Raw genomic sequence first — 113,122 nt, 5'->3', positions numbered from 1 at the left:
GGTCGTCGTCGCGGGCGGGGTGCTCCGCCTCGGGCGAGCGGTGAGCTACATCCCCTGGCCGGTGATCGAGGGGTTCACGCTCGGCATCGCGGTCATCATCTTCCTGCAGCAGGTGCCCGCAGCCGTCGGCGCAGCGGCCGGCGACAGCACGAACGCCGCGGTCGCCGCCGTGCAGTCGCTCGCCGCGGTCGAGTGGCCGGCCGTCGCCTGGTCGCTCGGTATCGTCGTCGTCGTCGCCGCGATCATGCTCGTCGCGCCGCGGCTGCATCCGAAGCTGCCCGGATCGATCATCGCGATCATCGTCGTGAGCGTGGTCGCCGCCCTCGTGCAGGCGCCCGTCTCGACGATCGGCGAACTTCCCGTCGGCCTGCCCGCGCCTGCGCTGCCGGTCGGCGACTGGGCGACCGTCACCGGACTCGCGGGTGCCGCGCTCACCGTCGCCGCCCTCGCGGCGATCGAGTCGCTGCTCTCGGCGCGCGTCGCCGCCTCGATCTCCGACACCGGGCCGTACGACGCCGACCGGGAGCTCGTCGGGCAGGGGCTCGCATCGGTCGCGGCGGGCCTGTTCGGCGGCATGCCGGCGACCGGAGCGATTGCGCGCACCGCCGTGAACGTGCGCTCGGGCGGGCGCACGCGGCTTGCCGCGGTCGTGCACGCGCTGCTGCTGCTCGTGATCGTGCTCGTCGGCGGCTCGGTCGTCGCCGTGATCCCGCTCGCGGCGCTCGCGGGGGTGCTCATGGTCACCGCCACCCGCATGATCTCGGTCGCGACGGTTCGCACGGTGCTCGGCTCGACCAGGTCGGACGCCGTCGTATTCGTCGTGACCGCCGTCATCACCGTCAGCTTCGACCTGATCTACGCCGTGCTCATCGGCATCGCGGTCGCCGCGTTCTTCGCGCTGCGCGCGCTGTCGCGCTCGAGCGGGGTGCACCGCGAGGAGCTGCCGTCGCCGGCCGAGCCCGGCGACGAGCGCATCGCACTGTTCCGGCTCGAGGGCGCGCTCTTCTTCGGCGCGGCGGAGCGCATGCTCGAACGCGTCGGAGACATCCGTGGCATCGAGGTCGTGATCATCCGCATGTCGCAGCTGCAACTGCTCGATGCGACGGGGGCGCAGGTCATCACCGAACTCATCACGGCGCTCGAGCGCCGCGGTGTCACCGTGCTCGTGAAGGGAATCCGCAGCGACCACCTCGGCGTCGCGACGAGGGTCGGCGTGGTGTCGTCCCTCCGGCACCAGAACCACTTGTTCGACGACCTGGGCCTCGCTGTCGCGCACGCCCGCAGCCACGTGGCGCGGGCTGCGGCGCAGTAGCGAGCTGCGCGGATCGCCCGCGCCGCTCCACTCTCAGTACAGGTCGGGCGAGGGCGTCGACGCCTGACGGATCGACACGTCGGCGTGACGGTCGAAGCGGTAGCCGACGCCGCGCACCGTGCGCACGATGTCCTGGTAGTGCGCGAGCTTCGAGCGCAGTCGGCGCACGTGCACGTCGATCGTGCGCTCGCTGGGCGCCTCGTCGTCGGCGTCCCAGAGGCTCTCGATGAGCTCGTGGCGGTCGATCGTGCGACCTTCGCGCAGCACGAGGTACTGCAGCAGCTCGAACTCCTTGTAGGTGAGGCCCGCGGCCTCGCCGTCGAGCAGCACCCGCTTGCGCGAGATGTCGATGATCACGCCGTTGGGGTGGCGGTCGGCGTCGTTGCGGGTGCCCTGGCCGTCGCGCTGCTTCGCGAGCGCCGACGGGTCCTGCAGGGCGAGGCGCACGACGTCGACGTCGCGGCCGCCGGCGCCCTCGGGGGCCAGCGCGACGGCGGCGTAGGTCTCGGAGGAGGGCGAGACCTCGGCCGTCAGCGCACGCAGCGCCTCGACGATGCGGTGGAGGGTCGTTCCGTCTTCGGCGGCCTTCGACTCGTCGATGCCCACGTAGAGCACGAAGCCGCGGGCCTCGGTGCCCTCGGGCACGGCGCGGACGCGGGGCCCGGCCGGCGCGGCGGCGGGAGCGGGAGCGGCGGAGAGGTCGCGTGCTGCGGCGTTCGAGAGCGAGCGGAGCGGCGCGGCCGAGGTGGCGGCCGACAGCGACGGAGCGGTGCGGGCCTGGACCGGGCGGACGGAAGCGGTGCGGACGGGAGCGAGTGCGAGAGACATGACGGATCCTTGTGTGGAGGGTGCTGCAAGAGACCCCGGTCTGCGGGGTCGGAACGGACGGCCGAGCGGCCTGGCGAACCCCCGGGATCCGGTGGGTTCAGTGGAGTCCGTGCCGATCGGGATGCTGATCGGCTGCGTGACTCGGCGGAGGGGTCGCGGTCAGCGGCACATTCGACAACACATGGGTGCACGCGACGACATCATCATGTCGTTCGTCCTGAGAGCGCCGAGGGCGGTCAGGGTGCGTGCGTTGTCAGTCATGGGTGCGAGTAAATCCGACGCCCGGGCATGTGTCAATTCATGTCCCCGGGATGACGGGGTGTGACGTCGCAGTGGGTGCGCGTCAGCGCGAGGCATCCGGAGGAATCAGACGACCGGATGCCTCGCGTGAAAGATTCTGCGATCAGATGCGAATCTGAAAAATCTTCCTCAGTCGATCTGCGCCTCGGCGTGTCGTGAGGTGAAGAATCTGCGAAGCGGATGCCTCGGGGCGCGCTTATACCGTGCCGTAGAGGCGGTCGCCCGCGTCGCCGAGGCCCGGCACGATGAAGCCGTGCTCGTTGAGACGCTCGTCGACGGCGCCGAGCACGATGGTGACCTTGCGGCCGTGCATCGCCTTCTCGACCGCCTCGAGGCCCTCGGGGGTGCCGAGGATGCAGATCGCGGTCACATCGTCGGCGCCGCGCTGAAAGAGGTACTCCATCGCCGCGGCGAGCGAGCCGCCCGTCGCGAGCATGGGGTCGAGCACGAAGCACTGGCGACCGGAGAGGTCGTCGGGCAGGCGCTCGGCGTACGTCGTCGGCTCGAGGGTCTCTTCGTTGCGCGCCATGCCGAGGAACCCGACCTCGGCCGTCGGCACGAGCTTGACCATGCCTTCGAGCATGCCGAGGCCCGCGCGCAGGATCGGCACGACGAGCGGCTTCGGCTCGGCGATGCGCACGCCCGTCGTCGGCGCCACGGGGGTCTGGATGTCGACCGGGGCGACGCGCACATTGCGCGTGCCCTCGTACGCGAGCAGCGTCATGAGCTCTTCGACGAGCGAGCGGAAGACGGGCGACGGAGTGTTCACGTCGCGGAGCACCGTCAGTTTGTGCGTGATGAGCGGGTGATCGGCAACGTGGACTCGCATAGGCTCGATTCTAGTTTGCGGGGGTCCGCTCCCGTCAGGGGTTCGGCGAGGGGAGAGCGGCATGGATGCACCGGGGCCGGCGATCCACCGTGAATGGATGGGGCTCGCGCTCGCCGAGGCCGCCCGGGCGCCCGCCACCCGCGACGTGCCGGTCGGCGCCGTCGTGGTCGACCGAGAGGGCCGCGTCATCGCGTCGAGCCGCAACGAGCGCGAGCTGCACGGCGACCCCACCGCCCACGCCGAGGTGCTCGCGCTGCGCCGCGCGGCCGAGGCGACCGGCGACTGGCGGCTCGAGGGGTGCACGCTCGTCGTGACGCTCGAGCCGTGCGTGATGTGCGCGGGGGCGATCCTCGCCGCGCGGGTGCCGACCGTGGTCTTCGGCGCGTGGGACGAGAAGGCCGGCGCCGCCGGCTCGCTCTACGACGTGCTGCGCGACCGCCGGCTCAACCATCGGGTCGAGGTCTACGCCGGCGTCGAGGCCGAGGCATCCGCGGCGCTGCTGCTCGAGTTCTTCGAGGATCCGCTGCGCCGCCCCTCGTCGTAGTCGTCGAGCCGAGCGGCACGTGCTCGATCCTCGCGCTACGTCGCGTGCGCGAGCGTGATACCGCGCGACAGTTGCGCGAAGGCGCGCACCGCGAGGTCGGCGGGCGATCCGGGCCCCGTCTCGGGCGCGTCGCCCGAGGCCCACTCCTCGAGGCCGACCCGAATGGCATCGGTCGCGGCGGCGGCGAGCAGTCGGACCTCGAAGGGGTCGGCGTCGTCGACGAGCCCGGCGATGATGTGGCGCAGGCGCACCTCGGAGTCGTGGTTGACGCGGTGCCAGACCGTGAGCAGCGCGGGGTCGCCGTCGGCGGCTCGCAGGAGTCCGCGGATCCAGCGCAGGCCCTCGCGGTCGACCTCGCTCAGGGGGGTGAGCTGGTGCTCGATGATGGTGGGGATCGCGGCGATCGGGTCGCCGGGCGCGGAGGCGGCGAGGGCCTGCTGCCAGGCGTCGGCTCCGACCGCGAGCAGCGGACCCACCGCGTCCTCCTTGGTGCGGAAGTACCGGTAGAAGGTGCGCAGCGACACCCCTGCGGTCGCGGCGATGGTCTCGGCCGTCACCTGATCGGCGCCGTGCTCGGCGAAGAGCACGGCCGCGGCCTGCGCGATCTCGAGCTGCGTCGCCGCCTTGCGGCGTTCGGTGAGCGTCGGCGTCGGCGTCGGCCTCGCGGCGAGGGCGGGGGCGGGGGCGGTGCGGGCGGTGCCAGTGGTGCGGTCCACGGATCGAAGCGTACGCGAAAATCGCCGTTCGCGGTCGCTCGATGACATGGTGGCACGTTGTGCCATACAGGCGTAACGTGTAGTAGAACGTCACGAACACTCGAAAGGTCGATACACATGAACCGCTATGAAGGTCGCCGCGCACTCGTCACCGGCGGCGGATCGGGCATCGGACAGGCGACCGTGCTGCGCATGCTCGCCGAAGGCGGACGGGTCGTCGCCGCCGACGTCAGCGAGGCCGGCCTCGCAGACACCGTCGCGAAGGCCGGGGAGGCCGCCGATCGGCTGACCACCGTGACGATGAACATCGCCGACGAGGCATCCGTTCGCGAGGGCGTCGCCGCCGCGGTCACCGCGCTCGGCGGACTCGACGCACTCGTCAACGCCGCCGGCATCCTGCGCTCCTCGCACACGCACGAGACCACCCTCGACGCGTTCGAGCAAGTCATCCGCGTCAACCTCGTCGGCACGTTCCTCGTGATCCGCGAGGCGATCCCCGCGCTGCTCGAGGGCGACGGCTCGGCCGTGGTCAACTTCAGCTCGACCTCGGCGATGTTCGCCCACCCCTACATGGCGGCCTACGCGGCGAGCAAGGGCGGCGTGCAGTCGATGACGCACGCGCTCGCGGCCGAGTACGCGAAGCAGGGAATCCGCTTCAACTCGGTGCAGCCGGGATCGATCTCCTCGGGCATGACCGACGGCTCGGGCCAGTCGAAGCAGAGCCAGGGCCCCGGCCTGCCCGACGACGCCGACATGATGCTCTTCATGAAGCTGCAGCCCGCGCTCGGCCAGGGCTTCGCCGGCCCCGAGACCGTCGCCTCGGTCGTCGCGATGCTCGCAAGCAGCGACGGTGCGTTCGTCACCGGCACCGAGGTGCGCATCGACGGCGGAACGCACTTCTGATCTCGGATTCAGGAGAACGACGGCTGCTCAGGACGATTCCGCGAGAAACGTCCTGAGCAGCTCGCGTCTTCCTGAAACGCTGCCCCCGCGGCGCGGGGTTCAGTCGCGCTGGGGCACCTTCGCGCGAGTCGGCAGCGCGTCGAGATACTCGCCGAGCAACCGGGCAGATGCCGCCTGCGCACGCGGCCCGTGCTCGGCGTGGTCGGCGCGCAACCGTTCGCGGCTGAGCCCGTACTCGGGCAGCTCGTCGCCCCAGGCGTCGAGCCAGTCCTCGTGGATCTCGTCGTCGACCTCGGGGTGGAACTGCACCGCGAGCAGCCAGTCGCCCTTCGCGAAGGCCTGGTTCTCGTACTGCGCCGAGGACGCGAGGCGAACGAGTCCCGCCTCGTCGGGCAGCTCGAAGCTGTCGCCGTGCCACTGCACCGTGGGCACGCCCGCGAAGTGGCGCACCGGCGACGCAGCGCCCGCGGCCGTCGGCTCGACGGCCAGCCAGCCGACCTCCTTGCGGTCGCCCTTGAAGGCGCGGCCCCCGAGCGACTCGGCGAGCAGCTGTGCTCCGAGGCACACCCCGAAGATCGGCGCCTCGGCGGCGATGCGCGCACGCAGCAGCGCGATCTCGTCGGCGAGATAGGGGTAGCGGTCGGTCTCGTAGGCGGCCTCGTCACCGCCGAGCACGATCACGAGGTCGGCGTCGAGCGGGTCGAGCGCCGAGACATCCGCAGTGGGAGCGTCGACCGTGACGATCTCGTACCCGCGCGCCTCGAGCGTCGCGCCGAGGTTGCCGAGGCCGATCGCCGAGTCGTGCCGCAGCACGAGCGCCACGCGGCGACCGCCGCCGGCGACGTCGCTCACTCGAGGCCCTTGATGACGATCGCGTCGGTCGGCGGCGCCGGCTGGTTCGGCTCGACGTAGACGTCGGGCTCGATGTAGATGACCCGCGCCGCGGGCACCGCGTGACGGATGCGCTGCTCGATCACGTTCGTCGCGGCCGCGACCTCGAGCAGGCGCTGGTCGGCGGCGAAGCCGAGCTTGGCGGCCACGAGCAGCTCGTCGGGCCCGAGGTAGAGGGTCTTCATGTGGATGATGCGCTCGATCTCGGGGCCGGCCGTGATGGCCTGCTCGATCTTCTCGACGTCCTCGTCGCTCGCGCCCTCGCCGACGAGCAGCGACTTCGTCTCGATGCCGAGCACGACCGCGACGAGCACGAGCAACGTACCGATCATGAGCGTGCCGATCGCGTCGAACAGCGGGTTTCCGGTGACGACCGTGAGGGTCACCGCGGCGAACGCGAAGACGAGGCCGATCAGGGCCGCGATGTCTTCGAGGAGCACGACCGGCAGCTCGGGCGCCTTCGCGCGTCGCACGAACTGCACCCAGCTCTGGCGCCCGCGAACGTGGTTCGACTCCTTCACCGCGGTGCGCAGCGAGAACGACTCGAGCACGATCGCGATTCCGAGCACGAGCAGCGGCATCCAGGCGTTCTCGAGCTCGTGCGGGTGCGTCAGCTTCTCGACGCCCTCGTAGATCGAGAAGATGCCGCCGACAGAGAACAGGATGATCGACACCACGAAGGCGTAGACGTAGCGCTCGCGACCGTAGCCGAACGGGTGCTCCTTGTCGGCGGCCTTGCGGGCCTTGCGCCCGCCGAGGATGAGGAGCAGCTGGTTGCCGGCGTCGGCGACCGAGTGCACGGCCTCGGCGAGCATCGAGGCGGAACCCGAGAAGAACCACGCGATGAACTTCGTCAGGGCGATGCCCGTGTTGGCGAGGAATGCCGCGATGATTGCCTTGGTGCCGCCGGATGCGCTCATGGGCACAATCCTAGGATGGTCGAGATTGGCTCTGCGCATCTCGCCGGATGCGCTCATGGGCACAATCCTAGGATGGTCGAATGAGCGCCGCCGACGAGCCCGTGACCCTTCCCCCCATCGCCTTCCTCGGCGCCGGATCGATGGCCGGGGCCGTGATCTCGGGCCTCCTCCAGCCGCGTGTCGTCGTCGACGGGGGCATCCGCACCACGAATCGCACCGCCGAGAAGGCCGCGGCCTTCGCGAGCGTCGACGGCGTCACCGCGTACGCCACCGAATCGGATGCCGCGGCGAACCGCCGCGCGGTCGCCGGCGCGAAGCTCGTGGTCGTCGCCGTGAAGCCCGCGATGGTGCCCGACCTCCTGCGCGAGATCGCCGACGCACTCGAACCGGGCACGGTCGTCGTCTCGGTCGCCGCGGGCGTTACCGTCGCGACCTTCGAGTCGCTGCTGCCGGCAGGGGTCTCGGTCATCCGTTCGATGCCGAACACGCCGGCGGTCGTCGGCCGCGCCGTCACCGGGGTCTCGGCCGGAACGCGCTCGAGCGACGCCGACCTCGCGCTCGCCGTGGCGATGTTCGAGACGGTCGGCGAGGTGCTCGTCGTGCCGGAATCGCAGCTCGACGCGCTCTCGACCATCTCGGGGTCGGGCCCGGCGTACGTCTTCTACCTGATCGAGCAGCTCACCGCCACGGCGATCGACAAGGGCTTCACGCCCGAGCAGGCGGCGGTCATGGTGCAGGGCACCTTCCGCGGCGCGAGCGAGCTGCTCGCGGCCTCGGGGGAGGAGCCGGCCGAGCTGCGCCGACGGGTGACGAGCCCGAAGGGCACCACCGAGCGGGCCGTCGCCGTGCTCGAGGAGGCCGCGCTCAAGCAGACCTTCGACCGCGCCACCGATGCCGCGCTCGCCCGTGCCCGTGAGATGGCGGTCGGCGCGTGAGCGCGGTCCGTCGGTCGAGTGGCGAAGCGTATCGAGACCACGGCGACGAGGGTCTCGATACGCGCTCCGCGCTCCTCGACCAGCGCGCCCCGGGCCTCCGCCTCGACGGCGAGCCCCGCTTCGCCTGGCGCGGCGTCATGCTCGACGTCGCCCGCCGGTTCCGCCCGATCGCCGATCTCGAGCGCTTCGTCGAACTGCTCGCCGCGCACGGGCTCAACGTGCTGCAACTCCACCTCACCGACGACCAGGGCTGGCGCTTCGAGGTGCGCGCCTACCCGCGCCTCACGGAGATCGGCGGGCGGCGCTCGCAGTCGCAGCTCGGCCACGGGCCGCACTCGACGCTCGACGGCGTGCCCCACGAGGGCTCGTACACCCAGCTCGAGCTGCGGGGGCTCGTGCGGTTCGCGGCGGAGCGCGGCATCCGCATCGTGCCCGAGATCGACGTGCCGGGGCATGCGCAGGCGATCCTCGCCGCGTATCCCGAGTTCGGCGTCGGCGGGGCCGACGCGGTGCGGGCGCGCGTCGCCGAACCGTGGACGCGCTACGGGATCAGCGACGAGGTGCTGAACGTCGAGTCGGACACCCTCGAGTTCGTCGGCACCGTGTTCGACGAGCTGTGCGAGGTGTTCGACTCGGAGTTCATCGGCATCGGCGGCGACGAGGCGCGGAAGCGCCTCTGGCGCGAGGACGCGCGCACGCAGGAGCTCATGGCCGAACGCGGCCTCGCCGATGAGGAGGAGCTGCAGTCGTGGTTCCTCGCGCAGATCGCCGACCGGCTGCGCGGGCAGGGGCGCCGCGTCGTCGGCTGGGACGAGATGCTCGAAGGGCGCGACCCCGCGCCCGACGCGGTGGTCGCCTCGTGGCGCGGCCCCGTCGGCGCCGAGCTCGGCGCCCGGCTGGGGCACGACGTCGTGCTCTGCCCCGACCTCTGGACCTACCTCGACTACCGGCAGTCGGATGCCGCGGAGGAGCCGATCCCGGTCGGCACCGTGCTCTCGCTCGAGGACGTCGCGACCTTCGACCCCGTGCCGGCTGACGCGCCCGAGTGGTACGCCGAGCGCATCGCGGGCGTGCAGGCGAACGTCTGGACCGAGCACCTCGACACGCGCGACCGGCTCGACTACGCGGTGTTCCCGCGGCTGGGGGCGTTCGCCGAGATCGCCTGGAACGGCGGACCGATCGACTGGGCGCCGTTCGCGGAGCGGCTCCCCGACTACCTCGCCTGGCTCGAGGAGCAGGGGGTCGACTTCCGGCCCGTCGACGGGCCGCGTCCCGACCAGCAGCGACCCGGCGTGCCCGGCGTGCCGCGCGACCGGGCCGACCGGCTCGCCGAGCTCGAGCGACTGACGGCATCCCTGGCGCGACCGACCGACGGGTGAGCGCCCGTCAGCTGCCGGTGCGCCCGCCCGTGCCGACGACGCCCTGTCGAGGCGGGAACGTTCATCCGGCGCCGATCAGCTCCTCCAGCCGGGCGATCGGATCGTAGAGCCCGGCGTCGAGGATCCACGTCTGCAGTTGCTTGTCGAAGCCGACGATCACCGCGATGCCGACGAGCACGAAGAGCGCCCCGATCGTGCGGCGGAACCAGCCGCGGGGGTCCGCGAGCCAGCCGAGCCGTCGCACGAGCGCACGCCCGACGAGGGCCACGAGCAGCAGCATGCCGGCGAGGCCGGCCGCATACGCGATGACGTAGAGCAGTCCCTCGCCGAACGAGACCGGCAGCACCGCCGCGACGATGAGGGCGTACGTGGGACTGCAGCTCGAGAAGACCGGGCCGAGCGCCGCACCGGTCAGCACATCGCCGGTGAAGCCCTGACGTGAGATCGAGCGGTCGAGCACCGCTCCGCTGCGGGCCGACAGCCGCAGCGCCGACGAGATGCGGTCCCACACGGCGGGGAACAGCAGGTCGAGGCCGAGCAGCACGACGATACCGCCCGACACGAGTTGCCATACCTGGGGCGGAACCCCGAGCAGGGCCGTGGTCGCCTTCAGCAGCAGGGTGAACAGCACGACGCTCACGGCGAGCGACGCCGCGACGACGTACGGCCGCCAGCGCGCGCGTCGCAGCTCGCCGCCGTCGCGAACGATCGCACCGCCGGCGACGACCGGCACCAACGGCAGCACGCAGGGCGCGGCGACGGTCAGCACGCCGGCGGCGAAGCTGAGCAGCAGGGAAGCGGTCACGGGATCGCCGTCGTTCAGGGCATCGCGGCGCGCAGCGACTCGATCGAGGGATCCTCGTAGAGCACGGTGCTCGACACGAGTTCACCGCGGTCGTCGACGAAGACGATCGTGGTCTGCAGCGTCACACCGTAGCGCTGCCGCAGATCGGTGCGCTCGTCGTAGTCGACCTTGAACACGGTCAGCTCGTCGGGCGGCCCCTCGGCGAGCAGCGCCTCGTCGAGGGCGCGGCACTTCGGGCACCAGCTCGCGTAGAAGAACAGGGCCTTGGGCCCGCTCGTCGCTTCGATCGCACCGTCTTCGTAGTCGAGGTAGGCGCCCACGATCGCCGACGGTTCGGATGCCTCGGGCACGACCTCGCCCGACGGCGTCGGCGTCGGCTCGGCGGTGACGCCCGTGCTCGAGCCCGGCATCGTCTCCGGGACATCCGAGATCGCAGATGAGCACCCCGCGACCGCGAGCGCGCCGAGCAGGAGGGGAATGCCGGTCAGTGTGCGCAGTCGCATGGTTCGGTCGTCCTCACGGGCGGGGCGGGGCGCCCCGATCCGATTCAACGGTAGGCCGTGGCGGGCGGTCGGCGGCCCCTCTCGGCGCAGCCGTCATCGGATCGTAAGGGATTGCGGGGCCCGGGGCCCGGCTCGACGGGCAGGGTTGGGAACATGGCGGACTCTGTGGGTGTGATCGGCGGCAGCGGGCTGGGCGAGCTGGTCGGCGGCGACCGTCGCCCGGTGGCGACGCCGTACGGCGAGGCGGTCGTGACGGTCGGCGAACTCGGCGGCCGCGAGGTCGTGTTCATCGCCCGGCACGGCGCGGGCCACACGGTGCCGCCGAACCGGGTCAACGCGCGTGCGAACGCGTGGGCGCTCGCGTGCCTCGGTGTGCGAGCGATCGTGTCGACCGCGGCCGTCGGCTCGCTCCGGGCCGAGCTGGCGCCCGAGCGCTTCGCGATCGCCGACCAGCTCGTCGACCGCACGACCGGCCGCGCCGGCACCTTCTTCGACGGCGCAGACGGCGTGGTCCGCCACCTGCCGTTCGCCGAGCCGTTCTGCCCCGAGCTCCGCGGCCTCGCGGCCGCGGCGATACCCGACGCGGCCCCCGCCGCGACGGTCGCGGTGATCGACGGGCCGCGGTTCTCGACCGCTGCCGAATCGCGGATCCTGCGTGAACACGGGGTCGATCTCGTCAACATGACGCTCTGCCCCGAAGTGGCGCTCGCGGCCGAACTCGGCATGGGCACCGTCGCGCTCTGCTTCGTGACCGACACCGACAGCGGCAACGCGCACGACGACCCCGACGCGGCGAGTGCGGAGCTCGTCTTCCGCCGCCTGGCCGCCGCGAAGCTCCGCATCACCACGGCACTCGAACGCCTCGTCGGGGCGGTGCCGGACTCGTACGCTCCGCGTCCGACGATCGACGACGACGCGATCCGCATCGTGCTCGCCCGGCCCGCGGTGCCGTGATGCTGCTCGTGACCGGCGGTGCGGGGTTCATCGGCCGAGAGATCGTGCGGCTCGCGGTCGCGGAGGGGCGGCCGGTGCGGGTGTTCGACGCGCTGCGACCCGACGTGCATCACTCACCGCCCAGGGCGATCTCCGGGGTCGAGTTCGTCCGGGGAGACCTCCGCGACCCCGCGGCGCTCGACGCGGCGCTGCGCGGGGTCGACGTCGTCTGTCATCAGGCGGCGAAAGTCGGGCTCGGCGTCGAGCTCGCCGACGCCCCCGACTACGCGTCGACGAACGTGCTCGGCACCGCCGAGCTGATCGCCGCCATGGGCCGCTCGGGCTGCGGGTCGCTCGTGCTCGCGTCGTCGATGGTGGTCTACGGCGAGGGCGCCTACCGTGATGCGGCGGGCCGGCGGCGGCGCCCCGCCCCGCGCGCCGTCGACGATCTCGAGGCGGGGCGGTTCGAGCCGAGAGATGCGGAGACGGGTGCGCCGCTGGAGCCCGGGCTGATCGACGAGGACGACCGGCTCGATCCACGCAACAACTACGCCCTCACGAAGCTCGCCCAGGAGCATCTGGGCGCCGAGTGGGCGCGCTCGACGGGAGGCTCGGTCGCGACGCTGCGGTACCACAACGTCTACGGCGTCGGGATGCCTCGTGACACGCCGTACGCCGGCGTGGCCGCGATCTTCCGCTCGGCGCTCGCGCACGGGGCGGCGCCCCGCGTGTTCGAGGACGGCGGCCAGCGACGGGACTTCGTGCATGTGCAGGACGTCGCCAGGGCGAACCTCGCCGCGATCGGCTGGCTCGGCGCGCAGACGCCGTCGACGGTGCGCGCGTTCAACATCGGCTCGGGCACCGTGACGACCGTCGGCGAGATCGCGGCAGGGCTCGCCCGTGCGATGCACGGCCCGCCGCCGGTCGTCACGGGCGAGTACCGGCTCGGCGACGTGCGCCACATCACGGCGTCGTCGGCGCGGGCGCACGACGAGCTCGACTGGTCGGCCGTCGTCGATCTCGAGTCGGGGCTCCGCGAGTTCGCGGGCGCGAGCACGGACGAGGTGGTCTAGGCGCCGACCGGGGTGTCGAGCGGGAACACCAGGTCGAAGCGGCACCCGCCCGGGACGTTGCGAACGGCGACCTCGCCGCGGTGCGCGCTCATGATGCCCTTCACGATCGCGAGACCGAGCCCGGCGCCGACCGAGGGGCCGGTCTCGAGCGACGGCGTGCGCGCCTTCGACCCGCGCCAAGCAGGGTCGAACACCCGCTCGAGGTCGGCCTCGTCGATGCCGCCGCCCGCGTCGATCACCGACACGATCGCCCGATCGTGCACGAGGTCGACGGTGACCGTGATGGGCGTGCCGTCGGGCGTGTGCTGCACGGCGTTCATGATCAGGTTGCCGATGGCGCGCGAGAGCTCTCGCGGATCGGCCATGACGACGAGGTCGTGCGCGAGCGCGGCCTCGACCCGGATCTCGCGCCCGCGGGAGGCGGGTCGCAGATCGGCGACGGTGTCGCTCACGATGTCGGGCAGCGACACCTCCTCGAGCGAGAGGCGCATCGCATCGGCGTCGATCTTCGACAGCTCGAAGAGGTCGTCGACCATGCTCGTGAGCCGATCGACCTGGATGCGCATCTGACGGTGATACCGCTCGGGGTCGGGCGCGATGCCGTCCTCGAGCGCCTCGGCCATCGCGCGGATCCCCGCGAGCGGGGTGCGCAGGTCGTGCGAGATCCAGGCGATGAGTTCGCGACGAGATGCCTCGATGCGTTGCTCGCGCTCGCGCGACTCGGCGAGCTTCGCACTCGTCGCCACGAGTTCGTCGGCGAGGGCGCTCAGTTCGCTGTTGGAGTAGCGGCCGGCGGATTCGAGTCGCTCGCCCGCGCCGATACGGCGGGCCGCGGCCGACAGGGCGCGCGCGTTGCGGGCGACGAGACCGCCGAGTACGGCGACGAGCCCCAGCGAGACGACGCCGGAGATCGTGGCGATCGCGACGGCGACCGTCAGGTCGTGCTCGGAGAGGTACATCTCGTTCGCCACGCCGACCATGCTCGCCACGATCGACGCGACGGCGGCGATCACGAGCACGCAGATCTGCACCACGACCGAGGTGCGACGAAGCAGCAGGAGCGCGACGACGCCGGCGGCGCCGACGAGGGCGGAGGTCGCGAACGCGATGCCGGCGATCGCGAGGAGGTCAGCCCACGGCATCTGCAGCCTCCATCGTGAATCGGTAGCCGACGCCCCACACGGTCGTCAGCATCGTCGGTGCGCGCGGGTCGCGCTCGATCTTCTCGCGCAATCGGCGCACGTGCACCGTGACCGTCGAGAGATCGCCGTAGGTCCATCCCCACACGGTGCGCAGCAGGTCCTCACGACTGAACACCTGGTTCGGATGCTTCAGCAGGAACTCGAACAGGTCGAACTCCCGTGTGGTGAGCGACAGTTCGACGTCACCTCGGCGAGCGGTGCGCGCCGAGGGATCGAGCCGGAACTCGCCGCACTCCAGCACGGCCGCGGGCGCGAACTCGTCGAGCGACCGGCGAAGCACCGACTGCGCTCGCAGCACGAGCTCGCGCGGCGAGAACGGCTTGGTGAGATAGTCGTCGGCGCCGGCCTCGAGACCCGCGATGCGGTCGTCTTCGGAACCGAGGGCGGTGAGCAGGATCACCGGTGCGGCCGTCTGTTCGCGGAGCCGGCGGAACACCTCGAGCCCGTCGATGCCCGGCAGCATCCGATCGAGCACGACGAGGTCGGGTGCGTGCGACTCGACGGAGTGGAGTGCCGCGAAGCCGTCGCTCGCCTCATCGACGACGAAACCCGAGGCGCGCAGGTAGCTCGAGGCCACCTCGGACACCGTGGGGTCGTCGTCGACCAGCAGGACGCGTCGACCGACGAGGTCTTCGTTGCCGATGGTCGACGGCGCAGCGGGAGGCACCTACACAGAGTACGTCTGCCCCGGTGCGGCAGGCCTGCCGGCCTGGCATCCGTCCGGATTCCGTAAGACTTGACGCGCCTCGGGCGATCCCTCGCGTCGTAGCGTCGAAACCATGATCGAAGCGCGCGTCGACCTCGTGCTGCCCTGCCTCGATGAGGAGCAGGCGCTGCCGTGGGTGCTCGACCGGGTGCCGGCATGGTGCCGTGCGATCGTCGTCGACAACGGGTCATCCGATCGCTCGGCCGAGCTCGCCCGAGAGCGCGGTGCTCTCGTCGTGGCGGAGCCCCGGCGCGGGTACGGGGCGGCGGTCGCGAGGGGTCTCGCGGCGGTCCGGGCACCGCTCGTCGCCTTCTGCGACGCCGACGCCTCGCTCGACCCGGCCGAACTCGCCCGCCTCATCGTCGCGGTCGAACGCGGCGATGCCGACCTCGTGCTCGGCCGCCGCCGTCCGACGACGCGGGGGGCGTGGCCGGCGCACGCCCGGTTCGCCAACCGTGTGCTGGCGGCGCGGGTGGCCCGGCGCAGCGGAGTGCGGCTGCACGATCTCGGGCCGCTCCGGGTGGCGCGCACCGACGCGCTGCGCGCGCTCGACGTGCGCGATCGTCGAAGCGGCTACCCGCTCGAACTCGTGCTGCGGGCGGCCGCTGCCGGGTGGCGCATCCGCGAGCTCGACGTTTCGTACGCCCCGCGGGCCGGTCGGTCGAAGGTCACCGGCACGGTGCGCGGAACGGTCACGGCCGTCGCCGACATGTCGCGCGTGTTCGCGGAGGTCGCGCGATGACGGCGATCGCGGTGATCGCCAAGGAGTGCGTGCCCGGGCGGGTGAAGACGCGGCTGCACCCGCCGTTCACGCTCGACGAGTCGGCGCAGCTCGCGGCGGCGTGCCTCGACGACACGCTCTCGGCGGTGGCCGAGATGCCGGCGTCCCGGCGCCTCCTGTACTTCGAGGGCGCACGAACGCCGGCTCTGGCGGCGGGGTTCGAGGTGATGCCGCAGGGCTCGGGCACGCTCGACGAGCGGCTCGCGCAGTTGTTCGACGCGCTGAGCGAACCCGTGCTCCTGGTCGGCATGGACACCCCGCAACTCACCCACGCGCACCTCGCCGCCGCACTCGACTCGCTCGGCGCGGGCGCGGACGAGCGGGACGGCTGGATCGGCCCCGCCGCCGACGGGGGGTTCTGGCTGCTCGCGCTCCGCGCGCCGAAGGGTGACCTCGTGCGCGGCGTCTCCATGTCCCGGGCCGACACCGGCGCACGGCAGCATCGCCGGCTCGTCGAGGCCGGCCTCCGGGTCGGCGTGCTGCCCGAGCTGACCGACGTCGACACGATCGCCGAGGCCGCAGCGGTCGCGCGCGACGCCCCGGGCACCCGATTCGCGCAGGAGTTCCGCCGGCTCGCAGGAGTGCACGCATGAGCGGTTCGGCACCGCAGGTCCGACGCGCGGGCTCGTTCGGCGCCGGGCGCGGCGAGCCCTACGGGCGGCTGCTCGAGGCGGCGATCGCCACCGCCGTCGGCGATCCGTCCACGCCGCTGCGAATCGCCCTCGCCGAACCGGTGCCCGACGTGGTGCCAGCACGAGCGCTCGTGCTCCGCAGCGTCGACGGACGCCACGGCCCGTACCATCTCGACGCCGGAAGCTGGATCCGCTCGGCGACACCCGCCGACCTGACCGCGCTCGAGGGCACGACCGGCCCCACGCTCGACGTCGGGTGCGGCCCCGGCCGCATGGTGCGCGCCGCGGCGGCCCGCTCCATCCCCGCGCTCGGCATCGACATCGCCCCGCACGCCGTCGCCCGAACCCGCGCCGACGGCAGCCTCGTGTTGCTGCGCTCGGTGTTCGAGCGGGTGCCGCTCGAGGGGCACTGGCAGACGGTGCTGCTCATGGACGGCAACGTCGGCATCGGCGGCGATCCCGAGTCGCTGCTTCGGCGATGCCGCGAGTTGCTCGCGCCCTCGGGGTCGGTCGTCGTCGAGGTGGACCCCGATCCCGATCTCTCCGTGCGGGCGATGTGCACGGTGGCCGATGACGAGGGCAACGAGAGCGAGCCGTTCCCGTGGGCACGCGTCGGCTGGGCCGCCGTGGTCGCGGTCGCGCGACGGGCCGGACTCGAAACGGTGGCGCACTGGGAGGCGGCCGGCCGTCACTTCGTGCGTTCGGTGCCCTCTGGCCGCCCGGCCTGACGAGACCGGGCAGGCCGGCCAGACGGGGCGGGCCGGCGAGACGGGACAGGCCGGACAGGCCGGGCAGGCCGGCGGGACCGCCCGGCCCGGCGCGCCCGCCGGAGCATCCGGCCGATCGCCGGCGACGTCACCGCGAGCAGCACCGCGGCGACCACCGCCCACACGATCACGATCACGAGGGCGTACGACCCGACGAGCACCGTCGGGTTGGCGTTCCCTCGTTCCTGCGCGATGATCGCGGGCAGCGCGATCGCGGTGAGCACGGCGCCGACCAGCAGCGCTCCCTGCCCCACCGCGACTGCACGTCGACCCAGCCGGTCGCGGACCGCGCCGGCCCCGAGGCCCACGGCGACCACGACGGGCGCGATGACCGCGTCGTGCACGACGATCGCGGCTCCCACCCAGACGGCGATTCCCAGGTAGCGCTCGGGCGGCACCTCGGTGAGCATCACCGCACCGCCCACCCCGACGAAGACGAGCCCGGCGGCGACGAGCAGCACCCGGGCCGCAACGACGGCGCTCATGACCGCACCTCGATCGAGCTCAGCCACTTCGTCTGCATCACGCCGGGACGGCCGGGCGCGATGATCCGCGCCGGATACCCGTGGTCGAGGTGCAGCACACCGCCGTTGAGCTCGAGCGCGACGAGGGTGAGCGGGTCGGCGGCGTACTCGGGCGGCATCTCGGTGCGGGAGAACGCACCTCGCCGCTGCAGGCTCGAGATCACGAGCGGCGTCGTCGGCGCGGCGTCCACCTCGGCCAGCAGGTCGACCAGGCGCACGCCGCGCCAGGAGGCCGACTGGCTCCAACCCTCGACGCACGCGATCGGCAGGACGGCGTCGCTCTGCGGCATCCGCCGCAATTCGTCGAGGGTGAACGCGCGAACACCGGTGGGCGTGATCAGTCGCAGCGACCAACCGTCGGCCACGTCGTCGTCGGCGACGCCGGCCTGCGCGGCCGTGCGGTTGACGGGCAGACCCTGCGGTCCCACTCCCATTCGGCGTGGGGCGAGCAGGTTCAGCGGCCCGAGCACCTCGACCGACTGCCCCGCCGTGAGCGCCGCTGCCGAGACGGTCGCCACGCCGACCCCGCCGAGGAAGGCGCGGCGCGAGATGAAGCGTCCCGTGGCATCCGGTTCATCACCTGCCGGTCGGCGCCAGACGCGAGCGATCACCGGCAGCTTCACGCCGAGGTGGATGGCGAGGCTGCCGATCGCGACCCACGCGAGCGCGAAGTGCGTCGACCGGAACGAGAAGGGGAACGGGTACCACTGCACGATGTTGAGCAGCCCGATCGTCACCTCGACGAGGGAGACTCCGACGAGCACCGCGATCGAGATGCGCTCGAGCAGTTGCGCCGGGGAACGCACGGGCGGCCAGCGGAAGAGTCTCGGGTACACGGTCCAGAGCTTCGCGAGCAGGAGCGGCACCGAGGCGATGCCGGTGACGACGTGGGTGCCCTGGGTGTACCGGTAGAGCTCGGCGGGTCGGGTCGGCAGGGGCAGCCAGGGCAGGGGATTCTGCAGCACGTGGCTGTACAGTCCGGTCGCGAAGCAGACGAGGAACGCCGCCGCCAGCAGCCGCCCGACGACCACGGCGGTGCGTGCCGACTTCACCGGATCTTCGCTGCGCTCGCGCGCACCTCGGACGAGCGGTTCGACCCGCGCCAACCGCGCTGCGAGCCGCGCGGACGCCCGCTCGGTGAGACCAGCCATGCACTCAAGTCGAGCAGTTCGGAGGTTCGCCTGCAGCGCGCGGAGCTTACGGTTCGCGAACGGGATGCCACGGGCCCGCCGTTCCTGTTTCGTAAGCTCTCACCGGGGTCGCGGCAGGGCGGGTTCCCTAGGGTCGAGACGTGCCCGCTCGCCCCGCCGCCGTGCCGTGGATCGGATTGTCGGTCGCCGTCGCCCTGATCGTGCTCGCCATGGTCGTGCCGGCGGTGCTCGACTGGAACGTGCACGTGCGATCCTTCCCTCCGCTCCACGTGGAGTGGATGCCACGCGTCGGCCCCGGCACGCTCCCTGCCGTGGTGCTCGCGCTCGCCTCCGCCGTCTACGGCACCGAGGCCGCCGTCCGGGCGCCGTGGTGGGCGCTCGTCACCGGCGGCTTCGTCGTCGGTGCGGCCTGGCTCACGAGCCTCGCGGTCGTCGACGGGGCGGACGGCATCGGCGTCATCCTCGATACCTCCTACGAGTACCTGAACACTGCGCGCGCGGTGACCGACTTCCCGGCGACGCTGCAGGAGTACGTGTCGCGAATCCCGCTCGACTCGGACGACAACTGGCCCGTGCACATCGCCGGCCACCCGCCGGGTGCCCTGCTCTTCTTCGTCGTGCTCGTGCGACTCGGCCTCGGCAGCGCATTCGCCGCGGGCCTCGTCGTGCTGCTCGTCGGTGCGACGACCCCGATCGCGGTGCTCGTGCTGCTGCGCCGGCTCGACGCCGAACGCTGGGCGCGCCGTGCCGCGCCGTTCCTCGTCATGGGCCCGTCGGCGATCTGGATGGCGGTCTCGGCCGACGGCATGTTCGCCGCGGTCGCCGCGTGGGGGCTGTGCGCGCTCGGATTCGCCGCCACCGCCCGGCGGCGGGTCGCGCTCGTCGGGTGGGCCCTCGTCGCGGGGGTCCTGCTCGGCTACTGCGTGATGCTGTCCTACGGGCTTCCGCTGCTGGGGCTGCTCGCGCTCGGCGTGCTCTGGCTGGCGCGGTGCTGGTGGCCGCTGCCCCTCGCAGCCGCAACGGCGCTCGCCGTGGTGCTCGCCTTCGCCGCATTCGGATTCGCCTGGTGGGAGGCCTATCCGGTGCTGGTCGACCGGTACTGGGACGGCATCGCGAGCCGCAGGCCGCTCACGTACTGGATCTGGGGCGATCTCGCCGCGCTCGCCGTCAGCGCCGGTCCGGTCGTGGGTGCCTCGGTCGCCGTGGCGGTGCACCGAGGCATCCGGCTGCGACGCCTCGACCGCCGTGAGCGGGTCGTCGTCGTGCTCGTGCTCGCGGCGACCCTGACCGTGCTCGCCGCCGACCTCTCGCAGATGAGCAAGGCCGAGGTCGAGCGCATCTGGCTGCCGTTCGTGCCGTGGCTGCTGCTCGGCACCGCGCTCCTCGACCGGCGGTGGCGGCGGTTCGGGTTCGCGGGCCAGCTCGGCTTCGCCCTCGTCGTGCAGCACCTGCTCGCCACCGGGTGGTGACGGGGACACTCGTCGAGGTGGTGATTCGGGTGGCGCCGCGGCGCGGGGTCACGGATGCCACGTAGGTCGGGCTCAGCGCCGCTCGAGCAGCACCATCACCTCGAAGTGCGTCGTCTGCGGGAACATGTCGAAGACGCGCGCCTTCACCGCTCGCAGCGACGGCATCGCCGCGAGGTCCTTCGCGAGCGAGGCCGCGTTGCAGCTCGAGTAGAGCACGTGCGAGACGGCGGATGCCTCGAGCCAGCCGCTGAGCTCGGCGCCGATGCCGCGCCGGGGCGGGTTCACGATCACGAGATCGGGGCTCGCCTCGGCGCCGACGGCGAAGGCCGTGGCATCGCCCGAGGCGAAGCGCAGGCGCGAGAGCGCGGCATCCGTTCGGCTGAGCTCGGCGCTCGCGACCGCTTCGACGCTCGTCTCGATGCCGGTGACCTCGGGGCCGGCAGTCGCGCCGTCGCCTTCGGCGCCGGCGATGTGCAGGGCGAAGCCGCCGACGCCCGAGTAGAGGTCCCAGGCGGTGTCGGGCGCGAGCTCGCGGATCCAGTCGCGGGCGTCGGCGTAGAGCGCAGCTGCGATTTCGGTGTTCGTCTGGAAGAAGCTCTGCGGCCGCAGGTGCATCGTCACGTCGTTGAGTCGCATCGCGAGGGTCTGCGCCTCGGTCAGCACGATCTCCTGCTCGCCCTCGAGCACCGCCTTGTGCTCGGGCAGCACATTCGCGGTCACGACCCGCGCGTGGGGCAGCTCGGCGAGGAGCGTCGGGAGGTGCTTGCGCAGGCGCGGCACGGGCTCGGTCGAGCGCAGCACGAAGCGGATCATGAGCTCGCCGTCGGGCGACTCGGTGACGATGAGGTGCTTCAGCTCGCCCGTGCGACGGCGTACGTCGTACGGAGTGAGGCGGGCGCGGGTGATGAAGCGTGCGAGCACCGGGAACGCGGCGCGGTGGCCCGGTGAGCAGATGCCGCAGGCCTCGAGGTCGACGCCGTGCCCGTCGGCGTCGAGGATGCCGATCGTCGGGGCATCCACGCTGCCGCCGACGACCATCTTCGCCTTGTTGCGGTAGCCGTCCTCGCGGCTCGCGACCGGCGTCTCCCAGACGGGCACGTCGAACGGGGCGAGCAGCTGCTCGGCGTGCGCCTGCTTGTCGGCGAGCTGCCGCGCGTACGGCCGACCCATGAGGGCGCACGAGGTGCAGCGCCCGGCGTCGAAGTACGAACAGTCCACGGTTCCAGCGTAGGCGGCCCGGGCGTCGGGCCGGCCCCCGCCCAGGTCCCGGCCGCCTCAGCCGCGGTACCACTCCTCGTCGATGCTCGCGAGGCGCGACGGCTGCGCCTCGCCGCCGAGGCCGAAGAAGCGCTGGAAGTTCATCATGAGCGGGCGCCACCGCACCGGGTCGATGCGGTTGGCGTGGCCGGCCATGCGCAGCGACTCGACCACGTGCACGCGCGTGATGCCGAGCTCGACCGCGAGGAGGCTCGCCTCGGCCGGCGACTCGGCCCCGCCCATCGGGTGGATCGCGACGACGCGTCCCTCGAGGTGCACCGGGAACTCGGCCACCCGCGGCGGCGCGACCGTCTCGGATGCGAGCGGCCGCAGACCCGCCGCGGCGAACTTGTCGCGCACATGTCGGTAGCCGGCCCCCGCCTTGCGCTCGGGCACGGGGTTCCGTCCGGTCGTCAAGGCGAGCCGGTCGACGGCGTCGACGTGGTCGACCGAGGGCAGGTTGATCACCGCCTCGCCGTTCGCGATGAGGTTGCGGCCGGTCTGGCTGCGGGCGGCGACGCCGAGCACGGCGGTCTGCCCGAGCCACCACACCGAGGAGTTCGGGGCGAGGTTCGGGTGCCCCTCGTCGTCGACGGTCGAGAGCAGCGACACCTGGCTGCCGAAGTAGAGGATCGCCGGGGAGATCGTCGAGTGCCGGGTGCTGCGCGCGTGCGCGTCGATCGGGGTCAGGGTTCCCACTTCGGCCGCCTTCCTGTCTGGTGATCCCAGCCTCGCGGCGCGGGGCATCGGCGTCCGGCGGAATCCGGACACGGCGTCGCGGGCGGTCGCGACACGCCTTCCGTCATTCGATGGATGACCCGAGGGGGGCGTACTCGTATCGTTGGCGCGTGGGCGAACAGGGCAGCGACGCGGTGGCGAGCACCGGAGGAACGGCGGGCGGAGCAGGGGTGCGGCGGTGGGTCGGGCTCGGCGTGCTCGCCTCGGCCCTCTCGATGATCGTGCTCGACGGCACGATCGTCGGCGTCGCGTTGCCGACGCTGATCACCGAGCTGCAGCTCGACTTCAGCGAGGCCCAGTGGGTCAACGGCATCTACTCGGTGGTGTTCGCGGCCCTGCTGCTCACTGCTGGTCGACTCGGCGACCGCCTCGGGCGACGGCGCGCCATGTTCTTCGGCATCGCGCTCTTCCTCGCCGGCAGCCTGCTGGCGGCGCTGTCCTCCAGCGGCGACTCGCTCATCATCGCGCGCCTCGTGCAGGGCATCGGCGGCGCCTTCATCCTGCCGACCACGCTGTCGACCGTGAACGCGACGTTCCGCGGTCGCGATCGGGCGGTCGCGTTCGGCGTGTGGGGTGCGGTCATCTCCGGCGTCGCGGCGCTCGGCCCGCTGCTCGGCGGCTGGCTGACGGAGTCGTTCGGCTGGCAGTGGATTTTCCTGGTGAACCTCCCGTTCGGCATCGCGATCGCCGTCGTCGCGATCTTCACCGTCGACGAGACCCGAGCGCATGTGACGAGCCCCGGCCTCGACATCGACGGGCTGCTGCTCTCGGCGATCGGATTCGGCGCACTCGTCTTCGGCCTCATCGAGGGCGGCTCGCTCGGCTGGTGGGCGCCCGAGCAGCCGTTCGTGCTGTTCGGCTGGACCTGGCCGGCCGACTGGCCGGTCTCCCCGGTTCCGGTCGCCCTCGCCATCGGCGTCGTCTCGCTCGTGCTCTTCGTGCTCTGGGAGCGGCACCGCGCCCGCAACGGTCGCTCGGCCATCCTCGACGTGCGGCTCTTCTCGGTGCCCACCTTCACCTGGGGCAACCTCGTCGCGCTCTGCGTGGCCGTCGGCGAGTTCGGCATCCTGTTCGTGCTGCCGCTGTTCATCGTGAACGCGCTCGGGCTCTCGACGCTCGCCGCCGGCTTCGTGCTCGCCGCGATGGGGCTCGGCGCCTTCGTGTCGGGCGCCGCCGCCCGCCACCTCTCCGAGCGGCTCGGGGCGCCGAACGTGGTGCTCCTGGGTCTCACGATCGAGTTCGTCGGCGCGGTGCTGGCCGCGCTCATGCTCGGCCCCGACATGTCGGGATGGTGGCTCGCCGCGGTGCTCGCCCTCTACGGCCTCGGTCTGGGGCTCGCCTCGGCCCAGCTCACGGGCACCGTGCTCGCCGACATCCCGCCCGAGCAGTCCGGTCAGGGCTCGGCGACGCAGAGCACGGTCCGGCAGGTCGGCTCGGCCCTCGGCACCGCGATCATCGGCGCCGTGCTCGCCGCGGGCCTCGCCCAGGCGCTGCCGGCGCAGCTCGACGGGCAGTCGGGGCTCTCGGCCGAAGCCGAGCAGCAGGTCATCACCTCGACCGAGCAGTCGGCGGGTGCGAACATCCCGCCCCTGCGGGCAGAGGGTACCGACGGGCAGCTCGGCGAGGCGGGTCCGCCCGTCGCCGACGCGCTCTCGGCCGGCATGGCGGATGCCTCGCGCTGGGCGCTCTTCGCCGCGTCGGGCTTCCTCCTCGCCGGCGGCGTGTTCGCCCTGCGACTGCGCGCCAAGGCGACGAGTGCGCGCGGGCCGGTCGCGGCGGCATCGGGGGAGTGAGCCGGGCCGAGCCGCGCCGAGCCGCGCTGAGCCGCGCTGAGCCGCGCCGCCCGGCGACGGGGCGTACGGTGATGGCGTGACGAGCATCGACCCCGCGAGCCGACCGACCGTCCCCGGCACCCCCGTCCGCGTCCGCGCGACGAAATGGGGCGGCCGCCCGCACTGGGAGTTCGACGGCGTCTGGCTCGGCGCCGATGAGCACGGCGACTGGGTGGGGTTCCCGGCCGGCACCTCGTTCGCCCGCCCCGGCAACGCCTTCACGGCGAGCTGGGTCTCGGTGTCGCTCTTCCCGTCGGGCGGGTGGGCCGCCGCGTTCAACGCGGGTCACCCGCGCGGGCTCGGTACGTACATCGACCTCGCCACGCCGCCCGAGTGGCGCAGCGATGCGACGGGTGCGACGGTCTCGTACGTCGACCTCGACCTCGACGTGGTCGAGCGCGACGGCGCCTCGGCCTTCATCGACGACGAGGACGAGTTCGCCGAGCACGCCGTGGCCTTCGGCTATCCCGCCGAGCTCGTCGCGCGGGTGCGGGCCGACGCCGACGCGGTGCTCGATGCGGTGCGACGGCGCGAGGCGCCCTTCGACGGCGTCACCGCCGAGCACTGGCTCGCCCGGCTCGGCGAGCTGCCGCGCTGAGCCCGGTCACGAGCTCGGTCAGGGCTCGAAGCGGTAGCCCATGCCCGGTTCGTTGAGGAAGTGCCGGGGCTCAGCGGGCACCGGCTCGAGCTTGCGGCGCAACTGCGCCACGTAGAGGCGAAGGTAGCCCGCGTCATTCGCGTGGAACGGGCCCCATACCTCGCCGAGCAGCATCTCGCGGGTGAGCAGCCGCCCCGGGTGCTTGAGGAAGAGCTCGAGCAGACGCCACTCGGTCGGGGTCAGGCGAACGGATGCCCCGTGCCCCTCGTCGCCCGCGGGGCGGATCGTCTTCGCGGCGAGGTCGACCTCGAGCTCCCCGATGCGATGCACGGCCGCGGTGTCGTCATCGCCCGCGGGGCGCCGCGAGCGGGCGCGGATGCGGGCGAGCAGCTCGTCCATCGCGAACGGCTTCGTGACGTAGTCGTCGGCGCCGGCGTCGAGCGCCTCGACCTTCTCGGCCGAGTCGGTGCGACCCGAGAGCACGAGGATCGGCACGCTCGACCAGGCCCGGACCGCCCGGATCACGTCGAGGCCGTCGACCTTCGGCATGCCGAGGTCGAGCAGCACGAGGTCGGGGTGCGCGCTCGCCGCGAGGTCGATGGCCTCGGCGCCGTCGTGCGCCGACACCACCTCGTAGCCGCGCGCGCTGAGCGTGATGCGCATCGCACGCTGCAGTTGGCCGTCGTCGTCGGCGAGCAGGATCTTCATCGCGCCTCCTCGGCGGCCGGCAGGGTGACGACCATGGTGAGGCCGCCACCGGGGGTGTCGTCGACCTCCAGTGTGCCGTCCATTCCCTCGACGAAGCCCTTCGACAGTGCGAGCCCCAGGCCGAGCCCCGTGTCGTTGTCGGTGTCGCCGAGGCGCTGGAACGGCGTGAACACCTCGTCGCGCCGCTCGACCGGGATGCCCGGCCCGCGGTCGACGACGCGCAGCTCGACCCGCCCCTGGAACGCCGACGCCGAGAACCGGACGCGCTCGCCCGCCGGCGTGTGTCGCACCGCGTTCGCGAGCAGGTTCACCACGACCCGTTGCAGCAGCACCGCGTCGGCGAGCACCGGCTGCAGCTCGTCGGCGAGGTCGAGCTCGACCGCGCCAGGTCCGAGGCCGAGCTCGTCGAGGGCGGGGAACACGACGTCGGCGACCTCGGTCGGTGCGAGCGTGACCGCGAGCGCGCCGGCCTGCACGCGGCTCACGTCGAGCAGGTTGGTGACGAGCTCGGCGAGCGAGTCGAGGCTCTCGGCGGCGGTGGCGAGCAGTTCTTCGCGCTGGGCGGCGGGCAGCTCGAGCTCGGGCGAGCGCAGCGCGCTCACGGCGGCCGACGCCGAGGTGAGCGGGCGGCGCAGGTCGTGGCCCACGGCGGCGAGCAGGGCCGAGCGCACCCGGTCGGTCTCGGCGAGACCGGCCGCCGCCTCGGCCGCGCGCGCGAGGGCGCCGTGCTCGATGGCCTGGTCGAGCTGGGTCGCGATCACCTGCAGCAGGCGGCGTTCGGATGCCTCGAGGTCGGCCCCGTGCAGCTCGAGCACGCCGCGCGCACCGATCGGCACTTCGGTCACCCGGTCGTCGCGCGCCGGTTCGCCGTCGGCGACGCGGGTCTCGCCGTCGACGAGGAGGCGCACCCCGGTGAGCCCGAAGGCCTCGCGGGTGCGGGTCACCATGGCCTGCAGCGCATCCTCGCCGCGCAGCACGCTGCCGGCGAGCGTCGCGAGCAGCTGCGACTCCGCGGCGGCACGCCGGGCCTCGCGGTTGCGGCGGGCCGCCTGATCGACGACGTAGGCCACGAGCAGCGCGTTCGCCACGTAGAAGACGAGCGCGAGCAGCTGGCGGGCGTCGGCGATCGTGAGCGTGTAGAGCGGCTCGACGAAGAGGAAGTTGAGGGTGAGACCTGACAGCACCGCCGCGAACAGGCCCGGCCAGATGCCGCCGATGAGCGTCACGACGATGACGAGGAGCTGGTAGGCGAGCACGTCGCTCGTGATCGACGTCTCGGTGTGGAACCGCGTCAGCACCCAGCTCAGCGCCGGGCCGGCGACGAGCGCCAGGACGAACGCCCAGACGAGGCGCTTGCGGCTCAGCGCGCCGCCCGGCCGGGGCAGCGAGAACCCGGAACCCGCCGCCGCGTGCGTGACGATGTGCACGTCGATGTCGCCCGATTCGCGGATCACCGTCGCGCCGATGCCCGGGCCCGAGAAGGCCGCGGTGAGCCGGGACCTCCGGCTCACGCCGATGACCAGCTGCGTGGCATCCGCGGCCTTCGCGAACTCGACGAGCGCACGGGGCACGTCCTCGCCGACGACCTGGTGGAAGGTGCCGCCGAGCTGCTCGACGAGGGTGCGCTGGGTGTCGAGTGCGCCGGGATGCCTCGCCCGCATGCCGTCGGGATTCGTGACGTGCACCGCGATGAGCTCGCCCCCGGAGGCACGGGCGGCGATGCGGGCGCCGCGGCGCAGCAGGGTCTCGCCCTCGGGGCCGCCCGTGAGGGCGACGACGACGCGCTCGCGTGCCTCCCACTTGCGGTCGATGCCGTGCTCGGCGCGGTACTTCTTGAGCGCCTGGTCGACCTCGTCGGCGAGCCAGAGCAGCGCGAGTTCGCGCAGCGCGGTGAGGTTGCCGAGGCGGAAGTAGTTGGAGAGTGCGGCGTCGATGCGCTCGGCGGGGTAGACGAGACCGCCCGCCAGCCGATCGCGGAGCGCCTGCGGGGCGAGGTCGACGACCTCGATCTGGTCGGCGGCGCGCAGCACCCGGTCGGGGATCGTCTCGCGCTGCTCGGCACCCGTGATCTGCAGCACGACGTCGCCGAGCGATTCGATGTGCTGCGTGTTGACCGTGGAGATGACGTCGATGCCGGCCGCGAGCAGCTCTTCGACGTCCTGCCAGCGCTTCGCGTGCCGTGAGCCGGGCGCGTTCGTGTGGGCGAGCTCGTCGACGAGGGCGATCTCGGGCTTGCGGGCGAGCACCGCGTCGAGGTCCATCTCGTCGATGGTCATCCCGCGGTGCACGACCGCGCGGCGCGGCACGATCTCGAGACCGAGGGTCATCGACGCGGTCGCCCGTCGTCCGTGCGTCTCGACGAACCCGACGACGACATCGCGACCCTCGCCGACGAGCCGCTTGCCCTCCTCGAGCATCGTGTAGGTCTTGCCGACGCCGGGGGCGGCGCCGAGCAGGACCCGAAGCCGCCCCTGCCGCATCGTGGCTAGCCTTCCAGCTCTGCGAGGGCGAGGTTCAGCTGCAGCACGTTCACGGTCGGTTCGCCCAGGTACCCGAGATCCCGTGCCTGAATCCTAGACTCCACGAGCTCGACGACTTCGGATTCGGGGAGACCGCGCTCGTTCGCGACCCGCGCCGCCTGCAGCAGCGCGTACTCGGGGCTGATGTGCGGGTCGAGTCCGGAGGCCGACGCGGTGACCGCGTCGGCCGGGACATCCGCTTCGGCGACGCCGTTGAACTCTGCGATCTGCGACTTCCGCTCCTCGATCGCCGCGATGAGGTCGGCGTTCTCGGGGCCCTGGTTGCTGCCGCTCGAGGCGCCGCCGTCGTAGCCGTCGCCGGCCGCCGACGGGCGGGGCTGGAACCACTCGGGCAGCGGGTCGCCGTCGGCATCCGCGAACGACTGGCCGATCAGCGCCGAGCCCACGACCTCGCCGGAGGCGTCACGGGCGACCGAGCCGTTCGCCTGGGCGGGCAGCACGAGCTGGCCGATGCCGGTGACGACGAGCGTGTAGGCGACGCCGAGCACGAGGGTGAAGATGAGCATCGCGCGGATCGCGACCCAGTGGGTGCGGGCCGCCGTGCGTGTCGTACTCATGTGTGTGGTGTCCTTTCGCGTCCGGGCCTAGAACCCGGGGATGAGGCTGACGACGAGGTCGATCAGCTTGATGCCGATGAAGGGGGCGATGATGCCGCCGAGGCCGTAGATCAGCAGGTTGCGGTTGAGGATCGCGGAGGCACTGCCGGCCCGGTACTTCACCCCGCGCAGCGCGAGGGGGATGAGGAACACGATCACGATCGCGTTGAAGATGATCGCCGACAGGATCGCCGAGGCCGGCGAGTGCAGCTGCATGATGTTCAGCACCGCGAGCCCCGGGAAGATGCCGGCGAACATCGCCGGGATGATCGCGAAGTACTTCGCGATGTCGTTCGCGATCGAGAACGTCGTGAGCGCGCCGCGCGTGATGAGCAGCTGCTTGCCGATGCGCACGATCTCGATGAGCTTCGTCGGGTCGCTGTCGAGGTCGACCATGTTGCCGGCCTCCTTCGCAGCCGACGTGCCCGTGTTCATCGCGACGCCCACGTCGGCCTGTGCGAGCGCCGGTGCGTCGTTCGTGCCGTCGCCCGTCATGGCGACGAGGTTGCCGCCCGCCTGCTCGCGCTTGATGAGCGCCATCTTGTCTTCGGGGGTCGCTTCGGCGAGGTAGTCGTCGACGCCGGCCTCGGCCGCGATGGCCTTCGCGGTGAGCGGGTTGTCACCCGTGATCATCACGGTGCGGATGCCCATCGCGCGGAGTTCGGCGAACCGCTCGGTGAGCCCGTCCTTGACGATGTCCTTCAGGTGGACGACGCCGAGCAGCCGTGCCTCGCCGGCGGCGTCCTTCGACGCGACGACGAGCGGCGTGCCGCCGCCCGTCGAGATCGCCTCGACGCGCTGCGCGAGCTCGTCGAGCGTCGATGACGCGATTCGAGCGGATGCCTCGACCCACGCGATGACCGCAGAGCCTGCACCTTTCCGGATGCTCGAGCCGTCGGGGAGGTCGAGCCCCGACATGCGGGTCTGCGCCGTGAACGGCACGACCTCGCCCGCGGGAGCCGAGTCGAATCGGATGCCGCGCTCCGCCGCCAGTTCGACGATGGAGGCGCCCTCAGGGGTCGGGTCGGCGAGCGAGGAGAGGGCCGCGGCCCGCTCGAGCTCGGAGACCGGGACGCCGGGCATCGGCACGAACTCGCTCGCGCGTCGGTTGCCGTAGGTGATCGTGCCGGTCTTGTCGAGCAGCAGCGTCGTGACGTCGCCGGCGGCCTCGACCGCGCGGCCCGACATCGCGAGCACGTTGCGCTGCACGAGCCGGTCCATTCCCGCGATGCCGATGGCCGAGAGCAGGGCGCCGATCGTCGTGGGGATGAGGCAGACGAGCAGCGCGATGAGCACCGGGATCGAGGCGGGGGTCGCCGCGTACGAGGCGATGGGGTTCAGCGTCAGGGCGACCACCACGAAGACGATCGACAGGCTCGCGAGCAGGATGTTCAGCGCGATCTCGTTCGGCGTCTTCTGCCTCGCCGCGCCCTCGACGAGCGCGATCATGCGGTCGACGAAGGTCTCGCCGGGCTTCGACGTGATGCGCACGACGATGCGGTCGGAGAGCACCCGCGTGCCGCCGGTGACGGCCGAGCGGTCGCCGCCCGACTCGCGCACGACCGGGGCCGATTCACCGGTGATCGCCGACTCGTCCACCGAGGCGATGCCCTGGATGATGTCGCCGTCGCCCGGGATGAGCTCGCCGGCCGTCACGACGACGAGGTCGCCGAGCTTGAGCTCCGAGGAAGCCACCTCCCTGAGGGCGGTGCGCTCCGCCAAGGCGTCCGCGACCTCGTCGTACTGCGCGACGACGTGCGCGACCGTCGACGTGCGCGTCTGGCGCAGGGTGTCGGCCTGCGCCTTGCCGCGGCCTTCGGCGACCGACTCCGCGAGGTTCGCGAAGAGCACAGTCAGCCAGAGCCAGACCGCGATGGCCCAGGTGAAGCTCGGCGGGACGGCGGTGCCCCCGGACGCCTCGGGGCCGCCGAGGAACGGTTCGGCGATCGCGAGCACCGTCGTGAGCGCGGCGCCGACCTCGACGATGAACATGACGGGGTTGCGCCACATCTGCCGCGGGTCGAGCTTGCGGAAGGCGCCCGGGAGCGCCTGCATGATCTGCGCGGGGCCGAAGGCGCCGGTCGGGCGCTTCGAGGGGGAGCCCATCGGCCGAGGCGTGTGCTCGGCGGGTTCGGGCTCGGGCGCCGGGACGGACGGGGTGGTGATGGTGGACATGGATCAGTTCAGCCCTTCAGCCAGGGGACCCAGCGTGAGTACGGGGAAGTAGGTGAGCGCGGTCACGATGACCGTGACGCCCACGAGGAGGCCGACGAACTGCGGCCGGTGAGTGGGCAGCGTGCCGGCGGTCGCGGGCACCTTGTCCTGCGCCGCGAGGCTGCCGGCGAGGGCGAGCACGAGCACGATCGGGATGAACCGGCCGAGCAGCATCGCGACGCCCAGCGCGGTGTTGAACCACGGGGTGTTCGCCGTGAGACCCGCGAACGCCGAGCCGTTGTTGTTCGACGCGCTCGTGAACGCGTAGAGCACCTCGCTCATGCCGTGGATGCCCGGGTTCCAGATCGAGGTCGCCTCGACGTCCTCGCGGACGCCCGGGATCGCGAAGCTCAGTGCCGTACCGGTGAGCACGAGCGTCGGCGTCACGAGGATGTAGAGGCTCGCGAGCTTGATCTCGCGCGGCCCGATCTTCTTGCCGAGGTACTCGGGCGTGCGGCCGACGAGCAGGCCGGCGATGAACACCGCGATGACCGCGAGCACGAGCATGCCGTAGAGGCCCGAGCCGACGCCGCCGGGGGCGACCTCGCCGAGCATCATGTTGAGCATCGGCATCATGCCGCCGAGGGCGGTGAACGAGTCGTGCATCGAGTTGACGGCGCCCGTGGAGGTGAGCGTCGAAGTGGTGCCGAACAGGGCCGAGCCGAAGATGCCGTAGCGCTGCTCCTTGCCCTCGAGCGCACCGCCCGCGAGTTCCGGCGCAGTGCCGTTGCCGCCCGCTTCGAGCGCGCTCAGCGCCACGAGCGAGATCACGTAGAGCGTGGCCATGACGGCGAGGATCGCGTAGCCCTGCTTGTTCGAGCCGACTATTCTGCCGAAGGTGCGGGGGAGCGCGAACGGGATCGCGAGCATGAGCACGTTCTGGAAGAGGTTCGTCCACGCGGTCGGGTTCTCGAACGGGTGGGCGGAGTTCGCGTTGAAGAACCCGCCGCCGTTGGTGCCGAGCAGCTTGATGACCTCCTGCGAGGCGACCGGGCCGCCCGGGAGGTTCTGCGTGTTGCCGGCGAGCGTCGTGACCTCGGTGAAGCCGTTGAAGTTCTGCACGACGCCGCCGATGACGAGCACGATCGCGCCGATCACCGAGAGCGGGAGCAGCAGCCGGAACGAACCGCGGAAGAGGTCGACCCAGAAGTTGCCGATCGTTCCCGATCCGCGGCGTGCGAAGCCGCGCACGAGGGTGATGGCCACGGCGATGCCGACGGCGGCCGACACGAAGTTCTGCACGGCGAGGCCGGCGAGCTGCACCGTGTAGCCCATCGTGAGCTCGGGCGAGTACGACTGCCAGTTCGTGTTGGCGACGAACGAGGCGGCCGTGTTGAACGACAGCCCCTCGGGCACGGCCGGCAGGCCGAGCGAGTAGGGCAGCACCGCCTGCGCGCGCTGCATGGCGTAGACGAACAGGAGACCGACGACCGAGAACGCGAGCACGCCGCGGAGGTAGGCCGGCCACGACTGCTCGGCGCGCGGGTCGATGCCGATCAGGCGGTAGAGGCCGCGCTCGACCTTCCAGTCGCGGTCGCTCGTGTAGAGGCGCGCCATGTAGTCGCCGAGGGGGCGGTAGAGCAGCGCGAGGATCAGTGCGAGGGTGGCCGCCTGGGCGACGGCGAGGAACGCGCCCATCAGAACCGCTCGGGCTTGACGAGCGCGTACACGAGGTACACCACAGCGGCGACACCCAACGCGGCGGCGAGGAGTTCGAAGAAGATCACAGCTTCTCGACCCCCCTGGCGATGAGGCCGACGAGTACGAACACGGCGATGATGCCGATGACGTAGACGAGGTCGAGCACGGGGACTCCAGGGATTCGGAGGCCGTCGACGCGGGCGCGGCGGCGGGCAGCGGCTCGCTGCGTCTTCGATGCAACACCCGGGCGGATGCCTCGCCGCCGATCCTCACGGACCCCTAACGCGGGGCTGCGGTGATCCTCACGGCGTGCTCACGCGCCGTGTCCGTGGTCCTCATCCTCGTCGAGGAGCATCCCGATCGGGGTGGCGCAGGTGTCGCCCCGCCATGCCTCGATGCCTTCGCGGACGGCGAAGACGGCGATGACGAGTGCGGCGACGGAGTCGGCCCAGGCCCACCCGAGGAGCGAGTTCAGCACGAGCCCGATGAGCACGGCGGCAGAGAGGTAGGTGCAGATCAGCGTCTGCTTGCTGTCGGCGACCGCAGTGGCCGAGCCGAGTTCGCGGCCGGTGCGTCGCTCGGCGAGCGACAGGAACGGCATGATGATCACGCTCAGCGCCGTGATGACGAGGCCGAGCGTGGAGTGCTCGGCCTCGGGAAGGACGCCCGCGATCGTGAGCACGGCGGAGACGCCGACGTAGGCGGCGAGGGCGAAGAACGCGTACGCGATCACCCGCAGGGTCGGCTTCTCGTATCGCTCCGGCTCTTTGCGGGTGAACTGCCACGCGACCGCCGCCGCCGAGAGCACCTCGACGAGCGAGTCGAGCCCGAAGCCGAGGAGCGCCGCCGAGGAGGCTGCGGCGCCGGCCATGATCGAGACCGCCGCCTCGATGAGGTTGTACCCGATGGTGATGCCGACGATCAGGCGGATGCGGCGATGCAGCACGGCTCGGCGCGCGTCGGTCAGCGAGGTGGTCATGCGGATGCCTCGCAGCAGCCGGGAACCGAACAGCTCGGGTCGATGCACTCGGCCGACTCGTCGACGGCGAGCGTCACGCTCACGAGGTTCTCGAGCGCGGCCGACAGGTGCGGGTCCGTGATCTCGTAGCGGTTCTGCCGGCCCTCGGGCTCGGCGACGACGATGCCGCAGTCGCGCAGGCACGTGAGGTGGTTCGAGACGTTCTGCCGGGTCAGTCCGAGCGAGTCGGCGAGGCCGGCCGGGTACGCGGGGCCCTCGAGCAGCGTCAGCAGGATGCGCGAGCGGGTGGGATCGGCCATGGCGCGACCGAGCCGGTTCATCACGTCGAGTCGGGAGGTGGAGGTGAGCACAGGACCACAGTACAGCGACTGCTGTATTAACGCACCGCGATCGACGACCGGCGACCGAGGGATGGAGGGGCCCCGGCTACTCGACCACCGTGGCGCCGGCGGCGCGCAGCGACTCCCACTCGGAGAGGAGCTCGGGCATCTTGCCCTCGATGAAACGGAAGAACGCGACCATCTCGCTCGTGCGGCGGGTGCCGGCCGAGTCGGGGTCGCCGAGCGCATCGATCGCCTGCGCCGCCGTCTCGGCGAAGGTGCCGTAGACCGAGTTCTTGCCCGCGAGCGCCGTGTACCAGGCGTCGTCGAAGATCTCCCAGCGCTCGCGCCGACTGCCCGGATGCGGCATCCGGTGGATGATGCCGAGCGTGCGCAGGTACCGCACCGCGCCCGAGATCGCCGCGGCACTCACGCCCAGGGACTCGCCGAGCTCGGCGGCGGTGAGCCCGCCCTCGTCGGCGACGAGGAGCGCCATCAGGACACGCGCCGGCATCTTGGGGAAACCGGCGGCGGTGAGTACGGCGGCCGATTGCTCGACCGCCGTGCTCAGTGCCTGCTCATCGCGTGCCATCTTCCGATTCTCCCAGTCGGCGGGCGGTCAGCCGCCCGCCGCCAGCTCGCGTCGCCGCATCGACACGACGGCGAGCGCCGCGGTCGCGAGCCCGATGCCGATCATCCAGAGGCCGCCCGACCAGTCGGTGTCGTCGCCCGCCGGCACGGGCGAGTGCGTGAACGGCGAGAGGTCGAGCATCCAGTCGGGGGCACCGAGGAGCGGCCCGAACGTGCCGAGGATCGCGGCGACGCCGAGCAGCACCCAGGCGAGGACGATCGTCCAGCGCGGGAGGTAGGCGAAGACGAGCAGGGTCACCCCGAGGAAGACGAGCGAGACCGGCAGCTGTGCGAGTGCCGCCTGCGTGATGAGCGACACGAGGTCGTCGGGGGTGTCGGATGCCGCGGTGCCGGCGAGGCCCGCGAGCCAGGCTGCGGCGAGCACGACCACGATGACGATGACCCCGACGAACCAGTACTCGAGCAGCCAGCGAGTGCGCGGCACGGGGGTCGCCAGCACCTGCTCGGCGGTGCCGTGCGCCTCCTCCTGCCGGGCGCGGATGGCCACCTGCACGGCGCAGCACGCCGCGAGCACCCCGATGATGCCGAAGAACGTCGCGATGAACGCCTGCTCGAGGGTGGCACCGCCGCCGAGCGCGGCCTGCAGGGTGTCGACGACCTGCGGAGCGTCGCCCGCGAGTTCGTCGATGAGACCCGAGAGCGAGCTCGCGGTGATGCCGGCGACCGCGGCGCCGACCGCCCACGCGATCAGCGTCGAGACGTTGAGCCGCCAGGCGAGCCCGAACGAGCCCGACAGCGCCCAGCTCGCCGACGCGCGGCCGTTGCGGCCCGGCAGGAGGCTCGCCCCCTGGTCGCGCACCGCCTGCAGCGCGAACACGATCGCCACGAGCACCGCCGACACCCCCAGTGAGAGCGCGAGCGGGGCGAGCGAGTTCTCGACGTAGGCGCCGGTCGCCTGCCCCCAGCCGATCGGCGACAACCAGCTCGGCCAGGCCGGGGTGACGTGCAGCAGGTCGTCCGAGGGCGTGCCCGCGGCGTCGCCGATGCCGCGCAGCAGGTAGGCGCCGACGACCGCGGCGACCCCGGCGCCGTTCGCGCCGCGCGAGGTGCGGAACAGCTGCGCGGCGAACAGCCCGATCGCGACGAACGCGATGCCGGTCGCGGCCATGGCCGCACCGGTCACCCACGAGCCCTCGGCATCGAGGCCGCCGGCGATGAAGGCGAGCGCGACGAGTGCACCGAGCACGAGGTTGGCCAGCACGCCGTGGACGAGGGTCGCGACGGTCGGCTTCACACGGCCGGCGGGGGTCGCGGCGATGAACTCGGCCCGCGACTGCTCTTCCTCGGCGCGGGTGTGCCGCGTCACGAGGAACGTGCTCATGAGGCCGCCCATGAGGGCGAGCCACGCGAACAGCTCGAAGAAGACGAACGCGCCGAGGTCGGTGCCGTTGGGGGTGCCGCGGAACACGAGGATCGTGCGGCTCGCGGTCGCGACCTGCAGGATCTGGTTGCGCTCGGACTCGTCGCCGTACGTGTCGGCGACGGCCGCGACCGAGGTGTAGGCGAGCAGCGCGGTGCCGACGATCCAGAGCGCGAGCTGCAGGCGGTCGCGGCGCAGTCGCTGCCGGAGCAGCGTGGCCAGGGTGCTCATGCCCGCGCTCCCTCCATGGGCTCCGCAGCGCGCGCGGTGAGCTCGTCGCCGTAGTGGCGGAGGAAGAGCTCCTCGAGCGAGGGCGGCGACACGGTGAGGCCACGCACGTCGAGGCGGGCGAGGTCGGGCAGCACGGATGCCACGCGGTCGCTGTCGACGGTGAAGCTGACCCGTCCGTGGTCGATGATGAGGTCGTGGGCGTCGGGAATGCCGTCGATCTCGGCCGCGAGGGCGGTCGGTTCGATGCCGTCGGTCGCGAACGCGATCTCGGTGCGCGTGAGGTGGCGGAGCTCGGCGAGCGTGCCCGACTCGACGGTCTTGCCCGACCGAATGATGCTCACCCGGTCGCAGAGCTCCTCGACCTCGGAGAGGATGTGGCTCGAGAGCAGCACGGTCGCACCCTCGGCCGAGACGCGGGCGATCTCGCGGTTGAAGACCTGCTCCATGAGCGGGTCGAGGCCGCTCGTGGGCTCGTCGAGCACGTACAGCTCGGCGGGGGTCGCGAACGCGGCGATGAGGGCGACCTTCTGCCGGTTGCCCTTCGAGTAGGCGCGGCCCTTCTTGCGCGGGTCGAACTGGAACGCGTCGAGCAGGCGCTGCTTGCGGGCCGTGTAGTCGCCCTTGTCGCGCGTGCCGCCGCGGAGGCGTGCGAGCAGGTCGATCGCCTCGCCGCCGGTCAGGTTCGGCCAGAGGCTGACGTCGCCGGGCACATAGGCCACGCGGCGGTGGAGCTCGCCCGCGTGCTTCCACGGGTCCTGACCGAAGAGGGTCGCGGTGCCGCCCGAGGCGCGGGCGAGGCCGAGCAGGATGCGGATGGTGGTGGACTTGCCTGCGCCGTTCGGGCCGAGGAATCCGTGCACCTCGCCCGCGGTGACCTCGAGGTCGAGGCCGTCGAGCGCGACGGTGCGGCCGAATCGCTTCTGCAGGCCGCTGGCGCTGATCACTGTCGTCATGAGCGCGATGCTACGCCGAATTCACAAATTTGTGAATCTTCCTAACGCATCCCTAACAGCCTGCTCGAGCTCACTCGAGCGACGCGAACTTCTCGATGTCGCCCTCGGTGCCCGACACGATGATGAGGTCGTGGTTCGAGACGACCGTGTTCTCGGTCGCGTAGGTGAAGGGCTTGCCGGGGCTCTTCACGCCGACGACCGTCACGCGGTGCTTCGAGCGCACGCCCGACTCGGTGAGATTCTTGCCGCGGATCGGCTTCGGCGGGTACATCTTCACGAGGGCGAAGTCGTCGTCGAACTCGATGAAGTCGAGCATGCGGCCCGACACCAGGTGCGCCGTGCGCTCGCCCGCCTCGCGCTCGGGGTAGATCACGTGGTTCGCGCCGATGCGCTGCAGGATCTTGCCGTGCGAGGCCGAGATCGCCTTCGCCCAGATCTGGGGGATCTTGAGGTCGACGAGGTTCGCGGTGATGAGCACGGATGCCTCGATCGACGATCCCACGGCGCAGACCGCGATCGAGAAGTCCTGGGCGCCGATCTGCTTGAGCGCGTCCATGTTCTTGGCGTCGGCCACGACGGCGTGGGTGACCCGCTCCGACCATTTCTGCACGAGGGCCTCGTCGGTGTCGACCGCGAGCACCTCGCGACCGAGGCGGTCGAGCTGGCCAGCGGTGGCGGCGCCGAACCGGCCGAGGCCGATCACGAGCACCGGGGCGTCGTGTCTGATCTTGTCAACCAACGATGGGCCTCTCTTCCGGTCGTTTGAACAGCTGGCGGCGCTGGCTCGCGGCCAGCGCGGCGGCGAGGGTCACGGTGCCGACGCGGCCCATGAACATCGTCGCCGCCATGACGTAGACGCCCTCGGGCGGCAGTTCGGCGGTGAGTCCCGTCGAGAGCCCGCACGTGGCGAAGGCCGAGATCACGTCGAACAGCACGTTCTCGAACGGCGCCTTCGTGATCTGCAGGATGGCGATGGAGGCGCCGGCGACGATCGTCGCTCCCCAGAGCACGACGCTCACCGACAGGCGCAGCATGTCGCGGGGGATGCGCCGGCCGAACGCCTCCATGGAGGGATTGCCGCGCGCCTCGGCGAACGCGGCGAGGAACAGCACGGCGAGCGTCGTCACCTTGATGCCGCCCGCGGTCGACGCGGAGCCGCCGCCGATGAACATCAGCATGCTGCTCACGAGCTGGCTCGAGCCGTACAGGTCGTGCATGTCGATCGTCGCGAAGCCGCCGGAGCGGGTCATGGCCGACATGAAGAAGGACTGGAAGATGGTCGGCCCGGCATCGAGGTGCCCGTACGTCTTCGGGTTCGCGTGCTCGAGCAGGAGGAACATGGCGGCGCCGGCGACGAAGAGGATCACCGTCGTCGTGAGCGTCAGCTTGACGTGGACGCTCCACTTGCGCGGCTGCTTCCAGGCGCGCGCGAGGGCGAAGATCACCGGGAAGCCGAGGCTGCCGAGGAACACGCCGATCATGAGCAGCGACTGCATCCAGTAGTCGTGCTCGAAGGGGAGGAGCCCGCCCGGGTTCGGCGAGAAGCCGGTGTTCGTGAACGCCATCGCCGAGTAGTAGAGGCTGTACCAGATCGAGTGCCCGACGTCGTAGCCGGCCGCGAGCATGCTCGGCATCAGCCCGACCGCGATCGCGGCCTCGATGACCAAGGCGCTGATCGCGACCGTGAACAACAGCCCGCCGACTTCGCCGAGGCGCACGGCCTGGCGCTCGGCGACCGGGCCGACGTGGATGCGCGAGGGGTTCGTGTCGCTCGCCGCCATGAGCTTCGCGCGCAGCCCCAGCCGGCGCGAGATCACGAAGCCGAGCGTCGTCGCGAGCGTGAGCACGCCGACACCGCCGATGTTGACGCCGAGGTACACGAGCCCGTGGCCGAAGGGCGACCAGTACGTCGCCATGTCGACCGTCGCGAGACCGGTGACGCAGATGACGGAGACCGCGGTGAACAGTGCGTCGTGGAGCGGGGTGATGCTGCCGTCGGCGGTGGCGATCGGCAGCGAGAAGAGCAGCGTGAACAGCAGGATCAGCGCCGCGAAGACGAGGATCGCGAACCGCGACGGCGAGCTCTTGACGAGCGCGTCGATGGCATCGCGCAGCCGGCCGAGCCAGGACCGCCGATCGACTCGACCGAGGCGGGCCACCCGCTGTGCGCGCATCGACCCCCCTCATGTGCCGTCACCGGACGCGTGAGTCATGGTACTCCCCGCCGCGAGTGGCTACCCTTGGGGCATGGCTGACATCTTCGATGTGGTGGCGGACGCGACCAGACGCGACATCCTCGCCGTACTGCTCGAACGCGAGTCGTCGGTGCCGCAGTCGGGTGGCGAGATCAGCGTCTCCGAGATCGTCGCGGCGCTCGGCACCAGTCAGCCCACGGTCTCGAAGCACCTGAAGGTGCTGCGCGAGTCGGGTCTGGTCAGCGTGCGCGAGGAGGGGCAGCACCGCTACTACCGCCTCGATCGCGGCCCGCTCGAGACCCTTGAAGACTGGCTGATCCCCTTCATGTCATCGGATGCCGCGGCCGACGCGGCGACGCTCGCCGGCGCCGAGGCGCACGAGGTCTCGCTCCGCGAGGACCAGCGCGCGTTCGCCTCGGCGATCGGCAAGGTGTTCGCCGACGTCACCCAGGTCGTCAAGCGCAAGTAGCCGGGGCTCAGCCCGCCAGGAGCGCGACGACGAGGGCCGCGCACGAGGCGGCCGAGGTGAGCCAGCGGACGTGGTTCCACGCGAACCATCCCGGGCGGAACTCGCGCCACGCAGCGCCGAGCGCAGCCGCATCGGCCCCGGGAGCTGCCGCCAGGCGGTTGTTGCGCGGGACGTTCGCGCCGCCGGTGACGCCGACCACGCCGACGAGGTAGAGCACGGCCGACCCGACGATCCACCACTCGCCGCCGGGGTACGCGCCGAAGAAGGTCATGGTCGCGACGGCGATCACGAGCAGCGCGGTGCCGAAGATCGCGAGCATGAGCGGCGCCCGCACCGCGGTCACGTTGATCTCGCGCATGGCCCGGGCGGCGTCGGTCGGCGGCAGGCGGTCGAGCCCCTGCACGACGAAGCCCGAGAAGGCGAAGAAGACGCCCGAGACGAGCCCGGTGCCGACGATGGCGATGACGAGCAGGACGGTCGCGACGGCGCTCATCGTGCCAGTCTGCCCGACCTCGCGCCCGGCATGGAAGAACCGACTCGATCGGGGTCGGGGCGCGGTTCAGCGCAGCGGCTTGATCATCTCGAGCTCGAGGCCGCCGGGGGCGAGCTCGTACTCGCGGTTGCGACCGGTGAGGGTGAAGCCGAGCTTCTCGTAGAAGCGGATCGCCCGCGGGTTCGCCTCGTGCACCTCGAGCCGCAGCGTGCTGCCGTGGCCCCGCGCCCAGTCCTCGACAGCGGTGAGCAGGCGGCGTGACACGTCGGCGGCCTCGCCGCGGTGATCGGGTGCGACGTAGACGCCGACGAGCACGGGGCCCGACGTGGCATCCGGAATGTACCCGCCCATGTGGCCGACCCAGCGCGAGCCCTCGATCGCGACGACCGAGGTCTGTCCGTCGGTCTCGCCGCGCGCGGCGCGCAGGCGCCAGCCCTGCTCGTCGACCTCGAGCGCATGTTCGAGGGTCTCGCCGTAGGCGAGGGGGAAGTCGCGCAGCATCTCGATGCGCAGCGCGCGGACCGCCTGCCAGTCGTCGGTGGTCGTGGTGCGGATGACGACGTCGGAGGCCTGCATCCCTCGACGCTAACGCATCGAGCCGGGGCGGATCGGGTGCGTGTCAGGGGGCGGCCCGTGAATCCGCTAGACTACTCCGAGGCATTCTGCCTTTCGGCTGCGGCACGCGCGGCCGGCACGATCTTTTCTGTGAGGTTCTGATGGGTTCCGTCATCAAGAAGCGTCGCAAGCGCATGGCGAAGAAGAAGCACCGCAAGCTTCTTCGCAAGACGCGCCACCAGCGTCGCAACAAGAAGTAGTCGCTCGCGACTGCAGCTGAGCGTCGAGCCCCGCCGGGGTTCGGCGCTTTTCGCTGTCTTCGGGCCCCGTTCTCGTGACGGCGCTGCACGCTCACCCGGCCAACCGTCGGCTGCGCCGACGTACGATCGAGCCATGGCCCGAGACATCCAGCTCACCTTGGTCGGCAAGCCCGGCTGCCACCTCTGCGATGACGCGAGAGAGGTCGTGCAGGCGGTCGTCGCCGAGTTCGAACAGGATGCCTCGCGGCGGATCTCGGTCGACGAGCGGTCGATCCTCGACGACGAGGCGCTGCGCGCGAGCTACGCCGAAGAGATCCCCGTGCTGCTCATCGACGGCGAGATGCACAGCTACTGGCGGGTCGACCCCGTGCGCCTGAAGACCGCGCTCTGCGCGAAGGGGTGAGCCGCCCCGATCGCCCCGTGGCGAGCTGAGCGCCCCTCGACACTCCGAGTTCCCCGCGATTCTCTGGCGAGCCGTCCGTGTCGTGGCTAGGGTGACCAGCGGGGGACGCCGGTCGGTGGACCCCACGTTCGAAGGGGAGAACGCGTGGCGCGTGAATTCAGGGGCAAGATCGAACTCGACGTTCGGGACTCGCAGGGGGACTGGGACGCGTTCCTCCCCGACAAGGCGCCGGAGGGGGCGCCGAACGTGCTCGTCGTGCTCTACGACGACACCGGCATGGCCGCCTGGTCGCCGTACGGCGGCCGCATCGAGATGCCGACCATGGAGCGGCTCGCGAAGAACGGGCTCACCTACTCGCAGTGGCACACGACGGCGCTGTGCTCGCCGACGCGCTCGACGTTCCTCACGGGGCGCAACCACCACCTGAACGGCTTCGCGACGATCTCCGAGTCGTCGACCGGATTCCCGGGCTACAACTCGCACATCCCGCCGTCGAACGTGCCGATGGCGCACCTGCTGCGCGACGCCGGCTGGTCGACGTTCTGGGTCGGCAAGAACCACAACGTGCCGATCGACGAGTGGACGGCCGGATCGTCGAAGAAGAACTGGCCGCTCGCCCAGGGCTACGACCGCTTCTACGGCTTCATCGGCGGCGAGACGAACAACTGGTACCCCTCGCTCGCCGAGGACAACCGATACATCGACCAGCCGTACCAGCCGGAGGACGGCTACCACCTGTCGAAGGACCTCGCCGACCAGGCGCTCAAGATGATCCGCGACGTCAAGCAGACCGAGCCCGACAAGCCCTGGTACCTCTGGTTCTGCCCCGGCGCGAACCACGCCCCGCACCACGCGCCGCAGGAGTACATCGACAAGTACAAGGGCAAGTTCGACGACGGCTACGAGGCGTACCGCGAGTGGGTGCTGCCGCGCATGATCGAGCGCGGCATCCTGCCGGCCGACACCGTGCTCACCGAGCTCAACCCGATGCCCGACGGCACTTTCTCGCAGACCGACGAGGTGCTGCCCTGGGCGTCGCTGAGCGACGAGCAGAAGGCGATGTTCAGCCGCATGGCCGAGGTGTACGCGGGCTTCAGCGAGTACACCGACGCGCAGGTCGGGCGCATCGTCGACTACCTCGAGGAGTCGGGCCAGCTCGACAACACGCTCGTCATCTACTGCGCCGACAACGGCGCCTCGGGCGAGGGCTCGCCGAACGGCTCGGTCAACGAGGGCAAGATCTTCGGCGGGTACCCCGACTCGCTCGAGGAGAACCTGCGCCTCGTCGACAAGCTCGGCTCGCCCGACACCTACAACCACTACCCGACGGGGTGGGCGGCCGCGTTCTCGACGCCGTACAAGATGTTCAAGCGCTACACGTACCAGGGCGGCGTCGCCGACCCCATGGTCATCTCGTGGCCCAAGGGCATCGCGGCGCGCGGCGAGGTGCGCCACCAGTACCACCACTCGACCGACGTCGTGCCGACGATCCTCGAGGCGTGCGGGGTCGGGTTCCCCGACACCTACAACGGGGTCGCGCAGACCCCGCTCTCGGGCGTCTCGATGGTGCCGTCGTTCGAGGCCGCTCCCGATGCGCCGTCGAACAAGCAGACGCAGTACTACGAGATGCTCGGGAGCCGCGGGATCTGGCACGAGGGCTGGAAGGCCGTCGCCGTCCACGGTCCGGTGAGCGGCATGAGCGGCTTCGACCAGGACGTGTGGGAGCTGTACCACACCGAGGTCGATCGCTCGGAGTCGAACGACCTCGCCGCGGAGCATCCCGAGAAGCTCGAGGAGCTCAAGGCGCTCTGGTTCGAGGAGGCGAAGGCCAACAACGTGCTGCCGCTGAACGACCTGCAGATCATCGGCAATCCGAAGGACTTCGAGACCTTCGTGCAGATGGAGTTCCACCAGCCGGCCCCGCCGAGCGGGCAGTTCGTGTACTACCCGGGCACGAGCGAGATCCCCGAGCGCAGCGCGGCCAACGTGCACGGCGTCTCGTACAAGATCGCCGCCGAGGTGGAGTTCACCCCCGACACCGAGGGCGTGATCTTCGCGCACGGCTCCCGCTTCGGCGGGCACGCGCTCGTCGTGAAGGACGGCCAGGTGCACTACGTGTACAACTTCCTCGGCATTCCGCCCGAGGACCGCGTCTCGGCGCCGGCGCCCACCTCGGGCAAGCACATCATCGGCGTCGAGTTCGTGAAGGAGGGCATGGGGGAGTACCGCGAGGGCGTGGGCCCGGTGAAGCTCTACATCGACGACCAGCAGGTCGGCGAGAAGCAGATCCGTACCGTGCTCGGCCACTTCTCGCTCTGCGGCGAGGGGCTCACGATCGGCCGCGACAGCGCCGACCCGGTGTCGTCGCTCTACGGTTACGGCTTCGACTTCACCGGCGGCGAGATCGCGCGCGTGGTGTTCGACATCGCCGATGACGCGTACCTCGACCTCGAGGCGCACCTCGCGGCGGCGTACGCCCGCGACTGATCGAACGCACTGCCAGAATGGCGGCGGGGGTGCGGTTTCCGGCATCCCCGCCGTCGTCCGTCCTGACGCGACCGCCCGAGAGGACCGCCCCATGCCGAACGAACTGCCCTCCTGGGCCGACACCCCGACGCGGGCCGCGATCGTCGACTTCGTCGAACGCGTGACGACCGGCCCCGACGCGGTGCCCGCGGCCGAACGCGTCGCCGTGTTCGACAACGACGGCACGCTGTGGACCGAGAAGCCCATGCCGACGCAGCTGCACTACATCGTCGAGCAGTGGAAGGCGCAGGCCGAGGCCGACCCCTCGCTCGCCGAGCGGCAGCCGTACACGGCCGCCGTCACCGGCGACTACGCCTGGCTCGGCGGTGCGATCGACAAGCACTACACGGGTGACGACAGCGACCTGAAGATCCTCATCGGGGCACTCGTCGGCATCACCGCCGGCATGAGCGTCGACGACTACGCCGCCTCGGTGTCGGAGTTCTACGAGACGGCGAAGCACCTCACGCTCGGCACCCCGTACGCCGACGCCGTCTACGCCCCGATGGTCGAGCTGCTGCGCTACCTCGAGGCGCACGGGTTCACCGTGTACATCGTCTCGGGCGGCGAGCGCGACTTCATGCGGCCCATGACCGAGCAGTACTACGGGATTCCGCCCGAGCGGGTCGTGGGCTCGGCGCTCGGCCTCGCGTACGACGCCGACTCGGGCGATGTGCGCTACACCGCGGGCCTCGACTTCTTCGACGACGGGCCCGAGAAACCCGTGCGCATCTGGAGCCGCATCGGCCGGCGCCCGCTCATCGCGGGCGGCAACTCGAACGGCGACCAGCCGATGCTCGACTTCGCGCGCGCCGGAGGCGGTCTCGCGCTGCTCGTGCACCACGACGACGACGGCGGCGGCGATCCTCCCTACGACAGGGGGGCCGAGCGGGCGCTCGGCGAGGCATCCGACCGTGGGTACACGGTTGTGAGTGTGAAGCACGACTGGTCGCGCATCCACCCCGAGGGTTGACGCGGTGAGCTCGACCGCGACACCGGCCGCGCGCCGGTTGCGACTCTTCCCGACCCTCGCCGGGTATCAGCGCGGATGGCTCGGGGCCGACCTCATCGCGGGGCTGTCGGCCGGTGCCGTGGTGATTCCGCAGGCGATGGCGTACGCGACGATCGCGAACCTGCCCGTGCAGCTGGGCCTGTACACCTGCATGGTGCCGATGCTCGTGTACGCGATGCTCGGCGGCTCGCGGGCGATGAGCGTCTCGACGACGTCGACGATCGCGACGCTCACTGCGACCACGCTCGTCTCGGCCGGTGTCGCCGCGGGCTCCGACGACCCGGTGCCCGATCTCATCGCGCTGACGCTCATGGTCGGGCTGATCCTGCTGATCGCACGCGCGGCGAAGCTCGGGTCGCTCGTCGAGAATATCTCGCAGGCCACCATCGTCGGAATCCAGATCGGCGTCGGGGCGACGGTCGCGGTCGGGCAGCTGCCGAAACTGCTCGGCGAGACCTCGAATCCGACGGGCGAGGGGTTCTTCAGCTCGATCGCCGCCGCGCTCGAGGCGTTGCCGTCGGCGCACGCGGCGACCGTGCTGCTGTCGGTCGCGTCGATCACGGCGATGTTCCTCATGAAGGCGTTCCTGAAGAAGGTGCCCGCGCCGCTCGTCGTCGTCGCCGCGGGCATTCTGCTCGTCGCGTTCACGGGCATCGACGAGCAGGGCGTCGAGCTCATCGCGGCGGTGCCGCAGGGATTCCCGCCGTTCGAGCTGCCGACGTTCGCGAACGTCGTGCCGATGCTGCCGGGCGCGTGCGCGATCGCGATCATGGCGTTCCTCGAGTCGGCGGCGGTCGCCCGCGGCATCCGCAGGCCGGGCGAACCGCAGATCGACAGCAACCAGGAGCTCTTCGCGACCGGCGCCGCGAACACGGTCGGCTCGTTCTTCCAGGTGCTGCCTGCGGCCGGCGGTTTCTCGCAGAGCGCGGTCAACCAGGGCGCAGGCGCGCGCACGCAGCTGTCGACACTCGTCACCATCGTGCTCGCCGTGCTCGTCGCACTCTTCCTCGGGCCGGTGCTGAGCCTCCTGCCGCAGGCGACGCTCGCGTCGCTCGTGTTCGTCGCGGTCGTCGGGCTCATCGACTTCGGCGCGCTCGTGCGGTTCTGGCGCATCAGCCACAACGATTTCTGGATCGCGATCGCGACCGCGGTCGTCGGACTCACCGCCGGCCTGCTGCTCGCGGTCGCCGTCGGCCTGATCGCGACGATGATCGTGATCCTGCGCGAGCTCAACCGCGTGCGGCTCCACGTCGACGACACGCGAGACGACGGGGCGGGCGGGGCGGTGCTGCCGCTGCGGCTGCTCGGGCCGATGTACACGGCCAACGTGCTCGCCTATGAGAACGCCGTGCTCGACGCCGTGCGGACGCATCCGCACACGACGACGGTGGCGCTCGAGCTCAGCCGGCTCGACGTCGTCTCGGTGACCATCCTCGATGCGCTCGCCGACCTCGACCGCGAGCTCGCCGACCAGGGTGTCGAGCTGCGCCTCGCGGCGGTGCCCGAGGCGGGCGCCGAGATGTCACGGCGCGGGCGCTGGTTCCGAGGGCTCGAGGAGGCCGACCGGGTGTATCCGACGCTCGAGGCGGCGGTCGCGGGGCCGGTCGGCTGAACGTCGCGGGGAACCATGGCGGTGCTGCGGCAGGATAAGGCGGTCGGCATCGCCGGTAGGGCGGGTGCCCAGCGCCTCATCCTGCAGAACGCCTGCGAATCGGTCTGCGTGCCGCGTGAACCGGGCGCTCAGCCGACGCTGCGGGCGCAGCGGAAGCCGATGTGCGTCGTGGCCGTGTCGTCGGCCTGCGGCGAGCGGGCCGACGGGCGGTAGCGCAGGCAGTACTCGGGCGAGCAGAGGTGCGAACCGCCCTTGAGCACCCGGCGCGGGATGCGCGAACCGGGCTCGGCGGAGGCGGCGGCGAGGAGGTTGGGGCGAGCACCGGCGGCGACCGCGGCCTCGGCGGTGCCCGGCGGCACGTGCCGCTCGGTGTAGTAGTCGGTCGTCCACTCCCACACGTTGCCGGTCACGTCGAAGAGCTCGTAGCCGTTCGCGGGGAAGCTCATGACGGGGGAGGTGCCCGCGTAGCCGACCGAGGTCTCGTACGGGAAGTGCCCGAGCCAGCGGTTCACCATGACCTGCCCGTCGGGCGTCTCCTCGTCGCCCCAGGCGAAGCGCGCACCGTCGAGCCCGCCGCGTGCGGCGTACTCGAGCTCGGCCTCGGTGGGGAGGCGCCGGCCGGCCCATTCGGCGTAGGCGGAGGCATCCTCGAAGCTCACCTGCACCACGGGGTGGTCGGGGCGCTCGGCGAGTGCGTCGGGGCCGTCGGCGCCGAAGGGATGCCGCCAGCTCGCGCCGGCGCCCCAGCGCCACCACTGGCGCCAGTCGCGCAGGTCGACCGGACCGCGGGTCGGCGTGAACACCAGGCCGCCGGGCACGAGCTCGGCGGGGTCGGCTCCGGGGAAGTCGGCCGGGTCGAGGGGGCGTTCGGCGACGGTCACGTAGCCGGTGGCCTCGACGAATGCGGCGAACTGCTCGGTCGTCACAGGGTGCCGCTCGAGCTCGAACGACCCGACCGTGCGCTCGTGCACCGGGGTCTCGTCGGCGTAGAACTCCTCGGAGCCCATGCGGAACGTGCCGCCCTCGATGCGGATGAGCGGAGTGACGTCGACCATGCCTCGAGCCTACGGGTTCGGGTCGCCCGGGTTCGGCCCCGGGTTCGGCCTCGGGTTCGGCCTCGCGCCGAGCGCGGCGAGCGCCTCGCGGTTGCTGTGGTGGACGGCTTCGCCGTGCAGGAGCCCGAGGTGCTGCATCCGTTCGCGCGTCTCGTGGCGCATGCGGCTGTAGCTCACGTCGATGTCGTGCTCGAGGAGCCACGAGCGCAGCCGCGCGAAGGCCTCGGCTCCGGTGATGTCGACGTCGCTCACCGCCTCCATGTCGAAGACGACATGGCGCACCGGGGGCTCGGCCGCCTCGACGGTTCGCTGCACGGTGTCCTGGAAGACAGTGCCGTTCGCGAAGAAGAGCGGCGCCGCGAGCCGCACCACGACGATGCCGGGGGCGGTCGTGCGCCCGAGCGGCAGCCCCTCGGCCGAGGAGGCGCCGTACTCGTCGAGCGAGAGCACGTCGATGTCGGGGCTCGCCGCCCGCCGGGCGAGGTTCACGAGCGCCAGCACGAACGCGATCCCGATGCCGACGATCGATCCGAACACGACGGTCACGCCGAAGCAGACCCCGGCGATCGCGAACTCGGCGCGGTCGCGACGCCAGAGCTCGGCGAAGTCGCCGATTCCGAGCAGGGGCAGCACCGCGACCGCGAGCACCGCGCCGATCGCCGGGCCCGGCACATGCTCGAGCAGACCCGTGCCGAACACGAGCAGCAGCGTCGCGCCGACAGCGGCGATCACCGCGGGGAACTGGGTGCGCGAGCCCGCCTGGTCGAGCGCGGCCGTGCGCGCGGTGGAGGAGCCCATCGCGAAGCTGCCGGTTGCGCCGGATGCCACGTTCGCGAGACCGAACGCGAACAGGTCCCGGTTCGCATCCACCCGGTAGCCGCGCTTGTCGGCGTACGCCCGCGAGACGAGCAGGCCCTCGCCCGCTCCGACGAGGAAGAGCGCGATCGCCGACGGCAGCACGGCGGCCCAGTCGGTCCAGGCCACGACCGGCCAGTGCAGCTCGGGCAGGCCGCCCTCGACCGGCCCGAGCGTCGCGACGCCCCGCGCCTCGAGGCCGCCGAGCGTCGTGGCGAGCGTCGCGAGCACGAGCACGACGAGCGCCCACGGCACCGCGGGTGCGAGGCGACGGCCGAGCAGCAGCACCACGAGGCATCCGGCCGCGATCATCGCCGACCAGACGTTCGCGGCGCCGAGGCCCGTGACCAGGGCGAGGAGCTTCTCGAAGAACTCGCCGCCCGGCGGCACCGAGATGCCGAGCATCTTCGCCACCTGGCCGACGAGGATGTCGAGGGCGAGGCCCGCGAGGAGCCCCACGAGGATCGGCTTCGAGAGGAAGTCGGCGAGGAATCCCAGCCGGAACACCGCGGCGACGAGGAACAGCGCGCCGCACAGCACGGTCTGCGCGAGCACCAGCGAGAGGTAGTCGGCCGTGCCGGCGATCGCGAGGCCGCCGATCGAGGTCGCCACGAGGGCTGCCGCCGCGGCGTCGGGCGAGGCGACGAGCTGCCGCGACGAGACCGTGAGCGCCCACACGATGAGCGGCAGCACGAGTGCGTAGAGCCCCACCGTCGGCGGCAGCCCGACGATCTGCGCGTAGCCGATGTTCAACGGCACGGCGATCGCGAGCAGCGTCACGCCGGCGCCCGCCTCACGCAGCAGGTTGCGCTTCGTCAGGCCCGCGAACGGGCGCGGGAACCACCCGCGGAGCGTCGCGGTGAGTCGTCGAGGCATCTGCGGCATCCCCCTTCGCGCAGCTTCACGCTATCGGGGATGCCGCCCGCCCGTCGTCTAGGGAAGCAGGCGCGTCGGGCCGCGGAACAGGTACGTCGTCTCGCGGATCGAGTGCTCGTCCAGCATGAGCATCAGCACGCGCGCGAGGCCCATGCCGAAACCGCCGTGCGGCGGCACGCCGTAGCGGAAGAAGTCGAGGTAGAACTCGAGCTCCTCCGGGTCCATGCCCTTGTCGCGGGCCTGCTCGACGAGCACGTCGATGCGGTGCTCGCGCTGCGCGCCCGTCGAGATCTCGACGCCGTTGTAGATGAGGTCGTACGAGTTCGTCAGGCTCGAGTCGTCTGCGTGGCGCATGTGGTAGAACGGCCGGATGCTCGCCGCGTAGTCGGTGAGGAAGACGAAGTCGTGACCGTAGGTCTCCTTGACGTACGCCGAGATCTGGCGCTCGCCCTCGGGGTCCATGTCGTCGTCGGCGCGGGGGATGACGTAGCCGCGGTCGGCGACGATCTGCTTCGCCTCGGCGAGCGGGATGCGCGGGAACGGGCGGCTCGGCACCTGGATCTCGAGGCCGAAGAGCTCCTGGATCTCGGCGCCGTGCTTGTCGACGACGGCCTGGAAGCCGGCGACCATGAGCTCCTCGTGGAGGGCCATGACGTCGTCATGCGACTCGATCCAGCTGATCTCGGTGTCGATCGAGGTGAACTCGGTCGCGTGGCGGCTCGTGAACGAGGGGTCGGCGCGGAACGCGGGGCCGACCTCGAACACGCCGCCGAAGCCGGCGGCCTGGGCCATCTGCTTGAAGAACTGGGGGCTCTGCGCGAGGTACGCCTTGCCCTCGAAGTAGTCGACCTCGAACAGCTCGGCGCGCGACTCGGAGGCCGAGGCCATGAGCTTCGGGGTCTGGATCTCGATGAGGCCCTTCTCGACCCAGACGCCGCGCAGCGCGTGCAGGAACGTCGTCTGGATGCGGAAGATGAGGTTCTGCTTCGGGTGGCGCAGGTCGAGGAAGCGCCAGTCCATGCGCTTGTCGAGGCTCGAGTCGGCCGCGATCGGCGTCTCGGGGTTCGCGGCGGCGACGACGTCGAGCGTCGCGAGCTTGACCTCGATGCCGCCGAGCTTGACGCGCTCGTCGTGCTTGAGCTCGCCGGTCACGGTGATGAACGAGCCGTGCGCGAGGGCCGAGATCGCCTCGGTCGTCGCCAGGCGCGCGGATGCCTCGGCGTCGCCCTGCTGGGTCTCGTCGAGCTCGCGCGTGGCGGGGTTCACGAGCTGCACGGCGCCGGACTCATCGCGCAGGATGACGAACTGCACCTTCTTCTGATCGCGAACCGTCTCGACCCATCCGGACACGGTGACGGGGCCGTCGGGGAGCGCGGCGAGGTTCTTGACGAGGGTGCGGTTGTTCACGATCGTCCATCCTACCTGCGGGGGTTACGGGGCCGATCGTCGATCGAGGAGCGCCGACGGAGTCGTCGCGTATCGAAACCACCCGGCGGTGAACCTCAACAGGTCTCTTCGGCGGCGTTGCTCCCGCACGTGACACGTCGCCCGACCTCGCTCTAGGGTGGCGGCAGAGTCGACGCCGACGAGGGGAGTACGACATGGATGCCGGAGGCCGCCGAGTCCCGTTCGATGCCCAGCAGGTGGATGCACCGCTCTCGCGCTCAGCCGTGTTCCTCGTCGTCACGATCGGCCCCACGCCCGAGCAGCTGCGCACAGCGCTCGAGGTCGTCGCCGGCATCGACGACCTCGTGAAGTCGGTCGGGTTCCGCGACCTCGGGGCGAACCTCTCGTGCATCGTCGGAATCGGTGCCTCCGCCTGGGACCGGCTCGGCCGCAGCGACCGGCCTGCGGAGCTGCATCCCTTCGTCGCCGTCGACGGCCCGAAGCACACGGCGCCGTCGACGCCGGGCGACCTGCTGTTCCACATCCGCGCCGAGCGCCCCGATTTCTGCTTCGAGTTCGAACGGCTGCTGTTCGAACAGCTCGGGGATTCGGTCGAGGTCGTCGACGAGGTCAACGGATTCCGCTACTTCGACGCCCGAGACCTGCTCGGCTTCGTCGACGGCACCGCGAACCCGACCGGGCGCGGCATGGCCGACGCGACGCTCATCGGCGACGAGGACGAGGTGTTCGCCGGTGGCAGCTACGTCGTCGTGCAGAAGTACCTGCACGACCTCGGCGCCTGGAACACGTTGACGACCGAGCAGCAGGAGGCCGTGATCGGCCGCCGCAAAGCCGACGACGTCGAGCTCGACGACACCGAGCCACAGCGCGCGCACAAGACGCTCGCGACGATCACCGACGACGACGGCAACGAGTTCGACATCCTGCGCGACAACATGCCCTTCGGCAGCCCCGCGGCCGGCGAGTACGGCACCTATTTCATCGGGTACACCCGCCGCCTGTGGGTGGTCGAGCGGATGCTGCAGCGCATGTTCCTCGGAGACCCACCCGGGTTCCACGACCGGATCCTCGACGTCTCGACGGCCGCCACCGGCACGACGTTCTTCGTGCCGTCGCTGCAGCTGCTGGAAGGGATCGTGGATGGAGCGACCGCCTCGTAGGGGCGGCCTCGCTTCGGGGTACTCCCGACGCCGCCGTGTGGTCAAGTGGTCATGTGGTCGCCGGAGGTGTGGTCATGTGGTCATGTGGCCGCGTTCTCCGGACGGACCTCCCCTCGCGGGTGACGCCGATTCAGGCGATCGGTTCGAGGCACTCGCGGCGTGCGTTCCTCAACCCGCTCGATGAGCCCGGATACTCGGCGGATTCAAAGGATCCGGCTCTCTAGACTGGAACCCGTGCCGGCCGAGCAGATCCATCTCGTGCGCCATGGCGAGGTGTTCAACCCCCAGGGCGTGCTCTACGGTCGACTTCCCGGTTACGGGCTCAGCGATCTCGGCCGACTGATGGCAAAGGCCGCGGCCGACGACCTCGTCGCGCGCGGGCGGCCCGTCTCCACCCTCATCACCTCGCCGCTGCAGCGCACGCAGCAGTCGGGCGAGCCCATCGCGGCGGCGTTCGAGCTCGAGCCGACGCTCGACGAGCGGGTGATCGAGCCCGAGAACCGTTTCGAGGGCAAGCGCATGCGCGGTCCGGGCGGGGCGCTCCGTGACATCCGCAACTGGAGTCTGCTCGTGAACCCGTGGGAGCCGAGCTGGGGCGAGCCGTTCGGCTCGATCGCGGCGCGCATGATGGCGGCCATCGAAGACGCGTGGAACGCGGCCGACGGCGGCGACGTCGTCATCGTCAGCCACCAGCTGCCGATCTGGATGGTGCACCGCCACCTCGTGGGCGAACGCCTCTCGCACGACCCCCGGCGCCGGCGCTGCGCGCTGTCGAGCATCACGACCCTCGAGATGCAGGGAGCCGCGGGCAGTGCCGCCGGGCGCCGCTTCGTCGAGGTCGGCTACACCGATCCCGCGGCGGGCCTCGCCGCACAGGCGACCGACGTTGGAGCGGTGTGAAGAAGAATGCACTCGTCGCGGCGCTCGCCGTGGCATCCATGCTCACCCTCGCGGGGTGCGCGAGCGACCCGTTGGCCGACCAGTTCCGCGAGGGCAGCGGCAAGAACTACATCGCCGGCGACGGCACCATCTCGGTCTACCCCGCGGGTGAGCGGGGGGAGCCGATCGAGTTCGCGGGCGAGACGGTCGAGGGCGACCAGTACGACAGCGCGGATGCCTCGGGGCAGGTGCAGGTCGTCAACTTCTGGTACGCGGGCTGCGCCCCGTGCCGCGTCGAGGCGCCCATCCTCGAAGACGTCTACTCCGAGGTCGACCCCGCCGAGGTGAGCTTCGTCGGCGTCAACGTGCGCGACCAGGCCGGCACCGCGGCATCCTTCGAGGACGACTACGGCGTGACCTACCCCTCGATCCTCGACGTGAACGAGGGCGAGGTGCAGCTCGCCTTCGCCGGGCGCGTGCCGCCGGCGGCCGTGCCGACGACGATCGTGCTCGACCAGGAGGGCCGCGTCGCCGCACGCGTGCTCGGCCAGCTCGAAGAGGCCTCGATCCTCTCGTCGATCATCGACGACCTCCTCGCCGAGGAGAGCTGAGGTGTCTCCGGGCGAGATCGTCTTCGGCGGCCAACTCATCGTGGCGGTCCCGATCGCGCTCGCGGCCGGCATCATCTCGTTCCTCTCCCCGTGCGTGCTGCCGCTGGTGCCGGGCTACCTCGGGTACATCGGGGGCTTCACGGATGCCTCGGCGGACGCCGCGACCGAACGTCGCAACCGTCGTCGACTGCTGCTGGGCGTGCTCCTCTTCATCGCCGGGTTCACGGTCGTGTTCCTCATCTACGCGGCGCTCGCAGGTGCGGCCGGGGCATGGCTGCGGGCCTGGCAGGATCCGATCACGCGCGTGCTCGGCCTCGTGCTCATCGGCATGGGCCTCGTCTTCATCGGCCAGTTCACCTTCATGCAGCGCCAGTTCAAGCCGAGCTGGCGCCCTGCGACGGGGCTCGCGGGCGCGCCGCTGCTCGGCATCGTGTTCGGCCTCGGCTGGACCCCGTGCATCGGGCCGGCGCTCGCCGCCGTGCTCAGCCTGAGCCTCAACAGCGAGTCGGTCGGGCGCGGTGCGCTGCTCGGGCTCGCGTACTGCATCGGCCTCGGCATCCCCTTCCTCCTCGTCGCGCTCGGCTTCGGCTGGGTGACGGGGTCGCTGGCGTTCCTGCGCCGGCACATCCGCACGATCAACCTCATCGGCGGCGGCATGCTCATCGTGATCGGACTGATCATGGTGTCGGGCCTCTGGACCGCATGGATGAGCGAACTGCAAGGAGTGATGAGTGGCATCGATCTCGTCCTCTAACACCCACGGCGTCGACCCGCTGCGGCCGGCCGATCACATCGATTCACTGGAGCCCGAGGCATCCTCGCCCGGCGGCACGGGCGGTGACGGCATCAACCAGCCCAAGCTCGGCTTCGTCGGCTGGCTGCGCTTCGCGTGGCGGCAGCTGACGAGCATGCGCACCGCGCTGCTGCTGCTGCTGCTGCTCGCGATCGCCGCCGTGCCCGGCTCGCTCGTGCCGCAGCGCTCGAGCGACCCCAACGGCGTCACCCAGTACTTCGACGAGAACCCGACGCTGGCGCCGATCCTCGACGGCTTCCAGATGTTCGACGTGTACACCTCGGCCTGGTTCTCGGCCGTCTACCTGCTGCTGTTCGTGTCGCTCATCGGCTGCATCATCCCGCGAACGAAGCACCATTTCGAAGCGCTTCGGGCGAGGCCGCCCCGCACCCCGGCGCGGCTCGGTCGGCTCGCGGGCTACACCGAGCGCATGGCGCCCGAGGGCATCGACGCCGAGACGGCGATCGCGACCGCGACGACGCAGCTGCGCCAGGCCGGCTACCGCGTCGAGCGCTACGAGCAGCGCGGAGTGCTCTCGGTCTCCGCCGAGCGCGGCTACCTGCGCGAGACCGGCAACCTCGTGTTCCACACGGCGCTGCTCGGCGTGCTCGTCGCGGTCGGCTTCGGCGGCGGCTTCGGATTCTCGGGCCAGCGGGTCATCGTCGAGGGGCAGACCTTCGTCAACACCCTCGCCGCCTACGACTCGTTCAATCCGGGGCGCTTCTTCGACGACTCCCGGCTGCAGCCGTACCGGCTCTCGCTCGAGGAGCTCGACGCCGTCTACGAGACCGAGAACCGCAACGCCTTCGGCCAGCCCATCGACTTCACGGCGCACGTGACGGTCGAGGGCCAGGGCGAGCAGAGCGCCGACCGCACGGTCAAGGTCAACGAGCCGCTCTACACGCACGGCACCGACGTGTACCTGCTCGGCAACGGCTACGCTCCGACGATCACGGTGCGCAACGCCGACGGCGAGGTCGTGTTCACCGACTCGGTGCCGTTCCTCCCGCAGGACGCCAACCTCACCTCGATCGGCGTCGTGAAGGTGCCCGACGGCATGCCCGAGCAGCTCGGCATGGTCGGCTTCTTCTACCCGACGCAGGAGGCGCTCGACACGGGCGCCTACGCCTCGACCTACCCCGACCTCGTCTACCCCGTGCTGACGCTCAACGTGTACCAGGGCGACCTCGGCATCAACGAGGGCAAGCCCACCTCGGTGTACACGCTCGACCCCTCGACCATGGAGCAGCTCACGGGCGGCGACACCGGGGTCGACTCGATCGAGCTCATGCCCGGCGAGACGACCGAGCTGCCGAACGGGCTCGGCACCGTGACGTTCGAGAACGCGGACCCCGACGCCGCCGAGGGCGACTACTCGAACAGCGTGCCGCGCTTCGCGAGCTTCGACATCCACCACGACCCGACGCAGATCTGGGTGCTCGTCTTCGCAGCGCTCATCCTCGGTGGACTGCTCGTGTCGCTCTTCGTGCCGCGTCGCCGCATGTGGGTGAAGGCGATCGAGCGGCCCGACGGCCGCATCTCGCTCGAGTACGCCGCACTCGCCCGCGGCGAGGACCCGACCCTCGAAGACGCCGTGACGGCGTTCGCCGACAAGCACGCCGGCCCCGCCGACGATGCGAAGTAACCCCCAGACCAACCCCGCATTCGACGTAAGGTAGAACGGTGCAGCTCGACGAGATCTCCATCCTCTGCGTGTACTCGGCCATGGTCGTGTACGCGATCGCGTTCATCGCGTTCTCGATCGACCTCGCCAGGCGCTCGGCAGCGGCCACGGCGGCGGATGCCACGCCCGAACCGACGGCGGAGGCGCCCGAGCGGGTCGGGGCGCTCCAGGCGGCAGCGGCCGCGAAGGCGAGCGCGGCGGCGGAGGCCGCTGCGGCGGCCGCGGGCGGCGAAGCCGCACGGCCCGAGTCGGCGCGGCCGGCGAAGGCCAGGCTCGGCGCCGCGGGCGGCCCGGGCGCCGGGGCATCCGTCGCCTACGGACGTTCGCCTGCGCTTCGCGTGGGCGTCGCGATGACGGTGCTCGCCTGGCTGCTGCACCTCTCGGGCACCGTGCTGCGCGGCCTCGCCGCGGGCCGGGTGCCGTGGGCCAACATGTACGAGTTCGCGCTCACCGGCACGCTCATCATCACGACGGTGTTCCTCATCGTGCTCGTCGTGGCCAAGCAGGACCTGCGCTTCCTCGGCACCTTCGTCACGGGTCTCGTGCTCGTGCTCCTCGGCATCGCGACCATCAACTTCTACGTGAGCCCGATCCCGCTGCCGCCGGCGCTGCAGTCGGTGTGGCTCGTGATCCACGTGTTCGTCGCCAGCGCCTCCGTCGGCTTCTTCGCGCTCGGCTTCGCGCTGTCGGTCGTGCAGCTCATGCAGGCCCGCCGCGAGGCCGTGATCGCGTCGGCGAAGGCCGCGAAGGCGAGCTTCCTCGCGACCCTGCCCGATGCGGTCTCGCTCGAGAACCTCGCCTACCGGGTCAACATCATCGGCTTCATCATGTGGACCTTCACCCTCATGGCCGGCGCGGTCTGGGCCGAGAAGGCCTGGGGCCGCTACTGGGGCTGGGACACCAAGGAGGTGTGGACCTTCATCATCTGGGTGGTCTACGCCGGGTACATCCACGCGCGCGCGACGCGCGGCTGGCGCGGCTCGCGTTCGGCCTGGCTCGCGATCATCGGCTTCTCGACGGTGCTCTTCAACTTCACCGTGGTGAACCTCTTCTTCAAGGGTCTGCACGCGTACTCGGGTCTCTGAGACGCCGCATCGGGCAGCGTCACCGCCTTCGCGCCCTGTGTGACGGAGGGTGATTCGCGCGAGCCTCTCGTGCGACCCGATTCCGGGGGCGACCGTCTGAATCGGACTACGTCACTGATACGCGCGCGGTATCGCTGAGAGCGCAGGATCAGTGATGTCGTCGCGCGCGGCGGGCGCAGGTGCTGATACCAAGCGCATATCAGTGACGTAGTGACGCCCGTGCAGACGTCTGACCGCGAGGAGCAGGCCCGTCGCCACCAGCTGCGGCACGAGGCGCGGCGGCGGCGCGAGGAGCAGTTCCGTACTGGAGTGTTCGCGCGGTTGCGCTGAAACGGGCGCCCGCCGCAGTGACAGCGATTGCACTCTCGTCCCGACCCGCGGCACGTCATTCGCGTGATCATTGGTCACCACGACTGCAAACGCTTGCATTAACCGAGTCGACGCTGCTACGTTCGCGAGCAGTGTCGGTGGCACGGAGTCGTGCCGGGAATCGGGAGTCGAAGATGACGCAACGCTCGCACGCACGCAGTGCACCCCTCCGCAGGTGGCTCGCCGCCGCAGTGACCGGCGGGCTCGCCGTCACGGCGCTGAGCTTCGCACCCGGGCTCGGCCTCGCCGCAGCGGCAGCCGAGGAGCGCAGCTTCGCGCTCGTCGGCGACCTGCAGTCCGAGCTCGGCTGCGCCGAGGACTGGGCGCCCGCCTGCGCCGAGACCGAACTGCTCGCGACGAGCACCCCCGGCGTCTACGCGGCCGAGTTCACGATCCCGGCGGGCGACTGGCAGTACAAGGTCGCCGTGAACGACGGGTGGAGCGAGGCGTACGGGCTGAACGGCGGGGGCGACAACATCCCGCTGACGGTCGCGGGCGAGACGACCGTGCGCGTCGTGTTCGACGACACCCTCAAGAAGGTCGGTCTCGAACTCACCCCGGGCGCGATGGGCGGCGCCTACGACGAGGCATCCGACGACGCGCTCGTCGCTGCGCCGGTGCGCCAGCCCGGCAGCGACGAGACCTTCTACTTCGTGATGACCGACCGCTTCGCGAACGGCGACCCGTCGAACGACGAGGGCGGCCTCACCGGTGACCGCCTCACGACCGGCTTCGACCCCGCAGACAAGGGCTTCTACCAGGGCGGCGACCTCGCGGGCCTGCGCGAGCAGCTCGACTACATCGAGGGGCTCGGCACGACCGCGATCTGGCTCACTCCGAGCTTCAAGAACCGCCCCGTACAGGGCGAGGGTGCGAACGCGAGCGCCGGCTACCACGGCTACTGGATCACCGACTTCACGCAGATCGACCCGCACCTCGGCACGAACGCCGAGCTCGAGGCGCTCATCGACGACGCGCACGACCGCGACATCAAGGTCTACTTCGACATCATCACGAACCACACGGCCGACGTGATCGACTACGAAGAGCAGCAGTACTCCTACATCGACCAGAAGACGAGCCCGTACCTCGGCGCCGACGGCCAGGCGTTCGACCCGGCCGACTTCGCGAGCGCCGACACGGCCGCCGACTTCCCCGAGCTCGACGCGGCGACGAGCTTCCCGTACACGCCGACGGTCTCGGCCGCCGACGCCGACCTCAAGGTGCCTGCGTGGCTCAACGACCCGACGCTGTACCACAACCGCGGCGACTCGACGTGGGAGGGTGAGTCGGTCACCTACGGCGACTTCGTCGGACTCGACGACCTCATGACCGAGCACCCCACCGTCGTGAACGGCTTCGTCGACGTGTACGAGCAGTGGGTCGACCTCGGTATCGACGGCTTCCGCATCGACACCGCCAAGCACGTGAACTTCGAGTTCTGGCAGCAGTGGGCGAGCGAGGTGCTCGACTACGCGCACGCCGTCGGCAAGGACGACTTCTTCATGTTCGGCGAGGTCTACGACGCCGACCCGCAGAAGCTCAGCCCGTACGTGCGCAAGACCGACATGAACTCGGTGCTCGACTTCACCTTCCAGTCGCAGGCCGTGAGCTTCGCGGCCGGCAACTCGGCGAAGAACCTGCAGTCGCTCTTCGCGGGCGACGACTACTACACGACGCCCGACTCCTCGGCGACGGCGCTGCCGACCTTCCTCGGCAACCACGACATGGGTCGTGTCGGCTACTTCCTGCAGTCGACGGGCGCCCCGCTCGAGCGCGACGAGCTCGCGCACGAGCTGCTCTTCCTGACGCGCGGCCAGCCCGTCGTCTACTCCGGCGACGAGCAGGGCTTCGCCGGCACCGGCGGCGACAAGGACGCCCGCCAGTCGCTCTTCGCGAGCCAGGTCGCCGAGTACCAGAACCAGAAGCTCGTCACGGGCGAGCAGGCGGGCAGCGTCGACCGCTTCGGTACGGATGCCCCGCTCTACGAGCACATCGCCGCGCTCTCGGCGCTGCGCCAGGCGCACCCGGCACTCGCGACGGGCGCGCAGATCGAGCGCTACGTCGACAACGGCGCGGGCGTGTACGCGTTCAGCCGGGTCGACCGCACCGACAAGGTCGAGTACCTCGTCGCCGCGAACAACGCCGCAGAGGCGCGCACCGTCGAGGTGCCGACCCTCACGAAGGGCGGCGTGTTCGAGGTGCTCTACGACGGCGGCGCCGACACGGCCGCGGTGACGGCCGACGCCGACGGCGTGGCATCCGTCATCGTGCCGGCGCTCGGCACCGTCGTGCTGCGCGCCGACCGCGAGGTCAGCGCGCCCGACGCGGCCGCCGCGATCTCGGTCGCGGTGCCCGCGGCCGGTGCCGGCGTGACCGGCGTGACCCCGGTCGCCGCCGACGTCGACGACGCCACGTGGCAGGAGACGAGCTTCGCCTGGCGCGTCGCCGGTGCGACGGGCGACGACGCCTGGCACGCCCTCGGCACCGCGGAGGACACGAGTCCGCGGGTGTTCCACGACACGGCCGGGATCGCCGCGGGCACGCTCCTCGAGTACCGCGCGATCTCGACCGACGCGGCGGGCAACCGCTCGGCGGCGAGCACGTACGCGAGCGTGGGCAACGCGGTGAACCTCGCCGAGGGCGGCGAGGAGCCCGAGCAGCCGATCGACCTCGTCACGGTGCCGGGCTCGCACAACAGCGAGATGGGCTGCGCCGGCGACTGGGCGCCCGGCTGCGAGGCGGCGAAGCTGACCCTGCGCGCCGACGGCATCTACGCCGGCACGTTCGAGGTGCCGGCCGGCGACTACGAGTACAAGGTCGCCCTCAACGGCAGCTGGGACGTCAACTACGGCGCGAACGGCGAGCAGAACGGCGGCAACGTCACCTACTCGACCGACGGCTCGAAGCCGGTGACCTTCTACTGGAACCCCGAGACCAAGGTCGTCTCGTCGACCGCCGAGGGCCCCACGGTGACCCTGCCCGGCAGCTTCCAGCAGGAGATCGGCTGCGCCGGCGACTGGGCGCCCGACTGCCTCGCCTCGCTCATGCAGGACGGCGACAAGGACGGCGTCTACACCTTCGCCACCGACGAGATCCCCGACGGCGCGTACGAGGTGAAGGTCGCGCACGGCCTCGGCTGGGACGAGAACTACGGCGTCGGCGGCGCCCCGGGCGGCGCGAACTACACGTTCACCGCGACCGGCGGCAAGCTCGTCGAGTTCCGCTACACGCTCGCGACGCACGTGCTCGAGATCGTCGTCACCGACCCGCCGCTCGCCGGCAGCGGGCAGTCGCAGGCGCACTGGGTCGACGAGCAGACGATCGCCTGGCCCGCCGCGCTGCTCGGCGGTGCGAAGGCCGAGGATGCCACATGGTCGCTCGAGCACGCGCCCGACGCGGGCCTCGGGGTGACTGACGGCGAGGTCACGGGAGGCGGCGACGCCGTCGAGCTCGAACTCGACGCGGCCGGACTCTCCGACGCGCAGCTCGAGAAGTTCCCGGCGCTCGAGGGTTACCTGGCGCTGCGGGTCGTCGGCGCCGACCGCGCCGAGGTCGCGGGGCTCCTCACCGAGGAGCTCGCGGTCGCGCAGCGGACGGACGGATCGGGCGGCGACGGCGATGCCCTCACCGCCTTCACCGGCGTGCAGCTGCCCGGCGTGCTCGATGCGCTCTACGCCGACGCCGTGGCATCCGCCCCGCTCGGAACCGACTGGGACGGCGACGACGCGACCCTCACGCTGTGGGCGCCCACCGCGCGCGACGTCGCGCTCGAGCGCTGGGCCGCCGGCGCGACCGGCGACCCGGAGCTGATCGAGGCGGTGCGCGACGACGAGCGCGGCACCTGGTCGGTCGACGGCGTGGCCGCGGGCGACGAGTACCGCTGGTCGGTCGAGGTGTTCGCGCCCTCGACGGGCGAGATCGAGGTGAACTCGGTCACCGACCCGTACTCCGTCGCCCTCACGACGAACTCGGCGCGCACCGTCGTCGTCGACCTCGACGACCCGGCCCTTGCGCCCGAGCAGTGGGTCGAGACGCCCGCTCCGGTCGTCGAGCGCCCCGTCGACCGGGCGATCTACGAGCTGCACGTGCGCGACTTCTCGATCAGCGACGAGACGGTGCCCGAGGCCGAGCGCGGCACCTACCGGGCGTTCACCCGCGACTCGGCCGGCACGAAGCAGCTGCGCGAGCTCGCCGAGGCGGGCATCAACACGGTGCACCTGCTGCCGACCTTCGACCTCGCGACGATCGAGGAGGAGCGCGCGCAGCAGGCCGTGCCCGACTGCGACCTGGCGAGCTTCGGCCCAGCCTCGGCCGAGCAGCAGGCCTGCATCGACGCGGTCCGAGACCTCGACGGCTTCAACTGGGGCTACGACCCGTACCACTACCAGGCGCCCGAGGGCTCGTACGCCGTCGACCCCGACGGCGGGGCGCGCGTCGCCGAGTTCCGCGAGATGGTGGGCGCGCTGCACGCCGACGGCCTGCAGGTCGTGCTCGACGAGGTGTACAACCACACCGCCGAGGCCGGCCAGGGCCAGAAGTCGGTGCTCGACCGCATCGTGCCCGGCTACTACCAGCGGCTCAACGCGGTCGGCGCCGTCGAGACCTCGACGTGCTGCCAGAACGTCGCGACCGAGCACGACGTGGCACAGCAGCTCATGGTCGACTCGGTCGTGCTGTGGGCGAAGGAGTACAAGGTCGACGGGTTCCGCTTCGACCTCATGGGTCACCACTCGAAGGAGAACATGCTGGCTGTGCGGGCCGCGCTCGACGAGCTGACCCTCGAGGAGGACGGGGTCGACGGCAAGACCGTGTATCTCTACGGCGAGGGCTGGAACTTCGGCGAGGTCGCGAACAACGCCCTCTTCGAGCAGGCCACGCAGGGGCAGCTCGGCGGCACGGGCATCGGCACCTTCAACGACCGACTGCGCGACGCCGTGCACGGCGGCAGCCCGGTCGACGGCACCTCGACGTTCCAGCAGGGATTCGGCACGGGCCTCGGCACCGACCCGAACGGCCGGCCCGGCGCGCCGTCGCAGGCCGACCAGCTCGCCGACCTCGCGCACCAGACCGACCTCGTGAAGCTCGGCCTCGCGGGCAACCTGCGCGGGTACGAGCTCGAGGATGCCACGGGGCAGACCGTGCGCGGCGACCAGCTCGACTACCGGGGTTCGCCGGCCGGCTACGCCGACCAGCCCGACGAGGTCATCAACTACGTCGACGCGCACGACAACGAGACGCTCTACGACCTCTCGGTCTTCAAGCTGCCGCAGGGAACCTCGATGGCCGACCGCGTACGCATGAACACGCTGTCGCTCGCGACGGTGACCCTGTCGCAGTCGCCCTCGTTCTGGCACGCCGGCACCGAGCTGCTGCGCTCGAAGTCGCTCGACCGCAACAGCTACAACTCGGGCGACTGGTTCAACCGGGTCGACTGGACGGGCCAGGAGTCGACCTACGGCTCGGGCCTGCCCGGCGAGGCCGACAACGGCGGCAAGTGGCCGGTCATGGCGCCCCTCCTCGCCGACCCCGCGCTGAAGCCGGGCGCGGCCGACATGGCGGCGGCCGAGGCATCCGCCCTCGACCTGCTGCGCGTGCGCTCGTCGGTCGACCTGCTGCAGCTGGGATCCGCCGAACTCATCGAGCAGAAGGTCTCGTTCCCGAACAGCGGGCCCGAGGCGACGCCCGGCGTGATCGTCATGCAGATCGACGACCTCGTGGGCGACGACGTCGACCCCGAGCTCGACGGCGCGCTCGTCGTGTTCAACGCCTCGCCGTCGGCCGTCACCCAGACGGTCTCCGGGCTCGCCGGTCGCGACTTCGCGCTCGCCGAGGCGCAGGCGTCGGGATCCGACGCGGTCGTGAAGCAGACCGGCTGGGATGCCTCGACCGGCACCGTCACCGTGCCGGCCCGCAGCGTCGCCGTGCTGGTCGACGAGCAGCCCCCGCCCGCGGTCGCGACGCTCGCCGTCGGCGCGCCGAGCAAGCTCGTCGCGAAGGCCGGCTCGGCCGTGAAGTACGTCGCGAAGGTCGTCGCGCTCGACGGCTCGACGCCGACGGGCACCTTCGCGGTGTACGAGGGCGGCACGAAGCTCGCCGAGGTCGCGCTGACTGCGGACGACGAGGGCCGGGTGAACCTCAAGCTGCCGAAGCTCGGCCGCGGCCTGCATCTCGTGCACGCGGTCTTCACCGGCGACGAGGGGTACGCCGACACGCAGACGGTGCCGCTGCCGATTCTGCTCTGGTAGCCCGCGCCGGCACTCGAGCCGTCGTGGATGGCTGGTCTCCGAAGCAGTGACCAGCCATCTGCGACGACTCGGTTGGGCGGTCGCTGCACGTCGGCGCACTCCGACACTGAGTCGCTGGGCGGGTCAGTGTCGGAGTGCGGTCGGCAAGGAACGCGGCCTGTCAGCGTTCGTCGATTCCCGGCCGATCAGCTCGGGAACGGCAGCTCGACCCCGCACGACATGAAGCTGCCGACGATGTCCTCCCCATGCGCGGCGAAGATCTCGTCGATGCCCTTGCCGTCGGCGGCCTTGACGTCGCGGTTCGGGTTGTTGGCGCCGATCGTGCCGCCCGAGCCGTTCGCGCCCTTGATCATGATCGTGAACGAGCTCGGCGCGCCGGTCTCGGCGTAGGCGTCGAGCACGCACTCGGCGTCGGCCTCGGGGAGGCCGAAGGTGAGCTCTTCGATGTGCACGGTGAGCCACGCCTGCGAGTTCGAGGCCCCGGCGTTGCCCTGCTCGGAGCGGTTCGGGTTGAAGCACTCGTGAGCGTAGGCGCCGGCGCCGGTGGCGAGCACGCCCGCCGCCGCGAGCGCGAGGCCCGCAGTGATGTTGGTCATGGTCCGCTTGGACATGTGATTCCCTTCGGGTGGGTTCGAGGCGCGCCCGGGCGGCGCACGCACGACCACACCGTCGCGCCGGTGCGCCGGCGCGGCATCCGTGCTCACCCTGATGCGCGCCGGCGCGGGCCGCTCGACGCACCCCCAGTGCTGGGGGCGGGGACTGCGCCCGCTTCAGGCGAGCGGCGCGAACGCCGCACGGGAGGTCGACGCGATGAGCGCCGCGACGGCGACGAGGGCCAGCGCGATCCACGGCAGCCCGCCGACGCCCGCCGAGTCGAGCACCAGCCCGCCCAGGAATGCGCCGACCGCGATCGAACCGTTCCAGGTGGCGACGACCATCGACTGGGCGACGTCCGCGGCACTGCCCGCGATGCGCGCGGGGGCCGACTGCAGCAGGGTCGGCGCGCCGCCGTAGGCGACGCCCCAGAGCGCGACCGCGCCGTACACGACGACGGGTTGCGCGGCGAAGAACCCGAGCGCCACCATCGCGGCGCCGAGCGCGGCCGCGGCGATCAGCACCATCGCGCGCAGGTGCCGGTCGACGAGGGCCCCGGAGACGAGCACGCCGGCGACGGCGAAGACCCCGAACACGAGCAGCACCACGTCGAGGCGCCGGTCGAGACCCGAGGCCACGACGAGCGGGGCGATGTAGGTGTAGGCGACGTTGTGGGCGAGCACGAACGCGGCGGTCGTCGCGAGCACCGCGATGAGTCCTGGCAGCCGCAGCACGGTGCGCAGGCCCGGCCGGGTGCCGGCCCGCTCGCCGGGGAACGCCGGAAGCGCGAGCGCGGCCCAGACGGCGAGCAGCAGGGCGAGGCCCGCGAGCACGGCGAAGGCCGCGCGCCATCCGAGCGCCGATCCGAGCGTCGTCGCGATGGGCAGCCCGAACGCGAACGCGAGCGGGGTGCCGACCATGGCGATCGACAATGCGCGACCCGAGCGCTCGGGCCGGACCATGCGCATCGCGTAGCCCGCGGCGATCGCCCAGAGGAGACCGGCGAGCATGCCGCCCACGGTGCGGGCCACCAGGATCGTCGTGTAGTCGCCCGCGATCGCGGTGATGCCGCTGACGAGGGCGAAGCCCACGACGAGCGACAGCAGCAGCCGCTTGCGGGGAACGCTGCGGGTGAGCGCGGTGAGGGGGATGGCGGTCGCCGCCGTCGTGACCGCGTAGGCGGCGACGAGCCATCCGATCTGGGCTTCGGACACCCCGAGATCTGCGCTCATCTGCGGCAGGAGGCCCGCGGGCAGGATCTCGGTGACGACGCCGACGAACACGATCGAGGCGAGCGCGAGCAGCCCGTTGACGGGAAGCCGCTCGCGCGCCGGCGCGTCGACGGCAGGGGTGGATGCGGTGATCGGAGAAGCCATGTCGACAGTGTCGAACCTTGACATTAGTGTTAAGGTAAAGTCGATCCGAGGAGGGTCATGCGCATCGGTGAACTCGCCGCTCGAACCGGGGTGTCGACGCGCCTCCTGCGCTACTACGAGGCCCAGGGCCTCATCTCCTCGCAACGCGAGGCGAACGGCTACCGCGACTATCCCGACGGCGCCGTCGAGCGGGTCGACCAGGTGCGCGATCTCATCGACGCGGGCATCCCGACCGCCGTCATCCTCGACATGATCCCGTGCCTCGCGAGCGTCACCGACCCCGAGGCGCCGGTGATCGCCCGCGCGCTCGCCGAGTCGCTCTCAGCGAGACGAGCCCAGCTCGAGCAGCGCATCGGATGCCTCTCGAAGAACCGTGACGCCATCGCGGCCTACCTCGAGCGGGCGACGATCACGAGCTGATCGGCGCAGGAGCGGTGCGGGATCGGATCCCGATACGCTTCGCTACTCGACCGGCAGGGTGGTGGCGAGCACCGCATGGCAGCGGGCGAGCCGCTCGATCCACCAGTCGACCCGCTCGGCCGGCGCGGCGTAGCGTTCGAGCAGCTCGGGGTCGGGCAGCACCCGGTGCACCGCGATCGACCCGTCCTCGGGAACGAGGGGCGCGCGCGTGACATCCGCCGCGAGCAGCGACGCCGTGCCGAGGCCGCAGTCGAACTCGAGCGTCGGCACCGCGGCGGCGAGGTGCGCGCCCATCGCCAGGCCGATGCTCGTGTCGAGCGCGCTCGACACGACGACGGGCAGGCCCGCCTCGGCGACGATGGCGAGCGCCCTGCGGATGCCGCCGAGCGGCTGCGCCTTGATGACGAGGAGGTCGGCGGCGCCCGCCTCGGCGACGGCGAGCGGGTCGGCAGCGCGGCGCACGCTCTCGTCGGCCGCGATCGGGATGCCCATGTACTTCGTGCGCCGGCGGATCTCGGCGAGCTCCTCGACCGAGGCGCACGGCTGCTCGACGTACTCGAGGTCGAACGGCGCGAGCGCGTGGATGGCGTGCTCGGCCTCGTCGACGTTCCAGCCGCCGTTCGCGTCGAGGCGCACACGCCCCTCGGGGCCGAGGGCCTCGCGCACGGCGCGCACGCGCGCGACGTCCTGCGCGAGGGTCTGGTCGGAGGCGGCGGCCTTCACCTTCGCGGTACGGCAGCCAGGGAAGCGGGCGAGCACGGCGGGCACGCTGTCGGGGTCGACGGCGGGCACGGTCGCGTTCACGGGGATGCGGTCGCGGAGTGCCGGCGGAGGCGCGTTCCAGCCGAAGTCGATCGCCGCGGCGAGCCAGGTGGATGCCTCGTCGTCGTCGTACTCCGCGAAGGGCGAGAACTCGGTCCAGCCCTGCGGGCCCTCGAACAGCATCGCCTCGCGCACCTCGATGCCGCGGAAGCGGGTGACGAGCGGCAGCGCGACGACGCGGGCGGTGGCGAGCAGTTCGTCGAGTGCGGGGAGGTCTGCGGACGCGGCGGGCGGCATGGGCCCAGTCTGCCACCGGTGCCGTGGTGTCGGGCGGGTGACCTCGCGGGCCGATCCGAATAGGCTCGACGCATGATCGGGAGCGGAATCGAAGAGATCGGGCTCGAGACGACCGAGGTCCGCCCCGAGTCGACGGGGCGGGACATCGCGATCGGCGTGGGCGGCATCATCGTCGTGATCGCGGCGGCCATCCCCATCGTGTGGGGCCTGCTCGCCGTCGGCACGATGGCCTACGCCCTCGTGAGCGGCATGCTGGCCGGGTCGGCGGGCGCCGAACTCTGAGCCGGGCGGGCGGGCGCCCGAACCGCACGAATAGGCTTGAGCCATGAGTGCCGAGGTCTCCGAACTGTTCGATCCGAGCGAGTGGGCTGCGGCTCCGGCGGGTGCGTCGTTCACCGATATCACCTACCATCACTCGCTCGACGGGCGCATCGCGCGCATCGCGTTCGATCGGCCCGAGGTGCGCAACGCGTTCCGCCCGCATTCGGTCGACGAGCTCTACCGCGCCCTCGAGGACGCGCGCACGAACCCGCGCATCGGTGTCGTGCTGCTGACGGGCAACGGCCCCAGCGCGAAGGACGGCGGCTGGGCGTTCTGCTCGGGCGGCGACCAGCGCATCCGCGGGCGCGACGGGTACAAGTACTCCGACGCCGAGACCGCGATCATCGACGGGGCGGGCGGCACAGCCGACCCCCACGGTCACGCGGCGGTCGGTCGCCTGCACATCCTCGAGGTGCAGCGGCTCATCCGCTTCATGCCGAAGGTCGTCATCGCGGTCGTGCCCGGCTGGGCCGCCGGCGGCGGACACTCGCTGCACGTCGTCTGCGATCTCACGATCGCCTCGCGCGAGCACGGTCGTTTCAAGCAGACCGACGCCGACGTTGGCTCGTTCGACGCCGGATACGGCTCGGCCTACTTCGCGCGCCAGATCGGGCAGAAGTTCGCCCGCGAGGTGTTCTTCCTCGCCGAGGAGTACTCGGCTGACCGCGCCTACGAGATGGGCGCGGTGAACCGGGTCGTGCCGCACGCAGAGCTCGAGCGCGAGGCGATCGCGATGGCGCGCACGATCCTCACGAAGTCGCCGACGGCCGTTCGCATGCTGAAGTTCGCGTTCAACGCGGTCGATGACGGCATGGTCGGGCAGCAGGTCTTCGCGGGCGAGGCGACGAGGCTCGCCTACGGCACCGACGAGGCGGTCGAGGGCCGCGACGCCTTCCTCGAGAAGCGCGACCCCGACTGGGGTCCGTACCCGTGGCACTACTGATGCCGGTTACGGCGAACCGGCCCGGCCGGTGTCGGGAGCAGTCGTGAAACCGCTCATCAGGGTTACGGCGACGGATGCCTCGGAGCTGACCCGTGCGCTCGCCGCCGCCCTCGACGGGGGACCGGCCGTCTGGCCGGTGCCCGCGACGGAAGCCGGGGCCGCAGGAGGCGCCGCGGGCTCCTCGCGCTCCGCGAAGGTCGCAGCGGAGGTCGACGACCGCGTCGCGCTCGTCGTCGAGACGAGCGGCTCGACCGATGCCCCGAAGCGCGTGCTGCTCTCGGCCGACGCGCTCGTCGCGAGCGCCGATGCCACGCACGACGCACTCGGCAGCACGGGACAGTGGCTGCTCGCGCTCCCGGGCCACTACATCGCGGGCGCCCAGGTGATCGTGCGGGGGCTCGTCGCAGGCACGGAGACCCTGGCGCTGCCGGCCGGCGCGTTCGATCCGGCTGCGTTCGCCGAGGCATCCGCCCGCATGCACGACCACGTGCCCCACTACACCTCGCTCGTGCCGACGCAGCTGGCGCGGCTGCTCGACGCGGCCGAGCGCGACGCGTTCGTGGGGGCCGCGCTGCGCTCGTTCGACGCGGTGCTCGTGGGCGGGCAGGCGCTCGCCCCCGTGCTCGCGGAGCGCGCCGATGCCGCCGGCGTGCGCGTGCTGCGCACCTACGGCTCGAGCGAGACCGCCGGCGGGTGCGTCTACGACGGAACGCCGATCGGCGACACCGCCGTGCGCTTCGTCGACGGGCGCATCGAGCTCAGCGGGTCGAGCCTCGCCGAGGGGTACCTCGACGACCCCGAGCGCACGGCAGCGGCGTTCGTCGTCGAGCGCGGCATGCGCTGGTACCGCACGGGCGACCTCGGCGAACTCGACGGAGCCAGCGGTCGGCTGCGGGTGCGCGGTCGCGCCGACGACGTGATGATCTCGGGCGGGGTGAAGGTCGTGCTCGGCGAGGTCGAGCGCGCGGTTCGCCGCCTCCACGGCTTCGACGCGGCCGTCGTCGTCGCGGTGCCCGATGCCGAGTGGGGTGAGCGCGCTGCGGTCGTCGTCGCGACGAGCGTCGGCGACGAGGCCTCGGCACTGCTCGGGCTTCGTGAGGCCACGGATGCCGCGGGCCTCGGCCCGGCCGCACGACCCGTGCGGCTCGTGGTCGCCGACCCCTGGCCGACGCTCGCCTCGGGCAAGCCCGACCGCCGGGCGCTCGCGGCACTGGCCGCGCGAGCTGCGGCCGGCGGCGACGGCTGAGCCGCCGTTCGCCGTTCGCCGTCGCCGTCCGCCGTTCGCCGTCGCCGCGCGAGACTCGGGGCGATCGCAAAGGGTGTCGAACTAGCATTGCCGTGTGGCACGCCCGAAACCCCAACGGATGAATCCCGCCGACGACCTCGCGAAGCGCTCGCGCACGCACGGTCGATCGGGCAACCCTGCGCGGGCCTCGAGCCCCGGCGCCGGCAAGGCCCCGGCCGCTGCGGCAGGGCCCGCGACCGCCGCCGACTGGATCTCGGGTGCGCGCCTGCGCACGCTCCCGCTCGCCATCGCGCCCGTCGCACTCGGCACGGGGGCGGGGGTCGTCGCGATGGCCGACGGTCCGTGGCATCCGGCGCGTGCGCTGCTCGCCCTCGTCGTCGCGCTCGCACTGCAGATCGGCGTCAACTACTCGAACGACTACTCCGACGGCGTGCGGGGCACCGACGACCACCGGGTCGGTCCCGCGCGACTCACCGCCTCGGGCGCCGTGAACCCGCGACACGTGCTCGTCGTCGCGCTCTCGTTCTTCGCGCTCGCCGCGCTCGCCGGGCTGGCGCTCGTCGTCATCACCCAGCAGTGGTGGCTCATCGCGGTCGGCGCGGCCGCGATCGTCGCGGCCTGGTTCTACACCGGCGGCAAGCGCCCCTACGGCTATGCGGGGCTCGGCGAGCTCTTCGTGTTCGTCTTCTTCGGGCTCGTCGCGACGGCGGGCTCGGCGTTCGTGCAGGCGCTCACCGTGAACCTCGAAGCCTGGCTCGGCGGGGTCGGCGTCGGGCTGCTCGCGTGCGCCGTGCTCATGGCGAACAACCTGCGCGACGTCGACCAGGATCGGGTCGCGGGCAAGCGCACCCTCGCGGTGCTCATCGGACCGCTCGCGGGGCGGATCCTGTTCGTGCTGTTCACGCTCGTGCCGTTCGGCATCGCCGTGTTCTTCGCGTTCTTCTACCCGACGGCCTGGCTCGTGCTCTTCGCGCTGCTCGCCGCAGTACCGGCGTGCATCATCGTGCTGACCGCCAAGACGGCGCGCGAACTCATCCTCGCGCTGCAGCTCACGAGCATCACCGCGCTGCTCTACGGCGTGGGCCTGGGGCTCGCCTTCGCGCTCTGACGCTCGAGCCGCGACGTGCGCCGCGCCTACTCGGCGGCGGGCTTCCGGGCTGCGGCCGGCTCGTCCGCGGCGGCGATCGCCGCGTCCTCGGCCTCGTCGTCTTCGCGGGTGAGCGGCTTCTCACGGTGGCGTGCGGCGTAGAGCTCGCTCGACATCGACTCGCGCGGTCGGCGCAGGAAGAGGAGCGAGGCGCTGAAACCGAACACCGCGGCGACGAGCGCAGAAATCCACGGGGTGACCCCGGCGATCAGGAGGACGGCGAGCGGCACGGCGAAGAGGAGGACTCGAATCGCGGTGTACCAGATCCAGACGGGCACGGATTTCACCCTGTCAGTGTAGGCGGGGTATCTGAGGGCGGCTCCCAGCCAGCCGTGACCCGGCGAGCCTAGACTGGCACCATGGCCCGGCTGCTCTTCGGACTCGGCGTCGCCGTCGTGATCTTCACGGTCTACGCGGTCGTCGACTGCGCACTGCTCGACCGGCTGCGCATTCGAGGGTTGAAGCGCGGCTGGTGGATCGTCGTGATCCTCGTGGTGCCCGTCATCGGCGGCCTGCTCTGGTTCTTCGTCGGCCGCGGCGGCTCACTGAACCGCCCCGCCGGTCGCAGCCGCACCGTCGCCCCCGACGACGACACCGAGTTCCTGCGTCGCCTCGGCGACGACGCCGTGCAGGCCGATCGCATCCGACGGCTCGAAGAAGAACTCGCCGAACTCGACGGCGAGACGGATGCCTCGGCCGGCGGCCCCGGCGCGGGCAGCAAGGCCGACCCCGGCAAGCGGCCCGACAACCCCGACGCCCCCGGCGAGGCCGGCCCGTCGCCCCGCCCGAATGCCTGAGTCGGTGCCCACGGCACCGGCGGACGGCACGGCGCCGACCGCGTCGACGGCACCGGCCTCCGCGTTCTCGGTCGCGCTGCTCGAGGAGTTCGTGCGAGCCGGGGTGCTCGATGTCGTCGTCGCACCCGGTTCGCGTTCGCAGGCGGTCGCGCTCGCCGCGGCGGAGTTCGAGCGGCAGGGTCTCCTCCGCCTGCACGTGCGGCTCGACGAGCGGGGCGCGGGGTTCCTCGCGCTCGGCCTCGCGGTCGAAGCGGGTCGCCCGGCGGTCGTCGTGACGACCTCGGGCACGGCGGTCGCGAACCTGCACCCCGCCGTGCTCGAAGCCCACCACTCGGGCGTGCCCCTGGTGCTGCTCACGGCCGACCGCCCGGCGGAGCTGCGCGGCATCCGCTCGAACCAGACCACCATGCAGCCGGGGATCTTCGCAGGCGCCGTGCGACTCGAACGCGACGTCACCGCGCCCGAGGGAGCTCACGGCGAGGCGCGGGCCGCGGCAAGGCTCGCCCGCGAGGTCGTCGCGGCGGCCCTCGGCCGTGACGCCGACGGCGGGCTCATCGCCCATCCCGGCCCGGGGCCGGTGCACCTCAACCTGCAGCTGCGCGAACCGCTCTCGTCGCCGATCACCGTCATGATCGCTGACCGCACCGCCGACGCCGCGGCGCCCGAGCCGGGCCGCGCCGAGGCATCCGGCGCACTGATCGCGCGTGGACCGCGCACCCTCGTCGTCGCCGGCGCGGGAGCCGGCCCCGAGGCCGAGGCGTTCGCCCGCGACGGCGACTGGCCGCTCGCGGCCGAGGTCACGAGCGGCGCCCATTTCGGGCCGAACCTCGTGGTCGCCTACCGCGAGCTCCTGCGCGAGCCCGGCTTCGGCGACGCGGTCGAGCGGGTCGTCGTGTTCGGGCATCCGACGCTGTCGCGCGAGGTGCCCGCACTCGTGCAGCGCGACGACGTCGAGACGATCGTCGTCGCGCCGTCGGGCATCGAGTGGTTCAACCCGGGTCGACGGGTGCGCCGGTTCGAGCGCGCCGTGCACGCCGACCCGGTCACCGCCGCCGCGCCGCAGACCGCAGAGGAGCGCACCTGGGTGCGCCGCTGGGTTCATGCGAGCCGCATCCTCGTCGAGGCGGGCCTGCCGCCCGCCGCGCCCGCCGTCGCCGAGGGCATCGACGAGACGGGGCACGTCGGAGACCTCGAACTCCATCGCGAGTTCATGCGCGCCCAGCTCGCCGCCGCCCGCGCACCGATCACGCGCCGCATGCTCGTCGACGCCATCTGGGCCGCGACATGGCCGCACGACCGGCTCGTGTTCGGGGCATCCCGCCTCATTCGCGACGCCGACCGGGCCGTGCCCGGCCGACGCATCGCGGCACACGCCAATAGGGGCCTCGCGGGCATCGACGGCACGGTCGCCACCGCGCTCGGCATCGCTATCGCGAGCCAGACGGATGCCCCGGCGCCCACGCCGATCGCAGGGCCCTCCGCAGGCGCGGCCGACGGGGAGCGTCGAGGACCGGTCCCTGAGGAGGCGTTCGCGGCGTCGGCCGCATCCTCCACCGACGCCGGCCTCGCGACCGGACTCGCGCACGCCGAATCGGTCGAACGGGCGCTCGCGGGCCGCCCGGCTTCGGCGGTCGCGTCGGCCGGGGTGACCCGCGCGCTCATCGGCGACCTCACCCTGCTGCACGACGTCGGCTCGCTGCTGCTCGGCGCGGGCGAGGCCCGACCGCGGCTGCTCGTCATCGTCGGCAACGACGGCGGCGGAACCATCTTCGACGCGCTCGAAGTCGCGGGCACCGCGCCCGCCGACGCCTTCGACCGGGTGCAGTACACGCCCCAGCAGGTCGACCTCGGGGCGCTCGCCACGGCGTACGGCTGGGCGTACTCGCGGGCGACGACTCGGGCCGAACTCGACGAGGCGCTCGGCACGCGCGTCGACGGTCCGACGATCCTCGAGGTTCCGCTGCCGCGCTGAGCCCGCCCCGCCCGTGCCGCCCGCGCCGCAGCCCCCGCCGCCGCAGGCCCCCCCCGCCGCAGCCCCCGCCGCCGCAGGCGTGAGTGAGGTTCGCGCCGCTGAGGTGAGTTCGAACCAGACTCAGGGGCGCGAACCTCACTCAAGCGAGTGAGCGAGCGATCGAGCGGGGCGGGCGAGCGAGCGGGCGGGCGGGCGGGCGAGGCTTGCCGTGGCATCCGACCGACGGCAGGATGACGACATGAGCCGCGAATCGTTCTGGACCGCCGACCCCGCCGAACTCCTCCGCGTCGGCGAGGGGTTCGAGCTGGCCGACGTCGACCCGCAGTCGCACCCCGGCTTCGACGGCGGCAAGGCCGAGGCGAAGGCCGCGCTCGCCGAAGGCGCCGACATCCTCGCCGAACTGCAGGAGCAGCTCTTCGCGGGCAGCCGCATGGGCGGCCACAAGCGGCGGATCCTGCTCGTGCTGCAGGCGATGGACACCGGGGGCAAGGGCGGCATCGTGAAGCACGTGATGGGCGCGGTCGACCCGCAGGGCGTGCAGCTCGCGGCCTTCAAGAAGCCGACCGAGGAGGAGCTCGACCACGACTTCCTCTGGCGTATCAGCAAGGAGACGCCCGCCCCCGGCATGATCGGCGTCTTCGACCGATCGCACTACGAGGACGTGCTGATCGGGCGGGTGCGCGAGCTCGCCCCGCCCGCAGAGATCGAGCGCCGCTACGACGCGATCAACGAGTTCGAGCGCGGGCAGGTCGCGAACGGCACGACCGTCATCAAGGTGATGCTGCACATCTCGGCCGACGAGCAGAAGCGGCGCCTGGAGGAGCGGCTCGAACGACCCGACAAGCACTGGAAGTTCAACCCGGGCGACATCGACGAGCGACTGCTCGCGCCCGCGTACCGCGATGCGTTCCAGCTCGTGTTCGAGCGAACGGCGACGGCGGATGCCCCGTGGTTCGTCGTGCCCGCCGACCACAAGTGGTACGCCCGGCTCGCGGTGCAGCACCTGCTCATCGACGCCCTCGAGGCGATGGAGCTCAGCTGGCCGGCGGCGGACTTCGACGTGGCCGAGCAGCAGGCGCGTCTCGCGGCGAGCTGAGCGGCCGCCGGTCGAATAGCGAGCGGATCGAGACCACGGAGGGCGCTACTCACCCGGCGAGGATGCGAGAAGTAGGCTTGAGAGGTGAGTCAGACGCACGCCCCGGCGCGCCTCGTCGTCAGGACGGTGGCCGTCGATGAGACCGAACCGCTGATTCCGCGCACCGACCCGCGACACCCGCTCGTCTGGATGCGCCGTGACGAGGGCATCGTCGGACTCGGCGAGGTGCTGCGCATCGAATCGTCGGGGCATTCGCGCATCGAGGACGCCGCCTCGGCGTGGACCTCGATCGCCGCCGCCGCCGACATCGACGACCGCGTCGGCCTCCCGGGCACCGGCCTCGTCGCATTCGGCGCGTTCGCATTCGCCGACGAGTCGGAGGCGATGAGCGTGCTCATCGTGCCCGAACTCGTCATCGGGCGCCGCGACGGTCGCGCCTGGGCGACGCGCATCGGTTTCGAGACGCCCGCCGAGGTGACCATTCCCGAGCCCGCGCCGAAGCGGCAGGTGCCGCGGGTGACCTTCGAGCCGGGGACGCTGCCGCCCGAGGCCTACGAGTCGGCCGTGGCCGAGGCGGTCCGTCGCATCGACGCCGGCGAGTTCGAGAAGGCGGTGCTCGCCCGGCAGCTCGTCGGCACGCTGAGCGACGACGCCGGCCTGCGGGCGACCATCAACCGGCTCGCCGAGGACTACCCCGACACGTGGGTCTTCGCCGTCGACGGCCTCATCGGCGCGAGCCCCGAGACGCTCGTGCGGGTCGACCACGGCACCGTCTCGGCGCGGGTGCTGGCAGGCACGGCGCCGCGGGGCGCCGGCGAGGCATCCGACCGCGATCACGCCGCGACGCTCGCGGCGAGCGAGAAGAACCTCGCCGAGCATGCACTCGCGGTGGCGAGCGCCGTGCAGCGGCTCGAGCCGCACACGACCCGGCTCGACACGAGCCCCGAACCGTTCACCCTGCAGCTGCCGAACCTGTGGCACCTCGCGACCGACCTCAAGGGCACGCTCGGCGACGGCTCGAACTCGCTCGATCTCGTGAAGGCGGTGCACCCGACCGCCGCCGTCGCGGGCACGCCGCGCAAGATCGCGCTGCGCGCGATCGCCGAGCTCGAGGGCTTCGATCGCGGACGCTACGCGGGGCCGGTCGGGTGGGTCGACGGCGACGGCGACGGCGAGTGGGCGATCGCGCTGCGCTGCGCGCAGGTCGACCTCGACGGCACCGTCACGGCATATGCCGGATGCGGCATCGTGCATGACTCGGTGCCCGCCGACGAGCTCGCCGAGACCGACATGAAGTTCCGGCCGATCGTCGAGGCGTTCGGCGGGTAGTCGCGGTCGGGCTTCCGGCGGCCGGTCCGGTGCAGGGCGCCCGCCGGTAGAATCGAGGGATGACCCGCGCAGACCTCGGCAAGGACCCCCGCGAGGTGTCGGCGATGTTCGATCGCGTCGCCGCCGCGTACGACCGCACCAACAACGTGCTCTCGGTCGGCAACGCCCCGCTCTGGCGGGTCGCCACGACCCGCGCGGTCGACCCGAAGCCGGGCGAGCGCATCCTCGACGTCGCCGCAGGCACCGGCACCTCGAGCGCGAGCCTCGCGAAGTCGGGCGCCTCGGTCGTCGCCGCCGACTTCTCGCCGGGCATGATCGAGGTCGGTCGACGCAGGCAGGCGCACGTGCCGAACCTCGTCTTCGTCGAGGCCGACGCCACGAAGCTGCCCTTCGACGACGACTCCTTCGACGCCGTCACGATCTCGTTCGGCCTGCGCAACGTCAACGAGCCGAAACAGGCGATCGCCGAGTTCTTCCGCGTGACGAAGCCGGGCGGCCGGCTCGTGATCTGCGAGTTCTCGACGCCGCCGACGCCGTTCGTGCGGTTCGGCTACGGCGCGTACCAGCGCTACGTGATGCCGCCCCTCGTGAAGCTCTCGAGCTCGAACGACACGGCCTACGAGTACCTCAACGAGTCGATCAACGCCTGGCCGAAGCAGCCCGAACTCGCCGCGTGGATCCGCGAGGCCGGCTACACCGACGTGGCGTGGCGCAACCTCACCATGGGCGTCGTCGCCCTGCACCGAGGCCGCAAGCCGGTGGCCTGAGCGGCTCGCGGCTCGCCCCGCGGGCGAAGCCCGTGACATCCCTTCGCCGTCGCTGACACGGCCCCGCATGCGGGCACCGGTAGGCTGGGAGACGTGAATCCGAGCCACCCGGTCGCCCGTCGCGGCTCCGCGCTCGCCGCCAACCTGGGTCTGAGCGAGCGGGTCTTCGCGTCCGCAGCCGACAAGGCCATGGCGCGGGCGATCGACGCCGGCATCGAACGCGTCGAGTCCGGCCTCGTCCGCGAGGTGCAGTTCGCCGACTCCATCGCCGACGTCTCGACGCGCTATCTGCTCGAGGCCGGCGGCAAGCGGGTGCGCCCGATGCTGACGCTGCTGACCGCGCAGCTCGGCGCGGGCGCCACCGATGACGTGATCACCGCCGCCGAGGCGATCGAGATCACGCACCTCGGCTCGCTGTACCACGACGACGTCATGGACGACTCCGACCGCCGCCGCGGCGTGCCCGCCGCTCACGCGGTGTGGGGCAACTCGGTCGCAATCCTCACCGGCGACCTGCTCTTCGCCCGCGCCAGCCAGCTGATGGCGAGCCTCGGCGAGCGGGCGATCCGCATGCAGGCCGACACCTTCGAGCGGCTCGTGCTCGGCCAGCTGCACGAGACGGTCGGCCCGACCGAGGCCGACGACCCGATCGAGCACTACATCCAGGTGCTCGCCGACAAGACCGGCTCGCTCATCGCGGCGGCCGCGCAGTCGGGGGTCGTGTTCTCGGGTGCCGACCCCGCCTACGAGGCGCCCATCGTCGAGTTCGGCGAGAAGATCGGCGTCGCGTTCCAGCTCATCGACGACGTGATCGACCTGTCGCCGCAGCCCGAAGAGACCGGCAAGGTGCCCGGCACCGACCTGCGCGCGGGCGTCGTCACGCTGCCGCTCCTGCGGCTCGCCGAGCTCGCGAAGACCGACGCGGCATCCGCCGACCTGCTCGCCCGCATCGAGCGCGACGTGATCACCGTGACCGCGGCCACCGCCGACCTCGGCGACCCGCTCGACACGAACACGCTCGCCTCGCGCATCGTGCCGTCGCGCGCGACGGTCGACGCGATCGTGGCCGAGCTGCGCGAGCACGAGGCCACCAGGGCGACGCTCGCCGAGGCGCACCGCTGGGCCGCCGAGGCGGTCGCGGCGCTCGCGCCCCTGCCCGAAGGAAGTGTGAAGAAGGCGCTCACGCGTTTCGCCGAGACGATCGTCGAGCGCCAGAGCTGACGGCCGCGCCGATCGCGCACGCCGTCTCGGAGGCCCGGAACCGAGTTCGAATTCGAGGAGAGATGTGACGAGGAACAAGCTGCGACTGGCGATCGTCGGGGCCGGCCCCGCCGGCATCTACGCCGCCGACATCCTGCTGAAGGCCGAGCGCAACTTCGACGTGTCGATCGACCTGTTCGACCACCTGCCCGCGCCCTACGGGCTCGTGCGCTACGGCGTCGCCCCCGACCACCCGCGCATCAAGGGCATCATCACGGCGCTCCGCGAGGTGCTCGACCGAGGCGACATCCGCATCTTCGGCAACGTGCGCTTCGGCGAGGACATCACGCTCGACGACCTCAAGAAGCACTACAACGCCGTCATCTTCGCGACCGGTGCGGTGAAGGATGCCTCGTTGAGCATCCCGGGCGTCGAGCTCGAGGGCTCGTACGGGGCCGCCGAGTTCGTGAGCTGGTTCGACGGGCACCCCGACTTCCCGCGCACCTGGCCGCTCGAGGCCCGAGAGGTCGCGGTCATCGGCAACGGCAACGTCGCGCTCGACGTCTCGCGCATCCTCGCGAAGCACGTCGAAGACCTGATGCCGACCGAGATCCCCGCGAACGTCGCGGCCGGCCTCGCGGCCTCGCCCGTGACCGATGTGCACGTGTTCGGCCGCCGCGGCCCGACCTCGGTGAAGTTCACCCCGCTCGAGCTGCGCGAGCTCGGCGAGCTGCGCGACGTCGACATGATCGTCTACGACGAGGACTTCGACTACGACGACGCCGCGCGCGCGGCCGTGTCGGGCAACAAGCAGGTGTTCGTCATCGACAAGGTGCTGAACCAGTGGCGGCAGCGCTCAGTGGGTGAAGCGAGCCGCCGCCTGCACCTGCACTTCTTCGCAAAGCCGCTCGAGATCGTCGACGACGGCACCGGCAAGGTCGGCGGCATCCGCTGGGAGCGCACCGAGTCCGACGGCGCCGGCGGGGTCGTCGGCACCGGCGAGATCCGCGAGCTGCCGATCCAGGCCGTGTACCGCGCGGTCGGGTACTTCGGTTCCCCGCTGCCGGGCATTCCGTTCGACAAGAGGTTCGGCGTCATCCCGAACCACGAGGGCCAGGTGCTCACGCGCGACAAGGAGACCGGCGAGGCGCGCCAGATGTACGGCGTCTACGCGACCGGCTGGATCAAGCGCGGCCCGGTCGGCCTCATCGGGCACACCAAGTCGGACGCGATGGAGACTATCAAGCACGTCATCAACGACCTCGGCAACTGGTGGCGGCCCGAGTCGCCCTCGGAGGAGTCGGTGATCGAACTGCTCGAGTCGCGCGGCATCCGCTGGACCGACCTCGACGGCTGGCACCGCCTCGACGAGCACGAGCAGCAGCTCGGCCGGGCCGAGGGGCGCGTGCGCATCAAGGTCGTGCCCCGCGACGAGATGGTCGACATCTCGCGCGGCGAGGTCGCGTAGGCGCGCGCGGGCGCGTGAGGCGGGCGTCATGACGGATTCGTTCATCGTCGTCGCCGCCGCGGCGGAGGAGATCGCGGAGGAGCATCCGGTCGTCGCCGGCCGGGTCAGCTCCGCCCGGCTGCTGAAGGCCGACGGCGTGCGCCTCATGCACCTCGCCCTCGACTCGGGCGAAGCCCTCGCCGAGCACACCGCCGCGGCGCCGATCACGGTGCAGTGCCTCGAGGGGCGGTTCCGCTTCGAGGCGGAAGGGCGAGAGGTCGACCTCGCGCCCGGCGGCATCGTGTACGTCGCGGCCCGGGTGCCGCACGCCGTGCACGCCCTCGAAGCCGGGCGCCTATTGCTCTCGCTGCACGGCTGAGCGTTCGCAGCGGTGTCGTGGCCAGCGCGCTCCGCCTGTGCACGACCGCGCCGCTGCGTGCCCCGTCGGCGCTACGCTGCTCACCATGCCGATGCTCGCACCGCTGACCGCGCTCGCCCTCGCGGCGTTCGGCTTCGCGCTCGGATGGTGGCCGTTGGCCGCGTGGTCGGCGCGTTCGATGAAGGGTGAGCGGATGCCTCGCCGCACCACCCTGCGCATCATCGCCGCCGTCACGACCGCGGTGACCTTCGGGCTCCTCGGCCTGCGCTTCGGCCTCGACTGGCTGCTGCCGGCCCTCCTCGCCTTCGCCGCGTGCGCGACGGTGCTCTCGATCGTCGATCTCGTCGAGAAGCGACTGCCGAACGCGGTGGTCTTCCCGGCGCTTGCCGTGGTGGGGGTGCTGCTGGTACCGGCGACGTGGGCCACGGGGGAGTGGATGCGGCTCGCCTGGGCGCTCGCCGGAGCCGCGGCGATGTTCGCCGTCTACTTCGTGCTCGCCCTCATCTCGCCGTCGTCGATGGGCATGGGCGACGTGAAGCTCGCCCTCGTCATCGGGCTGCTCGTCGGCTGGTTCGGGCTGTCGCCGTGGCTCGTCGCCCTGCTCGGCGCCTTCGTGATCGGGGGACTCATCTCGCTCGTCGCGCTCGCGCTGAAACGGGTGACGTTGCGGGGGTCGATCCCGTTCGGGCCGTCGATGCTCGCGGGGGCGCTCGTGGCGGTGTGGCTGGCGGGGCCGGTGGGGTGACGGCCCATGCCGCCGCGGGAGTTGCAGCGATCGGGCGGGCTCGGCCGAAGATGATGCCGCCGACACCTCGCATCAACATCGGGGTACATCTGTACCCCGTTCTCAGGGTACGCGTGTACCCCAAACTTGTACCCCGTTAAACCCCCAGATTGGGGGGCAGGTTCACGCATCTTGCGTCGAAAACGCCCGATCTGCGCCAATCGTTGCGTCGTTGCCCGGATGCGACCCCCAAAGTGGGGCATAGGCCCCTCGGAATGCGCTGTATAGCTTTCATGTCACCGCATGTACCCGCATGCGGCATGCACCACCCGCTCGGGAGTGCAGGTGTCCCATTACCCGAAGGGTCCATCATGCTGAAGGCATACGCCGCGCTCCAGGCGCGGATCAACTCGCTCCGTTCCGAGGACGAAGGTGCGACTGCTGTTGAGTACGGTCTCATCGTGGCCGCCATCGCCGCAGTCATCGTCGTCGTCGTTGTTGCACTCGGTGGCGAGATCAACGCGGCGTTCCAGACGGTGCTGAACAACCTTCCCTAATCGGGGTCGATCGACCGGCTCGCGTGGCCCCGGAGGGGGCCGCGCGAGCGTTCGTTCAGATGCGCATGACAGAACAAGAAATGCGCCGTGGGTCGGGGCTCGAGGTGAGGTGATGATGAAGGTTCGGCGTCGAGACGACGGGGCGGCCGCGGTTGAGTTCGCCCTGATCCTGCCGGTCCTCCTCACGTTGGTGTTCGGCATCATGGAGTTCGGATGGGCGTTCGGGCAGCAGGTTTCACTCGGCAACGCGGCGCGCGAAGCTGCGCGGACGATGGCGATCCACTGGGCAGAGCCGGGTGCTGAAGCGGAGGCGATCGAAGAAGGGCTCGCTGCTGCGCCGCTCGTCCCCGATGCGGCGATCGCCTTCGCATCGATGGAATGCGCCCCCACTAACCCAGACGACGAGCCGCTCTCAGTGACCGCAGTCGCCACACTCGAGGCGCCCGGGCTCACCGGATGGTTCAACTGGCTCATCGCACCCGAACGGGTGCTGTCGGCGGAAAGCAAGATGATATGCGGCGGTTGAATGAGCGGCTTCGCCGTGAACGCGGCGCGAGCGCCGTGCTCACCGCGATCCTGCTGATTCCGATCCTCGGTATGGCGGCGATCGGCGTCGATACTGGAATGCTTTACTACGAGCGAGCCCAACTCCAGAACGCGGCGGATTCGGCGGCACTCGCTGTCGCCACCAAGTGCTCGGTGAGTCGCTGCCCGGGCGATACGACGATCGCCTCGAGCTTCGCCAACGGCAACGCGTTTGACGGGGCTGTCACGATCGACGATCAAGTGATAGATCGGTCGGCGCGCACAGTGCGGATCGATGTCAGCACGCTCAACGGTGATGGCACGAGTGCGCCGTTCCATCCGTTCGCGGCAGCGATCGGCGTCACCGACAACAGCCCCGTGACTGCGACCGCGACGGCACACTGGGCCGGCGGCAACATCACCATCCCGCTCGCCCTCTCTTCATGTGAATTCGAACGGATGGTCGGCGCTGAAGGAGCCGAGGACCACGACGCGCATTGGGTGCGCTTCGACGAGAACAAGCTCTGCAAAGACGATCCGCTCGAGCCTCCACTTCCAGGCGGGTTCGGATGGCTCGACCCTCTTCTCGACGATGATGGGAATCCGGTTGGCTGCCTCGCCGAGACAAGTGCAGACGGCACGACCTCGGGAAGTGATACCGGCAACAATGGAATCTCGAACGAGTTCGGCGAACTCTGCCACGCGGTCTTCACGGAGCCACCGCCCGAGGGCCACACTCTCTACGTCCCGATCTTCGACAGCGGTGAGGATCAAGGCAGCAAGGCGGTAGTGCATATCGCGCACTATGCCAAGGTCTCGCTGCTCGGCTGGGCGTTCGGCGGTGGCAGGGAAGTACTCCCCAACTTCTGGGAACGATCCCGCCTGGACGTCGACAACATCGACTGCAGGCGCTCCTGCCGCGGCCTCCTCCTCGAGTTTCAGGAGTACGTGCCCGTCGGTAGCGTGCCCGGTACCGACATCTCCACCGCAGTCAGTTTGCTCAACTAACGCCCTACCCACGCCCCGGCCCGAAAGACCCGAACATCATGAAGACCCGAATCATCGGTGCAATCATCGCCCTCATCCTGACCGTCGTCGGGGCGTTCATTCTCGTCACCTACGTGCGAGGCGCGGATGCGCGCGCACAGGAGGGCGCCGAACTCGCTGACGTCTACGTGGTCACGGAGGAAGTCCCCAGCGGCACTCCTGGCGAGTCGATCGGCGACTTCGTCAAACTCGACACCGCCCCGCAACGGAACATCCCCGATGGAGCCGTGACCGAACTCTCCGAGCTCGATGGTCTGGTTGCTGACGGGAAGGTGTTCGTCGGAGAGCAACTGCTTACGGCGCAGTTCGTGTCCCCCGAAGTCAAGGCTTCGCGTGGTGAGGTGGATGTTCCAGCTGGAATGCAGGAGGTCAGCTTCGCCCTTCCCGTGCAGCGGATGGTGGGCGGTGCAGTACGAGCCGGCAGCAAGATCGGCCTCGTCGTCACGAAGTACGAGGTCGGGGCCGACATCAAGGACGGAACTCCAACCTTCGTGCCCGAGTCGCAGTTCTCCTTCAACGGCGTACTGGTCACCAACGCGCAGATCGGCGAGAACGTGAGCGACGGCGACTCATCCGAGGAGGATGGGACGAGCGGTGACACGATCCTGCTGACCGTTGCACTCGCCACGCACGACGCTGAGCGACTGGTCTGGGCGATGGAAGGGTATGAGCAGGCAGGCGAATACCTTCCCTACGTCGGCGTCTGGGCGACACTGCAGAACGAGACGACCGACACGTCTGGTTCCTCCCCCGTCAACGAGAGCAACTTCAGATAGTGCTCCCCTATCTACTCGTAAGCCGATCCGCCGAGTACGAGACCCGGTTGCGGGCTCTTCTCGGCGAACGGCTCGCCGTGGTCCCGGGGGAGTTCCTGACGTTCGGCCCTGAGGCAGTCGCGAATCGAGTGACCGAGGTGCCGAGGATCGCCATGCTCGGCCCCGTGCTCAACTATGAGGAGACGCGGGGGCTCGTCGATGCGTTGACAACGAAGCACCCCAATCTCGGGCTGATCGTCGTGCGCGAACAGCGTTCCGACCTCGAAGACTGGGTCGATGAGCTTTCCCTGCACGCCGTGTTGAACCCCGACGCCACTGACGAAACGACGGTCGGATTGCTCGACCGCCTCGCGTCATGGCTCATTGCCCACGGGCACGCTGAAACCCACGACTTCGATGCACCACTGGCCCTGGAAATCGATGACCTGCCGTTCGTCAGCACGGCGCCGGTCACGCAGGAAGCCGCCCCCGATCCCGCCGACGAAGGCGCTTTCGGAACGGACCAAGAAGTCGAGATCGAGGCACCGACCTGGGAGTTCCCGCCGCTCGAGGCCGGTACCGCGACGGAGGCGATCGCCGTCGTCGCCCCGAAGGGCGGGCAGGGCAAGACGACGATCGCGATCAACCTCGCGACCGGACTCGCCGAGGTCGCCCCGAACTCGGTGGTACTCGTCGATGCAGATCTACAGTTCGGCGACATCACGGTCGCGCTGGCACTGCAACCCGAGAAGACGATTGTCGATGCCGTCGCTGACGCGGCGATCGATGAACTCGTGCTGAAGACGACGCTCACCCACCACGTGGATGGCTTCTTCGTGGTGGCAAGTGCGCCTTCGCCTGAACTCGGCGATCAGGTTGCGCCGGCCGCGCTCGCGGAGCTCATCACCCGCCTGCGCTCGACCTTCCGTTACGTCGTCATCGATACGACCCCGGGGCTCGGCGAACACACGCTTGTCACCCTCGAGCACGTCACTGATGCCGTGTTCGTGACCAACATGGGCGTGCCGAGTCTGCGCGCCACCCGCACCGAGTTCGAGCTGCTCACGAAGCTCGGACTCATGCCGGGCAATCGGCACGTGGTGGTGAACCAGGTCGACAAGAACAGCGGCCTCACCATCAAGGATGTCGAGAAGATCATCGGTGCGCCCGTCGACATCGAGATGCCCAAGTCGTCGGCAGTTCTGCTCGCCTCGAACCGTGGCGTGCCGCTCATTCACGACGACGTGCGCGACCCTGCAGCGAAGGCGATCAGATCGATCGTGCTCCGCATCGCGCCCGAGGCGTTCCCGAAGCGCAGCAAGATCCAGAGAAGGCGGCGATCGAATGAATCTGAATGAGCGACTGAATGCTCTCCGCGGCGAGCGCGATACCGTCGAATCGTTCGTGCCGGCTGAACAGGAGCCCACGGACCCGGCGCACGACGATGCCGAATCGCTGGCGACACCGGCGGAGCAGCCTCCCGCCGTCGCGCCGGAATCCTCGTTCTTTCAACCGACACCGCCACGAGTGCCGAACCCACGCCCGGCAGGAGCAGCGGACCCGCTGGCGGCGGTGAAGGAGAAGGCAGCCCAAGAACTCTTCGGCCGGATTGGTGCTCGCCTCAACGACGCCTCCCTGACCGAAGCGCAACTACACCTCCTTGCGCGCGCAGAGCTTGCTGACATCGTCGCAGGGGAGCAGTTGGCACTCTCCACGGCCGAGCGGAACCGGCTGATCGAGGACATCGGCGCTGACGTCCTTGGATATGGTCCGCTCGAGCCACTGCTCGCCGATCCGAGTGTGAGCGAGATCATGGTCAACCGCTTCGACCGGATCTATGTCGAGCGCAACGGTCGTTTGCAGGAGTCGCCGCACCGATTCACCGGTGAACCCCAGCTGCGCCGGGTGATCGAGCGGATCGTCGCCAAGGTCGGTCGCCGTATCGATGAGTCGTCGCCGCTCGTCGACGCCCGCCTCGAAGACGGGTCACGTGTCAACGCGATCATCCCGCCGCTCGCGGTCGATGGAGCGTCGCTGACCATTCGAAAGTTCGCCGGGACTCCCTTCACGGTGCACGACCTCATCAACTTCGGCAGCATGTCGCGGGAGGCAGCGACCGTCCTTGACGCGGCCGTTCGGGCGAAGTTGAACATCCTGGTATCGGGCGGTACAGGTACCGGTAAGACGACGCTACTCAACGTGCTGTCGGCGTTCATTCCCGGTGACGAGCGCATCATCACGATCGAGGACGCCGTCGAACTCCAGCTCCAACAGGAGCATGTCGTGCGCCTCGAGTCCCGCCCGGCGAACATCGAGGGTCGCGGTGAGATCACTATCCGCGACCTCGTGCGCAACTCGCTGCGCATGCGCCCCGACCGCATTGTGGTCGGCGAGGTGCGCGGCGCCGAGTCTCTCGACATGCTGCAGGCGATGAACACTGGCCATGAGGGGTCCATCTCGACCCTCCACGCCAACTCACCGCGAGATGCAGTCTCGCGCATGGAGACGCTCGTGCTCATGGCGGGCATGGACCTCCCACTGCGCGCGATCCGTGAGCAAATCGCCTCGGCCATCGACATCATCGTCCAGATCAGCCGGCATAAAGACGGCGTGCGTCGCATCACGCACATCACCGAGGTGCATGGCATGGAGGGGGACATCATCACCCTTCAGGATGCATTCAGCTTCGACTACTCCGCGGGCTACGACCACGAAGGGCGTTTGCTCGGGCGCCTCGGCCCGACGGGAGTGCGGCCCCGATTCGCCGAGCGCATCGCCGACCACGGCATCGCCCTCCCGATGTCGCTGTTTCAGGTGGTCCGAAGCGAGATGCTCGGGGAGATCCGATGAACCCGCTCCTCATCGTCGGCGGCGTAACGATCTGCCTCCTCGCGCTGCTGGCTATTGTCTTCCTCGTCATCGCGCCGCCCGCGCCGAGAGTCGCACGGGACCGTCGCCTCGCCCCCGGTGAAGAGCACGTCTCCGCCCTGACGAGAATCACCGACCGGGCCACAGCAGCGATCGACTCGGCATCGACCAACCGCTCTGGCGGTATGTTCAGCCCTGAGTCGCTCGAACTCGCCGGCATCAAGACCGATCGCGCGGGGTTCCTGATCCTCGTCGCGTCGGCGACGAGCGTCATGTCGCTCATCGGCGTGCTCCTCGGGCTCGCGAACGGGTTCTGGTTTCTTCTCGCCGTCATGTTCGGGGCGGCGACACCGTTTTTGGTGAGATTCCTCCTCGTCATGCGCACCTCGCAGCGGCAGGCGAAATTCGCCGACCAGGTCGATGACACCGTGCAGATGCTCGCCGGTGGCCTGCGGGCAGGCCACGGGCTGAACCGTACGATCGGTGCAGTTGCCGCCGAAGCGGAAGAGCCGACCAGTGAGGAACTCGCCCGAGTCGTCAATGAGACCAGGCTCGGTCGCAATCTCGCCGACGCGCTCGCGAACACCGCGCAGCGGATGAAGAGTGCGGACTTCGAATGGGTGGCCCAGGCGATCGCGATCAACCAGGAGACGGGTGGCAACCTTGCGGAGGTGCTCGACCAGGTCGGCAAGACGATCCGTGAGCGCAATCAGATCCGCCGCCACGTGCGAGCGCTGAGTGCCGAAGGGCGGCTCTCCGCCGTCATTCTTGTGGCACTCCCAGTCAGCGTGTTCTTGTTCCTCCTCGTCGCGAATCCAAGCTACGTTTCGTTCTTCTTCACGAATCCGATCGGCATCGTCGCGTTGATCGTGGCGTTCCTGCTGTTGGTGGTCGGCACGATCTGGGTGATGTACTCGGTGAAGGTGAAGTTCTGAGATGCCCATCGTCGGAATCGTCATCGCGGTAGTCACGGCCGTCTGCTTTGGGCTGTTCGTGTTTCTCCTCTTCCCCAAAGCGGCGAAACAAGGTTCAGAGCAAGATGGCGTGGTCATCGGTACCCAGCTCGGGCCGGTGCAACAGGGATCGATCGGTGCCCGATTGGTTGCTTCCGCACCCAGCGGGTACATCGGCTGGCTCGAGAAGCAGATCGCGTACGCCGGTCGGCCGAGCGGATGGACGCCGAACGCGCTGGCCGTCTGGAAGATCGTTTTGCCGATCATCGCTGTCCTGCTCGGCATGCTGTTGATCTCTCGCACGGGTCCGCAGCCGCTGGTGATCTTCATCGTGATCGCCATGACGATCATCGCCTTCTTTCTCCCCGACGTGCTCATCAACTCTCGAGCGCACGACAGGAGGGAAGCGGTCGCCGTCGCGTTGCCGGACACACTCGACCAGATGACGATTGCGGTCGAAGCTGGGCTCGGATTCGATGCTGCGATGGCGAAGTCTGCTCGCGGGGGCCGCGGTCCGCTCGCCGAGGAGCTTGTGCGAGTGCTGCAGGATATGTCGATCGGGCGAACGCGTCGGGATGCATTCCATGAGTTGGAAGAGCGAACGAATTCTGAGGATCTCCGCCGGTTCGTGCGTGCAGTTGTACAGGCTGATGCGTACGGGATCGCCCTCGGCGATGTGCTGCGCGTCCAAGCCGGTGAGATGCGACTCAAACGACGTCAGCGTGCCGAAGAGCAGGCGCAGAAGGTGACCGTGAAGATCCTCTTCCCGCTCATCTTCTGCCTCCTCCCGGTCCTGATCATTGTTGTGATGGCACCGGCAGTAGTCGGAATCATTCAAGCGTTCAGCATGACCTGAGCCGGGCGGTGTGCGGGGGGAGCGCGTTCGATCGCTGGATGCGCCTCGGTAGGCTGACCCCACAGCGCAGGGGAGGGGAGCCGTGACCGATTCCGTCGACGAGCCCGCCACTGCCGACCCCCCAACCTGGCGCCCCGACCCCCTCGGAGAACGCTTCGAGCAGCTCACGCTCCCGCTCGGCCACGACGACGAGGGCGAGGTCGTCGCCACCTTGGTGCGGTACCGCCCGAGATGGCGCCCGCGGATCACGCGCGGCGCGGCATCCGGTGCCGATGTGCTCTACGTGCACGGTTGGAGCGATTACTTCTTCAACCGCGAACTCGCCGAGTTCTGGGCCGGCCTCGGCGCCCGCTTCTACGCGCTCGACCTGCGCAAGTACGGGCGCAGCCTGCGCCCCGGCCAGACGCCCGGATTCGTCGCCGACCTCGCCACCTACGACGCCGACATCGCGGCTGCGCTCGCCGCGATGGGGCAACCGGATGCCACGGGCCCGGCCGCCGGCCGCCCGCTGATCCTGCTCGGGCACTCGACCGGAGGGCTCACGCTCTCGCTCTGGGCTGCGCGCAACCCGGGACGGGCGGCGGCGCTCGTGCTGAACAGTCCGTGGCTCGAGTTCCAGCTGAGCAAGGTCGGCCGGCAGGCGCTCGCACCGATGATGGAGCTCGGGGCCCGAGTGCATCCGCTCGCTCCGCTGCCGAACGTCGACCTCGGCTTCTACACGCGCGCCGTCTCCCGCGAGCAGGGCGGCGAGTGGGAGTACGACCACGAGTGGCGGCCCGACCGCGGGTTCGCGACGTCGCCGGCTTGGCTCATGGCGATCCTCGCGGGGCACGCGACGATCGAGTCCGGCGTCGACGTCGGGGCGCCGGTGCTCACCCTGCTGTCAGCGCGGTCGACGATCCTCGCCCGGTGGGACGACGCGATGCGCTCGACCGACAGCGTGCTCGTCGTCGACGAGATCGCCCAGCGGGCGCTGAAGCTCGGGTCCTCGGTGACGGTGGCCCGCATCGACGGCGCCATGCACGACGTGTTCCTGTCGCGCGAGCCGGCGCGAGCCGAGGCCTACGCCGACATCACCCGCTGGCTGCGGGGCTACGGCCCCGGGCGCTGACCGCCCCGCGTCCGCCCGTGCCCCGTCCCCGCGCCCGTGTGAGTGAAGTGCCGCGCGGTGAGCATGGTTCGAACCTGTCTCGGCGGCGAACCTCACTCGGGGGCGCCTCTCCGGGCGCGGCTCTCCGCGTGCGCGGCGACGCCTCCTGCACAGGGGAGGGCGCCGCGCATCGATGCACAGAGTGGGCGGCGAGGTCTCCGGCTCGTGCCGGTGGCGCGAGGCTGGGCCGGTGGAGCTGCCTCGCCTGCCTTCGGGACTCATTCGATTCGCCGACGTGCGCGATGCCACCATGCAGAAGCACCTGGCGGCAGAGGTTGCGGCCGGCCGCCTCCAGCGGGTGCGGCGGGGCTTCTACGCCGACGTGCCGGCCGAGTCGGTTCCCGCCTGGCAACGCGACGAGCTGCGCCACCTCCGACTCGTGCGTGCGGCGGCCGAGACGATGCGGGCGCCCATGTTCACCGGCTTCTCGGCGCTCGCGCTCTTCGAGCTGCCGAGCTACGGGGCGTGGCCGCATGAGGTCTCGGTGCTCTCGTCCGGGCCGACCGGGCATCGCCGCGCGGGAGTCGTGGCGGTCGGCGCGCCGCGCCCGCCGGCCCTCGTGAGGGTGGGCGACTGCGTGACGACGTCGTTGGAGTTCACGCTGATCCAGGTGTGCCGGGTCGGCACGCTCGCGGCCGCGCTCGTCGCCGTCGACGCCGCGCTCTGGGTGCCGCGCCGATCGGGCCGCGGGCCGCGTACGACGATCGAGCGGCTGCGTGCCGAGCACGAGCGCCTGCTGCCCTACCCGGGCAGCCGACGAACCGAGGCAGTGCTCGAACGTGCGACGAGCCGCGCAGAGACGCCGTTCGAGACGGCGAGTCGGCTGGTCATCGAGGAGTTCGGCTTCGAGCCGCCCGTGTTGCAGCAGAGCTTCCGGCTCGAGGAGCTCGGGACGATCGCCGAGGTGGATTTCTGGTGGCCCTCGGTGCGGGCGATCGGTGAGGCCGACGGTCGCGGCAAGTACCTCTCGAGTGCCGGCGGATCGAACTCCGCGGCATCCCGTGACCTGGCGAGTGGCGCGAACGGCCCGGTTGCGGGCGCGGGCGGTGCGGGCGCAGGCGGTGCAGGCGTGCGCGGTGCCGGCACATGGGTGCAACGGACCGCCGCCGAGTCGGCCGCGCGACGAGTCGTCAGGGAGAAGGACCGCGAGAACGCGCTGCGTCGTCGGGTCCGCGCGATGGACCGATGGGACTGGGGCGAGCTTGCGCGCAAGCACCCGGTCGAGCGCCGTCTCGCGGCGATGGGTGTGCCACGCACCCGACCCCGCCGCGCGCTCATCGGCCCGCCGGACGCACCGGCGCTTCGCGCCCGGCAGGCCATCACGCCTGAGGTGGGTTCGGCGCCGTGAGGCGAGTTCGACGGCGCCTCACGGCGTCGAAGTCACCTCAGTGGCGCGACCGACCGCCCGCTCAGCGGAAGTTCGTGAACTGCAGCGCGACGTCGAGGTCTTTGCCCTTGAGCAGCGCCATGGTCGCCTGCAGGTCGTCGCGGCTCTTCGACGAGACGCGCAGCTCGTCGCCCTGGATCTGGCTCTTCACGCTCTTCGGCGCCTCGTCGCGGATGATCTTCGAGATCTTCTTCGCGTTCTCGCTGTCGATGCCGTTCTTCAGCGCGATCTCGATGCGGAACTCCTTGCCCGACGCATACGGCTCGCCCGAGTCGAGCGCCCGCAGCGTGATGCCGCGCTTGATGAACTTCGACTCGACGACCTCGAGCACGGCCTTCACCCGCTCGTCGGTCTGCGCCTTCAAGAGGATCTTCTCGCCGCTCCACTCGACCGACGCGCCGACGTTCTTGAAGTCGTAGCGCTGCTCGACCTCCTTGCGCGCCTGGTTGACGGCGTTCTCGGCCTCCATGTGGTCGACCTTGCTCACGATGTCGAACGTTGAATCTGCCATGAGGGTCAGTCTACCGAGCCCCGAAATCACACGAACGGATGCCACGGGGCGCGCGCCGTGGCATCCATGCCGCTACTCGGGCGGACGGGCCGTCGACGAGCGCACGCGGAGCTCGTGCGGCAGCTGCGTCGCTGCGGGCGCGGACGCCGCGTCTGCGGGGGGCTCGAGCGCCTCCATGAGGATGTCGACGGCCTGCTCGCCCTGCAGCCGGGGGAACTGGGCGACGGTCGTGAGGCCGAAGAAGTCCGAGAGGTCGTGGTCGTCGATGCCGACGATCGACACGTCGCGCGGCACGACCAGGCCGAGGTCGCGGGCGGCGAGGATCGAGCCGATCGCCATCTCGTCGGAGGCGGCGAAGATCGCCGTCGGTCGGTCGTGGGGCGCCCCGAGCAGCTGCTTCGTCGCGTGGTAGCCGCCGCGGATCGTGAAGTCGGCCGGGGCGAAGAGGCGCGGGTCGGGTTCGATGCCGGCGTCACGGAGGGCGCCCTCGTAGCCGAGGCGACGGTTCGTCGGCAGGTGGAAGTCGACGTCGAACTCGAGGTCGCCGCCGATGTGGGCGATGCGCCGGTGCCCGAGGCCGATGAGGTGCTCGGTGGCGAGCCGCGCCACGGCGACGTCGTCGATCGTGAGGGTGCGCACCCCGGGGATCGGGCCGCCGACGCCGACGAGCGGCTTGCCGAGCTCGTGGAGCCGGGCGACCTCGTGCTCGGTGAGTTCGAGCGAGACGGCGATGACCGCGTCGACGCGCTGGCGCAGCAGGAAGTGCTCGAACACGCTCGAGCGCTCTTGGCCGTCGCCCGAGAGGTTGTAGAGGGTGAGGTCGTAGCCGCGGCGCAGCAGCGCCTGCTGGGCGCCCTCGAGCACCGAGGAGAAGAACCAGCGGTTGAGGAACGGCACGACGACGCCGATGTTGCGGGTGCGCCCGGATGCCAGGGAGGAGGCGTTCGAGGAGACGACGTAGCCGAGGCGGGCCGCGGCATCCTGCACCTTCGCCTTCGAACCGGGCGAGACGTGGCCGCGGCCGCTGAGCGCGCGCGACACCGTCGCGGTGGAGACCCCCGCGAGCTTCGCGACCTCTTCGATGCCGGCCATGGTCCCTCATTCCGCGTAACCGGTTGGAATCCTACCGTTCGCACCCGTCCGTGCGCGGCGCGGCGCGTTGAACGACCGGCGGGTTCAGGCAAGAATGCCTTGGTCAGGGTCTGCCCGAGGGGTGGTCGGCATGCCCATCCATCACTCGAAGGGAACCACTGCCGTGAAGTGGGTCAAGCGCATCGTCCTGGGCCTCGTCGTGGTCTTCGCCGCGTTCTACCTGATCACCCGCCCCGAAGACGCCGCCAACGCCGTGCAGGGTGCGGTCGACGCAGTGTTCAACGCCGCGGGATCCGTCGTCACGTTCTTCACCTCGCTCTCGTCATAGCCCGGAGCGCGCCGTGAGCCTGTTCGATCCGCACATCGAGCGGCACCTCATCGCCGACGACGGTGAAGTGGTCATCGACGAGGTGCACAAGCACTGGGCGTCGAACGTGTTCGCCGCGCTCGAGATGGCGGCGGCGGTGCCCGTGCTGTTCCTGCTCGCCTGGCTGCCCTCCCAGCTGTACTGGGTGCCGTTCTTCCTGTCGCTCTTCCTCGTGCTGCACGGCGGCTGGCGCATCCTGCAGCGACGCATGGACCGCTTCGTCATCACCAACATGCGGGTGTTCCGCGTGCACGGCATCCTCTCGCAGCGCATCGCGACGATGCCGATCGCCCGAATCCTCGACATCTCGGTGCACAAGCCGCTCATCGGCCGCATCTTCAACTACGGCCACTTCATCTTCGAGTCGGCCGCGCAGGACCAGGGCCTCCGCGAGATCCGCTACGTCGCCTCGCCGAACCAGCGCGGGCTCACGATCCAGCGGGTCATCCAGCGCGCCGGCCTGCGCGGGGGTCCGCGGCCCTCCGCTGAAGAGCGTCGTTCCGAGCCGGCGCGCATCTCGCGCGAGCGCGCCGAGCGGGCGCGTGCCGAACAGGCCGCCCTCGACGAGCGCGCCCGCGCCCGCGAGGAGTGGGACCGCGAGCAGCGCTCGCGCGACGGGCGCGGCGCGGGCGACGCCCGTGAGCCGCGCACCGAACCGGTGCCGGTGCAGGCGACTGCGCCGCAGGGGCATCAGGGCTGGCTCTCGACCCACGAGCAGCGGCAGAACGCCGCCGCGGCCGGCGCCTCGTCGGCCGAGCCCGACAGTGCACGCGACCAGAACGACACGGCCGAGATGCCCTGGTGGCGTTCGTCGAACTGAGGCTGGCCCTTGTGCGGCGAGATGTGCAAGCATGGCGAACATGTCGAATCGGCGGAAGTCGCTCGCAGGGGGAATCGGGATCATCGGGCTCGTGCTCGTCGGCGTTGCCGCGCCCGCGAGCGCCGTGGATCCGGCGACCGAGATCGGTGCATACGCGGACTGGACGGTCGGCGGCACGGCGGGCGCGTTCACCGCGACCGGGATGCTTCCGCCCTCGACCGGGTTCGCGGGGCCGATCAGCGTCACGAGCGACTCGATCGCCCTGACCGAGGCGTCGGGTGCGAGCGCGTTCCTCAACGCGTCGACCGACTTCGGCACCGAGTACGGGTCGAGCCGGTTGCAGCCGTACCTCACGATCCGGCCGAAGACGGGGGCGCTCGCGCCGACCCCGCCCGCCGTCGACAACCCGCCGCCGTCGCGCACCGTCGTCGACCTGGGCGCCTCGCGCGGCGACGACTGGGGCTTCGCGCTCGGCGACATCGACGCCGACTGGGTGTTCGTGACCGCCTTCGACGACGCCGGCGTGCAACTGCCGGTCGACGCGCTCGGTGCCCTGACGCCCGGCAACTACTGCGCGGCCGGGTCGCCGAAGCCCAGCACGTGCGCCGGACCCGGACCGTTCACCGACCTCCCGCGCTGGGTCGGGTCGGGCACGCTCGTCGACTTCGGCATCACCTTCGTCGAGGGCACGCTCGTCGGCAACTTCACCGACACGACGGGCGCCTACCTCGGGTTCCGGCCCGACCCCGCGGTGCGCCGCATCGAGCTGCTCTACGGTGCCGTCAACGGTTCGCCGTCGTATCAGTTCTGGCTCGCCGTCGCCGCCGCGAAGACCACGGTGACCGGCACGGTCGAGCTCGAGGGTGGCGCGCCGCCGCCGCCCGGAACGGTCGTCGAGGTCGACGACGCCGACGGCGAACCGGTGCGCGACGTCACCGGTGAAGAACTGCAGGTGCCGGTCGACGAGAACGGCGACTTCACCGTCGAGCTTCCGCAGGCGGGGGAGTACACCCTCGTCGTCGTGCCCCCGGCCGGATACACACCGCCCGACCCCGTGACCATCGACGGCTCGCAGGCCGAGGTCGAGGTGCCGCCGATCGCCGTCGAGCCGGTCGTGGTGCCGCCGACGTCGCCGCCGGCTTCGCCGCCTCCCTCGCCGTCGCCATCTCCCGGGTCGGAGACGCCGGCGACACCCGCGCCGGCCGCGACCGGCGAGCTGGCCGAGTCGGGGGCGAACGTCGCGCCGTTCGTCGCGATCGCGGCCGGCGTGCTGCTCGCCGGAGCCGCCGCCGTGGTGTTCGCGACGGTTCGGCGTCGGCGCGGTGCACCCGCGGCGACCGCTTCGGAAGCGCCGCCGAGCGGCCCGTCGTCGGATTCGCCGTCGGAGCCTCCGACGGGCCCGGCGAACCCCTCCTGAGCTCGATTTCCGCCACGAGGCCTCGACGGGTATCCTTGTCAGGCCCCCGGTTGTGTGCAGAACGTGGTCGGGTGCGACGGCGAGTTACCCAAGCGGCCAAAGGGATCTGACTGTAAATCAGACTGCTCAGCATTCGGGGGTTCGAATCCCTCACTCGCCACCAGTGAAAGCCCCGGTTCGCCGGGGTTTTCGTGTTTCTTGGCTCACTCGTCGGTGCGCAGCGCGGGGTGCATCCATCGACGGCCCGCGCTAGCTTGAGGACATGACCGGGCACGTGGCATCCGTCGATCTCGTTCACCTGCTCGCGCTCGCTCGCGACATCGCCGTACGGGCCGCGGAGTTCGCGGCCGGGGCGCGTCGCGAGGGAGTCGAGGTCGCGGCGACGAAGTCCACGCCGACCGACATCGTCACGGCGACCGATCGCGACACCGAGGCGCTCATCCGCGAACGCATCCTCGCCGCCCGGCCCGACGACGGCATCCTCGGCGAGGAGGAAACGGCGCACATCGGCACGAGCGGGCTCACCTGGGTCGTCGATCCGATCGACGGCACCGTGAACTTCCTCTACGGGCTGCCGAGCTGGGCGGTGAGCATCGCCGTGGTCGAGGGGCCGGCCGAGCCCTCGAGCTGGCGCGCCCTCGTGGGGGTCGTCGTGAACGCGTCGACCGGCGAGGTGTTCGAGGCGAGCGCCGGCGGGGGAGCGCGGCTGAGCAGTGGCGACGCGGAGAGCGGGGCCGCGGACGGCGGGGCCGGGGCGCGGCAGACGTTGCGGGTCAACACCGGCGTACCGCTCGGGCGCGCACTCGTCGGCACCGGGTTCGGGTACGCGCCCGAGCGCCGGCGCGAGCAGGCCGAGGTGCTGCTCGCGGTGCTGCCTCAGGTGCGCGACGTGCGGCGCAACGGCTCGGCGGCGCTCGAGATGTGCGCGCTCGCGGCCGGGCGACTCGATGCGTTCTACGAGCGCGGACTCGCCCCGTGGGATCACGCGGCCGGGGCGCTCATCGTCCGTGAGGCCGGCGCGCTGGTGGGCGGTGCGCGCGGCGGCCCCGAGGGCGAGGAGCTCGTCGTCGCCGCCGCGCCCGGCCTCTACGAGGAACTCGTCGCCGCGCTCGCCGCAGCCGGGGCGGGGTCCTGACGTCCGCGACGCCCGGGCTGACGCGGCACACGGGCGTTCACCCACGGTTCGCGCGACGGATCCCGCGGTTTCGCGTAGCGTTCACCGCTGATTCCGGGTAGTCTTTACCAACCTGTTATCTCGTCGCGCGCCGTCGAGATGAGCACCTCCTCGACAGAACTCTCGCCCCCGACGCCGAAAGCCCCCTACACGTGCTCGAGTCCCCCCTCGTGCCCGACGGATCAACGCCAGGCACCCGCGCTGAAGTGCGGCCCGAGCGACCCCTGACCCGTCGCGAGCTGCGCGAACGCGAGACCGAGGCAGCACGGCTGGCAGCGTCGGCGAACGGCGGTCACGAGGCCCAGGCTCAGTTCGGCACGGCGGATGCCCCGGTCCCGCCCTCGTGGACGCAGCAGCAGTCGCACGCGTCGCTGCCGCAGGCGCCGAGCCGGCCCGCCGCATCGACGCCTCCCAGCGCAGGAGTCGCGAGCGCGACGGCCGCGCACCCGCCGGTCGCCCAGCCCGCGCCGGCCCGATATGCATCGGCCCAGCCCGTGGCCCCCGCGCAGCCGTCGCATCCCAGCTTCGACGAGTTGTTCTCGGGCGCGAACGCCCCGACCTCGTCCCCCGTCGCCGAAGCCCAGCAGACGCGCACCCGCTCCACCCCCGCAACGCCCGCAGAGGCCGAGCCGATCGACCACCCGGTCGCCCGTCGCTCGGCCTCCGTCATGTCCGCCGGGGCTCGGCCGGCCGAACCGTCCATCGCGGCCGCGCCGCCCGTCGTCGCGCCGCGCACCCGGCCCCAGCCCGAGGCATCCGAGCCCGCCGGATTCGACGACCTCTTCGCCGGCCTCGGCGCCGACGACGCGGCAGACGAGCTCACCGACGCCGGCCGTCGAACGGGTCGCGGTGCCCGCAGCGACCGCGCGGCCCGCACTGACCGCGCCGGCCGCAAGGCCGAGAAGCAGGCCAAGGCCGGCAAGGGGCGCCTCGGCGCCAAAGCGCAGCCCGAGGTTCGCGGCGTGCGCCGCGGCGCCGCGGGTGCTGCTGCCGGTGCGACTGCTGCTGCAGGTGCTGCCGCCGCGGTGCCCTCTGCTCCGCCGGTCGCCGGTGGGGCTGCCACCGCGGCCGCCGCCACGTCGGCATCGGCCGATTTCGCCTCGCTCATCGCGGGGGCCGCCTCCGGGCCTCGCACCGAGCCGATCATCGTGCCGATCCCCGCGCCCGAGCTGCTCGCCGCCGCCACCGAGATCCCCCTCGCGCCGCGCGACGCCGTCGGGCAGAGCGATGACCTCGCCGCGATGATCGCCGCCGCCGGTGCCGAGGCCGAGGCGTTCGACGCAGCGCCCGCCGGCCGTCGCCAGCGCGTCATCGACGGACCCGAGTCCCACCCCGCGGCATCCGCCCGCCGAACCGCAGGCGGCGCGTCGCGCGCCACCGGTCGTCAGCCCGCGGTCGGCGCCCGCCCCGCGGCATCCGCCTCGCAGCCTGCACGGCCGACTCAGCGCCGCACCCGAAATCGCACCCGCAGCATCGCCAGCGTGGTCGCGATGGGCTTCGCGGCGATGCTCGCCGTCGCCACCTCGGTGCCGTCGCTGTCGTTGCTCACCCCGGCCGAGGTGCAGGCCATGGCCCTCGAAGACGCGTCGACGACCACGATCGACGGCCAGCGTGTCGAGATCAACGACGGCGTGCTCGCCCAGGGCGTCGAGAGCGAGGGGTACAAGACCCAGACGATCGAGGAGTACGCCGAGGCCGCGGGCATCCGCGCCGAGGCCACCTTCACGAACAACCCCTCCGGAACGGTGCAGTGGCCATTCGCCGTCGGCGTGCACATCGGCGACCGCTTCGGTTACCGCGACTGCGCGGGCTGCTCGAGCGACCACCACGGCCAGGACTTCAACCCGGGCTACGGCGCCGACATCCAGTCGATCGCCGACGGTGTCGTGGTCGAGTCGACCGACTCGGGCGGGTCGCTCGGCACGGTCATCATGATCCAGCACGAGATCGACGGCCAGACGATCACGAGCGTCTACGCGCACATGGTCGAGGGTTCGCGACTCTTCGAGATCGGCGACACCGTCGAGGTCGGCGACGTCATCGGCGAGACCGGCAACACCGGCATGTCGACCGGCCCGCACCTGCACTTCGAGATCCGCATCGGCGGCATGGACGGCGAATGGGTCGACCCGCTCGAGTGGCTCTACGCCAACACGAACTGAGCTGCTCCCGCTTCGCGGCTTCTGCAGGAAAACTGCACTGAGACAGGCTGTGGGCTTGGGATGGCGCCCAATCTCCTGCACAAGCGGCGCATCGGCGCACTTGTCCTCCACAGGCGCGTTCGCTGGTCGGTGCTGCGCTCATCCTGAGTACATCGCGGGTGCACCGCGGCGCGTTCCGGAATGGTGTTCGCATGAACCTTGCCGCCACGCCGCCTCCATCGGTGGTGAGCATTCTCCGCGGAGGCGGAGTGATCCGGTCGTCGGGGCTCGCCTCCGCAGGGCTCGACCACCGTCGGATCGCGGACGGTGTGCGTCGGGGCGAGCTCACGATGATCCGCCGGGGCTGGTTCGCCGTGCCGCCGGTCGACCACGACGTCATCCGCGCCGTCAGAGTCGGTGGGGCGCTCACTGCGGGTTCGGTGGCGAAGCTGCACGGCCTGTGGACGCTCGACGACGAACGCCTTCACGTGCGCGTGCCCTCGACGGCGAGCAGGCTCCGCTCGCCCGACGACGCTCGCGCCCGGCTCGATGCCGACGTGCACGGCGTGTGCCTGCACTATCGTCCCGCGGGCGGGCCCAGATCCACCGGTGATCGCCTGGGCCGTGACGGGCTCATCCGCAGTCTCGCCGAGATGTTCCGGTGCGCCGGAACGGTGCCGGCGATGGTCGCGCTCGAATCGGCGCTGAACCGCGGAGTGCTGCCGATGCAGGCGCTCGCGATGATCGGCGCCCTCGCGCCGGCCTGGGCCGGCCGGCCGATCGAGCTGGCATCGCCGCTGAGCGATTCTGGTCTGGAGACGATCGCGCGACTGCTCTTCCACCGGGTGCGCGTGCCGGTCAGAACACAGGTCCGTCTCGGGGACGTGCGTCGGGTCGACATCCTCGTCGGCGATCGGCTGGTGATCGAGCTCGACGGCCGTGGCTTCCACTCGGGTGACGACTTCGACCGCGATCGGCGGCAGGATCTCGAGCTGAGCCTGCGGGGGTATCTCGTCGTCCGGCTTTCGTACCGCATGGTCATCGAGGACTGGGACGAGACACACCGCCGGGTACTCGATCTCGTGAGTCGCGGGCTGCACCGGTGGGGTCGGGCAGCACGAGAGCTGACCTGAGCTGATCCGATGCCCTGAGTTGCAGCGCCGCCGTCGCTGCTTCTGCAGGAAATCAGGCCCTATCCCTGCCTGTCAGGTTGATTCAGAGCAATTTTCCTGCAGAAGCCGCGGCAGCGGTCACGCGGCAGCGGTCACGCGGTGCGCAGCCAGACGGTCGTGTCGCCGGGCAGCAGCACGGATGCCTCGTCGAGCGGCCCGCTCGCGAGGAGCACCTCGCCCGCGGGCAGCGCCACCGACGCCGAGCCGGTGTTCGCCACGACGATCACGTCGCCGTTGCGGAACGACAGCACCTCGGGGGTCTCGCCCGCCAGCCACTCGAGCGAGCCCGAGGCGAGGCCGTGCGTGCGGCGCCCGGCGAGGAGCGCCCGGTAGAGCGAGAGCGTCGAATCGGGCGCCCCGCGCTGTGCATCGCGTGCGAACGACGCCCACGACTCGGGCTGGGGGAGCCACGCGGCATCCGTGGGGCCGAAGCCGTACGACGGCGCGGAGGCCGTCCAGGGCAGCGGCACGCGGCATCCATCGCGACCGTAGCGCTCGCCGTTCGTGCGGAACCAGGTCGGGTCCTGGCGGGCGTCGTCGCGCAGCTCGACGACCTCGGGCAGGCCGAGCTCTTCGCCCTGGTACAGGTACGCCGAGCCGGGCAGGGCGAGCATCAGCGTGGTCGCGGCGCGGGCGCGGCGCAGGCCCGTCTCGGGGTCGCCGAGGCCGGGCGTGCGCGGGCCGACGCCGTGGCCCTGCGGGTTCGGCTCGGTGAGGGCGAGCCGGGTGGCGTGACGCACGACGTCGTGGTTCGAGAGCACCCAGGTCGAGGGGGCGCCGACGGCTGCGAACGCGGCGATCGAGTCGTCGATGACGCGGCGCAGGGCATCCGACTGCCAGGGGGTCTCGAGGTAGGCGAAGTTGAAGGCCTGGTGCATCTCGTCGGGGCGCACCCACTTCGCCACGCGGGGGAGCGGGTCGACCCAGGCCTCGGCGGCGAGGATGCGTTCGCCCGGGTACGTGTCGAGCAGCGCCCGCCAGTCGCGGTAGATCTCGTGCACGCCGTCCTGGCCCCAGTAGGGCGCGCCGTCGCCGGGTTCGGTCGAGATGGCGGGTTCGAGAGGAACGCCGGCCCCGCCGACCCCGCCCGCGCCGCCCATGCTGCCGCCCTCGGCAGGCGGGGTCCAGTCGGGCAGGCCCTCGGCCTTGATCATGCCGTGCGCGACATCCACCCGGAATCCGTCGACCCCGCGGTCGAGCCAGAACCGCAGGATGCGGCGGAACTCCTCGCGGACCTCCTCGTTGGTCCAGTCGAAGTCGGGCTGCGACGAGTCGAAGAGGTGCAGGTACCACTGGCCGGGCGTGCCCTCGGGCTCGGTGACGCGGGTCCACGCGGGGCCGCCGAAGACCGACTCCCAGTTGTTCGGGGGCAGCTCGCCGTCGGTGCCGCGTCCGTCGCGGAAGAGGTAGCGGGCGCGCTCGGCGCTGCCGGCGGGCGCCGCGAGCGCCGCCTGGAACCAGTCGTGCTGATCGCTCGAGTGGTTCGGCACGAGGTCGACGATGACGCGGATGTCTCGTGCATGCGCCTCGGCGACCATCGCGTCGAAGTCGGCGAGGGTGCCGAAGAGCGGGTCGACGTCGCAGTAGTCGGCGACGTCGTAGCCGGCGTCGCGCTGGGGGGAGGTGTAGAACGGCGAGAGCCAGATCGCGTCGATGCCGAGCTCGGCCAGGTCGGCGAGGTGCGCCGTGATACCGGCCAGGTCGCCCATGCCGTCACCGTTCGCGTCGGCGAAGGAGCGGGGGTAGATCTGGTAGATCGCGGCAGTGCGCCACCATTCGGAAGTCATGACGGAAACTGTACGACATCTTGATACACCGTGGAAACGCTTGCAGGAATCGCAGGATGTTCGATCATCACGAACGGATATCGATCAACTTCAGCCGGTTTGGCGTTCAATGGAAAGCAGGGTATACCTGTAATCGCTTGCAATCGTGAGCGACACAGGAAGAACGGCCTTTCGGGCACGGTGTGCGGTTCGAGCCACCAGGCGAAGGCGCCGATCTCACGCACACTGAGAAGGACACACCAATGAGGGTGAACAGGAAGAGCCTCCTTGCGGCCGGTGCGGTCGCGGTCGTCGCGACGCTCGGTCTCGCCGGTTGCGCCGGTGCCGATGGCAGTTCGGACACCGAGTCGAGCGCGAGCACGCTGACCGTCTGGGTCGACGCCGAGCGCGTCGACGCGCTGAAGGGCGCGGCCAAGGCCTACTCCGACGAGACGGGCGTCGAGGTGAAGCTCGTCGGCAAGGACAACGCCGACATCAAGGACGACTTCATCCAGCAGGTTCCGACCGGCAAGGGCCCCGACATCACCATGGGCGCCCACGACTGGCTCGGCGAGCTCTCGACCAACGGCGTCGTCGCCCCGATCGAGCTCGGTGACTCCGCTGCCGACTACCTCAAGGTCGCCGTCGACGCGTCGACCTACGAGGGCACCACCTACATGCTCCCCTACGCGGTCGAGAACATCGCGGTGCTCCGCAACGCCGACCTCATTCCCGAGGCCGCCACGAGCTTCGACGACATGCTCGCCAAGGGCACCGCGGCCGGGCTCACCCAGCCGTTCGTCGTCGAGCAGGGCGCCGAGGGCAACCCGTACCACCTCTACCCCTTCCAGACCGCGTTCGGCGCCCCCGTCTTCGGCAGCGACGAGAACGGCTACAACGCCGACGACCTCCAGATCGGCAACGCCGGCGGCGACGCCTTCGCCACCTGGCTCGGCACGCAGGGCAAGAACGGCACCAAGGCGTTCAACACCGACATCGACGGCGACATCGCGAAGGACAGCTTCCTCACCGGCAAGTCGGCCTTCTGGCTGACCGGCCCGTGGAACGTCGGCGCGGCCGTCGACGCCGGCATCAACGTCGCGATCGACCCGGCGCCGAGCCCCACCGGCGAGGCCACCCAGCCGTTCGCCGGCGTCAAGGGCTTCTTCGTCTCGGCCGAGTCGAAGAACAAGGTCGCCGCGAACGACTTCCTCGTGAACTACCTGGGCAGCGAAGAGACGCAGCTCGAGCTGTTCGAGGCCGGCAACATCCTGCCCGCCAACTCGGCCGCAGCCGAGACCGCGTCGAGCGACCCGATCATCGAGGGCTTCGCCGCCGTCGGTGCCGACGCCGTGCCGATGCCGGCCATCCCCGCGATGGGCAAGGTGTGGCAGTACTGGGGCATCGCCGAGGCCGACATCATCAACGGTGCCGACCCGGTCGCCACGTGGCAGAAGCTCGCCGCCGACGTGCAGGCTGCGATCGACGCAGGTTGATCGGTGACGTCGGTCGAGTAGGCGCGCAGCGCCGTATCGAGCCCCTCGACGGGGTCTCGATACGGTCGCTCCGCTCCCTACTCGACCGACGATCGCTCTGCACCCCAGCCGCGACACGAAGGACCAGGCACCAGTTATGAGCATCGCGACCGAGGACGTCCGCGAGGACGAACCCCCGACGCCGACGAAGCAGACGAAGCAGCAGCGTCGCGCTGCGGGCATCGCCGAGCAGGCCTCCGGCGGCATCAAGATGCTGCTGGTCAAGCTGCTCGCGCTCGGCCTCGTCGACGCGCTCGCGCTGTACGCCGTGTTCGTGCTCGCGCTGCACGAGCAGTGGGCGGTGCTCGTCATCGTCGCGGCCGTCACGGCGCTCGTGAACTGGATCTACTTCTCGCGCCGCAAGCTCCCCGCGAAGTACCTCACGCCCGGGGTGATCTTCCTCGTCGTGTTCCAGGTGTTCGTGCTGCTCTACACCGGGTACATCGCCTTCACGAACTACGGCACGGGCCACAACGGCTCGAAGGAGCAGGCCGTCTCCTCGCTCATGGCCTCCTCGCTCGAGCGGGTCGAGGACTCGCCCGCCTACGGCGTCACCGTCGTCGAGCGCGCCGGCGAGCTGGGCCTGCTCGTGACCGACCCCGAGGGCGACGCCCTCGTCGGCACCAACGAAGAACCGCTCACCGAGGCATCCGGGGCCGAATTCGACGGCGATGTCGCCGTCTCGGCCGACGGCTGGAATACGCTGCAGTTCGCCGACGTGCTCGAGCGCACCGACGAGGTCACCGCGCTCGCGGTGCCCGCCTCCGACGACCCGAACGACGGCGCGATCCGCACGCCCGACGGCTCGACCGGCTACCTCTACGTCTCGACCCTCGAGTACGACGAGGCCGCAGGCACCATGACCGACCTCACGACCGGCACGGTCTACTCCGACACCGGCGTCGGGGCGTTCACCGCCGATGGCGGCGAGCAACTGCTGCCCGGCTGGCAGATCACCGTCGGCTTCGACAACTTCGTGCGCGCCGTCACCGACACGCGCCTCGCGGGCCCCCTGCTCTACGTGACCGCCTGGACCTTCGCGTTCGCGCTCATCTCGGTCGCATCGACCTTCTTCCTCGGGCTCTTCCTCGCGATCGTCTTCAACGACATGCGCATGCGGGGCCGCAAGATCTACCGCGTGCTGATGATCCTCCCGTACGCGATCCCGTCGTTCCTCTCGGCGCTCGTCTGGGCGGGCATGATGAACGAGAGCTTCGGCTTCATCAACCAGGTGCTGCTCGGCGGGGCATCCATACCGTGGCTCACCGATCCACTCCTCGCGAAGGTCTCGATCCTGATCGTGAACCTGTGGCTCGGCTTCCCCTACATGTTCCTCGTGTGCATGGGCGCGCTGCAGTCGATCCCCGACGACATCCAGGAGGCCGCGAAGGTCGACGGCGCGAAGCCGTGGGCGATCTTCCGCCTGATCAAGCTGCCGCTGCTGCTCGTCACCGTGGCACCGCTGCTCATCGCCTCGTTCGCGTTCAACTTCAACAACTTCAACACGATCTACATGCTCACCGACGGCGGTCCGCGCGACTCGAACGCGCCGATCCCGGTCGGGTTCACCGACATCCTGATCACGATGGTCTACAAGGTCGCATTCACCGGCCAGACGCGCGACTACGGTCTTGCGAGCGCCTACTCGATCATCATCTTCATCGTGGTCGCGGTGATCTCGATCATCGCCTTCCGCCGAACCAAGAGCCTCGAGGAGCTGAACTGATGGCCGCTCGCAAGGTGGTGCCCGGCACGGGCGTGGGTCTCGCCGCGGGCGAGATCGAAGAGATGACGGATGCCTCGACGCGGGCGTTCTCGTCGCGGGGCGACGCGCCGCTCGCGCTGCCGAAGCGCCCGTTCAGCTTCGGCCGCTGGTTCGCGGCGACCGGCTGGCGCCACATCGTCGGCGTCGTGATGGTCGTGTTCTCGCTGTTCCCGATCGTCTTCGTGGTCTCGTCGTCGCTGAACCCCAACGGCACGCTGACCGGCTCGAACGCCCTGTTCTCGAAGATCGGGCTCGACAGCTACGTGCGGATCCTCTCCGACCCGCAGGTGCCGTTCTCGACGTGGTTCGCGAACACGATGATCATCGCCGGCACGACCGCGGTGTGCACCGTGTTCCTCGGGGCGCTCGCCGCGTACTCGTTCTCGCGCATGCGGTTCACGGGCCGCCGGTTCGGGCTCATCTCGATCGTCGTCGTGCAGATGTTCCCGCAGCTGCTGGCCGTGGTCGCGATCTTCCTGCTCATGTCGACGATCGGCGACCTATTCCCCGCGATCGGGCTGAACACCCACCTCGGCCTCATCATGGTCTACCTCGGCGGCGCGCTCGGCGTGAACACGTACCTCATGTACGGCTTCTTCAACACCGTGCCCGCCTCGATCGACGAGGCCGCCAAGATCGACGGCGCCGGCCACGCGCGCATCTTCTTCACGATCATCCTGCGGCTCGTCGCCCCGATCCTCGCGGTCGTCGCGCTGCTGTCGTTCATCGCCTCGGTGAACGAGTTCGTCGTGGCATCCGTGCTGCTCATCGACACCGACAAGCAGACGCTCGCCGTCGGCCTCACGAAGCTCGTGTCGAACCCGCGCTACGCCGACTGGAGCGCCTTCTCGGCAGGTGCCGTGATGTCGGCGCTGCCGGTCGTCGCGCTGTTCCTCTTCTTGCAGAAGTACATCGTCGGCGGGCTCACCGCCGGCGCCGTCAAGTAGGGGTTCGCGTCACCGAGTGCCGGACCTGCCGACGGACCCGGTTCCGAGCTATGCCAGTTCCGCCTCACGATGAGGCGGAACGGGCATACCGTGCCGGCGAGGGATTCTCCGCTCGTGCGGGCAGGCGCGAGGCATCCGGTCAGAACGAGCGCTCGACCACCTTGATTCCGTTGGCCACCATCGCTCCCTTCGCGTCGTGGTCGCCGGCGACGCTCCATATTGCATCAGCGCCGCGTCGCGCCCGCGCGCCGCGGTGTCACCGCCCCACGAGAGGATGTCTCCATGCTGAGCCCCCACCACGACGGATCGCCCCTGCACGTCTCGACGCAGAGCCCCGCGCTCGGCGAGACCGTGCGCGTTCGCCTGCGGGTGCCCGCGAGCTTCGGCCCGCTCGCCTGGGTCGGCACCCGCTCGAACCCGAACCGCGAGCCGCGCTTCGACGAGGCGGTGTGCATCATGGCGCCTGTGGCTGAGGGCGAGACCGTGGGTGCGGTCGGAGACGGCTGGACCTGGTGGGAGGCGCGCGTCGAGGTCGAGAACCCCGTGCACGGCTACCGCTGGCTGCTCGTCGGGGGCGACGGCCGCCAGCACTGGCTGAACCAGGTGGGATTGTCTGAGGTCGAGACGCGCGACCACGACGACTTCAAGCTCGTCGCGCACGAGCCCGTGCCCGAGTGGGTCGCCGAGAGCGTGCTGTACCAGGTGTTCCCCGACCGCTTCGCGCGCTCGACCGCCGCCGACGAGCGCGAGACGCCCGAGTGGGCGATCCCGGCCGAGTGGGGCGATGCCCTCGACCCCGAGCCGCCCGGGCGCTCGGCGCAGTTCTTCGGCGGCGACCTCGACGGCGTGCGCGAGAAGCTCGACCACCTCTCGGGCCTCGGCGTGAACCTGCTGTACCTGACCCCCGTGTTCCCTGCGCGGTCGAACCACCGCTACGACGCCTCGACCTTCGACCACGTCGACGAGCTGCTCGGTGGCGACGACGCCCTGGTGCGCCTCGTCGAGGCGGCGCACGCCCGTGGCATCCGCGTCATCGGCGACCTGACCTCGAACCACTCGGGCGACGCGCACGAGTGGTTCCGCACTGCGCAGGCCGACCCGGCCTCGGCCGAGCGCGACTTCTACTACTTCGACGACGAGGCGCCCAACGGCTACGAATCGTGGCTCGGCGTGCCGAGCCTGCCGAAGTTCGACTGGTCGTCGCACGAGCTGCGCCGCCGCTTCGTCGACGGCCCCGACTCGATCGTCGCGAAATACCTGCAGCCGCCGTTCGGGCTCGACGGCTGGCGCATCGACGTCGCCAACATGACCGGTCGTCTCTGCGGCGTCGACCTGAACGGCGAGGTGCGCCGGGCGATCCGGCGCACGATGCTCGCGGTGAACCCCGACACGATCCTGCTCGGCGAGTCGACGAACGACGGGGCGAGCGACTTCCAGGGCGACGCGTGGCACGGCGCGATGAGCTACACCCCCTTCACGCGTCCGCTCTGGAGCTGGCTGCAGGCGCCCGGCAGCCCCGCCGGCGGAGGCATCGGATTCGCGCTCGCGCAGGTGCCCGTGTTCACGGGCCGCCAGTTCGTCGACGCGCACCTGCGCTTCGCCGCGGGCTACCCGTGGCGCACCCGCCTCGGCGGCATGAACGCCCTCGACACGCACGACACCCCGCGCTTCGCGACGAACGCCCGCCCCGGCACCGTGCCCGTCGGGTTCGGACTCGCGGTCACGATGCCCGGCATCCCCGTGGTGTGGGCCGGCGACGAGTTCGGCCTCACCGGCGAAGACGGCGAGGCCTCGCGCACGCCGATGCCCTGGGGCACCGAGCAGGATGCCTCGGTCGCGCCCGTGCTCGACGCGTACCGTCGGCTCGTCGAGCTGCGGCGCTCGCACGAGGTGCTCGCCACCGGCGGCGTGCGATGGCTCGCGGTCACCGACGAACTCGTCGCGTTCGTGCGCGAGTCGGCCGAGGAGTCGGTGCTCGTCGTGGCGGCGCGCTCGGCTGCGGCGGTCGAGCTGCACGTTTCGCTCGGCGAGCCGCTCGTGCCGTTCGTGCCGTTCGTGCCGCTCGTCGCGTTCGGAGGGGTTCGGCTCGTGGCATCCGATGCGTCGTCGGCCGACGTCGTGACCGCGAGCGCCGACGGGCCCGCGTTCGGCGCCTGGCGGATGCCCGGGGTCGTCGCGCCGGCGTGGTGACCGGGGCGCGCGCGGTCGGTCTGCGCTTCGTCGACGTGCTCGGCGACGCGATGACGGCGCGTGTCGGCGTGCTCATGGCGGTGGTACGAAGCACCCTCCGAGAGGTGATATCCTCGTACGGTTGCCGAATGCGGCACACGCCCCGATAGCTCAGTGGTAGAGCACTTCCATGGTAAGGAAGGGGTCGTCAGTTCAATCCTGACTCGGGGCTCTGGTTCTCGGTTCGAGCGTTCGCGTTTCGGCCGGAAGCCTTGCGGCGGGGTAGCTCAGGTGGTTAGAGCACACGGCTCATAATCGTGGTGTCGCGGGTTCGAGTCCCGCCCTCGCTACCAGAAATCTCTGGTTGACCTGGTGTCTCTTGTCCTGTCGAAGGGCAGGGACTCGATGAGTTCAACGCTTATTCAACGCTTTCCACCGGCGCCCGCGTTCAGCGGGCATCCACGAGGAAGGTGTTCGAGGCATCCCGTGTGACTTGGGATGGCCTGGGGCACCTAGCGTCATGGACATCGAACGACTCTCCGGACTCGGCCTCGAGCCGGTCCTCACGACGAGCGAGCTCGCCGAGTATCTCGGCGTGCACGTGCAGGCGATCTACGACCTGCGCGCCGTCGGCAGAGGCCCTGCCGGCATCCATGTCGGGCGCGAGATCAGGTACCGGGTCTCCGAAGTGCTCAGCTGGATGGACGCGTTGCACGATCCAGTGCCATCCGATCGCGGGAGGTGACTGCTGATTGCCGGCCGGCCGCGTCTGCCGATCGGAACCTTCGGCGACGTCAGGACGAACCAGGTCGGGTCCGGACGGTTCCGGCGTACGCCCGCTTCAGCGACTGGGACGGTGAGACTCGGCAGGTCTCGGCGACGGCCGCGAGCCGCGGTGCTGCGAAGTCTGCGCTCAAGGTGCAGCTCGCGACGCGGATGCGGCTTGGCGACGGCGACACCCTCACCGCCCAGGTAATGGCGACCAAATTATCCGCTAATTGGTATAGTGCATAGAAAGTTCGTCTTTATCGAGGAGGTCTCGCTATGGTTTCGAATCTGTCGCCGGCAATCCTCCGGTCCGCCCACGAGATCGGCGAGGACTTCGCCGGCTGGCGAAAGATCCTCGGACTGACGGCGGCGCAGGTCGCAGATCGCGCCGACGTCACTCGAGACACCCTCCGCAAGCTCGAGCACGGCGATCCGAGCGTGAGTTTCCATGTCGTGCTGCGCGTGGCGCGCGCGCTCGGTATTCTCGACACGCTCACGACCGCTCTGGACCCGCTCGACACCGACCTCGGTCGAGCTCGCGCCGGCCAGCTCGAGCGGAAGCGCATCCGATGACGCTCCACGACGAACTCGAAGCCCATGTCGAACTCGGCGGCACAAGTGTGTTGGCCGGCCGCGCACAGTTCCACCGCAGCAGGGGCGCCCTGACGACCACAACTTTTCAGTACGACCGCGCGTATCTTGAGCACGAAAGCGCATACCAGCTCGATCCGGCACTTCCCCTGGTATCTGGAACGCAGCAAACATCGGGCCTCCCTGGGGCGTTCGCCGACTCGGCCCCAGATAGGTGGGGCCGCAACCTCATCAAGAAGCGCGAGCGAGCCCTCGCCCGAACAGAGTCGCGCCGGGCTCGGAATTTCGATGACGCGGACTACCTGGTCGGAGTCAGCGATATCACGCGCCAAGGCTCCCTGAGGTACCGCATCGTCGGAGACCCGACCGCGCCATTCCTCGACCCCGGCCACGATGTGCCGCGGATGGTCCGGTTGCCCGAACTTCTCCGAGCCGCGGAGGCTGCCGCAGGTGACGACGACGACGATTTCGAAGCCGTGAAAGCGCTGCTCGCCGCAGGAACAGGCTCACTCGGCGGCGCACGACCGAAGGCCGCAGTGCTCGACGAGAACGGCCGCCAACTGATCGCGAAGTTTCCCCACCCCGACGACGAGTGGGACGTCATGGCGTGGGAGGCGACGGCGCTCGACCTCGCCGGCGCAGTAGGCATCCAGGTGCCCCACCGCCGACTCTCGCAGATCGATGGGCGACACGTGCTCCTCCTCGACCGGTTCGACCGCGACGAATCCGGCCAACGCATCGGGTATGTGAGCGCGATGACCATGCTCGAACATCGCGACGGAGAACACGGCGATTACCTCGATCTTGCCGATCGGCTCGCAGAGATCAGTGCCAGAGCGACCGATGACGCCCACCAGCTCTTTCGACGCGTCGCCCTCAGCATCGGCCTGAACAACACCGACGACCACCTTCGCAACCACGGATTCCTCCGCGTCCGCGGCGGCTGGACGTTCAGCCCCGCCTTCGACATCAACCCGAATCCCGATCCGGAATTCCGACAGACCACGATCGCCGGCGCGGACAGCCCCGACGACGAGGCAGAGGGGCTCATCGAACTGGCTCGCGCCTGCAGGCTCACTCTGACTGGGGCTCGGACCGTGATCAGCGAGACGGCCGATATCGTCGACAACTGGCGCGAGTTTGCCAGCCGGAACGGTGTACCGCGGGCGCAATTGACTCGCTTCGAGGACTCATTCAGCTCGGGCATTCAGATCCTCCGCGAAGCCTGACACCGGCGCCGGCTCGGATCGATCATTCGGTGACACCGACAGCTCGTCCGCGGCCGGCGACAGCCGCGGTGCGGAGCACGAGGGCAGTATCCAGACCAGGAGTGATCGTCAGCAGACCGACGACGAGGGCGAACGACCACAGCACATCAGCAGGAGGCATCACGGACCTCCAATCTATTGGCGGGGCGACGCAGCTCGCCGAAGCCGGCCGCAGGAGAGCGGGTGCGCGGGCCTCGCAGGGCTCCGAGCCGACCCTTCCGCGGCGAAATGCGGTGTACGGGGATCGCCCCGTGAAGCGGATGGGGCGCCCGGTCAGCACGACGGGCACCCCACCCGGTCTCATCCGGCGACGCGCACCGTGAGCTCGCCGCCATCGGTCACGCCCGCCGAGTTCTCGAGCTCGACCGTGTAGCGGTGCTCACCGGCCGCGGCATCCGCGAACGGGAACTCCACCATGCGGTCGGCGTCGGCGGTGCGGTACACGCGGCCGATGACCTCGCCGCCCTCGAGCAGTCGCACCACGGTCGTCGGCTGGCCCTTGCCCACCTTCACCTTGACGAGATAGCGCCCGTCTTCGTCGGCCGACTTCGGGCCCGAGGTCGACGACAATTCGGCCGCCGGCGGAGCCGACGTCGCCTCGTCGACCCCGGCCTCCTTCCACATCGCCCCGTTGAGCGGGGTCACCGTGAGCGACTCGAGCGCGGCGTCGCCGCCGTCGGCGAACAGCCCGATGCGGTCGGCCCCGGCGTTCGGGAAGACCTGGTCGGTGATCGTCGTGCGACCGTCGGCGGTGAACACCTCGACCGAGGCGCGGTCGACCCAGACGGTGAGCGCGATGCGCCCGTCGGCGAGTGGCACGGCGACGTCGTCGAGCGAGGCGAAGCCGGGGTGGAAGTCGGTGACACCCGAGTCGCGACGGTCGACGAACAGCCGGCCCGACGCCACGTCGTAGCCGATGCGGGTCGCGGACTCGTCGTCGCCGAGCACGGTCAGCCCCGCGGCATCCGCCGAACCCGGCTCGATGACCGCGTCGATGCGCACCCGGTCGCCCGAGACCGGCAGGGTCTCGGTTCCCGAGGCGATCGCGCGGCCCCCGGCGGCCGACGCGGGATCGGTGTACGCGCGGTCGTCCTGCTCGAGCTCGGCGAACTCGGGCACGACCTGCTGCGTCAGGCGCGGCCCCTTCGGCGTCGTCACGAGCGCGACCTCGCGCGGCAGGGTCATCGCGCTGCGCCACGAGCCGGTCGGGATGTCCTGCGCGTAGTCCCAGTTGTTCATCCACCCGAGCATCACCCGTCGGCCGTCGGGAGCGTCGTTGAACGACACCGTGGCGTAGTAGTCGCGGCCCCAGTCGAGCCAGTCGTACCCTTCGATGCGTGGCGTCGCCGCGGCATCCGAGAACATCACCTGGTCGACGAGCAGGTGCCCCCAACCCGATCGGTTGTTGTCGACCACGCGAATGGATGCCTCGCGGCCGGCGAACTCCGAGACGTCCCAGCTGCGCCAGTCGAGGCCCTCGCTGTTCGTGCCGGTCGCCGAGCGCACGACCTCGCCGTCGACGACGAGGTTGACGGTCGTCTCATCGGAGCGAACGACCGCCGGTTCGGCGCCCAGTACGAAGTGGTCGGCGGTCAGGTGGCCCCAGCCGCCGGTGGCGGCGTCGTGCACGCGCAGCGTCGCCTCACGGCCGGCGAGCTCCGCGACATCCCAGCTGCGCCAGTTCAGGGCGCCGGCCTCGGGGCCGGTCGCCGTGCGCACGACCTCGCCGTCGACGAGGAGCTGCACCTCGAGCGAGCCGTCGGTGCGCGTGCCGCCGCCGAGCAGGAAGCTCAGGTGGTCTTCGCCGGGCTCGATCGTGAACGCCGGCGAGGTGAGGTCGCCGGTGTTGTCGTCGCCCTTCGGCCCGCCCTCCCAGGTGTTGATGCGCTTCTGGCCGAGGAAGTACTCGCCGCCCGCGGTCGAGGGATTGCGCGCCGGATCGGTCGCGAAGTCGCCCGTGATGTTCCATCCGCTGTCGGCGAGCGTCGTGCCGTCGGGCAGCTCGAAGTCGAAGAGGGTTCGACCGGCCGGCGGCTCGTTGCCGAGCTGCGCGCCCTCGACGTGCGGGTGGTTGCCGCCGCCCACGAGCAGGTTCACGACGTCGCTCTCGACGGTGAAGGTCGGCGAGTCGATCGTGCCGACGGGCCAGTCGCCGTCGTTGAAGCCGTTGACGAGGCCGGCGCCGATGTGGCCCGACACGGGGTTCTGGCCGGGCAGGCTGCCGGCCGCGGGCGCGTCGCCCCAGGGGCCGTTCTTCCAATTGCCCGGCTCGTTGTTCACGGTCCAGCCGTCGTAGGTGCCGTCGTCGAACCCGGCGAACACGGTGCCTTCGGGCAGCTGGTCGGCGCTCACCGTGCTCTCGGAGGTGAACGTCGTGCCGTCGAAGTCGCCCACGAAGTACTGGCCGCCCGAGCCGCCGTTCGGCCCGCCCGGGTTGAGGTTCACGACGAGCACCCACTTCGTGTTCGCCGGGTCGCCGTCGACCGCGAGCGGGAACAGGTCTGGGCACTCCCAGATGCCGCCGGTCGCGTTCGCGGGGCCGAAGGTGCTGAGCTCGGTCCAGGTCTTGAGGTCGTCGCTTCGCGAGAGGATCACCTGGTAGCTCGTGGCCTCGACCGCGGCCATCACCCAGTAGGACTCACCCGACTCGGGGTTCGTGTAGCGGAATACCTTGGGATCGCGGAAGTTCGCCGAGTCGCGGTCGGAGACCGGGTTGCCCTCGTACTTCGTCCAGGTCTGCCCGTGGTCGAGCGAGTAGGCGAGCGACTGCGCCTGCTTGCCGGCGTGCGTCGGGTGGGCACCGGTGTACGCGCTCGTGTAGATCGCGACGAGCGCCGGGTCGTCGACGGTGCCGAAGCCCGTCGTGTTGCCCTCGTCGACGACGACCGAGCCCGAGAAGATGTCTTCAATCGCCGTGCCCGACTCGTCGAAGGTCTGGGGGATCGCGAGCGGCTGCTCCTTCCAGTGCACGAGGTCGGTGCTCGTGGCGTGGCCCCAGCTCATGTCGCCCCACCGCGTGCCGTTCGGGTTGTGCTGGAAGAACAGGTGCCAGGTGCCGTTCTCGTAGACCATGCCGTTGGGGTCGTTCATCCAGTTGCGTTCGGGCGAGAAATGCAGGTACGGCCGGTACTGCTCGCTCGCCGGGTCGGGTGCGTCATCGGCCACCGCCGGTGCCGCTGCGGCGAGCGCGCAGCCCGCCGCGGTCATGGCCGCGACTGCGGCCAAACGGAATCTTGATACCGTCGTCATCGATCGATTCGCCCTTCATTGCGCGGAACTCGTCACGAGAGTGACATCGTTGTCAGTTGACGTCGGCGATGCTACGCAGTGTCCGGCGGACAATGCAAGCGCGCGCCCCGCTCCGGCTCGCTCCGCCCGCGCGTGCGCTCGCTCCCGCTCCCGCGCCCGCCCGCGCCCGCCCGCCCGCCCGCGCCCG

The 113,122-nt window shown here is 70.8% G+C and carries 103 protein-coding genes and 3 tRNA genes (1 of these 106 cut by a window edge); 66 read left to right on the top strand and 40 right to left on the bottom strand.

Annotated features, from left to right (window positions below; translation table 11 throughout):
- On the top strand, positions 1-1,312 hold the 3' portion of the coding sequence (locus tag GQQ93_RS16675; protein ID WP_246192384.1) for a SulP family inorganic anion transporter. 344 nt of this gene lie to the left of the window's left edge; the window shows 1,312 of its 1,656 coding nt (coding positions 345-1,656); its start codon lies beyond the left edge, outside the window; it ends in the stop codon at positions 1,310-1,312.
- A 33-nt stretch (positions 1,313-1,345) separates the two neighbouring features.
- On the opposite strand, the gene GQQ93_RS16670 is transcribed toward GQQ93_RS16675, so the two are convergent.
- Entirely contained in the window at positions 1,346-2,140 is a 795-nt protein-coding gene (locus GQQ93_RS16670) for a winged helix-turn-helix domain-containing protein (RefSeq protein ID WP_157425367.1), read from the bottom strand.
- 496 nt (positions 2,141-2,636) lie between these two features.
- The gene (gene upp / locus GQQ93_RS16665; protein ID WP_157425366.1) at positions 2,637-3,269 is read right to left on the bottom strand and encodes a uracil phosphoribosyltransferase; all 633 of its coding nucleotides are present in this window, start codon (positions 3,267-3,269) and stop codon (positions 2,637-2,639) included.
- A 61-nt stretch (positions 3,270-3,330) separates the two neighbouring features.
- On the opposite strand from upp, the gene tadA reads away from it, so the two are divergent.
- The gene (gene tadA, locus GQQ93_RS16660; protein WP_157425365.1) at positions 3,331-3,813 is read left to right on the top strand and encodes a tRNA adenosine(34) deaminase TadA; all 483 of its coding nucleotides are present in this window, start codon (positions 3,331-3,333) and stop codon (positions 3,811-3,813) included.
- A 35-nt stretch (positions 3,814-3,848) separates the two neighbouring features.
- Here the strand turns inward: tadA and GQQ93_RS16655 are convergent, their stop codons facing one another.
- On the bottom strand, positions 3,849-4,529 hold the full coding sequence (locus GQQ93_RS16655) for a TetR/AcrR family transcriptional regulator (protein ID WP_246192383.1): 681 nt from the start codon (positions 4,527-4,529) through the stop codon (positions 3,849-3,851).
- A gap of 117 nt (positions 4,530-4,646) precedes the next feature.
- On the opposite strand from GQQ93_RS16655, the gene GQQ93_RS16650 reads away from it, so the two are divergent.
- On the top strand, positions 4,647-5,432 hold the full coding sequence (locus tag GQQ93_RS16650) for an SDR family NAD(P)-dependent oxidoreductase (protein ID WP_157425363.1): 786 nt from the start codon (positions 4,647-4,649) through the stop codon (positions 5,430-5,432).
- A gap of 99 nt (positions 5,433-5,531) precedes the next feature.
- Here GQQ93_RS16650 and GQQ93_RS16645 read toward each other — a convergent pair whose 3' ends face one another.
- A complete protein-coding gene (locus GQQ93_RS16645) occupies positions 5,532-6,284 on the bottom strand; it encodes a glutamine amidotransferase-related protein (RefSeq protein ID WP_157425362.1) in 753 nt (250 codons plus the stop codon).
- Complete coding sequence (locus tag GQQ93_RS16640; RefSeq protein ID WP_157425361.1) at positions 6,281-7,243, bottom strand: cation diffusion facilitator family transporter; 963 nt, start codon at positions 7,241-7,243, stop codon at positions 6,281-6,283. Before GQQ93_RS16640 ends, GQQ93_RS16645 begins: the two co-directional genes overlap by 4 nt.
- A gap of 80 nt (positions 7,244-7,323) precedes the next feature.
- On the opposite strand from GQQ93_RS16640, the gene proC reads away from it, so the two are divergent.
- Together proC and GQQ93_RS16630 are read left to right on the top strand one after the other, a co-directional pair.
- The gene (proC, locus tag GQQ93_RS16635; RefSeq protein ID WP_157425360.1) at positions 7,324-8,178 is read left to right on the top strand and encodes a pyrroline-5-carboxylate reductase; all 855 of its coding nucleotides are present in this window, start codon (positions 7,324-7,326) and stop codon (positions 8,176-8,178) included.
- Positions 8,175-9,557 (top strand): beta-N-acetylhexosaminidase, encoded by a 1,383-nt coding sequence (locus tag GQQ93_RS16630; protein ID WP_157425359.1) that lies wholly within the window; start codon positions 8,175-8,177, stop codon positions 9,555-9,557. Before proC ends, GQQ93_RS16630 begins: the two co-directional genes overlap by 4 nt.
- Positions 9,558-9,618: 61 nt before the next feature.
- On the opposite strand, the gene GQQ93_RS16625 is transcribed toward GQQ93_RS16630, so the two are convergent.
- Positions 9,619-10,362: a cytochrome c biogenesis CcdA family protein gene (locus GQQ93_RS16625; protein ID WP_157425358.1), complete on the bottom strand. Its 744-nt coding sequence runs from the start codon at positions 10,360-10,362 to the stop codon at positions 9,619-9,621.
- 14 nt (positions 10,363-10,376) lie between these two features.
- On the bottom strand, positions 10,377-10,865 hold the full coding sequence (locus GQQ93_RS16620; protein ID WP_157425357.1) for a thioredoxin: 489 nt from the start codon (positions 10,863-10,865) through the stop codon (positions 10,377-10,379).
- 153 nt (positions 10,866-11,018) lie between these two features.
- On the opposite strand from GQQ93_RS16620, the gene GQQ93_RS16615 reads away from it, so the two are divergent.
- Together GQQ93_RS16615 and GQQ93_RS16610 are read left to right on the top strand one after the other, a co-directional pair.
- On the top strand, positions 11,019-11,819 hold the full coding sequence (locus GQQ93_RS16615; RefSeq protein ID WP_157425356.1) for an MTAP family purine nucleoside phosphorylase: 801 nt from the start codon (positions 11,019-11,021) through the stop codon (positions 11,817-11,819).
- Positions 11,819-12,871: an NAD-dependent epimerase/dehydratase family protein gene (locus tag GQQ93_RS16610; protein ID WP_212277377.1), complete on the top strand. Its 1,053-nt coding sequence runs from the start codon at positions 11,819-11,821 to the stop codon at positions 12,869-12,871. Before GQQ93_RS16615 ends, GQQ93_RS16610 begins: the two co-directional genes overlap by 1 nt.
- Here the strand turns inward: GQQ93_RS16610 and GQQ93_RS16605 are convergent.
- Together GQQ93_RS16605 and GQQ93_RS16600 are read right to left on the bottom strand one after the other, a co-directional pair.
- The gene (locus tag GQQ93_RS16605) at positions 12,868-14,013 is read right to left on the bottom strand and encodes a sensor histidine kinase (protein ID WP_157425354.1); all 1,146 of its coding nucleotides are present in this window, start codon (positions 14,011-14,013) and stop codon (positions 12,868-12,870) included. The genes GQQ93_RS16610 and GQQ93_RS16605 overlap by 4 nt on opposite strands.
- Complete coding sequence (locus GQQ93_RS16600) at positions 14,000-14,740, bottom strand: response regulator transcription factor (protein ID WP_246192382.1); 741 nt, start codon at positions 14,738-14,740, stop codon at positions 14,000-14,002. The genes GQQ93_RS16605 and GQQ93_RS16600 overlap by 14 nt, the downstream gene beginning before the upstream one ends.
- A gap of 112 nt (positions 14,741-14,852) precedes the next feature.
- On the opposite strand from GQQ93_RS16600, the gene GQQ93_RS16595 reads away from it, so the two are divergent.
- Genes GQQ93_RS16595 through GQQ93_RS16585 form a run of 3 tightly spaced genes read left to right on the top strand, consistent with a single transcriptional unit; the run spans position 14,853 to position 16,920 of the window.
- Positions 14,853-15,521 carry a glycosyltransferase family 2 protein gene (locus GQQ93_RS16595; protein WP_157425353.1) on the top strand — a complete coding sequence of 223 codons (669 nt, stop codon included), beginning with the start codon at positions 14,853-14,855 and terminating at the stop codon, positions 15,519-15,521.
- Positions 15,518-16,153 (top strand): TIGR04282 family arsenosugar biosynthesis glycosyltransferase, encoded by a 636-nt coding sequence (locus GQQ93_RS16590; protein ID WP_157425352.1) that lies wholly within the window; start codon positions 15,518-15,520, stop codon positions 16,151-16,153. Before GQQ93_RS16595 ends, GQQ93_RS16590 begins: the two co-directional genes overlap by 4 nt.
- Positions 16,150-16,920 carry a class I SAM-dependent methyltransferase gene (locus GQQ93_RS16585; RefSeq protein WP_157425351.1) on the top strand — a complete coding sequence of 257 codons (771 nt, stop codon included), beginning with the start codon at positions 16,150-16,152 and terminating at the stop codon, positions 16,918-16,920. Before GQQ93_RS16590 ends, GQQ93_RS16585 begins: the two co-directional genes overlap by 4 nt.
- On the opposite strand, the gene GQQ93_RS16580 is transcribed toward GQQ93_RS16585, so the two are convergent.
- Together GQQ93_RS16580 and GQQ93_RS16575 are read right to left on the bottom strand one after the other, a co-directional pair.
- Positions 16,881-17,444, bottom strand: coding sequence for a hypothetical protein (locus GQQ93_RS16580; protein ID WP_212277376.1), 564 nt, complete (start codon positions 17,442-17,444; stop codon positions 16,881-16,883). The two genes, GQQ93_RS16585 and GQQ93_RS16580, sit on opposite strands and share 40 nt — an antisense overlap.
- A complete protein-coding gene (locus GQQ93_RS16575) occupies positions 17,441-18,634 on the bottom strand; it encodes a molybdopterin-dependent oxidoreductase (RefSeq protein ID WP_157425350.1) in 1,194 nt (397 codons plus the stop codon). Before GQQ93_RS16575 ends, GQQ93_RS16580 begins: the two co-directional genes overlap by 4 nt.
- Before the next feature lie 140 nt (positions 18,635-18,774).
- Between GQQ93_RS16575 and GQQ93_RS16570 the strand changes: the two genes are divergently transcribed.
- Positions 18,775-20,103, top strand: a complete 1,329-nt coding sequence (locus GQQ93_RS16570; RefSeq protein ID WP_212277375.1) for a hypothetical protein — start codon at positions 18,775-18,777, stop codon at positions 20,101-20,103.
- A gap of 72 nt (positions 20,104-20,175) precedes the next feature.
- Here the strand turns inward: GQQ93_RS16570 and rlmC are convergent, their stop codons facing one another.
- Positions 20,176-21,321, bottom strand: coding sequence for a 23S rRNA (uracil(747)-C(5))-methyltransferase RlmC (gene rlmC, locus GQQ93_RS16565; RefSeq protein WP_157425349.1), 1,146 nt, complete (start codon positions 21,319-21,321; stop codon positions 20,176-20,178).
- Positions 21,322-21,378: 57 nt separating this feature from the next.
- Complete coding sequence (locus GQQ93_RS16560) at positions 21,379-22,059, bottom strand: flavin reductase family protein (RefSeq protein WP_157425348.1); 681 nt, start codon at positions 22,057-22,059, stop codon at positions 21,379-21,381.
- 110 nt (positions 22,060-22,169) lie between these two features.
- Here GQQ93_RS16560 and GQQ93_RS16555 point away from each other — a divergent pair, with 110 nt between their 5' ends.
- Positions 22,170-23,891 (top strand): DHA2 family efflux MFS transporter permease subunit, encoded by a 1,722-nt coding sequence (locus GQQ93_RS16555; RefSeq protein ID WP_157425347.1) that lies wholly within the window; start codon positions 22,170-22,172, stop codon positions 23,889-23,891.
- Between the two features lie 76 nt (positions 23,892-23,967).
- Positions 23,968-24,528 carry a ribonuclease FAU-1 family protein gene (locus GQQ93_RS16550; protein ID WP_157425346.1) on the top strand — a complete coding sequence of 187 codons (561 nt, stop codon included), beginning with the start codon at positions 23,968-23,970 and terminating at the stop codon, positions 24,526-24,528.
- Between the two features lie 18 nt (positions 24,529-24,546).
- Here the strand turns inward: GQQ93_RS16550 and GQQ93_RS16545 are convergent, their stop codons facing one another.
- The 13 genes from GQQ93_RS16545 to GQQ93_RS16485 all read right to left on the bottom strand — a co-directional run bounded on the left by GQQ93_RS16545 (position 24,547) and on the right by GQQ93_RS16485 (position 38,895).
- Positions 24,547-25,236, bottom strand: a complete 690-nt coding sequence (locus tag GQQ93_RS16545; protein WP_157425345.1) for a response regulator — start codon at positions 25,234-25,236, stop codon at positions 24,547-24,549.
- Positions 25,233-27,716, bottom strand: a complete 2,484-nt coding sequence (locus tag GQQ93_RS16540) for an ATP-binding protein (RefSeq protein WP_157425344.1) — start codon at positions 27,714-27,716, stop codon at positions 25,233-25,235. The genes GQQ93_RS16545 and GQQ93_RS16540 overlap by 4 nt, the downstream gene beginning before the upstream one ends.
- Before the next feature lie 5 nt (positions 27,717-27,721).
- Positions 27,722-28,333 (bottom strand): potassium-transporting ATPase subunit KdpC, encoded by a 612-nt coding sequence (gene kdpC / locus GQQ93_RS16535; RefSeq protein ID WP_157425343.1) that lies wholly within the window; start codon positions 28,331-28,333, stop codon positions 27,722-27,724.
- 27 nt (positions 28,334-28,360) lie between these two features.
- Complete coding sequence (gene kdpB, locus GQQ93_RS16530; RefSeq protein WP_157425342.1) at positions 28,361-30,547, bottom strand: potassium-transporting ATPase subunit KdpB; 2,187 nt, start codon at positions 30,545-30,547, stop codon at positions 28,361-28,363.
- A gap of 3 nt (positions 30,548-30,550) precedes the next feature.
- A complete protein-coding gene (gene kdpA / locus GQQ93_RS16525; RefSeq protein ID WP_157425341.1) occupies positions 30,551-32,224 on the bottom strand; it encodes a potassium-transporting ATPase subunit KdpA in 1,674 nt (557 codons plus the stop codon).
- Positions 32,224-32,313, bottom strand: a complete 90-nt coding sequence (locus tag GQQ93_RS16520) for a potassium-transporting ATPase subunit F (RefSeq protein ID WP_022891167.1) — start codon at positions 32,311-32,313, stop codon at positions 32,224-32,226. Before GQQ93_RS16520 ends, kdpA begins: the two co-directional genes overlap by 1 nt.
- 227 nt (positions 32,314-32,540) lie before the next feature.
- A complete protein-coding gene (locus GQQ93_RS16515) occupies positions 32,541-33,206 on the bottom strand; it encodes a cation efflux transmembrane domain-containing protein (protein ID WP_157425340.1) in 666 nt (221 codons plus the stop codon).
- Positions 33,203-33,556, bottom strand: coding sequence for a Cd(II)/Pb(II)-sensing metalloregulatory transcriptional regulator CmtR (gene cmtR / locus GQQ93_RS16510; RefSeq protein ID WP_157425339.1), 354 nt, complete (start codon positions 33,554-33,556; stop codon positions 33,203-33,205). The genes GQQ93_RS16515 and cmtR overlap by 4 nt, the downstream gene beginning before the upstream one ends.
- Before the next feature lie 76 nt (positions 33,557-33,632).
- Positions 33,633-34,118: a GbsR/MarR family transcriptional regulator gene (locus tag GQQ93_RS16505; protein ID WP_157425338.1), complete on the bottom strand. Its 486-nt coding sequence runs from the start codon at positions 34,116-34,118 to the stop codon at positions 33,633-33,635.
- A gap of 27 nt (positions 34,119-34,145) precedes the next feature.
- Positions 34,146-35,768 (bottom strand): ABC transporter permease, encoded by a 1,623-nt coding sequence (locus tag GQQ93_RS16500; protein ID WP_157425337.1) that lies wholly within the window; start codon positions 35,766-35,768, stop codon positions 34,146-34,148.
- Positions 35,765-36,721 carry an ABC transporter ATP-binding protein gene (locus tag GQQ93_RS16495; protein ID WP_212277374.1) on the bottom strand — a complete coding sequence of 319 codons (957 nt, stop codon included), beginning with the start codon at positions 36,719-36,721 and terminating at the stop codon, positions 35,765-35,767. The genes GQQ93_RS16500 and GQQ93_RS16495 overlap by 4 nt, the downstream gene beginning before the upstream one ends.
- A 70-nt stretch (positions 36,722-36,791) precedes the next feature.
- Positions 36,792-37,460: a potassium channel family protein gene (locus GQQ93_RS16490; RefSeq protein ID WP_157425336.1), complete on the bottom strand. Its 669-nt coding sequence runs from the start codon at positions 37,458-37,460 to the stop codon at positions 36,792-36,794.
- Positions 37,453-38,895 carry a TrkH family potassium uptake protein gene (locus GQQ93_RS16485; protein ID WP_157425335.1) on the bottom strand — a complete coding sequence of 481 codons (1,443 nt, stop codon included), beginning with the start codon at positions 38,893-38,895 and terminating at the stop codon, positions 37,453-37,455. Before GQQ93_RS16485 ends, GQQ93_RS16490 begins: the two co-directional genes overlap by 8 nt.
- Before the next feature lie 73 nt (positions 38,896-38,968).
- Between GQQ93_RS16485 and GQQ93_RS16480 the strand changes: the two genes are divergently transcribed.
- Entirely contained in the window at positions 38,969-39,385 is a 417-nt protein-coding gene (locus GQQ93_RS16480; protein ID WP_157425334.1) for an ArsR/SmtB family transcription factor, read from the top strand.
- A 7-nt stretch (positions 39,386-39,392) separates the two neighbouring features.
- Here the strand turns inward: GQQ93_RS16480 and GQQ93_RS16475 are convergent, their stop codons facing one another.
- Together GQQ93_RS16475 and GQQ93_RS16470 are read right to left on the bottom strand one after the other, a co-directional pair.
- A complete protein-coding gene (locus GQQ93_RS16475) occupies positions 39,393-39,878 on the bottom strand; it encodes an anthrone oxygenase family protein (protein ID WP_157425333.1) in 486 nt (161 codons plus the stop codon).
- Between the two features lie 66 nt (positions 39,879-39,944).
- Entirely contained in the window at positions 39,945-40,454 is a 510-nt protein-coding gene (locus tag GQQ93_RS16470) for a GNAT family N-acetyltransferase (RefSeq protein WP_157425332.1), read from the bottom strand.
- A gap of 140 nt (positions 40,455-40,594) precedes the next feature.
- Here GQQ93_RS16470 and GQQ93_RS16465 point away from each other — a divergent pair, with 140 nt between their 5' ends.
- From GQQ93_RS16465 to GQQ93_RS16445, 5 genes are all read left to right on the top strand, one after another.
- On the top strand, positions 40,595-40,693 hold the full coding sequence (locus GQQ93_RS16465) for a 30S ribosomal protein bS22 (protein ID WP_003792170.1): 99 nt from the start codon (positions 40,595-40,597) through the stop codon (positions 40,691-40,693).
- Between the two features lie 133 nt (positions 40,694-40,826).
- Positions 40,827-41,096 (top strand): glutaredoxin family protein, encoded by a 270-nt coding sequence (locus tag GQQ93_RS16460; RefSeq protein ID WP_157425331.1) that lies wholly within the window; start codon positions 40,827-40,829, stop codon positions 41,094-41,096.
- A 144-nt stretch (positions 41,097-41,240) separates the two neighbouring features.
- Positions 41,241-43,583: an arylsulfatase gene (locus GQQ93_RS16455; RefSeq protein WP_157425330.1), complete on the top strand. Its 2,343-nt coding sequence runs from the start codon at positions 41,241-41,243 to the stop codon at positions 43,581-43,583.
- A gap of 91 nt (positions 43,584-43,674) precedes the next feature.
- The gene (locus GQQ93_RS16450) at positions 43,675-44,595 is read left to right on the top strand and encodes an HAD family hydrolase (protein WP_157425329.1); all 921 of its coding nucleotides are present in this window, start codon (positions 43,675-43,677) and stop codon (positions 44,593-44,595) included.
- Between the two features lie 4 nt (positions 44,596-44,599).
- Positions 44,600-46,246, top strand: coding sequence for a SulP family inorganic anion transporter (locus GQQ93_RS16445; RefSeq protein ID WP_157425328.1), 1,647 nt, complete (start codon positions 44,600-44,602; stop codon positions 46,244-46,246).
- Between the two features lie 128 nt (positions 46,247-46,374).
- Here the strand turns inward: GQQ93_RS16445 and GQQ93_RS16440 are convergent, their stop codons facing one another.
- Genes GQQ93_RS16440 through aspS form a run of 3 tightly spaced genes read right to left on the bottom strand, consistent with a single transcriptional unit; the run spans position 46,375 to position 50,439 of the window.
- Complete coding sequence (locus tag GQQ93_RS16440; RefSeq protein WP_157425327.1) at positions 46,375-47,301, bottom strand: formylglycine-generating enzyme family protein; 927 nt, start codon at positions 47,299-47,301, stop codon at positions 46,375-46,377.
- A gap of 9 nt (positions 47,302-47,310) precedes the next feature.
- On the bottom strand, positions 47,311-49,032 hold the full coding sequence (locus GQQ93_RS16435; RefSeq protein ID WP_157425326.1) for a SulP family inorganic anion transporter: 1,722 nt from the start codon (positions 49,030-49,032) through the stop codon (positions 47,311-47,313).
- Positions 49,033-49,089: 57 nt separating this feature from the next.
- Positions 49,090-50,439 carry an aspartate--tRNA(Asn) ligase gene (gene aspS / locus GQQ93_RS16430; RefSeq protein ID WP_157425325.1) on the bottom strand — a complete coding sequence of 450 codons (1,350 nt, stop codon included), beginning with the start codon at positions 50,437-50,439 and terminating at the stop codon, positions 49,090-49,092.
- A gap of 194 nt (positions 50,440-50,633) precedes the next feature.
- Here aspS and GQQ93_RS16425 point away from each other — a divergent pair, with 194 nt between their 5' ends.
- The 7 genes from GQQ93_RS16425 to pulA all read left to right on the top strand — a co-directional run bounded on the left by GQQ93_RS16425 (position 50,634) and on the right by pulA (position 63,268).
- Positions 50,634-51,599, top strand: coding sequence for a Dyp-type peroxidase (locus GQQ93_RS16425; RefSeq protein ID WP_157425324.1), 966 nt, complete (start codon positions 50,634-50,636; stop codon positions 51,597-51,599).
- A 234-nt stretch (positions 51,600-51,833) separates the two neighbouring features.
- Positions 51,834-52,499 (top strand): histidine phosphatase family protein, encoded by a 666-nt coding sequence (locus tag GQQ93_RS16420; RefSeq protein ID WP_157425323.1) that lies wholly within the window; start codon positions 51,834-51,836, stop codon positions 52,497-52,499.
- The gene (locus tag GQQ93_RS16415) at positions 52,496-53,089 is read left to right on the top strand and encodes a TlpA family protein disulfide reductase (protein ID WP_246192381.1); all 594 of its coding nucleotides are present in this window, start codon (positions 52,496-52,498) and stop codon (positions 53,087-53,089) included. The genes GQQ93_RS16420 and GQQ93_RS16415 overlap by 4 nt, the downstream gene beginning before the upstream one ends.
- Before the next feature lies 1 nt (position 53,090).
- Positions 53,091-53,843, top strand: coding sequence for a cytochrome c biogenesis CcdA family protein (locus GQQ93_RS16410; protein ID WP_157425322.1), 753 nt, complete (start codon positions 53,091-53,093; stop codon positions 53,841-53,843).
- Positions 53,821-55,527: a cytochrome c biogenesis protein ResB gene (gene resB / locus GQQ93_RS16405; RefSeq protein ID WP_376863819.1), complete on the top strand. Its 1,707-nt coding sequence runs from the start codon at positions 53,821-53,823 to the stop codon at positions 55,525-55,527. Before GQQ93_RS16410 ends, resB begins: the two co-directional genes overlap by 23 nt.
- Positions 55,528-55,607: 80 nt before the next feature.
- On the top strand, positions 55,608-56,651 hold the full coding sequence (ccsB, locus tag GQQ93_RS16400; protein WP_157425536.1) for a c-type cytochrome biogenesis protein CcsB: 1,044 nt from the start codon (positions 55,608-55,610) through the stop codon (positions 56,649-56,651).
- Positions 56,652-57,154: 503 nt separating this feature from the next.
- The gene (gene pulA, locus GQQ93_RS16395; protein WP_157425321.1) at positions 57,155-63,268 is read left to right on the top strand and encodes a pullulanase-type alpha-1,6-glucosidase; all 6,114 of its coding nucleotides are present in this window, start codon (positions 57,155-57,157) and stop codon (positions 63,266-63,268) included.
- Positions 63,269-63,453: 185 nt separating this feature from the next.
- On the opposite strand, the gene GQQ93_RS16390 is transcribed toward pulA, so the two are convergent.
- Both GQQ93_RS16390 and GQQ93_RS16385 read right to left on the bottom strand, forming a co-directional pair.
- Positions 63,454-63,879 carry a hypothetical protein gene (locus tag GQQ93_RS16390; RefSeq protein WP_157425320.1) on the bottom strand — a complete coding sequence of 142 codons (426 nt, stop codon included), beginning with the start codon at positions 63,877-63,879 and terminating at the stop codon, positions 63,454-63,456.
- Positions 63,880-64,038: 159 nt separating this feature from the next.
- A complete protein-coding gene (locus tag GQQ93_RS16385; RefSeq protein WP_157425319.1) occupies positions 64,039-65,238 on the bottom strand; it encodes an MFS transporter in 1,200 nt (399 codons plus the stop codon).
- A 57-nt stretch (positions 65,239-65,295) separates the two neighbouring features.
- Between GQQ93_RS16385 and GQQ93_RS16380 the strand changes: the two genes are divergently transcribed.
- The gene (locus tag GQQ93_RS16380) at positions 65,296-65,658 is read left to right on the top strand and encodes a MerR family transcriptional regulator (protein ID WP_157425318.1); all 363 of its coding nucleotides are present in this window, start codon (positions 65,296-65,298) and stop codon (positions 65,656-65,658) included.
- 42 nt (positions 65,659-65,700) lie between these two features.
- On the opposite strand, the gene GQQ93_RS16375 is transcribed toward GQQ93_RS16380, so the two are convergent.
- A complete protein-coding gene (locus tag GQQ93_RS16375; RefSeq protein WP_157425317.1) occupies positions 65,701-66,717 on the bottom strand; it encodes an o-succinylbenzoate synthase in 1,017 nt (338 codons plus the stop codon).
- Positions 66,718-66,789: 72 nt separating this feature from the next.
- Here GQQ93_RS16375 and GQQ93_RS16370 point away from each other — a divergent pair, with 72 nt between their 5' ends.
- The 4 genes from GQQ93_RS16370 to GQQ93_RS16355 all read left to right on the top strand — a co-directional run bounded on the left by GQQ93_RS16370 (position 66,790) and on the right by GQQ93_RS16355 (position 70,335).
- Positions 66,790-66,999, top strand: a complete 210-nt coding sequence (locus GQQ93_RS16370; protein WP_157425316.1) for a hypothetical protein — start codon at positions 66,790-66,792, stop codon at positions 66,997-66,999.
- Between the two features lie 43 nt (positions 67,000-67,042).
- The gene (locus GQQ93_RS16365) at positions 67,043-67,981 is read left to right on the top strand and encodes a 1,4-dihydroxy-2-naphthoyl-CoA synthase (protein ID WP_157425315.1); all 939 of its coding nucleotides are present in this window, start codon (positions 67,043-67,045) and stop codon (positions 67,979-67,981) included.
- 43 nt (positions 67,982-68,024) lie between these two features.
- A complete protein-coding gene (locus tag GQQ93_RS16360; protein WP_157425314.1) occupies positions 68,025-69,227 on the top strand; it encodes an AMP-binding protein in 1,203 nt (400 codons plus the stop codon).
- 118 nt (positions 69,228-69,345) lie between these two features.
- A complete protein-coding gene (locus tag GQQ93_RS16355) occupies positions 69,346-70,335 on the top strand; it encodes a 1,4-dihydroxy-2-naphthoate polyprenyltransferase (RefSeq protein WP_157425535.1) in 990 nt (329 codons plus the stop codon).
- Positions 70,336-70,361: 26 nt separating this feature from the next.
- Here the strand turns inward: GQQ93_RS16355 and GQQ93_RS16350 are convergent, their stop codons facing one another.
- Positions 70,362-70,661, bottom strand: a complete 300-nt coding sequence (locus tag GQQ93_RS16350) for a DUF4229 domain-containing protein (protein WP_157425313.1) — start codon at positions 70,659-70,661, stop codon at positions 70,362-70,364.
- Between the two features lie 72 nt (positions 70,662-70,733).
- Here GQQ93_RS16350 and GQQ93_RS16345 point away from each other — a divergent pair, with 72 nt between their 5' ends.
- The 19 genes from GQQ93_RS16345 (at position 70,734) to GQQ93_RS16255 (ending at position 90,144) form a co-directional block, all read left to right on the top strand.
- Positions 70,734-71,171: a PLDc N-terminal domain-containing protein gene (locus tag GQQ93_RS16345; RefSeq protein ID WP_157425312.1), complete on the top strand. Its 438-nt coding sequence runs from the start codon at positions 70,734-70,736 to the stop codon at positions 71,169-71,171.
- A 4-nt stretch (positions 71,172-71,175) separates the two neighbouring features.
- Complete coding sequence (gene menD, locus GQQ93_RS16340) at positions 71,176-73,143, top strand: 2-succinyl-5-enolpyruvyl-6-hydroxy-3-cyclohexene-1-carboxylic-acid synthase (RefSeq protein ID WP_246192379.1); 1,968 nt, start codon at positions 71,176-71,178, stop codon at positions 73,141-73,143.
- Between the two features lie 238 nt (positions 73,144-73,381).
- Positions 73,382-74,239, top strand: a complete 858-nt coding sequence (locus GQQ93_RS16335) for a PPK2 family polyphosphate kinase (protein ID WP_157425310.1) — start codon at positions 73,382-73,384, stop codon at positions 74,237-74,239.
- A gap of 84 nt (positions 74,240-74,323) precedes the next feature.
- A complete protein-coding gene (locus GQQ93_RS16330) occupies positions 74,324-75,568 on the top strand; it encodes an isochorismate synthase (RefSeq protein WP_246192378.1) in 1,245 nt (414 codons plus the stop codon).
- Positions 75,569-75,627: 59 nt separating this feature from the next.
- Positions 75,628-76,335, top strand: a complete 708-nt coding sequence (locus GQQ93_RS16325) for a class I SAM-dependent methyltransferase (RefSeq protein WP_157425309.1) — start codon at positions 75,628-75,630, stop codon at positions 76,333-76,335.
- A 93-nt stretch (positions 76,336-76,428) separates the two neighbouring features.
- Complete coding sequence (locus tag GQQ93_RS16320) at positions 76,429-77,556, top strand: polyprenyl synthetase family protein (protein WP_246192377.1); 1,128 nt, start codon at positions 76,429-76,431, stop codon at positions 77,554-77,556.
- Between the two features lie 64 nt (positions 77,557-77,620).
- Positions 77,621-79,003 carry an FAD-dependent oxidoreductase gene (locus GQQ93_RS16315; RefSeq protein WP_157425308.1) on the top strand — a complete coding sequence of 461 codons (1,383 nt, stop codon included), beginning with the start codon at positions 77,621-77,623 and terminating at the stop codon, positions 79,001-79,003.
- A 28-nt stretch (positions 79,004-79,031) separates the two neighbouring features.
- Positions 79,032-79,361, top strand: coding sequence for a cupin domain-containing protein (locus GQQ93_RS16310; protein WP_212277373.1), 330 nt, complete (start codon positions 79,032-79,034; stop codon positions 79,359-79,361).
- Positions 79,362-79,446: 85 nt separating this feature from the next.
- Positions 79,447-80,106, top strand: a complete 660-nt coding sequence (locus GQQ93_RS16305; protein WP_157425307.1) for a prepilin peptidase — start codon at positions 79,447-79,449, stop codon at positions 80,104-80,106.
- 350 nt (positions 80,107-80,456) lie between these two features.
- Entirely contained in the window at positions 80,457-80,642 is a 186-nt protein-coding gene (locus GQQ93_RS16300) for a Flp family type IVb pilin (RefSeq protein ID WP_157425306.1), read from the top strand.
- Positions 80,643-80,754: 112 nt separating this feature from the next.
- Positions 80,755-81,168, top strand: coding sequence for a TadE/TadG family type IV pilus assembly protein (locus tag GQQ93_RS16295; RefSeq protein WP_246192376.1), 414 nt, complete (start codon positions 80,755-80,757; stop codon positions 81,166-81,168).
- A complete protein-coding gene (locus tag GQQ93_RS16290) occupies positions 81,156-82,175 on the top strand; it encodes a TadE/TadG family type IV pilus assembly protein (RefSeq protein ID WP_170296226.1) in 1,020 nt (339 codons plus the stop codon). The genes GQQ93_RS16295 and GQQ93_RS16290 overlap by 13 nt, the downstream gene beginning before the upstream one ends.
- A 38-nt stretch (positions 82,176-82,213) precedes the next feature.
- The gene (locus GQQ93_RS16285; protein WP_157425304.1) at positions 82,214-82,990 is read left to right on the top strand and encodes a CpaB family protein; all 777 of its coding nucleotides are present in this window, start codon (positions 82,214-82,216) and stop codon (positions 82,988-82,990) included.
- A 47-nt stretch (positions 82,991-83,037) separates the two neighbouring features.
- Positions 83,038-84,327: a CpaE/TadZ family protein gene (locus GQQ93_RS16280; protein ID WP_170296225.1), complete on the top strand. Its 1,290-nt coding sequence runs from the start codon at positions 83,038-83,040 to the stop codon at positions 84,325-84,327.
- A complete protein-coding gene (locus tag GQQ93_RS16275) occupies positions 84,314-85,819 on the top strand; it encodes an ATPase, T2SS/T4P/T4SS family (RefSeq protein ID WP_157425302.1) in 1,506 nt (501 codons plus the stop codon). Before GQQ93_RS16280 ends, GQQ93_RS16275 begins: the two co-directional genes overlap by 14 nt.
- Positions 85,816-86,772, top strand: coding sequence for a type II secretion system F family protein (locus GQQ93_RS16270; protein WP_157425301.1), 957 nt, complete (start codon positions 85,816-85,818; stop codon positions 86,770-86,772). Before GQQ93_RS16275 ends, GQQ93_RS16270 begins: the two co-directional genes overlap by 4 nt.
- Before the next feature lies 1 nt (position 86,773).
- Positions 86,774-87,646, top strand: a complete 873-nt coding sequence (locus GQQ93_RS16265) for a type II secretion system F family protein (RefSeq protein ID WP_157425300.1) — start codon at positions 86,774-86,776, stop codon at positions 87,644-87,646.
- A gap of 82 nt (positions 87,647-87,728) precedes the next feature.
- Positions 87,729-88,757, top strand: coding sequence for an alpha/beta hydrolase (locus GQQ93_RS16260; protein WP_157425299.1), 1,029 nt, complete (start codon positions 87,729-87,731; stop codon positions 88,755-88,757).
- A gap of 229 nt (positions 88,758-88,986) precedes the next feature.
- Entirely contained in the window at positions 88,987-90,144 is a 1,158-nt protein-coding gene (locus tag GQQ93_RS16255; RefSeq protein ID WP_157425298.1) for a hypothetical protein, read from the top strand.
- A 61-nt stretch (positions 90,145-90,205) separates the two neighbouring features.
- Here GQQ93_RS16255 and GQQ93_RS16250 read toward each other — a convergent pair whose 3' ends face one another.
- Positions 90,206-90,694, bottom strand: coding sequence for a YajQ family cyclic di-GMP-binding protein (locus tag GQQ93_RS16250; protein WP_157425297.1), 489 nt, complete (start codon positions 90,692-90,694; stop codon positions 90,206-90,208).
- A gap of 72 nt (positions 90,695-90,766) precedes the next feature.
- Entirely contained in the window at positions 90,767-91,786 is a 1,020-nt protein-coding gene (locus GQQ93_RS16245) for a LacI family DNA-binding transcriptional regulator (protein WP_157425296.1), read from the bottom strand.
- Positions 91,787-91,916: 130 nt separating this feature from the next.
- Here GQQ93_RS16245 and GQQ93_RS16240 point away from each other — a divergent pair, with 130 nt between their 5' ends.
- The 5 genes from GQQ93_RS16240 (at position 91,917) to GQQ93_RS16220 (ending at position 95,525) form a co-directional block, all read left to right on the top strand.
- The gene (locus GQQ93_RS16240) at positions 91,917-92,114 is read left to right on the top strand and encodes a hypothetical protein (RefSeq protein ID WP_157425295.1); all 198 of its coding nucleotides are present in this window, start codon (positions 91,917-91,919) and stop codon (positions 92,112-92,114) included.
- Positions 92,115-92,127: 13 nt separating this feature from the next.
- Positions 92,128-92,973, top strand: a complete 846-nt coding sequence (locus GQQ93_RS16235; protein WP_157425294.1) for a PH domain-containing protein — start codon at positions 92,128-92,130, stop codon at positions 92,971-92,973.
- A 40-nt stretch (positions 92,974-93,013) separates the two neighbouring features.
- Complete coding sequence (locus tag GQQ93_RS16230; RefSeq protein WP_157425293.1) at positions 93,014-94,390, top strand: cupredoxin domain-containing protein; 1,377 nt, start codon at positions 93,014-93,016, stop codon at positions 94,388-94,390.
- 78 nt (positions 94,391-94,468) lie between these two features.
- Positions 94,469-94,553 (top strand) — tRNA-Tyr (locus GQQ93_RS16225).
- A gap of 99 nt (positions 94,554-94,652) precedes the next feature.
- The gene (locus GQQ93_RS16220) at positions 94,653-95,525 is read left to right on the top strand and encodes an inositol monophosphatase family protein (protein ID WP_157425292.1); all 873 of its coding nucleotides are present in this window, start codon (positions 94,653-94,655) and stop codon (positions 95,523-95,525) included.
- Positions 95,526-95,871: 346 nt separating this feature from the next.
- Here GQQ93_RS16220 and GQQ93_RS16215 read toward each other — a convergent pair whose 3' ends face one another.
- A complete protein-coding gene (locus GQQ93_RS16215; protein ID WP_157425291.1) occupies positions 95,872-96,234 on the bottom strand; it encodes a hypothetical protein in 363 nt (120 codons plus the stop codon).
- Between GQQ93_RS16215 and GQQ93_RS16210 the strand changes: the two genes are divergently transcribed.
- Together GQQ93_RS16210 and GQQ93_RS16205 are read left to right on the top strand one after the other, a co-directional pair.
- Positions 96,233-97,726: a M23 family metallopeptidase gene (locus GQQ93_RS16210; RefSeq protein ID WP_157425290.1), complete on the top strand. Its 1,494-nt coding sequence runs from the start codon at positions 96,233-96,235 to the stop codon at positions 97,724-97,726. The two genes, GQQ93_RS16215 and GQQ93_RS16210, sit on opposite strands and share 2 nt — an antisense overlap.
- 248 nt (positions 97,727-97,974) lie before the next feature.
- The gene (locus tag GQQ93_RS16205; RefSeq protein ID WP_157425289.1) at positions 97,975-98,838 is read left to right on the top strand and encodes a DUF559 domain-containing protein; all 864 of its coding nucleotides are present in this window, start codon (positions 97,975-97,977) and stop codon (positions 98,836-98,838) included.
- Between the two features lie 131 nt (positions 98,839-98,969).
- On the opposite strand, the gene GQQ93_RS16200 is transcribed toward GQQ93_RS16205, so the two are convergent.
- Positions 98,970-100,664 carry a glycoside hydrolase family 13 protein gene (locus tag GQQ93_RS16200; protein WP_157425288.1) on the bottom strand — a complete coding sequence of 565 codons (1,695 nt, stop codon included), beginning with the start codon at positions 100,662-100,664 and terminating at the stop codon, positions 98,970-98,972.
- Positions 100,665-100,906: 242 nt separating this feature from the next.
- Here GQQ93_RS16200 and GQQ93_RS16195 point away from each other — a divergent pair, with 242 nt between their 5' ends.
- From GQQ93_RS16195 to GQQ93_RS16155, 9 genes are all read left to right on the top strand, one after another.
- Positions 100,907-102,139 (top strand): sugar ABC transporter substrate-binding protein, encoded by a 1,233-nt coding sequence (locus tag GQQ93_RS16195; protein WP_157425287.1) that lies wholly within the window; start codon positions 100,907-100,909, stop codon positions 102,137-102,139.
- 136 nt (positions 102,140-102,275) lie between these two features.
- A complete protein-coding gene (locus tag GQQ93_RS16190; protein ID WP_157425286.1) occupies positions 102,276-103,904 on the top strand; it encodes an ABC transporter permease subunit in 1,629 nt (542 codons plus the stop codon).
- 62 nt (positions 103,905-103,966) lie between these two features.
- A complete protein-coding gene (locus tag GQQ93_RS16185; protein ID WP_157425530.1) occupies positions 103,967-104,890 on the top strand; it encodes a sugar ABC transporter permease in 924 nt (307 codons plus the stop codon).
- Between the two features lie 282 nt (positions 104,891-105,172).
- Entirely contained in the window at positions 105,173-107,080 is a 1,908-nt protein-coding gene (locus GQQ93_RS16180; protein ID WP_157425285.1) for a glycoside hydrolase family 13 protein, read from the top strand.
- 139 nt (positions 107,081-107,219) lie between these two features.
- A tRNA-Thr gene (locus tag GQQ93_RS16175) sits at positions 107,220-107,291 on the top strand.
- A gap of 44 nt (positions 107,292-107,335) precedes the next feature.
- A tRNA-Met gene (locus tag GQQ93_RS16170) sits at positions 107,336-107,412 on the top strand.
- Between the two features lie 167 nt (positions 107,413-107,579).
- A complete protein-coding gene (locus tag GQQ93_RS16165; protein WP_157425284.1) occupies positions 107,580-107,804 on the top strand; it encodes a helix-turn-helix transcriptional regulator in 225 nt (74 codons plus the stop codon).
- 299 nt (positions 107,805-108,103) lie between these two features.
- Positions 108,104-108,400, top strand: a complete 297-nt coding sequence (locus GQQ93_RS16160; protein WP_157425283.1) for a helix-turn-helix domain-containing protein — start codon at positions 108,104-108,106, stop codon at positions 108,398-108,400.
- Positions 108,397-109,647: a type II toxin-antitoxin system HipA family toxin gene (locus tag GQQ93_RS16155; RefSeq protein ID WP_157425282.1), complete on the top strand. Its 1,251-nt coding sequence runs from the start codon at positions 108,397-108,399 to the stop codon at positions 109,645-109,647. The genes GQQ93_RS16160 and GQQ93_RS16155 overlap by 4 nt, the downstream gene beginning before the upstream one ends.
- Positions 109,648-109,986: 339 nt before the next feature.
- On the opposite strand, the gene GQQ93_RS16150 is transcribed toward GQQ93_RS16155, so the two are convergent.
- A complete protein-coding gene (locus GQQ93_RS16150) occupies positions 109,987-112,893 on the bottom strand; it encodes a glycoside hydrolase family 32 protein (RefSeq protein ID WP_157425529.1) in 2,907 nt (968 codons plus the stop codon).
- Positions 112,894-113,122 lie beyond the last annotated feature (229 nt).

This window comes from Agromyces lapidis (assembly GCF_009749405.1).
Classification (GTDB): domain Bacteria; phylum Actinomycetota; class Actinomycetes; order Actinomycetales; family Microbacteriaceae; genus Agromyces; species Agromyces lapidis.
The sequence above is the reverse complement of the archived record's forward strand: the minus strand, read 5'-3'. Positions and strand labels throughout refer to the sequence as shown.

Bases quoted from the DNA above. Each gene is read 5' to 3' on its own strand.
- kdpA (WP_157425341.1), bottom strand. From the start codon at position 32,224: ATGGGCGCGTTCCTCGCCGTCGCCCAGGCGGCCACCCTCGCACTGATC.
- GQQ93_RS16385 (WP_157425319.1), bottom strand. From the start codon at position 65,238: ATGGCTTCTCCGATCACCGCATCCACCCCTGCCGTCGACGCGCCGGCG.
- GQQ93_RS16200 (WP_157425288.1), bottom strand. From the start codon at position 100,664: ATGACTTCCGAATGGTGGCGCACTGCCGCGATCTACCAGATCTACCCC.
- GQQ93_RS16365 (WP_157425315.1), top strand. From the start codon at position 67,043: ATGAGTGCCGAGGTCTCCGAACTGTTCGATCCGAGCGAGTGGGCTGCG.
- GQQ93_RS16285 (WP_157425304.1), top strand. From the start codon at position 82,214: ATGAAGACCCGAATCATCGGTGCAATCATCGCCCTCATCCTGACCGTC.
- GQQ93_RS16210 (WP_157425290.1), top strand. From the start codon at position 96,233: ATGTCCGCCGGGGCTCGGCCGGCCGAACCGTCCATCGCGGCCGCGCCG.
- GQQ93_RS16345 (WP_157425312.1), top strand. From the start codon at position 70,734: ATGGCCCGGCTGCTCTTCGGACTCGGCGTCGCCGTCGTGATCTTCACG.
- GQQ93_RS16275 (WP_157425302.1), top strand. From the start codon at position 84,314: ATGAATCTGAATGAGCGACTGAATGCTCTCCGCGGCGAGCGCGATACC.
- GQQ93_RS16355 (WP_157425535.1), top strand. From the start codon at position 69,346: ATGAATCCCGCCGACGACCTCGCGAAGCGCTCGCGCACGCACGGTCGA.
- GQQ93_RS16190 (WP_157425286.1), top strand. From the start codon at position 102,276: ATGAGCATCGCGACCGAGGACGTCCGCGAGGACGAACCCCCGACGCCG.
- GQQ93_RS16460 (WP_157425331.1), top strand. From the start codon at position 40,827: ATGGCCCGAGACATCCAGCTCACCTTGGTCGGCAAGCCCGGCTGCCAC.
- GQQ93_RS16425 (WP_157425324.1), top strand. From the start codon at position 50,634: ATGGATGCCGGAGGCCGCCGAGTCCCGTTCGATGCCCAGCAGGTGGAT.
- GQQ93_RS16380 (WP_157425318.1), top strand. From the start codon at position 65,296: ATGCGCATCGGTGAACTCGCCGCTCGAACCGGGGTGTCGACGCGCCTC.
- GQQ93_RS16155 (WP_157425282.1), top strand. From the start codon at position 108,397: ATGACGCTCCACGACGAACTCGAAGCCCATGTCGAACTCGGCGGCACA.
- GQQ93_RS16555 (WP_157425347.1), top strand. From the start codon at position 22,170: ATGGATGACCCGAGGGGGGCGTACTCGTATCGTTGGCGCGTGGGCGAA.
- GQQ93_RS16150 (WP_157425529.1), bottom strand. From the start codon at position 112,893: ATGACCGCGGCGGGCTGCGCGCTCGCCGCAGCGGCACCGGCGGTGGCC.
- GQQ93_RS16160 (WP_157425283.1), top strand. From the start codon at position 108,104: ATGGTTTCGAATCTGTCGCCGGCAATCCTCCGGTCCGCCCACGAGATC.
- GQQ93_RS16440 (WP_157425327.1), bottom strand. From the start codon at position 47,301: ATGGTCGACGTCACTCCGCTCATCCGCATCGAGGGCGGCACGTTCCGC.
- GQQ93_RS16215 (WP_157425291.1), bottom strand. From the start codon at position 96,234: ATGACGGAGGCCGAGCGACGGGCGACCGGGTGGTCGATCGGCTCGGCC.
- GQQ93_RS16295 (WP_246192376.1), top strand. From the start codon at position 80,755: ATGATGAAGGTTCGGCGTCGAGACGACGGGGCGGCCGCGGTTGAGTTC.
- GQQ93_RS16545 (WP_157425345.1), bottom strand. From the start codon at position 25,236: ATGAAGATCCTGCTCGCCGACGACGACGGCCAACTGCAGCGTGCGATG.
- GQQ93_RS16165 (WP_157425284.1), top strand. From the start codon at position 107,580: ATGGACATCGAACGACTCTCCGGACTCGGCCTCGAGCCGGTCCTCACG.
- GQQ93_RS16245 (WP_157425296.1), bottom strand. From the start codon at position 91,786: ATGGCCGGCATCGAAGAGGTCGCGAAGCTCGCGGGGGTCTCCACCGCG.
- GQQ93_RS16575 (WP_157425350.1), bottom strand. From the start codon at position 18,634: ATGGCTGGTCTCACCGAGCGGGCGTCCGCGCGGCTCGCAGCGCGGTTG.
- GQQ93_RS16540 (WP_157425344.1), bottom strand. From the start codon at position 27,716: ATGCGGCAGGGGCGGCTTCGGGTCCTGCTCGGCGCCGCCCCCGGCGTC.
- GQQ93_RS16465 (WP_003792170.1), top strand. From the start codon at position 40,595: ATGGGTTCCGTCATCAAGAAGCGTCGCAAGCGCATGGCGAAGAAGAAG.
- GQQ93_RS16500 (WP_157425337.1), bottom strand. From the start codon at position 35,768: ATGAGCACCCTGGCCACGCTGCTCCGGCAGCGACTGCGCCGCGACCGC.
- GQQ93_RS16605 (WP_157425354.1), bottom strand. From the start codon at position 14,013: ATGCCGTGGGCTGACCTCCTCGCGATCGCCGGCATCGCGTTCGCGACC.
- GQQ93_RS16325 (WP_157425309.1), top strand. From the start codon at position 75,628: ATGACCCGCGCAGACCTCGGCAAGGACCCCCGCGAGGTGTCGGCGATG.
- GQQ93_RS16670 (WP_157425367.1), bottom strand. From the start codon at position 2,140: ATGTCTCTCGCACTCGCTCCCGTCCGCACCGCTTCCGTCCGCCCGGTC.
- GQQ93_RS16515 (WP_157425340.1), bottom strand. From the start codon at position 33,206: ATGACCACCTCGCTGACCGACGCGCGCCGAGCCGTGCTGCATCGCCGC.
- GQQ93_RS16300 (WP_157425306.1), top strand. From the start codon at position 80,457: ATGCTGAAGGCATACGCCGCGCTCCAGGCGCGGATCAACTCGCTCCGT.
- GQQ93_RS16220 (WP_157425292.1), top strand. From the start codon at position 94,653: ATGACCGGGCACGTGGCATCCGTCGATCTCGTTCACCTGCTCGCGCTC.
- GQQ93_RS16230 (WP_157425293.1), top strand. From the start codon at position 93,014: ATGTCGAATCGGCGGAAGTCGCTCGCAGGGGGAATCGGGATCATCGGG.
- GQQ93_RS16450 (WP_157425329.1), top strand. From the start codon at position 43,675: ATGCCGAACGAACTGCCCTCCTGGGCCGACACCCCGACGCGGGCCGCG.
- proC (WP_157425360.1), top strand. From the start codon at position 7,324: ATGAGCGCCGCCGACGAGCCCGTGACCCTTCCCCCCATCGCCTTCCTC.
- GQQ93_RS16195 (WP_157425287.1), top strand. From the start codon at position 100,907: ATGAGGGTGAACAGGAAGAGCCTCCTTGCGGCCGGTGCGGTCGCGGTC.
- GQQ93_RS16290 (WP_170296226.1), top strand. From the start codon at position 81,156: ATGCGGCGGTTGAATGAGCGGCTTCGCCGTGAACGCGGCGCGAGCGCC.
- GQQ93_RS16240 (WP_157425295.1), top strand. From the start codon at position 91,917: ATGCCCATCCATCACTCGAAGGGAACCACTGCCGTGAAGTGGGTCAAG.
- GQQ93_RS16585 (WP_157425351.1), top strand. From the start codon at position 16,150: ATGAGCGGTTCGGCACCGCAGGTCCGACGCGCGGGCTCGTTCGGCGCC.
- GQQ93_RS16435 (WP_157425326.1), bottom strand. From the start codon at position 49,032: ATGCCTCGACGACTCACCGCGACGCTCCGCGGGTGGTTCCCGCGCCCG.
- GQQ93_RS16590 (WP_157425352.1), top strand. From the start codon at position 15,518: ATGACGGCGATCGCGGTGATCGCCAAGGAGTGCGTGCCCGGGCGGGTG.
- GQQ93_RS16265 (WP_157425300.1), top strand. From the start codon at position 86,774: ATGCCCATCGTCGGAATCGTCATCGCGGTAGTCACGGCCGTCTGCTTT.
- GQQ93_RS16485 (WP_157425335.1), bottom strand. From the start codon at position 38,895: ATGCGCGCACAGCGGGTGGCCCGCCTCGGTCGAGTCGATCGGCGGTCC.
- GQQ93_RS16610 (WP_212277377.1), top strand. From the start codon at position 11,819: ATGCTGCTCGTGACCGGCGGTGCGGGGTTCATCGGCCGAGAGATCGTG.
- GQQ93_RS16475 (WP_157425333.1), bottom strand. From the start codon at position 39,878: ATGAGCGCCGTCGCGACCGTCCTGCTCGTCATCGCCATCGTCGGCACC.
- GQQ93_RS16390 (WP_157425320.1), bottom strand. From the start codon at position 63,879: ATGTCCAAGCGGACCATGACCAACATCACTGCGGGCCTCGCGCTCGCG.
- ccsB (WP_157425536.1), top strand. From the start codon at position 55,608: ATGGTCGTGTACGCGATCGCGTTCATCGCGTTCTCGATCGACCTCGCC.
- GQQ93_RS16375 (WP_157425317.1), bottom strand. From the start codon at position 66,717: ATGCCGCCCGCCGCGTCCGCAGACCTCCCCGCACTCGACGAACTGCTC.
- GQQ93_RS16180 (WP_157425285.1), top strand. From the start codon at position 105,173: ATGCTGAGCCCCCACCACGACGGATCGCCCCTGCACGTCTCGACGCAG.
- GQQ93_RS16650 (WP_157425363.1), top strand. From the start codon at position 4,647: ATGAACCGCTATGAAGGTCGCCGCGCACTCGTCACCGGCGGCGGATCG.
- tadA (WP_157425365.1), top strand. From the start codon at position 3,331: ATGGATGCACCGGGGCCGGCGATCCACCGTGAATGGATGGGGCTCGCG.
- GQQ93_RS16580 (WP_212277376.1), bottom strand. From the start codon at position 17,444: ATGAGCGCCGTCGTTGCGGCCCGGGTGCTGCTCGTCGCCGCCGGGCTC.
- GQQ93_RS16305 (WP_157425307.1), top strand. From the start codon at position 79,447: ATGCCGATGCTCGCACCGCTGACCGCGCTCGCCCTCGCGGCGTTCGGC.
- GQQ93_RS16595 (WP_157425353.1), top strand. From the start codon at position 14,853: ATGATCGAAGCGCGCGTCGACCTCGTGCTGCCCTGCCTCGATGAGGAG.
- GQQ93_RS16310 (WP_212277373.1), top strand. From the start codon at position 79,032: ATGACGGATTCGTTCATCGTCGTCGCCGCCGCGGCGGAGGAGATCGCG.
- GQQ93_RS16505 (WP_157425338.1), bottom strand. From the start codon at position 34,118: ATGGCACGCGATGAGCAGGCACTGAGCACGGCGGTCGAGCAATCGGCC.
- GQQ93_RS16480 (WP_157425334.1), top strand. From the start codon at position 38,969: ATGGCTGACATCTTCGATGTGGTGGCGGACGCGACCAGACGCGACATC.
- GQQ93_RS16640 (WP_157425361.1), bottom strand. From the start codon at position 7,243: ATGAGCGCATCCGGCGGCACCAAGGCAATCATCGCGGCATTCCTCGCC.
- kdpB (WP_157425342.1), bottom strand. From the start codon at position 30,547: ATGTCCACCATCACCACCCCGTCCGTCCCGGCGCCCGAGCCCGAACCC.
- GQQ93_RS16270 (WP_157425301.1), top strand. From the start codon at position 85,816: ATGAACCCGCTCCTCATCGTCGGCGGCGTAACGATCTGCCTCCTCGCG.
- kdpC (WP_157425343.1), bottom strand. From the start codon at position 28,333: ATGAGTACGACACGCACGGCGGCCCGCACCCACTGGGTCGCGATCCGC.
- GQQ93_RS16250 (WP_157425297.1), bottom strand. From the start codon at position 90,694: ATGGCAGATTCAACGTTCGACATCGTGAGCAAGGTCGACCACATGGAG.
- GQQ93_RS16335 (WP_157425310.1), top strand. From the start codon at position 73,382: ATGAGCCGCGAATCGTTCTGGACCGCCGACCCCGCCGAACTCCTCCGC.
- pulA (WP_157425321.1), top strand. From the start codon at position 57,155: ATGACGCAACGCTCGCACGCACGCAGTGCACCCCTCCGCAGGTGGCTC.
- GQQ93_RS16470 (WP_157425332.1), bottom strand. From the start codon at position 40,454: ATGCAGGCCTCCGACGTCGTCATCCGCACCACGACCACCGACGACTGG.
- GQQ93_RS16615 (WP_157425356.1), top strand. From the start codon at position 11,019: ATGGCGGACTCTGTGGGTGTGATCGGCGGCAGCGGGCTGGGCGAGCTG.
- GQQ93_RS16370 (WP_157425316.1), top strand. From the start codon at position 66,790: ATGATCGGGAGCGGAATCGAAGAGATCGGGCTCGAGACGACCGAGGTC.
- GQQ93_RS16495 (WP_212277374.1), bottom strand. From the start codon at position 36,721: ATGACGACAGTGATCAGCGCCAGCGGCCTGCAGAAGCGATTCGGCCGC.
- GQQ93_RS16620 (WP_157425357.1), bottom strand. From the start codon at position 10,865: ATGCGACTGCGCACACTGACCGGCATTCCCCTCCTGCTCGGCGCGCTC.
- upp (WP_157425366.1), bottom strand. From the start codon at position 3,269: ATGCGAGTCCACGTTGCCGATCACCCGCTCATCACGCACAAACTGACG.
- GQQ93_RS16185 (WP_157425530.1), top strand. From the start codon at position 103,967: ATGACGGATGCCTCGACGCGGGCGTTCTCGTCGCGGGGCGACGCGCCG.